At 54.8% G+C, this 115,343-nt stretch carries 86 protein-coding genes, 1 tRNA gene and 2 pseudogenes (1 of these 89 running past the window's edge); 31 read left to right on the top strand and 58 right to left on the bottom strand.

Annotation, left to right across the window (positions count from 1 at the left end; genetic code table 11):
* From sucC to JWG43_RS05035, 3 genes are all read right to left on the bottom strand, one after another.
* Positions 1–500: the start of an ADP-forming succinate--CoA ligase subunit beta gene (gene sucC, locus JWG43_RS05045; protein ID WP_205241729.1), read on the bottom strand. Its footprint begins 658 nt before the window's first position; only the first 500 of its 1,158 coding nucleotides appear in the window; it begins with the start codon at positions 498–500; its stop codon lies beyond the left edge, outside the window.
* A 1,391-nt stretch (positions 501–1,891) separates the two neighbouring features.
* Positions 1,892–2,863 (bottom strand): hypothetical protein, encoded by a 972-nt coding sequence (locus JWG43_RS05040; RefSeq protein ID WP_205241728.1) that lies wholly within the window; start codon positions 2,861–2,863, stop codon positions 1,892–1,894.
* 282 nt (positions 2,864–3,145) lie between these two features.
* Positions 3,146–4,990, bottom strand: a complete 1,845-nt coding sequence (locus JWG43_RS05035) for an extracellular solute-binding protein (RefSeq protein WP_205241727.1) — start codon at positions 4,988–4,990, stop codon at positions 3,146–3,148.
* Positions 4,991–5,410: 420 nt separating this feature from the next.
* Between JWG43_RS05035 and JWG43_RS05030 the strand changes: the two genes are divergently transcribed.
* From JWG43_RS05030 to JWG43_RS05015, 4 genes are all read left to right on the top strand, one after another.
* Positions 5,411–6,697: a 3-isopropylmalate dehydratase large subunit gene (locus JWG43_RS05030; protein ID WP_205241726.1), complete on the top strand. Its 1,287-nt coding sequence runs from the start codon at positions 5,411–5,413 to the stop codon at positions 6,695–6,697.
* Between the two features lie 27 nt (positions 6,698–6,724).
* Complete coding sequence (locus JWG43_RS05025) at positions 6,725–7,255, top strand: 3-isopropylmalate dehydratase small subunit (protein WP_205241725.1); 531 nt, start codon at positions 6,725–6,727, stop codon at positions 7,253–7,255.
* 482 nt (positions 7,256–7,737) lie between these two features.
* Positions 7,738–8,016 (top strand): hypothetical protein, encoded by a 279-nt coding sequence (locus JWG43_RS05020; protein ID WP_205241724.1) that lies wholly within the window; start codon positions 7,738–7,740, stop codon positions 8,014–8,016.
* Positions 8,017–8,028: 12 nt separating this feature from the next.
* Positions 8,029–8,376 carry a hypothetical protein gene (locus tag JWG43_RS05015; RefSeq protein WP_205241723.1) on the top strand — a complete coding sequence of 116 codons (348 nt, stop codon included), beginning with the start codon at positions 8,029–8,031 and terminating at the stop codon, positions 8,374–8,376.
* A 110-nt stretch (positions 8,377–8,486) separates the two neighbouring features.
* On the opposite strand, the gene JWG43_RS05010 is transcribed toward JWG43_RS05015, so the two are convergent.
* The 4 genes from JWG43_RS05010 to JWG43_RS04995 form a co-directional block, all read right to left on the bottom strand.
* Entirely contained in the window at positions 8,487–9,431 is a 945-nt protein-coding gene (locus tag JWG43_RS05010; protein WP_205241722.1) for a DnaJ C-terminal domain-containing protein, read from the bottom strand.
* Between the two features lie 81 nt (positions 9,432–9,512).
* Positions 9,513–10,820 carry a D-alanyl-D-alanine carboxypeptidase/D-alanyl-D-alanine-endopeptidase gene (locus JWG43_RS05005; RefSeq protein ID WP_205241721.1) on the bottom strand — a complete coding sequence of 436 codons (1,308 nt, stop codon included), beginning with the start codon at positions 10,818–10,820 and terminating at the stop codon, positions 9,513–9,515.
* Between the two features lie 232 nt (positions 10,821–11,052).
* Positions 11,053–12,396: a TrpB-like pyridoxal phosphate-dependent enzyme gene (locus tag JWG43_RS05000; RefSeq protein ID WP_205241720.1), complete on the bottom strand. Its 1,344-nt coding sequence runs from the start codon at positions 12,394–12,396 to the stop codon at positions 11,053–11,055.
* Positions 12,397–12,569: 173 nt separating this feature from the next.
* On the bottom strand, positions 12,570–15,116 hold the full coding sequence (locus JWG43_RS04995; protein WP_205241719.1) for a TIGR03960 family B12-binding radical SAM protein: 2,547 nt from the start codon (positions 15,114–15,116) through the stop codon (positions 12,570–12,572).
* Positions 15,117–15,482: 366 nt separating this feature from the next.
* Here JWG43_RS04995 and JWG43_RS04990 point away from each other — a divergent pair, with 366 nt between their 5' ends.
* Positions 15,483–16,448, top strand: coding sequence for an AMIN domain-containing protein (locus JWG43_RS04990; protein WP_205241718.1), 966 nt, complete (start codon positions 15,483–15,485; stop codon positions 16,446–16,448).
* Here the strand turns inward: JWG43_RS04990 and JWG43_RS04985 are convergent.
* From JWG43_RS04985 to ileS, 16 genes are all read right to left on the bottom strand, one after another.
* Positions 16,429–17,163 carry a hypothetical protein gene (locus tag JWG43_RS04985; RefSeq protein ID WP_205241717.1) on the bottom strand — a complete coding sequence of 245 codons (735 nt, stop codon included), beginning with the start codon at positions 17,161–17,163 and terminating at the stop codon, positions 16,429–16,431. The two genes, JWG43_RS04990 and JWG43_RS04985, sit on opposite strands and share 20 nt — an antisense overlap.
* A gap of 80 nt (positions 17,164–17,243) precedes the next feature.
* On the bottom strand, positions 17,244–19,004 hold the full coding sequence (locus JWG43_RS04980) for a tetratricopeptide repeat protein (RefSeq protein WP_205241716.1): 1,761 nt from the start codon (positions 19,002–19,004) through the stop codon (positions 17,244–17,246).
* The gene (tmk, locus tag JWG43_RS04975; protein WP_205241715.1) at positions 18,992–19,612 is read right to left on the bottom strand and encodes a dTMP kinase; all 621 of its coding nucleotides are present in this window, start codon (positions 19,610–19,612) and stop codon (positions 18,992–18,994) included. Before tmk ends, JWG43_RS04980 begins: the two co-directional genes overlap by 13 nt.
* A complete protein-coding gene (pdxA, locus tag JWG43_RS04970; RefSeq protein ID WP_205241714.1) occupies positions 19,609–20,628 on the bottom strand; it encodes a 4-hydroxythreonine-4-phosphate dehydrogenase PdxA in 1,020 nt (339 codons plus the stop codon). The genes tmk and pdxA overlap by 4 nt, the downstream gene beginning before the upstream one ends.
* A 270-nt stretch (positions 20,629–20,898) precedes the next feature.
* The gene (locus JWG43_RS04965; RefSeq protein ID WP_338033234.1) at positions 20,899–21,282 is read right to left on the bottom strand and encodes a YraN family protein; all 384 of its coding nucleotides are present in this window, start codon (positions 21,280–21,282) and stop codon (positions 20,899–20,901) included.
* Between the two features lie 4 nt (positions 21,283–21,286).
* Positions 21,287–22,006 carry a ribonuclease HII gene (rnhB, locus tag JWG43_RS04960; protein WP_205241712.1) on the bottom strand — a complete coding sequence of 240 codons (720 nt, stop codon included), beginning with the start codon at positions 22,004–22,006 and terminating at the stop codon, positions 21,287–21,289.
* Positions 22,007–22,384: 378 nt separating this feature from the next.
* Positions 22,385–22,732 (bottom strand): 50S ribosomal protein L19, encoded by a 348-nt coding sequence (gene rplS / locus JWG43_RS04955; RefSeq protein WP_205241711.1) that lies wholly within the window; start codon positions 22,730–22,732, stop codon positions 22,385–22,387.
* Between the two features lie 301 nt (positions 22,733–23,033).
* The gene (locus tag JWG43_RS04950) at positions 23,034–23,624 is read right to left on the bottom strand and encodes an RNA methyltransferase (protein ID WP_240193389.1); all 591 of its coding nucleotides are present in this window, start codon (positions 23,622–23,624) and stop codon (positions 23,034–23,036) included.
* On the bottom strand, positions 23,584–24,366 hold the full coding sequence (gene trmD, locus JWG43_RS04945; RefSeq protein WP_205241710.1) for a tRNA (guanosine(37)-N1)-methyltransferase TrmD: 783 nt from the start codon (positions 24,364–24,366) through the stop codon (positions 23,584–23,586). The genes JWG43_RS04950 and trmD overlap by 41 nt, the downstream gene beginning before the upstream one ends.
* 17 nt (positions 24,367–24,383) lie before the next feature.
* Positions 24,384–24,887 (bottom strand): ribosome maturation factor RimM, encoded by a 504-nt coding sequence (rimM, locus tag JWG43_RS04940; RefSeq protein ID WP_205241709.1) that lies wholly within the window; start codon positions 24,885–24,887, stop codon positions 24,384–24,386.
* Positions 24,888–24,922: 35 nt separating this feature from the next.
* Positions 24,923–25,153 (bottom strand): KH domain-containing protein, encoded by a 231-nt coding sequence (locus JWG43_RS04935; RefSeq protein WP_205241708.1) that lies wholly within the window; start codon positions 25,151–25,153, stop codon positions 24,923–24,925.
* The gene (gene rpsP, locus JWG43_RS04930) at positions 25,154–25,411 is read right to left on the bottom strand and encodes a 30S ribosomal protein S16 (protein ID WP_205241707.1); all 258 of its coding nucleotides are present in this window, start codon (positions 25,409–25,411) and stop codon (positions 25,154–25,156) included. It abuts the gene before it with no gap.
* A gap of 235 nt (positions 25,412–25,646) precedes the next feature.
* Positions 25,647–26,996 carry a signal recognition particle protein gene (gene ffh, locus JWG43_RS04925; protein WP_205241706.1) on the bottom strand — a complete coding sequence of 450 codons (1,350 nt, stop codon included), beginning with the start codon at positions 26,994–26,996 and terminating at the stop codon, positions 25,647–25,649.
* A gap of 146 nt (positions 26,997–27,142) precedes the next feature.
* Positions 27,143–28,093: an ACP S-malonyltransferase gene (gene fabD / locus JWG43_RS04920; protein ID WP_205241705.1), complete on the bottom strand. Its 951-nt coding sequence runs from the start codon at positions 28,091–28,093 to the stop codon at positions 27,143–27,145.
* A gap of 37 nt (positions 28,094–28,130) precedes the next feature.
* Positions 28,131–28,595 carry a signal peptidase II gene (gene lspA / locus JWG43_RS04915; protein WP_205241704.1) on the bottom strand — a complete coding sequence of 155 codons (465 nt, stop codon included), beginning with the start codon at positions 28,593–28,595 and terminating at the stop codon, positions 28,131–28,133.
* A 13-nt stretch (positions 28,596–28,608) separates the two neighbouring features.
* The gene (ileS, locus tag JWG43_RS04910; protein ID WP_205241703.1) at positions 28,609–31,416 is read right to left on the bottom strand and encodes an isoleucine--tRNA ligase; all 2,808 of its coding nucleotides are present in this window, start codon (positions 31,414–31,416) and stop codon (positions 28,609–28,611) included.
* Positions 31,417–31,962: 546 nt separating this feature from the next.
* Between ileS and JWG43_RS04905 the strand changes: the two genes are divergently transcribed.
* Entirely contained in the window at positions 31,963–32,439 is a 477-nt protein-coding gene (locus tag JWG43_RS04905; RefSeq protein ID WP_240193388.1) for a TSCPD domain-containing protein, read from the top strand.
* 122 nt (positions 32,440–32,561) lie between these two features.
* On the opposite strand, the gene JWG43_RS04900 is transcribed toward JWG43_RS04905, so the two are convergent.
* A complete protein-coding gene (locus JWG43_RS04900; protein WP_205241701.1) occupies positions 32,562–32,942 on the bottom strand; it encodes a thioesterase family protein in 381 nt (126 codons plus the stop codon).
* 451 nt (positions 32,943–33,393) lie between these two features.
* Here JWG43_RS04900 and JWG43_RS04895 point away from each other — a divergent pair, with 451 nt between their 5' ends.
* From JWG43_RS04895 to JWG43_RS04885, 3 genes are read left to right on the top strand one after another with little or no spacing between them, the layout of a single operon-like run.
* Positions 33,394–33,996 (top strand): TorD/DmsD family molecular chaperone, encoded by a 603-nt coding sequence (locus tag JWG43_RS04895; RefSeq protein WP_205241700.1) that lies wholly within the window; start codon positions 33,394–33,396, stop codon positions 33,994–33,996.
* Complete coding sequence (locus JWG43_RS04890; RefSeq protein ID WP_205241699.1) at positions 33,997–36,213, top strand: molybdopterin-containing oxidoreductase family protein; 2,217 nt, start codon at positions 33,997–33,999, stop codon at positions 36,211–36,213.
* A gap of 43 nt (positions 36,214–36,256) precedes the next feature.
* Positions 36,257–37,066: a 4Fe-4S dicluster domain-containing protein gene (locus JWG43_RS04885; protein ID WP_205241698.1), complete on the top strand. Its 810-nt coding sequence runs from the start codon at positions 36,257–36,259 to the stop codon at positions 37,064–37,066.
* A gap of 69 nt (positions 37,067–37,135) precedes the next feature.
* Here the strand turns inward: JWG43_RS04885 and JWG43_RS04880 are convergent, their stop codons facing one another.
* Genes JWG43_RS04880 through JWG43_RS04870 form a run of 3 tightly spaced genes read right to left on the bottom strand, consistent with a single transcriptional unit; the run spans position 37,136 to position 45,166 of the window.
* On the bottom strand, positions 37,136–41,572 hold the full coding sequence (locus tag JWG43_RS04880) for a translocation/assembly module TamB domain-containing protein (RefSeq protein ID WP_205241697.1): 4,437 nt from the start codon (positions 41,570–41,572) through the stop codon (positions 37,136–37,138).
* Entirely contained in the window at positions 41,572–43,455 is a 1,884-nt protein-coding gene (locus JWG43_RS04875) for an autotransporter assembly complex protein TamA (protein WP_205241696.1), read from the bottom strand. Before JWG43_RS04875 ends, JWG43_RS04880 begins: the two co-directional genes overlap by 1 nt.
* Positions 43,427–45,166 carry a hypothetical protein gene (locus JWG43_RS04870; RefSeq protein ID WP_205241695.1) on the bottom strand — a complete coding sequence of 580 codons (1,740 nt, stop codon included), beginning with the start codon at positions 45,164–45,166 and terminating at the stop codon, positions 43,427–43,429. The genes JWG43_RS04875 and JWG43_RS04870 overlap by 29 nt, the downstream gene beginning before the upstream one ends.
* Before the next feature lie 697 nt (positions 45,167–45,863).
* On the opposite strand from JWG43_RS04870, the gene JWG43_RS04865 reads away from it, so the two are divergent.
* From JWG43_RS04865 to dnaE, 3 genes are all read left to right on the top strand, one after another.
* Positions 45,864–46,967, top strand: coding sequence for an OmpA family protein (locus JWG43_RS04865; RefSeq protein WP_205241694.1), 1,104 nt, complete (start codon positions 45,864–45,866; stop codon positions 46,965–46,967).
* Positions 46,968–47,798 carry a motility protein A gene (locus tag JWG43_RS04860; RefSeq protein WP_205241693.1) on the top strand — a complete coding sequence of 277 codons (831 nt, stop codon included), beginning with the start codon at positions 46,968–46,970 and terminating at the stop codon, positions 47,796–47,798. It abuts the gene before it with no gap.
* A 503-nt stretch (positions 47,799–48,301) separates the two neighbouring features.
* Positions 48,302–51,826: a DNA polymerase III subunit alpha gene (gene dnaE, locus JWG43_RS04855; protein ID WP_205241762.1), complete on the top strand. Its 3,525-nt coding sequence runs from the start codon at positions 48,302–48,304 to the stop codon at positions 51,824–51,826.
* Between the two features lie 164 nt (positions 51,827–51,990).
* Here dnaE and JWG43_RS04850 read toward each other — a convergent pair whose 3' ends face one another.
* From JWG43_RS04850 to xerC, 6 genes are all read right to left on the bottom strand, one after another.
* Complete coding sequence (locus JWG43_RS04850) at positions 51,991–52,278, bottom strand: antibiotic biosynthesis monooxygenase family protein (protein WP_205241692.1); 288 nt, start codon at positions 52,276–52,278, stop codon at positions 51,991–51,993.
* A gap of 275 nt (positions 52,279–52,553) precedes the next feature.
* Positions 52,554–53,357 carry an SAM hydrolase/SAM-dependent halogenase family protein gene (locus JWG43_RS04845; protein WP_205241691.1) on the bottom strand — a complete coding sequence of 268 codons (804 nt, stop codon included), beginning with the start codon at positions 53,355–53,357 and terminating at the stop codon, positions 52,554–52,556.
* Positions 53,358–53,515: 158 nt separating this feature from the next.
* Positions 53,516–54,052, bottom strand: a complete 537-nt coding sequence (locus JWG43_RS04840; RefSeq protein ID WP_205241690.1) for a zinc ribbon-containing (seleno)protein DG — start codon at positions 54,050–54,052, stop codon at positions 53,516–53,518.
* A 52-nt stretch (positions 54,053–54,104) separates the two neighbouring features.
* On the bottom strand, positions 54,105–55,514 hold the full coding sequence (gene hslU, locus JWG43_RS04835; protein ID WP_205241761.1) for an ATP-dependent protease ATPase subunit HslU: 1,410 nt from the start codon (positions 55,512–55,514) through the stop codon (positions 54,105–54,107).
* Positions 55,515–55,519: 5 nt separating this feature from the next.
* Positions 55,520–56,059 (bottom strand): ATP-dependent protease subunit HslV, encoded by a 540-nt coding sequence (gene hslV, locus JWG43_RS04830; protein ID WP_205241689.1) that lies wholly within the window; start codon positions 56,057–56,059, stop codon positions 55,520–55,522.
* A gap of 221 nt (positions 56,060–56,280) precedes the next feature.
* The gene (gene xerC, locus JWG43_RS04825; RefSeq protein ID WP_205241688.1) at positions 56,281–57,219 is read right to left on the bottom strand and encodes a tyrosine recombinase XerC; all 939 of its coding nucleotides are present in this window, start codon (positions 57,217–57,219) and stop codon (positions 56,281–56,283) included.
* 330 nt (positions 57,220–57,549) lie between these two features.
* Here xerC and JWG43_RS04820 point away from each other — a divergent pair, with 330 nt between their 5' ends.
* Genes JWG43_RS04820 through dxs form a run of 3 tightly spaced genes read left to right on the top strand, consistent with a single transcriptional unit; the run spans position 57,550 to position 60,594 of the window.
* Positions 57,550–57,783 (top strand): exodeoxyribonuclease VII small subunit, encoded by a 234-nt coding sequence (locus JWG43_RS04820; RefSeq protein WP_205241687.1) that lies wholly within the window; start codon positions 57,550–57,552, stop codon positions 57,781–57,783.
* Positions 57,773–58,669 carry a farnesyl diphosphate synthase gene (locus JWG43_RS04815; protein WP_205241686.1) on the top strand — a complete coding sequence of 299 codons (897 nt, stop codon included), beginning with the start codon at positions 57,773–57,775 and terminating at the stop codon, positions 58,667–58,669. Before JWG43_RS04820 ends, JWG43_RS04815 begins: the two co-directional genes overlap by 11 nt.
* A gap of 2 nt (positions 58,670–58,671) precedes the next feature.
* Positions 58,672–60,594, top strand: a complete 1,923-nt coding sequence (dxs, locus tag JWG43_RS04810) for a 1-deoxy-D-xylulose-5-phosphate synthase (RefSeq protein ID WP_205241685.1) — start codon at positions 58,672–58,674, stop codon at positions 60,592–60,594.
* A 287-nt stretch (positions 60,595–60,881) separates the two neighbouring features.
* Here dxs and JWG43_RS04805 read toward each other — a convergent pair whose 3' ends face one another.
* The 3 genes and pseudogenes from JWG43_RS04805 to tatC form a co-directional block, all read right to left on the bottom strand.
* Positions 60,882–61,892 (bottom strand): NAD-dependent epimerase, encoded by a 1,011-nt coding sequence (locus JWG43_RS04805; RefSeq protein ID WP_205241684.1) that lies wholly within the window; start codon positions 61,890–61,892, stop codon positions 60,882–60,884.
* A gap of 63 nt (positions 61,893–61,955) precedes the next feature.
* Positions 61,956–63,236, bottom strand: coding sequence for a class II fructose-bisphosphate aldolase (locus JWG43_RS04800; RefSeq protein ID WP_205241683.1), 1,281 nt, complete (start codon positions 63,234–63,236; stop codon positions 61,956–61,958).
* Positions 63,237–63,624: 388 nt separating this feature from the next.
* Positions 63,625–64,427, bottom strand: a pseudogene (gene tatC / locus JWG43_RS04795) (twin-arginine translocase subunit TatC).
* A gap of 236 nt (positions 64,428–64,663) precedes the next feature.
* On the opposite strand from tatC, the gene JWG43_RS04785 reads away from it, so the two are divergent.
* Together JWG43_RS04785 and JWG43_RS04780 are read left to right on the top strand one after the other, a co-directional pair.
* On the top strand, positions 64,664–66,040 hold the full coding sequence (locus JWG43_RS04785; protein WP_205241681.1) for a sigma-54-dependent transcriptional regulator: 1,377 nt from the start codon (positions 64,664–64,666) through the stop codon (positions 66,038–66,040).
* A 61-nt stretch (positions 66,041–66,101) separates the two neighbouring features.
* Positions 66,102–67,817 carry a two-component system sensor histidine kinase NtrB gene (locus tag JWG43_RS04780; RefSeq protein ID WP_205241680.1) on the top strand — a complete coding sequence of 572 codons (1,716 nt, stop codon included), beginning with the start codon at positions 66,102–66,104 and terminating at the stop codon, positions 67,815–67,817.
* Here the strand turns inward: JWG43_RS04780 and murA are convergent.
* The 14 genes and pseudogenes from murA to JWG43_RS04710 all read right to left on the bottom strand — a co-directional run bounded on the left by murA (position 67,807) and on the right by JWG43_RS04710 (position 79,659).
* The gene (murA, locus tag JWG43_RS04775) at positions 67,807–69,093 is read right to left on the bottom strand and encodes a UDP-N-acetylglucosamine 1-carboxyvinyltransferase (protein ID WP_205241679.1); all 1,287 of its coding nucleotides are present in this window, start codon (positions 69,091–69,093) and stop codon (positions 67,807–67,809) included. The two genes, JWG43_RS04780 and murA, sit on opposite strands and share 11 nt — an antisense overlap.
* Positions 69,094–69,144: 51 nt before the next feature.
* The gene (prmC, locus tag JWG43_RS04770) at positions 69,145–70,008 is read right to left on the bottom strand and encodes a peptide chain release factor N(5)-glutamine methyltransferase (protein ID WP_205241678.1); all 864 of its coding nucleotides are present in this window, start codon (positions 70,006–70,008) and stop codon (positions 69,145–69,147) included.
* Between the two features lie 18 nt (positions 70,009–70,026).
* Positions 70,027–71,097: a peptide chain release factor 1 gene (prfA, locus tag JWG43_RS04765; RefSeq protein ID WP_205241677.1), complete on the bottom strand. Its 1,071-nt coding sequence runs from the start codon at positions 71,095–71,097 to the stop codon at positions 70,027–70,029.
* A 282-nt stretch (positions 71,098–71,379) separates the two neighbouring features.
* Entirely contained in the window at positions 71,380–71,598 is a 219-nt protein-coding gene (gene rpmE / locus JWG43_RS04760; protein WP_205241676.1) for a 50S ribosomal protein L31, read from the bottom strand.
* An 89-nt stretch (positions 71,599–71,687) separates the two neighbouring features.
* Complete coding sequence (gene rho / locus JWG43_RS04755) at positions 71,688–72,938, bottom strand: transcription termination factor Rho (protein ID WP_205241675.1); 1,251 nt, start codon at positions 72,936–72,938, stop codon at positions 71,688–71,690.
* A gap of 531 nt (positions 72,939–73,469) precedes the next feature.
* Complete coding sequence (gene coaE, locus JWG43_RS04750; RefSeq protein ID WP_205241674.1) at positions 73,470–74,108, bottom strand: dephospho-CoA kinase; 639 nt, start codon at positions 74,106–74,108, stop codon at positions 73,470–73,472.
* Positions 74,105–75,091, bottom strand: a complete 987-nt coding sequence (locus tag JWG43_RS04745; protein ID WP_205241673.1) for an RluA family pseudouridine synthase — start codon at positions 75,089–75,091, stop codon at positions 74,105–74,107. The genes coaE and JWG43_RS04745 overlap by 4 nt, the downstream gene beginning before the upstream one ends.
* A gap of 21 nt (positions 75,092–75,112) precedes the next feature.
* Entirely contained in the window at positions 75,113–75,589 is a 477-nt protein-coding gene (locus JWG43_RS04740; protein ID WP_338033233.1) for a CarD family transcriptional regulator, read from the bottom strand.
* 221 nt (positions 75,590–75,810) lie between these two features.
* Positions 75,811–76,410 (bottom strand): aminoacyl-tRNA hydrolase, encoded by a 600-nt coding sequence (pth, locus tag JWG43_RS04735; protein WP_205241672.1) that lies wholly within the window; start codon positions 76,408–76,410, stop codon positions 75,811–75,813.
* Positions 76,411–76,509: 99 nt separating this feature from the next.
* Positions 76,510–77,067 carry a 50S ribosomal protein L25 gene (locus tag JWG43_RS04730; protein WP_205241671.1) on the bottom strand — a complete coding sequence of 186 codons (558 nt, stop codon included), beginning with the start codon at positions 77,065–77,067 and terminating at the stop codon, positions 76,510–76,512.
* Between the two features lie 237 nt (positions 77,068–77,304).
* Positions 77,305–78,243 (bottom strand): ribose-phosphate diphosphokinase, encoded by a 939-nt coding sequence (locus JWG43_RS04725; protein WP_205241670.1) that lies wholly within the window; start codon positions 78,241–78,243, stop codon positions 77,305–77,307.
* Between the two features lie 21 nt (positions 78,244–78,264).
* Positions 78,265–78,339 (bottom strand) — tRNA-Gln (locus JWG43_RS04720).
* Positions 78,340–78,432: 93 nt separating this feature from the next.
* Positions 78,433–79,293 (bottom strand): annotated as a pseudogene (ispE, locus tag JWG43_RS04715) (4-(cytidine 5'-diphospho)-2-C-methyl-D-erythritol kinase); the annotation flags it as partial.
* Positions 79,294–79,308: 15 nt separating this feature from the next.
* A complete protein-coding gene (locus tag JWG43_RS04710) occupies positions 79,309–79,659 on the bottom strand; it encodes a DUF1844 domain-containing protein (protein WP_240193386.1) in 351 nt (116 codons plus the stop codon).
* Between the two features lie 742 nt (positions 79,660–80,401).
* Here JWG43_RS04710 and gltX point away from each other — a divergent pair.
* On the top strand, positions 80,402–81,889 hold the full coding sequence (gltX, locus tag JWG43_RS04705; RefSeq protein ID WP_205241668.1) for a glutamate--tRNA ligase: 1,488 nt from the start codon (positions 80,402–80,404) through the stop codon (positions 81,887–81,889).
* A 25-nt stretch (positions 81,890–81,914) separates the two neighbouring features.
* Positions 81,915–83,606, top strand: a complete 1,692-nt coding sequence (locus JWG43_RS04700; RefSeq protein ID WP_205241667.1) for a glutamine--tRNA ligase/YqeY domain fusion protein — start codon at positions 81,915–81,917, stop codon at positions 83,604–83,606.
* Positions 83,607–83,991: 385 nt separating this feature from the next.
* Here the strand turns inward: JWG43_RS04700 and JWG43_RS04695 are convergent, their stop codons facing one another.
* The 4 genes from JWG43_RS04695 to JWG43_RS04680 form a co-directional block, all read right to left on the bottom strand.
* A complete protein-coding gene (locus JWG43_RS04695) occupies positions 83,992–84,639 on the bottom strand; it encodes a class II aldolase/adducin family protein (protein ID WP_240193385.1) in 648 nt (215 codons plus the stop codon).
* Entirely contained in the window at positions 84,636–85,730 is a 1,095-nt protein-coding gene (gene mtnA, locus JWG43_RS04690) for an S-methyl-5-thioribose-1-phosphate isomerase (RefSeq protein WP_205241666.1), read from the bottom strand. The genes JWG43_RS04695 and mtnA overlap by 4 nt, the downstream gene beginning before the upstream one ends.
* 253 nt (positions 85,731–85,983) lie before the next feature.
* A complete protein-coding gene (locus tag JWG43_RS04685) occupies positions 85,984–86,391 on the bottom strand; it encodes a hypothetical protein (RefSeq protein ID WP_205241665.1) in 408 nt (135 codons plus the stop codon).
* Between the two features lie 5 nt (positions 86,392–86,396).
* The gene (locus JWG43_RS04680; RefSeq protein ID WP_205241664.1) at positions 86,397–86,744 is read right to left on the bottom strand and encodes a hypothetical protein; all 348 of its coding nucleotides are present in this window, start codon (positions 86,742–86,744) and stop codon (positions 86,397–86,399) included.
* Positions 86,745–87,412: 668 nt separating this feature from the next.
* Between JWG43_RS04680 and JWG43_RS04675 the strand changes: the two genes are divergently transcribed.
* The 3 genes from JWG43_RS04675 to sppA all read left to right on the top strand — a co-directional run bounded on the left by JWG43_RS04675 (position 87,413) and on the right by sppA (position 93,816).
* Positions 87,413–89,482, top strand: coding sequence for an HDOD domain-containing protein (locus tag JWG43_RS04675; protein WP_205241663.1), 2,070 nt, complete (start codon positions 87,413–87,415; stop codon positions 89,480–89,482).
* Positions 89,483–89,922: 440 nt separating this feature from the next.
* Complete coding sequence (locus tag JWG43_RS04670; protein ID WP_205241662.1) at positions 89,923–91,848, top strand: hybrid sensor histidine kinase/response regulator; 1,926 nt, start codon at positions 89,923–89,925, stop codon at positions 91,846–91,848.
* A 105-nt stretch (positions 91,849–91,953) separates the two neighbouring features.
* Entirely contained in the window at positions 91,954–93,816 is a 1,863-nt protein-coding gene (gene sppA, locus JWG43_RS04665) for a signal peptide peptidase SppA (protein ID WP_205241661.1), read from the top strand.
* Between the two features lie 28 nt (positions 93,817–93,844).
* Here sppA and JWG43_RS04660 read toward each other — a convergent pair whose 3' ends face one another.
* The gene (locus JWG43_RS04660; protein WP_205241660.1) at positions 93,845–95,023 is read right to left on the bottom strand and encodes an RtcB family protein; all 1,179 of its coding nucleotides are present in this window, start codon (positions 95,021–95,023) and stop codon (positions 93,845–93,847) included.
* A 321-nt stretch (positions 95,024–95,344) separates the two neighbouring features.
* Here JWG43_RS04660 and JWG43_RS04655 point away from each other — a divergent pair, with 321 nt between their 5' ends.
* A complete protein-coding gene (locus JWG43_RS04655) occupies positions 95,345–96,316 on the top strand; it encodes a hypothetical protein (protein ID WP_205241659.1) in 972 nt (323 codons plus the stop codon).
* Between the two features lie 357 nt (positions 96,317–96,673).
* Positions 96,674–97,606, top strand: a complete 933-nt coding sequence (locus tag JWG43_RS04650) for a universal stress protein (protein ID WP_205241658.1) — start codon at positions 96,674–96,676, stop codon at positions 97,604–97,606.
* 130 nt (positions 97,607–97,736) lie between these two features.
* On the opposite strand, the gene JWG43_RS04645 is transcribed toward JWG43_RS04650, so the two are convergent.
* Positions 97,737–100,589 (bottom strand): M16 family metallopeptidase, encoded by a 2,853-nt coding sequence (locus JWG43_RS04645; RefSeq protein WP_205241657.1) that lies wholly within the window; start codon positions 100,587–100,589, stop codon positions 97,737–97,739.
* A 110-nt stretch (positions 100,590–100,699) separates the two neighbouring features.
* Between JWG43_RS04645 and JWG43_RS04640 the strand changes: the two genes are divergently transcribed.
* Positions 100,700–101,521, top strand: coding sequence for an SDR family NAD(P)-dependent oxidoreductase (locus JWG43_RS04640; protein WP_205241656.1), 822 nt, complete (start codon positions 100,700–100,702; stop codon positions 101,519–101,521).
* 15 nt (positions 101,522–101,536) lie between these two features.
* Here the strand turns inward: JWG43_RS04640 and JWG43_RS04635 are convergent, their stop codons facing one another.
* Complete coding sequence (locus JWG43_RS04635; RefSeq protein WP_205241655.1) at positions 101,537–101,797, bottom strand: hypothetical protein; 261 nt, start codon at positions 101,795–101,797, stop codon at positions 101,537–101,539.
* Positions 101,798–101,904: 107 nt separating this feature from the next.
* A complete protein-coding gene (rpmB, locus tag JWG43_RS04630; RefSeq protein ID WP_205241654.1) occupies positions 101,905–102,099 on the bottom strand; it encodes a 50S ribosomal protein L28 in 195 nt (64 codons plus the stop codon).
* Between the two features lie 563 nt (positions 102,100–102,662).
* Here rpmB and JWG43_RS04625 point away from each other — a divergent pair.
* From JWG43_RS04625 to JWG43_RS04600, 6 genes are all read left to right on the top strand, one after another.
* A complete protein-coding gene (locus JWG43_RS04625) occupies positions 102,663–104,096 on the top strand; it encodes a diadenylate cyclase (protein ID WP_205241653.1) in 1,434 nt (477 codons plus the stop codon).
* A gap of 346 nt (positions 104,097–104,442) precedes the next feature.
* The gene (locus JWG43_RS04620; protein ID WP_205241652.1) at positions 104,443–104,604 is read left to right on the top strand and encodes a hypothetical protein; all 162 of its coding nucleotides are present in this window, start codon (positions 104,443–104,445) and stop codon (positions 104,602–104,604) included.
* 265 nt (positions 104,605–104,869) lie between these two features.
* Positions 104,870–107,209 (top strand): hybrid sensor histidine kinase/response regulator, encoded by a 2,340-nt coding sequence (locus JWG43_RS04615; protein WP_205241651.1) that lies wholly within the window; start codon positions 104,870–104,872, stop codon positions 107,207–107,209.
* Between the two features lie 155 nt (positions 107,210–107,364).
* The gene (locus tag JWG43_RS04610) at positions 107,365–112,749 is read left to right on the top strand and encodes a PAS domain S-box protein (RefSeq protein ID WP_205241650.1); all 5,385 of its coding nucleotides are present in this window, start codon (positions 107,365–107,367) and stop codon (positions 112,747–112,749) included.
* A gap of 208 nt (positions 112,750–112,957) precedes the next feature.
* On the top strand, positions 112,958–113,905 hold the full coding sequence (locus JWG43_RS04605; protein ID WP_205241649.1) for a GGDEF domain-containing response regulator: 948 nt from the start codon (positions 112,958–112,960) through the stop codon (positions 113,903–113,905).
* On the top strand, positions 113,902–115,343 hold a 1,442-nt coding region (locus tag JWG43_RS04600; protein ID WP_205241648.1), incomplete at its 3' end, for a PAS domain S-box protein. The genes JWG43_RS04605 and JWG43_RS04600, both read left to right, overlap by 4 nt.

Below are 115,343 nucleotides of genomic sequence, written 5' to 3'. Positions count from 1 at the left end.
TCCAGCCCGAAACACACTTTGCGCAGGTGGAAAGCCTGAATGCCGGTAATAGGACTGACATGGACGGTGACAATGCGCTCAGGAGTTTTTTCGGCCACCTCTTCGATGTCCATGCCGCCATCCTGGCTGCAGACAATGGCGATTGTTGCGGTCTCACGGTCAGGGATGATGGACAGATAAAGCTCCTTTTTGATATTGAGCCCTTCTTCCACAAGCACCTTGTTCACTTTCTTGCCTTGTGCTCCGGTTTGCTTGGTGACTAGCGTCATCCCGACGATGGAGTCAGCGACTGTTTTGACGTCGTCCTTGGTTTTGGCAAGTTTCACTCCACCGCCCTTGCCGCGACCACCAGCATGAACCTGAGCCTTGACAACGACCGGCAGGCCGAATTCATCTGCAATCTTTTCTACTTCCGCGGTGGTGTAGGCAAGTTTTCCCTTGGGAGTAGGTACATTGTACTTTCGAAATAATTCCTTGGCCTGATACTCATGAATTTTCATAGACGCATCCTTTTGCGGTGAACCCGACTGACTGGGCCAGGCGAGTTCCCCAGAGAAATAAAAATGTTACATAAGTCCCTGTTGACATCACAAACTGCGGCGTTTCAGTTGACAGTCATTTAATTTCGAGTTTACAGCAACCAGTTAAGGTAAATTCACGAACCAATTCCGTTCCGGTCCGTGCTCCAGAGCCCTTATATGTACCAGTCGGCCTGTCCCCGGGCAAATCCGTCGCCTTCTACGCCAAAAAAGTTTAAAATATGGTGGTCCTATAACAAACCAGCAACGTACGAGTCAAGTTATTCAGATATATAATGACAAGTGTTTGGTTTTCCGAAATGGATGCAGGTTGAGCAGGCACAGGCGAATCGGCCTGCAAGGAAGGGCAACCACCCATTTGTCGTATGTCTGCACCACGTGCTTCATACATAGACTTCTGCTTTTCCCTCTACAGCCGTTGTCTCCCCTGAACAACCAGCAGAATCGCCAGTCGCAATTATATCGGAGGGGGTGGACATCCTGGCAAAGAGCGTGGTGGGAAGTCGTCCTTCAGAATTCCGGTCGAGAGAAGATCCGGCAGAGGACAAGGAAACGCATTGGGGGTAATTTCGCACCTCAGGCTCAACATGAACTGCCAAGATACGCTCTAGAGACCCTGCAAAAACGCCCTGAAACCATTCCGACAACGACATGCACCACAGCCATTTCCGAAAAAACCACTCAAAACTCAGGACTTATAACAAGACACTTTGCCAGGAGTCAAGCGATAATTGCAAAAAGCCAACACTTGTCCCGGGCGGGTGACCGGATATCCTTGACTACCTGCAAAAATTGCAAGAGCATTGCTGTTTTTATGTGAAAATAGAAGTGTACCTTCGGCTGGTGGACGCTTCATACATGCATTGAACGAAAGGTTTACCAACACGAGTTCAAGGAAAAGCGGTCACAGGCATCCCAACTCCGCGCGGACACGACTGCCCGCATAGATGCGGCCATGGCGGTCAGTAGCGCTTGCACAAGCCAGGCTGCCTATGAACGGGTATCACAAAAGAGTGTGATCCACTGCAGGACAACAAGCCCGCGCTGGACACATTCAGAACTGGATCGGTGAGCGCTCGCCTGGGCGTCAGCTTTATTGTCTGTGGCCGTTCGAATAAAGTACACTTCATCGGACGGCTACGGGCAATGAAAATGGCGTGCGGACGGACGCCCCGAAGGACTGATGGTAAAGGTTATCATCAAAATTCCGCGACATTTATCGGCCGATGACAGCAAGATATATCCAAAGCAAGCGTCCAGCCGTCACGGATTCAGGGCACAGGGACTAACACGGTGCCGAGTAACAGGAAGCGAAACATCGTAGCGGGCCTTGAAGTTCAGGGCAGAGAGCACTACCCTGATTGGTTTTTTGCAGATGTTTTTTTTCTTCGGGAAATATTATCCACGGATATCTCAAGGGTGTCCAGCATGATTCCAGTGTACCTCTGGATATTTTTTTGAATATAGGCGCGCAACTCATGCAGATCTCCGGCCAGGGTCTTGCCGAAGGGTACATCGATGTACAGATCTATTCCGTACCTCCCCCTGCCCATCTTGACTTTGACTTTTCGGACCAGAATCTCGCTGTCGTATTCATCGATGCAATGAAGAATCATCTGGGTCAATGCGGCTTCTGAGATCGATACGGTTCCGCTGGTTCCCTTTTCATGATAATTTGGCTGCACCACCGATTTTTCAAAAAATCGCGACTTGCTGACGCCTACCGTACTTTTGCCCCCCTTAAAAAAAATCCGGATGGAATCGGAAAGGATCTGAGCATAATCCCGCTTCACCTCTATGGTTGGCACGGGGATCACATGTTTTCCCTCTTCAAACCTGGATTTGATGGCGTTTTCGATATCCTTTTGACTGGCAATTTCTTCGATGGTGATCATCTGACTGATGGGAGGCAATTCGAGAGCCTCGGCCAGCCTGATCACCATCTTCTCCGATGTTCCCAGAATCAGTATTTTTTTGATTTTTTTTTCCTGTATCGTCTGGATGACGCTCTGCCGATGGACAGGATCGGTGAAGAGAGCGGTCTTGATGGCGGAGATGTAATTCTTTTCCTGCTTGGCGCTTTTCCCCGCCAAAATGGTGGTGTCATGAATCAAGAGACCGTCATCGATGATGTAGGGTACCTCGATTTTCTCAGCCAGGAGTTTGGCGCGAAAACTCTTGCCAGTGCCACTTTTTCCAACCAATGCAAATACTTGTATACCTTGCAGCCGACCCTTGACCCGACTGAAAAACTGATAGATTTCCTTGCCGGTGAGATAGACCCACTGGTGTTCTTTGCTGCTCTTTTCGGTAGTGGTACTCATATGGGGCAAATGACGAGAAATTCAGAGGCAGATAATTCGACCGGGCGAAACGATCGCCCAAGTCTGTGTTGGTGTGTTCTGCTCCATGGGATTCTCATATCCCTGCCGGTCACCTGAACCTTGAATCTGTGACGGCTGGATCTTGCCTTGGAGATATTGTACTGTAATCATTATATAATCACAAAAGAACCCTTGGGGATAACCTTCACCAGCCACCCTTCGAGGCGCACGAACGAACGTCTCATGGATCCAGGCTGAAGTTCATTCGAGCGTACCTGGTCTTCAATCCTCTTGCCACCAGGTATCAAGCCATTGCTCATGGTGATAATACAGTGGCAGTGTGTCAGGATGCCGCAATCGAGCGGCATAGGCCAACCGATGTTCAGCGAGATACCAATTCGGCACAACATAGTACCCATGCCACAAAACCCTGTCCAGCGCCCGGCATGCTGTGACCAACTCTTCTTGGGTTTCAGCATAGACAATAGCATCGACCAGGGCATCCACTGCTGGATCGGCGATCCCGGCAAGATTCCTTGAACCTTGCCGGTCTGCCGCCATGGATGTCCAGTAGTCACGCTGTTCGTTGCCAGGTGATTGGGACTGGCCAAACACCGTGACCACCATGTCAAAATCAAAATCCTTGATTCGGTCGGCATAGAGCGCTGGATCGATCGTTCTGTAGTCGACTGCAATACCAAGTCTTTTTAGATTCGCGACGTAGGGCGCAATCACCCGCTCGAAAGTCGGCCCGGCGAGAAGAATGTCAAAACGAAACCGTTCGCCCTGGGCATTGACAAGAACCCCGTCACGAATGGTCCAGCCAGCCTTTTCGAGAAGATCTCTCGCCTGTTGCAGGTTGGTGCGCAGGCTGCCGGGGGGATCGGTGGTCGGCGGTATGAGCGGCTGAGTGAAGACCTCATCAGGCAAATCAGACCTGAATGGCTCAAGCAGAGTGAGCTCAGCAGCATCAGGCAATCCTTGTGCAGCGTATATTGAATTGGAAAAAAAGGAATCGTTGCGTACGTACGCGGAAAAAAACAGGGTCCGGTTGGTCCATTCGAAATCAAAAGCCAATCCAAGGGCCTTTCGCACCTGCCTGTCTTCAAAAAAAGGTTTTCTGGTATTGAAGACAAAACCCTGCATTCCGGCATTATTACGATGGGGAAACGTCTTTTTTATCAACTGACCGGAATCAAAATGCCTCCCACTCAAATCCCGTTCCCATTGTTTGGCCACATTGACCGCGAGAAAATCAAATTCTCCTGCCTTGAATGCCTCGACACTGACCACCGGATCCCGGAAATATTTGACCATAATTCGTTCAAAATTGAACATACCTCGGCGAGTCGGATGATCAACAGCCCAGTATTCAGGGTTTTTCCTGTAGGTGATCGATCGGCCGGGAAGGACTTCGGCAACCACATACGGTCCGGACCCCACGGGAATAACCATGGCGTCGCCACCCTCGGACGGATTAAAATCGTACTGTGTATAAAACGTTTTACTGAGAACCGGCAACTGGCCTGCGATTATATGCAGTTCCCTGTTCTCTCGGGCAAAACGAAATCGAATTGTCAGGTCATCAAGCACATCGGCTCCCTCGATATCACGAAAATACATTTGATAAAAAGGATGCGCCTGGTCACTTTTTAAAATTTCCAGAGAAAATTTGACATCTTCGGCGGTAACCGGTCTACCATCGGAAAATCTGGCCCGGGGATTGATGGTATAGGTGACTGATTTTCTGTCCTCGGCGAGATTGATCTCTTCAGCGATCAGGCCATAGTAGGCGAAAGGTTCGTCCAGACTGGGAACCGCGAGAGTTTCAAAGACATATGATCCTAACCCCCGAGGCGCTGAACCTCTGAGCGTGAAGGGATTCATTTTTTCGAAGCTGCCAAGATCATGGAGAATGAGTGTACCGCCCCTGACAGCCTTGTCAGAAGTATAGGCAAAACGAGAAAAGTCTTCGGGATATTTCAAATTGCCGTCGATACTGACGCCATGGGCGGCCATGGATCGGGTCGGCAGCAGGCAGCAGAGGAAAATAAAAAAGAAAAAAAGCGCTCCGGTAAATATTGGGCTGCAAGCCCCTGAAAGCAGTGGGGCCAGTGGAATTCGCATCTACGTCCCTCCTTCAAATATTCCGTACAACAGCCACCGTACGCAATTCCAGACACTCCATCCTTGCACGGCGGCGATGAGATCGGCACAGAGCGTCTGCGACGAACGGTCTCGTCTGGATGAAACCGGACTGCCTGTAACCGCCAAAACACAAAAGCCTTGATAACATCATACCTGCGACGGCTGAATGCTGACGAATTCAGGATCTCGTTTCGGACTGCCGCTGCGAACATAGTATACGCAATCAAGCCGACAATATACAAGCGATATCCCTGCTCTCCTGTTGATAATCGCGGCTGGAAAAAAATTGACGAACATTCCCCTACCGGGTAAATAATCTAATTACAATAACTTTGTTGGTAGTTTCATCTTCGCTTTACCTGTTTTTTTCCCCTTTTTCCCCCTTTCTGGAGTTGTGTAATGGGACAGACCATCACTGAAAAAATTTTTGCCGCGCACCTGCGGGACACACCGACACCGGAAAACATGGTGCTCGATATCGATGTCATCATGTGCCACGAGATCACCACACCCATTGCCATCATGGATCTTGTGGAAAAGGGGATGGACCGGGTATGCAACCCTTCACGGATCAAAGCGGTCATCGATCACGTCACCCCGCCCAAGGATTCCAAAACGGCCACCCAGGCCAAAATCATGCGTGATTGGGCCCGACGGCACAACATAAAAGACTTCTTTGATATCGGTCGTAATGGGGTCTGTCACGCCCTTTTTCCTGAAAAAGGTTTTATCCGCCCCGGAAATACCGTCATCATGGGCGATTCGCACACATGCACCCATGGTGCTTTTGGTGCCTTTGCAGCCGGGGTCGGCACCACCGACCTTGAGGTAGGTATTCTCAAGGGAGTCTGTGCATTTCGGGTCCCACGCTCATTGAAAATCGAAGTAACCGGTACCCTGCCCAAGGGGGTCGTCGCCAAGGATATCATCCTGGCCATCATCAAGAAACTCACCGTGAGCGGGGGCACGGACATGGTCATTGAATTCACCGGACCGGTTGTCGAGGCAATGAACATGTCTTCGCGCATGACTCTGTGCAACATGGCCGTCGAGGCAGGAGCCACCTCGGGTGTCTGCCAGCCGGATATAGTTACCGCCCGATACCTCTGGCCCTTCATCCAGGATGAATACGAAAGCGTGGAGCAGGCTGCCGAGGCTTTCTCGCGCTGGCGCTCCGACGAAGACGCCCGGTACGAGCAAGTCGTAACCCTAGATGTCACCACACTCGCCCCCCAGGTCACCTATGGATACAAGCCGGACAACGTCAAGGATATACAGGAGTTGGAAGGAGCGAAAATAGATCAGGTCTACATCGGTTCCTGCACAAACGGTCGTATCGAGGATATCCGTGAGGCTGCCATGATTCTCCGCAATCAGAGCGTGGCCGAATCGGTGCGGGGCATTCTGGTGCCGGCTACCCCGGCCGTTTACTCCCAGGCACTCGAGGAAGGGTTGATAAAAATTTTCATGGAGAGCGGCTTTTGCGTCCTCAACCCCACCTGCGGGGCCTGCCTCGGTATGAGCAGTGGAGTACTGGCCGATGGCGAAGTCTGTGCTTCAACCACGAACCGTAATTTCAACGGTCGTATGGGCAAGGGGGGCATGGTTCACTTGATGAGTCCCGCCAGTGCTGCCGCTGCAGCCATAACCGGCGTCATTACCGATCCCCGCCGTTTTCTCAACTGAGACTCCCCGCCTGGACAAGGAGAAGATATGAAAGAGTTTGGAGGCCCCGCGGCCTTTATCGACAGAAACGACATCAATACCGACGAAATCATTCCAGCCAAATATCTGACTGAAATCACCAAGAAAGCCCTGCAACCCCACCTTCTTGAGGATCTGCACCTGGAAGAAGGTCAGTTCGATCCCCATTCTCCTGAAATGCAGGACGCCAGGGTGCTGATCACCCGCTCAAATTTCGGGTGCGGCTCCTCCCGCGAACACGCCGTCTGGGCTCTTGAAGTCAACGAGATCAACATGGTCGTCGGTCAAAGCTTTGCCCGCATCTTTCGTCAGAACATGTTTAACTGTGGCATCCTTGCCGTCGAGTTACCGTCGGAAGAGCTGGATCGTCTTTTTGCCCTTCAGGGCAAGGTTACGCTCACAGTGGACCTGGACAAGGAACAACTGACAGCAACCAGCAGTGCCGGTGATACCACGCAGTGCTCCTTCACCCTTAATCCCTTTGATAAAAAACTGATCAAGGCCGGGGGCTGGCTGACCTATGCGGATGCCCATTATTAACCTTTTAGGGGTGACCACAACCCGATTCTGTACTACAAGTACGATAGTTCAGGCCGTATTTTTTACCAGACTTTCGGCTGATGTCCATCTGGAAACAAGATCTTTTTTTTCTTCTGAATCGAGAGGCGCCGGAGACTCTCACAATACCTGTATCCGTGAGTGTTCGTCCTTGCGTCAGCTTTATTGTCTGCGACCGTTCGTTTAAAAGAGACTTTATCGGACGGTCAGGGACAATGAGGATGGCGTGCGGACGGATGCCCCCGAAGGGCGGCTGGTGAAGGTTATTATCAAAAATTCCGCGACAATTATACCCTGATAACAGCAAGATATCTCCAAAACAAATGTCCAGCCGTCACAGAATCAGGACAATACAAATGTCCATGAAATTCCCTGGATTGAATGAACCAGCGCAGCAGAATCTCAGGAATGATATCCATTCCTGTATCGGCACCAAATAACCCTAATGTAAGGAGATTGCCCCCATGCAGACTGTACAAAAACTGACAGCTCTTCTCTGTGCCATTGCCTTTTGTTCACTTTTCCTTCTCGGATGTTCCTCGGAGGAAGAGGCGACCGTTCAGGAGGCACCCGCTGAAACCGTCATTGAGCAGGTAGAGCCGGAAATCACTCTTCCCCTTGACCAGCAACCGGGTGAAGAAGACGAAGTACATACCACACCCGAAGAGGAGATGGAGACAGGGGAAGAACAGGAAGAAACCGTTTCCGATGAGACCGTCGAAGCCGCAGAGACGGACTCGTAAGGAGGTTGAGGTATGCAGATGGTACAAAAAATGCTAGCCCCTCTCTTGGCCATAGCCTTTTGTTCGCTTTTCCTTCTGGGATGTTCCTCGGAGGATACAGAGGCGCCCGTTCAGGAGGCACCCGCTGAAACCGTCATCGAGCAGGTAGAGCCGGAAATCACTCTTCCCCTTGACCAGCAACCTGAGAAGGTAGGCTACCCGGGTGAAGAAGTCGAAGTGCAGACGACACCCGAGGAAGAAATGGAGACTGTACAAGAACAGGAAGAAACGGTTCCCGATGTGACCGTCGAGCCTACCGAGACGGATACAGAAGAAGAGCGACGGCCCACTCGGCCGAGAAGGGCCCTGGAAGGCTGCTGATGCTCCCTGAACAGGGGATCAGGAAATACTACGTACCCAAAGAGAGGTCGCTGTTGCCAATATCCTGACATCACCACGCCGACCTGCACTCATGCGGCCGTTTCCCGATTTCAAAGGGAAACGGCCGCCAGTGATTTCACTACTTCCTCCTGCTCCGGGGTCAGGGTCTTCGGAATCCGCACTGCAATCTTCACCAACAAATCGCCACGCTGCCCCATGGGCCCGGCGGGCAGGCCATGCCCCTTGATTCGAAGTTTGGCTTCCTGCTGCACCCCGGGCGGAACCTTGACATTGAATTTCTTGCCATCCAGAGTGGTTACCTCGATGGTAACGCCAAGGCAGGCTTCACTGAAAGGGATTCGGTGCTCCAGAACCAGATCGTCTTCAACCCGCTGAAAAAGAGGATGCTCGGCCACATGTACCTTGAGATAGAGGTCACCCGGCGAGCCACCCGAAGAGGATGACGCCCCTTTGCCGGACAGCCGGAGTCGTTTACCGTCCTCAATCCCCTTGGGTATACGAACCGAAACATTCTCGTTCTGCCCGTTCTGGCGTAGAGTGATCGTCTTTTCAGCTCCGTGCAGAACTTCTTCCAGGGTGATGGTCATCTCATAGGTAAGATCCTTGCCCTTGCTTGGCTGCGGCCCGCACCCACCGCTGCCGCAACCGCCCCGTGCCCCTGCGTTGCTGAAAAAACTGGCAAAAGGGGACGGCCCTGTTGCGCGAAAACCGCCCTGCTGAAACCCGCCGGTGCTCCGGAAACCGCCGCCAAACCCAAACTGGCGGAGAATATCATTCAGGTCGAAATTACGGAATATATCTTCCTGGGTAAAACGCTGCCGGAAACCAGCCGCCCCATATCGATCATACTGCCTCTTTTTTTCAGGATCCGACAGGACAGCGTAGGCTTCACTGATCTCTTTGAACTTTTCTTCAGCGTCCTTGTCGCCCTGGTTTTTATCCGGATGATACTTGAGAGCCAGTTTACGATAGGCTTTTTTGATTTCATCGGCAGACGCGTTTTTGCCGACGCCGAGGATCTGGTAGTACTCCATAGTATTATTATCTACGCAAAAAAGATGTCAATGTGATCAAGGTTCGTTGTGCTGTTATTATAAGGCACAAACGGAAAATGTCTATTCAGCTGAATTACTTTCCCCATACCAGCCTTCAAGCCGCTGAACAAGGGCAGACCTGTCGTTGGTCGACTCGTTGAGAAGAATGACAAACGCTCTGCCATTAGTCAGATATCCCGCTGCAGCAGCAACACCTGTCATCGTCCCTGTTTTCATGGAGACTTTTCCCTGTTGCCTGAGCAAATCGGTATAAGGCCGAAACGCCTCCAAAAGAGACAGCATGGTTCGAACCGTAACCCGATTGCGGCGTGACAGACCGGAACCCTCCTCCTGGTTAAGACCAGCTGCCCTCTCTTGTCCCACAAGATGAGTGATTTCCATGGAGACTGCCTGCCGTGCCTTCTCCCAGGTGGCGGGATATCCGTACCGCTGCGCGCCACAGGCCAGAAAAAGCAGATTGGCTATGACATTGGAGGAATATTCGAGCATGGCAACATTGATCTCCGCCAATGACCAGGTGGAATAATGCCTGTAGAGCAGACGCACCTGATCATCAGGTGGCACCTTCTGGAGACCACCAACAGCAACGACCGGAATTCCGGCCTTGTCCAACAGATTGTGCAGCAGTTCGCCTCCATACTGAGCCATCCGGGTTTCAAGATCGCATGGGCCGCTGCCGCAGATATTGATCCGATGAAGGCCTGGCGACAGTCCCTGGGCCAATTCCCTGAACAACGGCAGGGTCGGCGTCTGTGGTTCCGCCGAATGAATACCCCCTTCTGCGTCCACGGCGAGATAGGCTGTGTTGAAGTTCACGGATAAGGGCCCCACCGGAGCATCGTAGGGATTGGTACTACCACCGCGCCCGGGAACCTGATCCGTCAGCGCAAATGCAGAAGAATCGACATACAGGGTGCGCACCCGGCGCAGCCCCGACCGGTGCAATTGCTCAACAATGAAAGCCATCTCCTCGGTGACCAGCATGGGATCACCAAATCCTTTGATAAAGAGATTGTCGCGGTGATCCACATAAAACTCGGTACGAAAACGATAGTCATCGCCGAGGATGTGGTGGGCAGCCAAAGCGGTGCCAATTTTCAGTACACTTGCCGGTATCAATGGCAGATCAGGATTGCAGGCATCGATCATCCGGCCATCCCTGTCGGCAACCCCGTAGGCATTCTTCCCCTGGGTGTTCGCCAGGGCTTGACAGGCAGCATGCCCGGATAACCCGCCGCCTGGAAACACCACCAAGAGCATCAGGCACAAGGCCAGGACAACAACCTGTCGTTGCCTGTATCGCGATGCACAGTCGTGTACTCGGAGCGGACAAAGGCTCCTTTCTTCAGGCAGCAGGGCCAATTTCAATCTGGCGCCCCTTGGAAGCGGTTTTTTTTCTGACACTTTGTTGCTCTGACCAATCCACGCGTGGAAACAACAACTCCGGGCGGCTGCATCCGCCGACATGCCTGGATTCGGAAGAAGTTTCTGGATGAACACTCCTTCTACGCATGGAGGCGACCAGGCTGCCGTGCAGCGGCTCCCGATAGCCTGATCGCCTCATCACCTGCAGGTGGAACAGCGGCAATGGTTGCCTCGATTAATCAATTTTCGGCAGTCGGGCCAGGGATGCCTCAATCTGTTCCTGGGGATAGGAATAATCACTGAGATTGCCGCAGAGATAATTGTCGTAGGAGGGCATATCTATCAAACCCGTCCCGGAGAAATTAAAGAGGATTGTCTTTGGCTCCCTGGGGTCTTTCATTGCCTCGATGATGGTGCCGCGAATGGCGTGGGTTGTCTCAGGTGCGGGAATGATCCCTTCGGTTCTGGCAAAAAGGAGACCGGCCTCAAAACATTCCAGTTGGTGGACTGCTTTGGGGATGATGATGTTGTCTCTGATCAGTGCCGAAATAATGGGAGCCATGCCATGGTACCGAAGGCCGCCGGCATGGATGCCTGGCGGAACAAAGTCATGGCCAAGAGTGTACATATACAGCAGCGGTGTCATCATGGCCACGTCCCCGGAATCATAGGCCAGGCGTCCACCGGTCATAGTGGGACAGGATGCCGGTTCATAACCGATGAATTCGATTTTTTTCCCTTCGAGATAATCGGGGATATACGGTACTGCCAATCCGGCAAAATTAGAGCCACCGCCGCAACAGCCAATGATGACATCAGGATAGGCCCCGGCGATCTCCATCTGTTTTTTCGCTTCCAGGCCGATGATCGACTGGTGCAGGACCACATGATTCAAGACGGACCCAAGGGCGTAATTGGTATCATCCCGACTGGAAGCATCCTCGAGAGCCTCGGAGATGGCCATGCCCAGGGCACCGGGAGTCTCAGGGTCCCGGGCCAGAATCTCACGGCCGATCCTGGTGTCCGTACTTGGACTGGGAACCACCTGACCACCGTAGGCCTGCATGATGAATTTGCGGTAAGGCTTCTGATCAAAGGAAACCCGGACCATGTAGACTTTACACTCCAGGCCGAACTTGGAGGTCGCCAGGGCCAGAGCCGAACCCCATTGACCTGCTCCGGTTTCCGTGGTCAATCGTTTGACGCCTTCCCGTTTATTGTAATACGCCTGCGCCACAGCGGAGTTGGGCTTATGGCTGCCCACCGGCGAGACGCCTTCGTTTTTGAAATAAATCCTGGCTTTAGTGCCCAAAGCCTCTTCAAGCTTCCTGGCGCGGACCAGCGGCGATGGCCGCCATATTTTATAAATTTCCAGCACTTCCTCGGGGATGTCAATGAAGCGATCCTGGCTCATTTCCTGTTCCAGAAGACCCATGGGAAAAACAGCAGCCAGTTTTTCGGGCCCCATGGGCTCATGGGTTACCGGGTCCAGAGGTGGTTGCAGTCCGTTGGGAATATCGGGAATGACATTATACCATTGTTTCGGTATCTCATCATCGCGCAGCACAATCTTTTTCATGGTTTCTCCTTGGTTATCGATGAGGATATGGTGGTTTCGGCACATTTGAATCGTCAGAAACTCGTCAGAAACTGATCCCCGGCGCCTTGCCAACCCAATCCTGAAACATTGACCGCGCTCCTGCTTCTGCACCAGGAGCAACCGACCTTATCTACCGTAAACCGACAAAATTCTCAAGACAGCGCCGCCATCTCCACCATTTTCGTTTTCAGGATTCGTACCAGCAGGGCCTCCTCCCTAGAGAGACCCAGAACTTTTTCGAGTATTTCCCTGGGATTGGCTGCTGGTTGCCCATGATGACTCAATAGATCGAGCAGCAAAACCTCCGTGTCTCCGACTTCTAGACGCCGCACCAGAGGCCGGAGATCCAGGGTTTGGCGGCGGTTTTTCCGCAAACGCTCAACAGGAAAACTCTCCCGGGCAAGAAAAGCGGCCACCCTGACCTGCAATTCCTGGATGGAAAAACAGGGTCCACGCATTTCATAGCTGATCAGCGTACTCTGAGCCGGTTTGCCGACCGGAAAGAGGATCTCGGTGACTCTGATGGTCGCCGGCAACTGGTGGTTAAGGCGAACTTTGAGTTCCTGCAGGGAAGCGGGCGGTCGGGCCAGAACCACATCAAAAAATTCCGCCAGGCTTTCGACCCCCACCGGCAGAGCCTGGCTGAAAGCTACTCTGGGACTGGGGTTGAAACCACTGCTGAACACGACCGGCACTTCTGCCCGTCGCAGGGCGCGAAAAACAAGCTGCAGCAGTTCGAGATGGCCGTAAAAGCGGCTGTCACCACAGCGGGTATAGCGGACCCGGCAGGTATACCCCTGCTGCTGGGATCCGCGGATCTTTTTTCGCGCCTGCGCCGACAGCTCGCAAAGAGCATTTCCCCGAGGAAAAACAACGGGCTGAACACTTTCAAAATCGCACAGTCCACATCCCTGGCAACCATTGACTCTGCAGTCCGGGGTGTAAATATGCGCAAGGGCCCGGTTGTACTCTTCTTCAAGATAGGTCCGCTCCACCCCGGTATGCAGGTGATCCCAGGGCAGGACTTCATCCGTGGTCCGCCGCCGCAGATACTCTTCGAGGTCAATATCGCACTGGGCAGCGGCCCGTCGCCATTGTTCAAGGCTGTAATGTTCCGACCAGCTGTCAAGGCGGACCCCGTTGGACCAGGCTGTTTCCACCAATCGGGCCAGACGACGGTCACCTCTGGCAAATACCCCCTCCAGAAAAGATTGCCGCGGATCGTGCCACTTGAGTTTAAAGCCGTGCCGAGGCAGGAGCTGTTTGAGCCGATCAATACGTCGCTTCGATTCGTCCAGACTGAGTTGCGCCTCCCATTGAAATGGGGTGTGTGGTTTGGGGATGAAGGTCGCCACACCGATATTGACCTGTACCGGCCGGCCTTTCCTCTGTCCAGTCTGGCTGCGGATCTTCTTGGCCAGATCGACGATAGCCTCGATATCCTTTTCCGTCTCGGTGGGCAGGCCGACCATGAAATACAGTTTGATCAGATTCCACCCGAGAAAAAAAGCGTCCCGGCAGGTGGCCATGAGGTCATCTTCAGTGATCCCTTTATTGATGATCTGGCGCAGTCGATCACTGCCCGCTTCCGGCGCAATAGTGAATCCGGATTTTCTGACACGCTTGACCTCTTCCATGATTTCAGGTGTCAAAGTTCCGACTCGCATCGAAGGCATGGATACAGAAACACAGGTGTCGGCAAAACGATCCATCAGCTCGGTCATCAATGGACCCAGGCAGGAAAAATCACCTGTGGACAGGGACAACAAGGCCAATTCCTCAAAGCCGCCGGCAGCAATGCCCTGCTCTGCCAGAATGATGACTTCGTCAAGACTACGCTCTCTGACCGGTCGGTAGGTCATCCCGGCCTGGCAGAAACGGCAACCACGGGTGCAACCACGGGCGACTTCAATGCCAAGCCGGTCATGCACCGGTTTCACCACTGGAACAAGCGGCTTGTGCCCCGGGAAAGGAGGCGGTAATTTTGCCAGCACCCTTTTCCGTACCGATGAATACCCTTGTTGTAGCGGACGAATTTCTATAAGCCGCCCCTGCTCGTACCGGGGAGTGAAAAAACCGGGGACATAGACTCCGGCGATCGAAGCCAGGTGCGCTAACACTTCGGCGCGAGACCACCCCTCATCTTTCCCCTGAAGAAGAAGTTCCGCCAGCTCAACGATGATTTCCTCACCGTCACCAAGAACAACAGCATCGAAAAAATCAGCCACCGGTTCGGGATTGAAAGCACAGGGGCCGCCTCCCAGAACCAAAGGATGCCTTTCGTTGCGCCGGGATGCCCTGAAAGGAAGACCAGCCAGATCGAGAATGGTGAGAATGTTGGTATAACAGAGTTCATGGGGCAAGGTGATGCCAAGCACATCGTACGCCGACAACCCGAACCTGCCCTCCAGGGAAAATAGGGGAACCCCGGAATCACGCAGCTTGGTTTCCATATCTATATCAGGCACATAACAACGGTGGGCGGCAACCCGGTTCATATTGTTGAGAATATGATAGAGAATCTGCAACCCCTGGTGGGACATGCCGATTTCATAAAGATCGGGGAAAACCAGGCAAAAGTTCAGATGATTGTCCAGCAGATGCCCATTGCTGGCGTGTAATTCACCGCCGATATATTGACCTGGTTTGCGCACCAGGGGGAGGATCCTGTCCAGATCCACCTGCTGAAATTTGGTCACGTGTCTATGTTCTCCAAGACAAAAAAACCGGGAAGTAAGCAATTTCAGCAACCTGAAATTTGCGCGGATGCTGCTGCCCGTGCATGCAGCCACGTCTGCACAGATCCAGGGCACATGTGATCACTGATATCACTGATATCACTGATCATACAGGTGCCTGGATCCGTGAGCGTACTTAGTACCACACAGGTACAACCCTGGTGATCGATTAAAACAGCGTCGTCAGTAGCGAGAGCACCCTTTTCCTGCCCAAAAAGGCACGGTATTTGCTAACAAAAGAAACAATCATACCCACGCCACCCTGGCCGAATGCCGGCTTGAGGATGGCTTAAGCCGTATTTTCCTCACTGCCCGTACGAGAGAAAAATGAAAAAGATCTTTACTGTCATCACCGCCTGCCAAATCCTGCCACTGCTTTTTGCCTGCTGCCTGGCAGCAGCCTCCACCGCGAACCCTGTGCTGCGCAATCTGAATCACACCACCCTGTCACCGGAGACCGAAAAGGTGACCATGCAACTCAATGGTGCCCACAGCCCGACAATTTTCACCTTGAAGGGTGATACACCCCGCATTGTCTTCGATTTCCCCGGCATGATACAGGCCAGAACCGTCGCCAACTCCACGCAGGTCGATGGCAAGATGGTGCAGAGGATCAGGGTTGGCATGCATACCGGCGATGAACCCAAAACACGGGTTGTTCTCGATGTCGCTTCTCTCGATGGGGTAACTTTTACCCCGCACTTGGACGAGCAAGCCCAGGTGCTGACGGTCCTGATAACCGCTTCCACCGCTACCCCGGAACTGAAGGCTGAAGGGAAAAAAACCGCGGTAACGACGCAACCGGCTCCCCCCATCCACGAGACGCCGTCTCCGGAAACAACCCCTACTTTCGAACCCCTGCCCGCTCCGGCTGAACGGCCGATAGAGGTGGCCACGGCGCCCGCTCTAACTCCGGAAACGACCCAACCGCGGCTCCTTAACATCAGCTTTGACCCAACTGCAGCCCAGGGAGAAATGGTTCTTTTCAAGCTCAACGGTTTTTTCCCTCCCAGCGTACGTGGCGTGGAAGAAGGCAATCCCCGGGTGATCTGTGATTTTGATGCTGTCGAGTTAGCAGATACCGTGGGCAACACCATCGAAGCCGATGGCCGATACGTCAAAAACATCCGGGTTGGCAAACATACAAATCCGGAACGTGTGCGGGTCGTTCTCGATCTCGAACCGAATAAGAGTTACGATCTGCAACAGGTCTTTTTCAGGGAGGACAATCTCTTTGTCATGATCGTCAATACGTTGGAGGATGGCCAGCCATTTAACGCACCTGTTCAATGACGAAATGCGGTGGCGGAGACAAGTGAAAAGCGCTCCACGGCAGCTGATCGTGCGAATAGATCATCTCTGTCCACAGGGTCAGGGTTCCCGTCAGCGCTTTACCGGTGATGCGCACCTCCCGAGGCCATGCATATCCCGCCTGACCAAGCTTTCCGTATGCCGAATAAACAACATCGACCAGCACACTTCTCTCATCCTCGACCAGGAGGTGGCGGAGCATGGTGCCTGTCTGCCTGTCGATCAACACATGATGAGCCACGGAAGAGCGAGGGTCTTGCCCTACATACCAAAAGCCGAGCAGATCCGGTGCTCCGAAAGCCTGATATTTCGCGGCATCGGTTACGATGAGAAAACCACCAAGAAGGGGGAGCACATCTTCAGGATGAATAGCCGCCGGCACATGAGAATGCCAGAATTCCGAATTGGTTGTCCCCTTATAGATCCGTCCGACCCGATTATCCACCATGGTAAAAGTAGAACCATCGGAAACAGCGGTTAAGAAGGGACGACCCAGTGGATCGGTTGCTGAAAAACGAAGGAAAGCCGGGCGTTGCCATTGCACGATGGCGCCGACGCCTCCCTTGCTGCCAAGAATGTCCCATTGCAGTCGCAGGTCGGCATCAAGAGCTGTCGGGCGGTCCTGCTGAACAAAAGCGGTCAGCAAGGCAGCCGCATCCTGTTGTTCCTCGGGATCGAGCGGCACTGACCTAGGCAACTTTGGCGCACAGCCACAGATCAGCAGCAACGCACACGCCAAGGTAACAAAATCAAATAGCCGCGAAAAGATAAACCGTCTCAAGGCGACGCCTGCTTTTCAAGAATCTCGATCTTCTCCAGAACCCTCTTTTTCTCCTTTTCGTCATCTTCATACAATTCCGCAGCCCGCTTGAACATATCCAGCGCCTCCCGGATGCGACCGCTCTCAAGGTAGACATCGCCCAAGTGGTCGAGAATGGCCGGATCGTCGGGAACAAGCTCCACCGCAGCCTCCAGTTCCCTGGTTGCCTGATCAATCCGTCCGAGCCGAAAGTACACCCAGCCCAGGCTGTCACGGATATAGCCATTATCCGGTTTCAACTCAATGGCCCGCTGAATATACTCCAGGGCTTTGTCGAGATGCACCTTCTGGTCAGCCCAACTATAGCCGACAAAATTCAACGCTGCGGCATGATCCGGTTTTAACTCGATTATCCGCAGCATGATCTGCATGGCTTCATTATGGTCACCGCTATGTTCAAGCCACAAACCGTATTCGTAGAGCAGATTTTCATCTTCAGGAAAAAAAGCAAGCCCTTCAAGCAAGACCTTTCGCGACAGATCGTCACGGTCATTCAACTGATGAAGGACAGCAAGCATGCTGTACATCTCGGCGCTGCGAAAGGTGTCTAAAGCAACATGCTCTTCAAGCACCTGGATAGCTTCCTTGAGGCGATTCTGTTCCCGCAGAATCCTGACCTGCAGCAACAACGCTTCCGAATACTCATCGGCTCTCTGCTCAATGAGGCGGACCTCCTGCAGCGCCCGATGATAGCGTTGCGTCTGTACAAACAGCAGCGCCAGAAGATATCTGGCCTCAGCCAGTTCTTCCCGCTCCAGGATGCTTTCAGTGACAGCTATTGCCTTGTCGAACTCACTCTGCCTGGCATACAGCCGCGCAATAGTCAAGTCAACCCGCTGCGGCTGGTCAACGAAGGATCTGAGATTGTTGAGTTCAACCAGAGCCTGTTCATCTTTATTCTGCAAGAGATATACATGGATCAGGGCAATACGGGCATTTTCGTTCTCCTCCTCCCGCTCGATGATCTCTCTATAGACAGCCGCGGCCTCCTCGTATCTGGCTGCGCTGAGAAACATTTCGCCAAACTCCATCTGCAGATCGCTGGACCAATTCCTGGCCAAGGCCTTTTGATAATGGCCAATAGCCTGATCGATGGCATTTTCCATCCGCAAGAGACGGGCGAGGAGAACATGGCCCGAATAGGAGTTCGGATCGAGCACCAGGACACGGTCAAGAACCGATCGGGCCTGATCGAATTGAGATTCGGCAAGATACATCTCGGCGAGAAGGAGCAGGATGGTCGGATCATCGGGATGGCGGTCACTGATGATGCGGTATTGCTGCCTTGCTTGACCATGATGACCCTGCCGGGCGAGCACCTTGGCATAAAGCATTCTCATGCCGGAATTTTCAGGATTATTTTCCAGGTAGGTGTCAAGCCAGGCAGCCGCTTCATCGGTTCGTTCCAACCGAAGGAGAAGCAGGGGTATCTTCTGATAAATGAACTGCGCACCCGAATCGCAGATCAGCGCTTTTTCATAGGCTTCCAGGGCTTCGGCAAACCGGTAACGCAATTCAGCATGCCGCCCCCAGAGAAAGTAAAAATAGGAACAACTGAAATCAACCTCATTGTCATCGCTGCCATTGACCGCTGACAGTTGCTTCTGTCTCTCCAGCCCCGGTTGCGTAGACTGTAACCCGCAACTGCTGAGTAGAAATACCAGGCACCCCAGAAAAGCAGCCCAGCGATGAACATTGCAGCCAGCTAGCCAGTACATCCCTTCCTCTTTCTTCTGATCAGTTGCAGTACAGTTTTCCTGATTGAATCCTGTACAGCTTCCACCGGTTGAGCAGCATTAATCCGTACTATACATTTATGGGCAAAAGATGCAAACAGGGTGGCAACCTTTTCCAGTTGTTCCTGCTGTTCAAAATCGTTGAGACCTTCTCCCCGCAGCTCACGAATTCTGGCGACGCTCTCCGCTGCAGTCAGGGTTAAAAGCAAAACCATGTCCGGTTCCGGGGCAAAACCATGCCGCCTGAAAATAGCTTCCGGGTCACAACCGGCAGCACCCTGATAGGCAGCGGTTGAGAAAAAATAGCGGTCAGTGAGGACAATATCCCCCCTGGTCAGGGCCGGTTGAATGCACAGGTCCACATGCTGCTGACGATCAAGAAGAAATAACTCCAACTCCCGCTCCGGCGATACTTGACGACGATTGTGATACAGGGCTCGTATCTGGCGCCCATACGGACCGTCGGTCGGTTCCCTGGTGGCGACGACCGTATACCCCTGCTGCTGCAGATAAGCGGCGAGAAGACGCAACTGGGTGGATTTGCCGGTTCCGTCTATTCCTTCGAAGGCGATCAGCAGGCCCGTACTCATACCGACTCCTGTTCCATTCTTCTCCGATTACAGACAATACGCTTCGCAAGGGCCAGTGCAGCCGCGAGACTGGATGGGTCAGCACAGTTTTTTCCGGCAATATCGTACGCGGTGCCATGATCGACCGAGGTGCGGACCAGAGGGAGTCCGAGGGTGACATTAACGCCGTCATGAAAATGAAGTAATTTGAAGGGAATGAGCCCCTGATCATGATACATGGCGACTACGGCGTCAAATCGGCCGGAGACGGCATGGTGAAAGACGGTATCCGGTGGCCAGGGACCGGTGACCTCTCCCTCGCCCGCACATTGGGCCACTGCCGGACCAATAATGTTCTGCTCTTCATGACCAAACAGCGACGCCTCACCGGCATGGGGATTCAATCCGGCCACGGCAATACGTGGATGACGCACCGCGAAATCACGCTGCAGGGCATGCCGGGTGGTTTGAATACACTCCACGATCTCCTGCCGGGAAAGAAGTTGACTGACCCGACATAGTGGTTCATGGATGGTGACCAGAACCACTTTAAGCCGCGGCCCAGCCATCATCATCCGGACCTTGGCGGTTCCTGTGAGCGCGGCAAGCATTTCCGTGTGCCCTGGATAGAAGTATCCAGCTTCACGTAGACTTTTTTTGCCGATGGGACAGGTGACCAGGGCGCTGCAGTGCCCTTGAACGATATGGTGGACAGCTTCTTCGATGTAGCGACCCATGGCCTTTCCGGTGCTGCGGTTCGGATGTCCCCAGCGGACAGTCAGGTCACCGGCCTGCCCGACCTGGATGACAGGCAGAGTACCTTTGTGGATGGGCTCACCCGGCTGCCAGGGAACAATGACTGGTGGCTGGTCAACCAATTCGGCAGCCTGTTTGAGAACACCTTGATCACCGATCACAACAGCATGACCGGCGACGGGCATTTGCTCTTCACTGAAAAGTTTGCAGAGTATTTCCGGACCAATACCAGCTGGGCAGCCCATGGTCACGGCAATAGGTGCCTGTATTTTCTCATCCATGGCTTTCCTCAAAACCTTTCATGGCAGACGATGACGGGTGCTCACCATCCCTGTCTCCTTGACCGGTTGCAATTGCTCCCACAGTGAGATTATTAATGAAGATGGCGTGCGGACGGATGCCCCGAAGGGCGGCTGGTGGAGATCATTATCAAGGACTCCCCTGCAAGTATAATCTGGTTACAGCACGATATATCCAAAACAAGTGTCCAGCCGTCACGGATTCAGGTCATTGATTGCACGCGCAGGGTTGTTGTAGCCAATGCTTCTTTTCTATCCACAACAATCAAAAGCATCTCGAATATGCTCGATTTTGTCGGCCTGATTTTTTTGATTGAGGACAATAGCAATGACGTCAAAACGGGCTGGGACATCATCCAGACGCCGGCTGAGGAGATACTCCCGGGCAATGCGCGACAGACGACGCTGCTTTCTGACGTCAACCGCTTCCAGAGCAGTCGCGCAGAACGCTGAAACATGTCTGGTTTTCACTTCGATAAAGACCACTACCCCCTGATCCTTGGCGATGATATCCATCTCCCCAAAAGGCTTGCGGTAATTGGTCTCCAGGATTTCATAGCGTTGGCCGGTCAGATACTCTGCAGCGATACGCTCACCCAACTGGCCGGTGCCCACACTTGTTTCTTTCTTGCCCACCGGATCACTCTCCTTCCCACAGACTGCCCTGTTTCCGCGGAAAAGGAGTTCCGCCCGCGCCGAGGTATTCGCGTACACCGCGAAAAGTGCGCCGGTGCAATGGGCACGGTCCATAGCGATTGATGGCCTGACGATGCGCCTTGGTGGGATAGCCTCGATGGCTAAGAAAACCATACTGGGGATAGAGTCTGTGGGCATCAGCCATAAGCCGGTCCCGAACCACCTTGGCAGCAATTGAGGCAGCAGCAATGGATGCGCTTTTCGATTCTCCCTTGACCAGGGCGAGCTGGGGTATGGGCGATGGTATTTGAAAGGAACCATCAACAAGCAGATGGTGCGGTGCACGCCCCTCGTTATTACGGGTACAATCCTCAAGGGCCCGTTTCATGGCCAGCAAAGCAGCCTGGAGGATATTGATTTCCTCGATTTCCCGAGGATCGGCACTGCCAATCCCGACGATGGCTCCGATGGTGGTGAGAGAGACAGATAATTGCTCCCTGCGACGGCTGGACTTGATGGATTTAGAGTCTTTGAAATGAGAACAGATGCTGTCCTGCGGCAGGATGACACATGCGGCAACAACGGGACCGGCAAGTGGACCGCGACCGACCTCATCAAGACCTGCAACAACCGGGTATCCCTGTTCCTGGAGCTGACGCTCGAAAAAAAAGGTATCACCAGGTTGACAAGCGGGATTGGATAGAAAAAAATCGGTTGGCTTCATCCTGAATCCGGGCCGGCTGGACGCTTGTTTCGGATATATCGTGCTGTACTCAGATTATGCTTGTAGCGGAACCCTTGAAAAGACCTTTCACCAGCCGCCCTTGGGGGCATCCGTCCGCACACCATCTTCATTGCCCGTACCCGTCCAATAAAGTCTCCTTGAATCGAACGGCGACGAACAACGAAGCTGACGCACGGACGAGCGCTCACGGATGCAGGTTCTTTGCAAAGGACCCATCTGTCCCAGCGGCAGTGGGAAAAGGTGACACGGGTGCTCAACAGGGAACAAGGACCACCCGGCAGCCTGAAAAACTCCCGGGTGTCTGGATCCTGCCAATCTTCGTGCTCCTCCCCGTTGTGGGAAAGAGGAAAACCTGTTTCAGATGATGCCACGCTCCCGGATTCGAGCAGCTTTGCCGCGACGTTCACGCAGATAAAAAAGCCTGGATCGTCGGACACGGCCCAAGGTGACAACCTCTATCTTCTCGATTCGCGGCGAATGCAGCGCAAATGTTTTTTCGACCCCGACACCGTGAGAGATCTTGCGGACAGTGAAGGTGGCGTTCATGGTCCCGCGTTTGCGCTTCAACACAACTCCTTGAAACACCTGCACTCGTTCTTTGTTCCCTTCGATAATTCTGATATGCACCTTGACAGTGTCACCAGGCCGGAAGGCCGGGATGTCAAAACGCATCTGCTCTCGATCAATTTTATCCAATATATGCATAGTCACACCTGTTAAGTTTGCGGGGGTAAAGCTGCTCACCTCCAGTGCTTCGCTCCGAAGGATGCCTCCAAAAATCATCCTGGAAAATAATCTTCTTCCTCTTGTCAGCGTTTACCCGGTCCAAGTAAACGATACCTGAATCCGTGCCGGCTGGACTCTTGCCTGAGTATTTTTATACTGTCATCAGGCTATAAATTGCCTCAAAACATTTGACAACGACCTTCACTCACCGTCCTTGGGGGCGTTCGTCGGCACGCTCACGGATCCAGGTACCAGTGATTCCCGGTCCAGCAAACGGTTATCAGCACTCCAACACCCCAAGCAGTCTATCGAGAATGATTGCTGCCGCAGACCGAACAGAAAGGTGATTGAAATCGGTCATGCCGCACAAGGGGGGCAGGACACCATCCGCGCGGCCCAGAACTTCGGGATCAAGTCCCCAGGCCGTTCCAAAAACGAGCAGAAGGGGTTGTCCCCGCCAAACTTTTTCCCGTATCGTTTCATAGGGGATAGTCTTGCGCTGCATCCTGGCACAGGTGGCAAGCACAAGAGGTGTCTGACCGAAGCGTTCCGTACTGCCGGCAACAGCCTCGGCCAGGTCGCTGCAGACGGAAATAAGGGACAGAGCCGCCCCACGGTCCGAATTGACCCTGCCCCCATGGCCACTGATCCAGTGTTCGACGATCTGTCCTGCCAGAAGCTGCTGTTCGGCAAAGGGTGTCACCACCCAAAAGGTACCCACTCCATAGGTTTTCCCAGCCCGGGCAATATCATGCAGATCGAGATTCGTGACCGCCGACCCTATGATTTCACCGTGCCGGTTGATGACCGGATAATGAACCAGAGCAATATCAACCCGGATGGGACAATTTGCTCCTGCTTTCCTGGACAATGGCTTCGACCTGTTCAAGCAGTCCTTCTTTTTTCAATATACGCTGCTCATCGGCTGTAAACCTGGCGGTTGCCAGCAGGTCTGGTCTCCGATCCATGGTGATCCGAACCGACTCGATCAGCCGATAGGTAGCTATGGCACGATGATCACCGGAGAGAAGAACATCCGGAACAGGTACCCCCTCAAAAATACGCGGCCTGGTAAACTGTCCATGTTTCAGCAGACCGCGGCTGAACGAATCATGGTCAACCGATGCGGAGCAACCAAGAACACCGGGAAGCAATCTGGTTACCGCATCGATAACGACCAGGGCGGCCAGTTCTCCACCTGTGAGGACATAATCGCCAATGGATAGTTCTTCGTCCACATACCGGTCACGAAATCGCTCGTCTACCCCTTCATAGCGGCCGCACACCAGAATCAGCCGGGAGTATTGGCTCAGGCGCTGCGCTGTTTCCTGGTTCAATTGCCGCCCTCTGGGGGACAGGAGAATGATCGACGACCGGTCATGATCAACAGCTATCGCCTGCAGGCAGCGGGCAAGAGGTTCAGGTTTCATTACCATGCCCTCTCCGCCTCCAAAAGGCCGATCATCTGTCATGCGGTGACGGTCAAGTGCATAGCCACGGATATCATGAACATCCACGCTGATTTTTCGCGCAGTTCGTGCCCTGCGCACGATTCCCTCTTGGAGGGGAGATAAAAAAAAATCAGGAAAAATAGTGAGGATATCAAATACCATCAGGGCCCAATCCAGGCTCAGCTGTTTATTTCGAGCAATCCCGGGGGCAGGTCGAAAACAATCCGATCCTCTTCAATGGCAACAATGAATTTCCTCGTCACTGGGATCAGATATTCTTTACTCTCCTCTCCCAGCACCAGGATATCCTGGCCTCCGGCGCTCATTAGTGCCCGGACCATGCCGATAATCTCTCCGTCCACGGTCCAGCCCTGCTTACCTACCAGGGTGTGGAGGTAAAACTGATCACCGTCGATGGACGGCAAATCACTGCTGGCGACCCATATACGCATTCCTGCCAGCTGCTCAGCCTGTTCCCGGGTGGAACACTCTTCCAACTTGAGGATCACCGTCCGGCCGTTCACCCTGGCCTGAATATTGGTACAAGGCATCTTCCTGCCTTGGTCACTGACTGCAAGATACAGGTGGCGGTATCGGGCGATGTTCTCCGGTTGTTCGGTAACAGGTCGAACTTTTAGTTCCCCCCGGATACCATGTGGTTTGGTCACAGTGCCCAGCAACACGAAACGCTCCGGTCGCAGACAGGCATCCACGGTCACTATTCCACGATTTCCAGCCGGGCGCGTTTAGTGTCGCCGGTGCGGGAAGCGGCCAGCACCGCCCTCATGGCCCTTGCCGTTCTTCCCTGTTTGCCGATCACCTTGCCCAGATCTTCCTGGGCGACCCGTAATTCAATGATGACACTCTCCTCATCTTCCTGCAGGGTCACTGCTATTTTTTCCGGATGGTCAACCAACCTTGAAGCGATAAACTCTATCAACTCTTTCATTTAAGCGGTGGTGACCACTTCCGGCACATATTTTTTTATCAGGCTCTGGACCGTTTCAGTCGGTTTGGCCCCTTTTTTTATCCAGTCATCAAGCTTCTCGCTGTCGAATCGAACTGCTGCCGGGTCCTGCATTGGATCATAGGTACCGACTATATCAAGAAATTTGCCGTCGCGAGGTGCCTGACTGTCAGCGACGACTATTCGATAAAACGGATGTTTTTTTCTGCCCATTCTGGTCAAACGAATTCGAACTGCCATTGTGTATTATCCTCCGATGGATATCTTCGTCTCGACAGAGCAACTTCTGCATGGGACGATGATTGATTGTTGGGTATGCTTTTTTCTCAGGTAAACGGCTCTTGTCAGCAGGGCAAGAAACCGGGTGCCCTCATCGCTCATACGCAGCGGATGCACGCTGACATCCCCGGGGCAGGGTTGCATCAATTCGGCGGGCGGTCAGTTGCGGCCAGGCCGGTCAAAGGCTCAAGGTTTTTTATCGAACCATTCCCTTGGGTATCTTACGACGCTTTCCGCCGGTCATAACGCCTTTGCCCTTCATTTTCTTCATCATTTTCAGCATCATGGTATAACTCTTCAGCACGCGGTTCACCTCGGCAACCGTGGTCCCTGATCCTTTGGCGATACGGGCTCGGCGACTGCCATCAATAATCTTGTAGTTCCGTCGTTCTTTGAGAGTCATGGACCGGATGATCGCTTCTGTTTTGCCCAATTCCTTAGGATCGGGCTGTGGTCCATCCTTCAATTGCTTGAGCTTGCTGACCCCGGGGATCATCCCCAACAGTTGCTCCAGGCTGCCCATTTTCTTGATCTGCTGGATCTGGTCGAGAAAATCCTCAAGGGTGAACGTATTCTTGTGTATTTTCTGTGCCAGTTGTTCCGCGTTTTTCTTATCGACAACCGCTTCCGCTTTTTCGATAAGGGACAGCACATCCCCCATACCAAGGATGCGCGAGGCGGTCCGATCGGGATGGAAGACTTCCAACGCTTCGACGGATTCACCGACACCAACAAACTTGATCGGTTTTCCCGTCACTTTTTTCACGGAAAGGGCGGCCCCCCCCCGGGCATCACCTTCCATCTTGGACAGGATGACACCGGTTATCTCCAGTTCGGCATTGAATCGTTCGGCTACGGTCACTGCATCCTGACCGGTCATGGCATCGGCGACAAACAGAATCTCGGCCAGGGGCACCACCCGGCTGATCTCCCGCAACTCGTTCATCAAAGCATCGTCGACGTGGAGACGCCCAGCCGTATCAATGAGCACGGTGTCATAACCGCTGGTTGAGGCCTCAGCCACCGCCCTTCGGGCTATATCCACCGGATTTTGCGCGGTTGTTGAAGAAAAAACCGGTACACCGATCTGTTCACCGAGTATATGCAGCTGCTCGATAGCTGCAGGTCGGTAGACGTCAGCCGGAACCAGAAAAGGATGACGCCCTTTCGTTTTCAGCTGAAGCGCCAGCTTGGCGGCTGTTGTTGTCTTTCCCGAGCCCTGGAGACCGGCCAGCAGCATCACGACCGGCTGCCGTCCATCAAGCCGCAACGGCTGGGCCTGGCCGCCAAGCAAGGCAACCAGTTCCTCGTGAACGACTTTGACCACCTGCTGCCCCGGCGACAGGCTGGCCAGGACCTCCCGGCCAACGGCTTTCTCCGTTACCGTGGCAATGAATTCCTTGACAACGGCAAAATTGACATCGGCTTCCAGGAGCGCGGTGCGCACCTCACCCATGGCCTCCTGGATGTTTTCCTCAGTCAGTTTGCCGTGCCCGCGCAACTTTTTGAAAGCACTTTCGAGGCGGTCGGTTAATTTCTCAAACATGATTCATACACTGTTTTGTCGCTGTGAATTGAAGCGCGGATACGGACTACACGCTTCTCTCAGTGTTGCAAAGAGGAAAAGCGCATTTTATTACTCGAACGATACCGTCTTGTCAAGTAAGAAGAAAACGATGGTGGTCCAAGGCGTTATCGCTTGCTCAGCACCCTGACAACCTCATCAAGAGCTTCCGGACCGTCAGCTTGCAGGCAGAGGATGTCCGTTTTTCGCGGCAGTATTTTCCTCATCATGCCGGTCAACACATTTTTTGGACCCAGTTCAACGACAAGCTCAACTCCTTCCTCAATCATCCGAGACATGCTTTCCAGCCAACGGACCCGCGAGGCGATTTGCCGAGCCATGATCGCTTTGATCTCGCGAGGCTGATGCTCGTACCCTCCGGTTGCATTAAAAAGAACTGGTATTTCAGGGCTTTGGAAATAAATCCCCGCCATGTACTCCGCAAAATCAGCAACCGCCCCAGCCACCAGTGGGCTGTGATTGGCAACGCTCACATTCAGGGCAATGACTTTAGCACCCCGCGCGGCGCAGAGTTGACTAACCCCGTCGAGCCCCCTGGTGTCACCGGACAGGACCACCTGAACGCCTGTATTGTGATTGGCAACGACAGCCACTCCAGGCCCGGAGTACTCCTGCAGGATCCGCTCGATCTCCTCGATACCCAAGCCAATGACCGCCCGCATGCCGCCCGGATTTCTGGCGCCCTCGCGTTCCATCAGTTCACCACGCTTGGTCACCAAAGCAAGGGTATCTTCCAGCGAAAGGACCCCGGAGGCATACAGTGCTGAATATTCTCCCAAACTGTGTCCAGCGAGAAAAGCGGGACAGAAGTGAGGCAGGCGTTTTTTCAATTGATGCCAGCAAATCAGATTCACCGCTGTCAACGCGGGTTGCAGGTACAGTACCCTGGTTACATCCTCAATGGGTCCTTCAAAGCACAGTCGGCGAATAGGGAATCCACTGATTTTCTCGGCAAGATCCATGACCGCCATGGCATCGGGATCGTGTTCGACAAAGACCTGACCCATGCCGAGATACTGGGATCCCTGACCTGGAAAAATTATTGCTGCTTTTTTCATGATTCAGTTCTGCGGTGCGGGTTCCAGGTGCCCTTATTCAGCGATCAAGCACCAGGTTTTTAAAAATAAACAGAGAAACACCGATGAAAATGGCGGAATCTGCGACATTAAAGGTCGGCCAGTGGTAGCTACCAATGTGAAAATCAAGAAAATCGATGACAAATCCAAAGCGGATCCGATCGATCATATTGCCGACAGCACCGCCGGCAACCAAGGCCAGGGCCACGGTGTACAGCGTACTGTTTCTACCGTAACTTCTTTGAAAGAGCCAGATCAGCACCAGGGCGACCAGAGCGGTGCCGATAAAAAAGACCTGTCGCCACAGTGCCGGCTGGCCGGCCAGAATACTGAAGGCCGCTCCATTATTGGTCAAATAGGTCAGATTGAAAAAACCGGGCAGGATGGTTCTACTTTCAAAAAGAATGAAATTATGAAATACCCAGTACTTACTGACCTGGTCGACGAACACGGTCAAAATGATGATGCTGAAAAACCAAGTCACGGGAAAAACCAGTTCAAACCGCCAGTGCGCTGACAACCTTGGCACAACGACGGCAGAGAGAAGGATGTTGGGGATCTTCGCCAGCGGTTGTGGTAACCATCCAGCAACGCTCACATTTCACACCGGGCGCCGGATGGACAGCAAGAGCGACGCCAACGGGAATCTCCGCCGGGGTGAAGAGCCGATCCTGATCTTCTTCCCCAGCCAGCCGCAGGCTGGAAACAATACAGAGTTCCCGTAGTTGCTCGATATTGTCAGCGAGGAAACCAGCCCATGTATCCTCAACCCGCAGAACCACCTCCGCATCCAACGAGAGGCCAATGATTTTATCCCTTCGGGCCAGTTCAAGCACCCGAGTTATAGCACTTCGCAGAGTGAGTAGCGTATTCCATCGCTCATTAAAAGACCTGTCTCGAAGGATATCATCGATTTGAGCAAAGTCGGTAAAGAACACGGACTCCCGCAGTGGGGTTTCCTCGCTATGATCATAGAGGTGTTCCCATGCTTCCGCGGCCGTAAAACAGAGGATTGGGGACATCAATCGCAACAACCCGTCGAGGATACGGTGGATGACAGTTTGTGCTGCCCGTCGTTCCGGACTGGTCGGAGCGGAGCAGTACAGCCGGTCCTTGAGCACATCCATATAAAGGCTGGAAATGGTAATCCCACAAAAAGTATGCAGCCCCTGATAAATGGCATGAAACTCATAGCGCTCATACGCGCTGGTGATACGCTCGCTCAACTCAGCAAACTTCACCAGGGCCCAGCGATCGATGTCGAGCAATGCCTCCTGGGGAACCTTGTCGGTAGCTGGGTTGAAATCATAGAGATTACTGAGCAGAAAACGCAAAGTATTGCGCATTTTGCGGTAGGCGTCGGAGACATGCCGGAGAATTTCATCGGAGACCTTGACATCATCCTGATAGTTTTCACTGGCAACCCACAGACGCAGCACCTCGGCACCGTACTGGTCGATGACCTCCTGAGGGGCGATGACGTTGCCAACCGATTTGGACATCTTCTTACCCTGGCCATCGACCACATAGCCGTGGGTCAAGACACCTGCATAGGGTGCTCGGCCCCTCGTCCCGACAGCGGTGAGAAGGGAGGATTGAAACCAGCCGCGGTGTTGATCACTGCCTTCAAGATACAGGTCCGCCGGGGCACGCAGTTCGGGGCGGTGTTCGAGGACAGCGGCATGGCTGGTACCGGAATCAAACCAGACATCCAGAATATCGGTTTCTTTGCGAAACGAACCGTGACCGCAGACGCAGCGTGTTCCGTGGGGGATGAAATCAACTGCTTCATGTGTATACCAGGCATCAGCCCCTTCTCTGCGGAAGAGTTGATCGATCCGGTCACATACCCCCGCATCCTTGAGCACCTCGCCGCATTCGGCACAGGAAAGGACTGTAATCGGCACTCCCCAGGACCGTTGACGGGACAGACACCAGTCGGGTCTGGACTCGACCATCCCCTGAATCCTCTGTTTGCCCCAAGCAGGCGTCCAGGTGACTTCTTCGATGGCCCGCAAGGCCAGATCGCGCAACTGCAGTTTGTCCATGGAAATAAACCATTGGGCAGTGGCCCGGTACATCACCGGTTTTTTGCAACGCCAGCAATGGGGATAGCTATGGTTCAAGGAAGACTCTTTGACCAGAACGCCGGCGGATTCCATATCTTCTAAAAGCTGCCGGTTGACGTCGGGAATCCGCATTCCTTCATACTTGCCCGCCGCCGCGGTAAAACAACCCTGATCATCCACCGGCGAGAACGCCTCCAGACCATAACGGAGACCGGTGAGATAGTCATCAGCGCCATGACCAGGGGCGGTATGTACACACCCTGTTCCGGCCTCGGTGGTCACATAGTCGGCGAGGACCATCAGAGAGTCCCGCTGTATGAAGGGATGGCGGCAGCGTTTTCCCTCCAGCCCAGTGGCGGAAAAAGTGGCAATGACAGTGTAGTCTTCAAGCGAAAACAAGCTCATGCAGGATGCGACCAACTCCTTGGCCAGGATCCAGACTTCGGCACCGACCTCGACGGCGGCGTATTCGGTTTGCGGATGAAATGCAATGGCCAGATTGGCAGGCAGAGTCCAGGGCGTCGTGGTCCAGATCAGCACCTGCACTGTGCGTCCTGCAAGTTGCGGCACCACTGCACCAAGATCGTCAACGACGGGAAACTTGACGTACACCGATGGCGAGGTATGATCGCCATAATCCACCTCGGCTTCGGCCAGAGCCGTGGTACAAGTCGCACACCAATATACTGGTTTCTTGGCGTGGACAATCGCCCCGGACAACAGGAACGTATTGAACTCCCTGGCGATAACCGCCTCATAAGCATAGTTCATGGTCAGGTAGGGATGCTCCCAGTCTCCGAGCACCCCAAGACGTTTGAACTGTTCCCGTTGTGTTTTTATCCATTTTTCCGCATAGGACCTGCAGGCAGCACGCTTTCCCAGAACCGATATGGTCTGATTCTTGGCCCCGAGGTCAAGATCAACGTTATGTTCAATGGGGAGGCCATGGCAGTCCCAGCCAGGAATAAAAGGTGCATTGAACCCGGCCAGTCGTTTAGATCGAAGAATAATATCCTTGAGCACCTTGTTGAAAGCTGTACCCAGATGAATGTTACCGTTGGCATAGGGAGGACCGTCGTGGAGAACGAAAAGTGGTCGGTCCGCTGCTGCCTGCTGCAATTGCTCGTAGAGTTGCTCCCTGTCCCAGCGCTTAAGCGCCAACGGCTCTTTCTGGGTCAGGTTGGCCTTCATTTTAAATCTGGTCTGTGGCAGATTCAGCGTATCCTTGTAATCCATTCCCGTTCTCTATGCATCTCAGAAAAAAGTAAAAAAGTGGACCCTGCATAAAGCTTGTAATTTTAACAAACAAGATTGATTCTGCAAGGGAAAAGGCGGTGAGGCAGTATGTACACCCTGGACCTGTGAGCGTCCGTCCGAAGGGAGGCTGGTGAAGGTTATTATCAAGGATTCCGCTAAAATTATAACCTGAGGACAGCAATAAATATCCAAAACAAGCGTTCAGCCGGCACGTATTGAAGTACACATCATCCTCAGCTGAACGGGTTCCACCCGGTGCAGAGCTCAACAGCAGCCAGACAAATTAACTCATCTAAGCTGTCTGCCGGCGACTGCCGTTCTCCTGGCTTGTCCTTTTATCAATGCCGTTGTATCTTGCTCGTTCCGAGGAGGACGCCACGCCTTGGCAGTGAGCGTTATCCTGAATCCGTGAGCGTCCCACCCACCGTCATGGATTCAGGGCTATAAAAACGGAGCTAGATCGTGAAAAACGAAATTCCAATTTCTGCTTGCAGCATTTGTGGACAACAACAGCAACCGTCGTTGTTGTCTGAGGACGGAGCTTGCCAGTCCTGTCGGATTATTGTTGACACCATCAGGGATCATCCGGAGCGAATACGGGCACTTTGGCTGCTGCATCGCAACGAACCGATCCTTGCCAATCTGGAAAAACGGTCCATCGACAGTGAGGCCGAGTTGCCTGATGTTCTTGACGGGAAAAGGTATCGGACCGTGGACCGGGACCGCAACAAGTGGTACCTCTCGGTGAGTGAAGTGGCGGGTAAGCCGGTGGAGGTGTTTGCGTCGACTGCCTTTGATCGCGATCACGAATTGCAGTCACGCATTTCCAACCTGACCACCATTACCAGGCTTATCTCTCTTATTCTCCGTCATATTTCTCTTGGCGAAACGCTGACCTTCGATAAATGCCTCAAACAGATTCAACGCAGCTCCCGCCAGAAAAACGACCTCCCCGACATGCTGTACAGGGTCTTGAGCCGCTACAATCTTCCCAGGGAATGACATTCTGTGCCGCGCTCCTCGAAGGTGAACGGTCACAAACGCACACCAGCTCCTCGGAGGCATGACAAACCCCACACAGCCCTCGTTTCTAGATGGAAAGAATGGGCAAGCAAACAGCTGGTCTACAGTTTCTCCATGAATTTTTTGGTATCGATAATGAACCGCTCGTGTCGGCCTTTGCCGATCTCCCCTTTTTCATCATGAGCGACCAGTTCAAAAACCAGACGACGGCGATCGATTTCTACCAGATGCGATTCACAGGTGACCTTCATACCGATGGGAGTGGCCTTACTGTGCGCGATATCAATTTTGATGCCAACCGTACCGTACCCTTCCGGCAGATAGGTCAGCACCGACTGCAGGCTGGTTTTTTCCATCAGAGCGACCAGGGCCGGTGTGGCAAAAACCTCGACCAGCCCGCTTCCGTACCGGGCTGCTGTATCCTCAAAACCAACGATCAATTCCTCTTTGCCGCGAATTCCTTGTGGTATCTGAATTTCCATATCAACGATCCTCCCTGGAAAGAAGCGGGTTGCCCCGGTACTGTCCCACCTGTTTGCACAGGCAGAAACGCTACTCCGGGAATTGAACAAATAGTGTAATATTCGACTTATAACAGGCATAACGTTGCCGGTCAAGCCGTAAATCAGAACCATCTTTTTCCAGCCCATCCCGGTTGCAAAGAAACATCTTTCCGGGTCAAAACACCCTCAACCATCAACCTTCCCGAAAGTGTGAGCGCGGCGGATAGGAATCTTGTGAAAAAAAATATTCTGTGCTACACTGTGACCGAAAAATCGTATCCCTTTCACCGCTGATATAGTTGAAATTGAAACAACTCTACCTTGATAATATCTGTAATCCGCGCACTTGTCCGCTCCTGGCCCACGCACCCCTTCCGAGACAGCGACGCTGATTCCCCACCACGGATTCCACTGACAACTCACTCCCCCTATGCCAGAAAACTGCACTCTTAACGATCTCGACGACGTCTCGGCGGCGGAGGATGAAACGCTCCACGGCGTGTATGCTCTGCTTGCGTCCACCATGCGCTACCCTGACCCCGCTTTCTGCAACGACACCCTCTTCGCTGCTTTGGACTCGTTGCTGGTATCCCTTGACTGGCAGACAGAGCTGAAGGCTTTTCGCCAGTGGAGGGAAGAGAGCGTTGATCCGCTCGACGAACTGCGCACCGAATACACCCGGTTGTTCATCAACTCCGCCCCCCGAACAACCGTTCACCCGTATGCCTCGGTCTATCTGGACGGCGATAAGTGCCTCCAGGGCCGGACCACTGAACGGACCAGAGATTTTTATCGTCAGCGGGGCTATGATATCACCAGGACAACCGAACCCGCTGACCACATCAGCATTGAACTCGATTTTCTTGCCGCACTGGCTGGGGAAGGCCGACATGCAGACCAGGAACTCTTCCTGCGCACCCTTTTTCGTCCCTGGTTTCAACGGTTTCAGGAGAAAGTCATCCAAGAAGCTCGACATCCTTTCTTTAAGGTGTCACTACAGTTAATCGATTTTTTCACCAAGGAGGAACAGTAAATGGCAAGGCATTTAACCAGGCGGAGTTTCCTGAAAGCCGCCTCCATTGCCGCTGCGTCCGTGCCCCTTTCCAAGATTGCGGCACAAGCACAACCGGGTGTGGTCAGAGCACCGCTGGCGGCTCCAGGAACATTCAAGAATACCCAGACCGTAGTCGGCGGGTTATGTGAAATGTGTTTCTGGCGCTGCCAGATGGTCGGCAAAATTCGTGACGGCCGCCTGATTAAACTGGAGGGCAACCCCAAGTCCATCGATAACGAAAGTGCCCTCTGCGCCCGCGGCAATGCGGGGGTGAAGATGCTCTATGACCCCGACCGGCTCAAATACCCCATGAGAAATGTCGGCTCCCGCGGTGCGCCCAAATGGCAGCGGATCTCCTGGGAGGAGGCTCTGGACACCTGCGCTGAAAAACTCAAGGCCGTGATCGACCGGGACGGTGTCCAGTCGGTGTGCATGTTTCCCCATGGTTCCTCATCCCGCTATCCCAACCAGTTTTTCCAGCGAACCGTGGGTACACCCAATATCTCCGAATCCTCGTTTTACCAGTGTCGCGGCGTCCGTGATCTCGCCTACATGGTGACCACTGAAATCCCGCCCAATGAGGACGTGGACATGGCCAATGCCAAGGTCATCTTTCTGCTTGGTTGTCATTTCGGCGAGAACATCCACCTCTCCCACGTGAAACAGTATGTCAGAGGTCTTGAAAACGGTGCCAAGCTGGTGGTGGTGGACCCTCGATACTCGGCATCAGCAGCAAAATCGCACATCTGGGTGCCGATTCGACCCGGCACTGACACCGCCTTGCTGCTGGCGATCATGAACTACCTGATCCAGAACGATAAATACGACATTGATTTTGTCGAGCGGTATGGCGAAGGGTTCGAGGACATGGCCGAGGGCATCAAGGAATGGACCCTGGAAAAAGCGGCCGAGGAGTGTGACATCCCCGCTGCCCAGATCAAGGAAGTGGCCGATCTGCTGGCCGCTCACATGCCCCATGTCGCTATTCACCCGGGCCGTTTTTCCACCTGGTACGGCAACGACTTCCAGCGTGGTCGGGCCTTGGCCTGTCTCACCGGTATCCTTGGCGCGTTTGGAGCCAAGGGTTCCTTTGTGTCCGCTCAAAACCCCAGGGGAATAACCAATATCCGGTGGCCGATGGGTGATGAGCAGGTCGACAGCCTGCAGCGCATCCTCGATGTCCATCATTTTACTCCCCCGGGTACACCCACGGAACTGATCAGGGATGCCGCCCTGACTGGCGATCCCTTCCCGATCAAGGCCTGTGTCATCTGGGGCCAGAATCTTATCCAGACTCTGCCCAACCAGGCAAGAACCATCAAGATGCTGGAGCAGATGGATTTTGTCATGTGTGTGGATATCATGCCCACCGATATCACCATGTTTGCCGACATCCTCCTGCCGGACTGCTCCTATCTCGAATGTTACAACCAGATCAAAACCGGGACCCAGTGGGATCTGGCCGAAAAGCACCAACAGTTCATCACCGCCCGGATGCCCGTTGCACCCCCGGGTTTTGAACGCCGCGACAATGTCTGGATCACCAACGAGATAGCCAAGCGCCTGGGGTACGGGGACAAAATCCCGGCCCAAACCCAAGAGGAACTCAACGACAAGATGCTCGCCGGCGCAGGCCTGTCCCTGGCCCAGTTAAGGGCTGAAGGCGGCATTCATATCCAGCCCGGCGTGGATGACCCCTATGGCTTGGACGACGATTTTATCGTCCACTTCTTCAGCGACGATCTGGATTGGGACGGCTATCCACCGATCCCCACCTATATCCCGGTGCCACGCGCCCCGGAAGGGTATTACCGCCTGCTGGCCGGCCGCTCACCGCTCCACACCTTCAACCGCACCCAGAATAATAGCTGGCTGATGGCGGAAAATGATACCAACCCGGTGTGGGTGAATGACAAGCTGGCCGCCCGCCTCGGCCTCAAAGATGGGGATGAAGTCTCCCTGGTCAACCAGGACGGGATCGAGTCGCGCACCACCACCACGGTCAAGGTCACCCCTGGTATCCGCGAGGATGCGGTCTACATGTACCATGGTTTTGGTTCCATGAGCCCTGACCTGTCCATCGGCTACAATAAAGGCGTGGACAGTCAGAGTCTGATCACCAAATTGGCGGTCGACCCGGAAACCGGCACCCATGCTTTACGCAACAACTTTGTCAAGCTTGTCAAGATAAGCTGATATCTCAACTGCCTGATACGACCATCTCTGAAGGAGAGTACCTATGCAATTTGGTATGATTATAGATATCAACAGGTGTGTGGGTTGTCATGCCTGCGTGATAGCCTGCAAGGCCGAGTGGGAGGTTCCTGCTCAATTCAACCGCAACTGGGTCCACCGCCTGGGGCCGAGCATGACCTCAGCGGGTATGGCCTATACGTATTACCCCGGTCTCTGCAACCACTGTGCGGATCCGCCCTGTGTTCCGGTTTGTCCCGCTGATCCGGTCAGAATGACCATGCGGGATGCCAGAAGCGGTAAAACCGTCACCATGGAGGTCTCCGCCACCTGGAGAGATCCTTTCAACGGCACAGTCCAGATCGATACGGCACGCTGCATCGGTTGCGGGGCCTGTCGCGATGCCTGTCCCTACGATGCCCGCTACATCAACGAGGCCTTGGCCGATGAGACCAGCCTGGGCAAAGCCGACAAATGCACCTACTGCATGCCGCGGGTTGCCGAAGGGCTGGAGCCCTCCTGTGTGCAGACCTGCCTGGCCCGGGCCCGGATCTTCGGCGACCTCGATGACCCGGATTCCGAGCCGTCCCAATATGTCAAAAAAGGTGCGGTGGGCCTGACTTCAGATGCCGTCCAGATCGGCCCCCACGGCCTCTATTTTGGCAGTAAAAAAGCGGATATGGAGCTGCTGATGCAATCCGCGCCCCAGGAGATGCCTGTTGTCTCCCTGCGTCGCGGTCTGATGACCAAGATGTCGCTGACCGCTAAAAACCAGGTCAAGGAACTAGGTCTCCTCGGTCTGGCTGGAGGTCTGCTGATCAAATCATTGCAAGACGACAAGAAAGACAAGGAGTAGAAGGCCTGATCTCTTCCCTGCCGCTTCCCGGAGCGGCAGGGAACACCTGAACACCTCCTTCCCCCGCACTCAATAATCCCGCTTCCAGAACAGCCCCAACCCACTTCCCCTGTGGCCCAGTCTACTTTCCACATTGATTTTCGGGGTCAAATCCACATCGACTGAAACCTGTTCGTCGCCGGTAGTCAGGTCGCTCTCCAGGCGCAGATAGACCCGTTCAGTGAGATATTTTCCGGTCCGCAGGCGCATGTTATTGTCCTGTTCACCGGAAACGATGTCGAGATCATCGAGCTGAAAAATATTGCGGGCAACGTCAAAAACCTCCAGCCCCCCACTCTGGCCGGTGAGTTCACGGGCAGCCAGGGCCAACTTGGCCGCCTGGATCGGAGTGAGGCTGGTCAGGGTCCGGCCAAAAAGCATCCGGGCAAGTATTTCATCTTCAGGCAGATACGGATCCGAACTGAGATGAATGTCAATATCCGGTGCCACTCCGCGAACATTGAGGGTAAAGGTGTCCCCATCCTGGCCGATTTGCGTGGCCCGCACGTCTACATAAGGCATCGGCGGCTGGGTGCCGACAAACTGAATGACACTCTCCTCCGACAAGGTAAATCGTTTCCCCACCAGGTCCAGGCGGCCCCGCTGCAGGTTGATATCCCCCCGCACCACTGGGGCCTGGGCACTTTCGGTGATATGGAGGCGGCCGCCCCATTCCGAGTCAAGCCCTCGACCACGGACAAAGACTCTGGCAGGAAATAGCGCTTCCACGTCCAAAAGAAGTGATGAGGGGGCATCGGCAATGGCTGTCACCGGTTCGACCCGGTCACAATCTGTGAGGTTGGCCAAATCAGCCACTTCGATGACATCCAGTTCCACTATGGCAGGACCGCCCAGGTCGGTGAGTCGAATTTCGACACTGGCAAAGGCCAGTAGCCCCTGGACCATCTGTTCGGCGGTTGATCCGGAGATATCCAGCTGCAGTTCCGCAAGGGTGGCAGTGACCAGATTGCTGTCGAGAAGTCGTAAACCCGAACTCTGCAGGGAAAAGCTGAAGGGAAATCCATCTTCAGGATCAAGCCGGATTTGACCATTGCCTGACAGGGTACCGCCATGACCATCCTCCGCGCTGAGAGCCTGCAAATGGAGTCTGTTTGTATCCAGGTTCAGGTCCGCTGCTATATTACGCAAAAGAATGCCCTGCTGCAGATGATGGTAGCCGGCGGCGGCAACGCTGATATGGCCTGAGGATACAGGAGCCGACAAGGGTCCAGTGAGCGTGATATCAAGCTCTATGTCACCAGTGAGTAACTGGGTTTCAGGCAGCAGTACGTTGCCCAGCCAATGCAGATCAAGCGTTCCATGCACTCCAGCATCCACCATCCCTTCCGCGGGCATGTCGAGATCAAAGGGTTCCAGGGCAAAACGTGCCGCCGTTCGTCCCCACCCCTGAAGCAGGGGGTGTCCCTCCCCCGCCCTGTACACACTGCCGGCAATGAAAAATTCGCCGGCATCGACGCCTGCATCAAGCTGCAGATCCACAGCCAGATCCTCGCCCCCCTGGAACCGAGAAGGTCGAATGTTCCTGCCGCGCAGGGTAAAATCAGCACCTATGGCTGAGAGCGGCCCGGCAAGTTTTGCCTCGGCTGATAAGGTCCCCAGAACCTCGGAGGTCAGCAAGGCCAGGGGCAGCTCATTGACGGTCAGATGCAGGTCAGTGACCTCCTGGTCAAGAAACAATTGCCCACCAATACTCGCCTGACCAATTTCGAGCCGCAGCGGCGAAACCCTGAGATCGCTCACTGTGCGAACCACCTGAGCGGGTGCGACCAGGGAAAGTGTCTGATCCGCCCATATCCCTCCCAGACGGTGCACTTCAACCACATGGGCAGCAGTTGCCGCGGCCGGGGCTGAATAGGAAGCCTGCAGATCGAGGTCAAAGGCATGAAGAAGCTGCCCTCTGGTGGTCAGGTGCATGGCCAGTTCATCGACTGTCCCATTGACCCGGGCGGTCAAAGTCTCGATCTGCGTTGCTCCAGACTGAAAACTTTGAATAATCACAGTGGCATCCAGTTCAGGATCTGCCAAAAGATCCATGGCCTCCACCTGCAGCGACAAAGAACGCAGCGCACCGAAATCAGCAGTAAAATCAGTCAATTCAACCATGAGATGCGCATTCTGTTCTCCCGCTGAACCGGGCTGGGAGACAACCTGGACACCAAGGGCACCATACAGGTCCAGACCGGCCATCCCTGCCAAAGGGTTGATGTCGGCGATTCGGCCGTCCAGATCTACTGTGACTATTCCGCTTTCGAGATCGATTTCCCCCAGACCTTGCACAGAGCCGTCGGGAAAACCCAGCCACAGGTCAGAGAAGGTAAAGATATCTGTCTCCAGGGTGAAGTCAGATTGACCAGACAGGGCCAGTTCGGAAAGAAGCGCCGAAAAGGATATGTTTCCCCTCGGTTTGTCGGTGAGACTCTCTGCCAGCAGCGCCACCCGCAGCGGTCTGACCTGTATCCCGTTCAAGTCAAGATCATCGCTTAAGAGGGTGGCTTCGAGGGAGAGATCGTGGTCCAGAGTCCCTTCAAGCCGGGCATCAAGGAGCATGGTGCCGCTCAACCCAGGGTCCAGATCGGGAACAGCCCGGGCCAGATCAATGATTTCGAGGCGGACCATGGTATTCAGGTACTGGCTCTGTGGAGCAAAATCGCTACTGCCGGATAATTGCAGTTCCTTGGCTTGGAGATGGACATCCTTGATCTGGATCAGGCTCAAACCACCAGGGTCGCTGTCACCTTGCGGTCCCATCAGGTTAACCATCGCCTGGAACGAGACGGATTCTCCCAGGATGTCAGCCACTGGCCCGGGCAGTCCGGCGAGCTTTTCCAGACCGGTGTGGACATCAATATCCACGGCCAGAGGCTGGAGGGTCCCGTGGGCCGCGACTCGGAGAAAAACCTCGCCGGAATACTCCAGGCCGTGGGCCGCAAGCCAGGGCTGGAGTGCGGTCGAGGGCAGGCTGAGGTTTGCTGCCAGGCGACTGCTTTCCAGCGACAATCTCGCGTCCACATCGACAGTGAGACCGTCGGCCTCCAGCACCAGGCTTTGCAATACGAGCTGCTTAAGTTCCGGAAAAAAATCGAGGGTAAAATCTACGTTCAGGGTCTGGGATGGAACCGCATCAGGGAGCTGCAGACCGCGGGTGCGAAGCGCTCCCGTGGCGGTTATGCCCTGCCGGTCATATTCCTGAAGAAAGGTGATGGTTGTATCCAGTTCCAGGGTGCCAATCCGAACAGGATCGGCGACAATGTCTCCCATGGTCAGATTGCCGCGGATATCAGGCGCAGTCATGGGACCGGAAAAGGATGCCTGAAAAAGGAGATTCGGCCCCAGGTCGAGCCCCAGCTGTTGATTCAAAGGGGCGGTTTCGAGAATATCCAGCTGCACGGCACCCTGGGATAGGCCTTGAGACAAATCCAAGTCAGCGTTGAGAGCGGCTCTGGCCGCCGCATTTTCAATGGTCAGGTTTTCAAACCTGACCTGATCGGCCATGGGCAAAGCAACAGCCAGCCGAAAGCCAGTCTCGGGCAGGTAGGCGCTGACTGGCTCAGGCAACAGAGAAGCATCGACAACAAAACTGCCGGCCCAATCCAACTTCGGATACTCCTGCCAGTCCAAGGCCACCTCGCTTGCCAATGAAAACAGAGTGCCGGCCTGGATCTGGAACGAGCCGGTCCACGAGGTCGGTGGCCCGTCACCGGCAAATCGACCTTGCAGCGGCGTGGCTGCCGGCAGGCCAAGGAGGGTGGCAAATACCCCTCCGGGATCCTGAAAATCCACGCCCAGGTTCAGGGTATCGGTTTCAGGTTTGAATCCTGCCTGGACGAGGAGCAGCGCTGATGGACCCTCCAGCGCCTCCAGGCGCAGGTTCATCTTGACCCCGCCACGACCGGTCTCCAGGTCCCCGTCGAATCGCAACAGGGTCTGCCGGCCGGTCACGGCCTCTGCGAGGCTGATTTTTTCCACAGTCAGCCGATCCACGGCTGCCTGAAAATAAGTCTCCGGCAGGGTCGGCAGTTGGACAGGCTTTCGATCCCGGAGCACAGGTTCCTCTCTGTCTTCGCCGGTGGGCAACCGATGCAGCATCACCTGCCTGGCACTGAGTTCGACCACGCGCAGCTTTGCCGCCAACAGATCGCGGCCGGACCAGTGCAAAACAAGCCCGCTGATTTCCAGCCACCCGCCATCGACATCAGCCAATCGCAACTCGTCCAGCCGCAGATCAAAGGGAAAGCGCCCGTGCAGACCGGAAAGGGTTATCCGTTGTTCCGGCACCGATAGCAGCATCCGGTTGGCCAGGTGTTCAGCGTACTGCAGCCCTGAATCAGTGCGCAACAGCAGCAGGATGAGCAGCAGAAAAACACAGAGAACCAACGGTGGCCCGAAAAGCAGGTACAACCACCAGGGTCGGGATATTCGCTCAGATGACTTCCTTGCTTTTTCCATTAAAATGCCTGGCCAATGCTTACATACACCTGAAAAGAATCGTCCTTGTCGCGCTTGTTGAGCGGGATGGCCACATCCAGGCGGATGGGAGCAAAATCAGTGAAATACCGTACCCCAAGTCCTGCTCCCCAGAAAAAATCGTCCTCCCATTGCAACTGAGAACCGGGAAAAACCTGGCCGCCGTCAAGGAAACCGACCAGACCGAAATTTTTCCTCATGCGCAGCCGCAACTCCACACTGCATTCCACCGCGCTCCGCCCGCCGATCACAACCCCGTCTTCCTCCGGGCCAATGGACTGATAAGCGTACCCACGGACGGATCCCCCACCACCGACATAATAGCGCTCATTCGGAGGCAGGTTACGACTGGACTCACCCATAATCGAACCTACCATGCCCCGTCCCGCCAGAACGAGTCGATTATCGGTAAAAAATGGAACATAGGCGCTCAACCCACCGGAGACCTTGAAAAAGCGCGTTCCTGTTTCCAAGGTATCAATAAACGGCTCGGCCCTGACCAAGGCATGCCACCCACGGACAGGATCAAGCAGGTCGTTGCGCTTGTCCCAGGCAAGTTCGCCGGGCACGGAAAAAAGGCCGTAATCCTGGGTAACGCCGCCCTGAGTGGTTTCACTGTAGCCATATTTGACGCCAATCCCAGCTGACCAGGTTTCTCCCAGTTGGCGAAAAAGGGCCGCTCCCGCGGCAACATACTCTTTATCGTAGGCTTCCGTTTGCTCCCGGCCGATTGCAGCGGCAATATTCAGAGATTGCTGCTCATGGAGAAAATGCAGCAACCGGAGATCGGATGACAACGCCTGCTCCTTTTCCGCCAAAACCAGGCGGGTTCGCAAGCGCTCGGCCTGACCAAACAGGTTTCGGTGCTCCCAGTCCAGAACCGTTCCAAGGCCAATATCGGTATCGTAGGCCAGACCTGCCTTGATGGTCCGCGGCACCCGCTCGGCCACGGTAATGGTCACCGGCAGTACCAGCTCCTCCCGAGATGCATCGGGCAATGATTGTTCCGGATAGGTAATATTCACCGTGGCAAACAGACCATCCTGCATCAACCGGTTGTGCAGACTGTTCAACAGTGATGCCTGAAACAACTGCCCTTCGCTCCAGGGCACGCGGGTCATGATATACTCGGGAACCACACGCTGCTTCCCCTTGACCTCAACCGGACCAAAAACAGCCTTCGGTCCGGGGACCACCGTAAAGCGGACGGTCATGGTTCGACCCGCATGCACCACAACAACTTCCCCCAGGCTGACCACGGGAAAGGGATATCCATTTTCACGCAGAAATCTCTGCACTCTGGATGCACCCCGTTCAATTTCCGGGGCCCGGGCTCTTTGACCGATGGCAAGGCCAGCGGCCTCGGCGGTCATTCGGGGAATTTTGCTGTCGTCCGAGGATTCGAGGATTTTAAAGTCGACAGTGTGCAAAATATAGGGTGGTCCGGTTCGCACCTCAAAGATAACCAGAGGCGGAGTGACGGTATGATCCACCCTGGCCTCGACCTGGCCATCATAATAGCCTTCGGAGCGCAGTGCCCGCTGCATTCGTGGTATGTCGAGGCGAGCACGTCGATCCAGCATCTCGGGGCTGGCAGGTGGACGATCCTGAAGGGATTGGGTCTCGGAGACAAAAAACAGTATCTCCCTGAGGGCTGCATCCATGTCGCCCCGTACTTCCACATCGTAGGGTTTCGAACCGAAAACTGCTTCGCGCAGAACATTGGGCAGCAGGTCGATGAGTTGATTATTGAGCGCTGCCTGCAGCACGACCGGGAACAATCCCAGGCAGGTGCTCAACAGCACCGCGCCAATGACCCCTTTGACAAGGGGGCCGTTAGGACCTGGCGACGCGCAAGGAGTCAAATCCTTCCCCCTGGTGCACGGTCAACTGACTGAACGGGATAACCCAGCCACGTTCATTGCAGACCCGGACACAGGTCTGCTGAATAATACGGCCCACGGTCCAGTATGAATCAGCCACCTTGCCGCTCATTCCTACATAGATAATGTAATCCAGAGATGAGGCACCAGCTTCCTTGAAGTCGACAAGCACCGACTCCAGTCCGTCGCCCACCGCAGACGCCCGAAGAGCCTCCGTAACCGCTGCGTCCAAAATACCGGGGACAACATCCAGACAAATGGTCTGGTGCTGATAGTCAATACCAAAGGTCACCGCAAAGCCGAAACCATTCCGGGAAATATTACGCGGCGAACATGCCAGAAAATCGCCGGTGCTGAAGGTGCGCACCGCGCCGACATGTTTGAGCTGGACGATCTCCGGTGTCTGCAGGAGGACCTGGCCGAAGGTGCCGTCATTGAGCATGACAAAATCCCCTTTCCGCGTCGGAAACCAGGGTTCTTCAGGGTCATCCGGTCTGGAGATCATACCGGACAGCTCGATTAAAGGCAGGCGTAAAACACCGCCCTGCAATTCCGGATTGCACAAAATGGAATACAGGTTCAACGTCTTGACCTGCCAGGGAATACCGTTGAACAGGACCCGTTCACCTTCGCGGACAGGTCCCATATCCAACAGCATCCGGGTTTCGGTCATGAACCTGGGCAGGTAGGTTCTCGAGCCGAGTACCACCAGAACCAGAATAACCATGGCCAGGCCCAAAAGCAACCAATCTCCGGAAACATAGAGGACCAACAGCAGGGCAAACAGGGTCATGAGCAGGCAGAACCCCTGATAGCCAATGGTCAGCATCCGGGAATGAGGCTTACGGACAGCGACAACCTGCTCCGTGGATTTACGTCGCAACAATCTGGGCAGACTCTGCAGCAGGAACCAGACGCTGCCCGTCACCGCGATGGCCAGGACCAGAATCAAGCCCCTTCCCTGCACAAAAGAAAGCATGCCCTGATGGAGCATGTTGAAAAAAGTGTCCCGCTCTTCACGCAATTCACGCAACCGCGCCTCGAGCAATTCTATTTCCAGTTGCAGTTCGGCCCGACGCTGCTGCCAGTTTTGTTCAACCCTCTGGAGACGCTCGCGAACATGTTCATCTTCAACACCGGCTTTGACATTGACAATGTTGCTCAAAGCCCGATCAACAGTACTCAGCCGTGCTTGTTCCTTGAGAATCTCCCGGTTCAACAGTTCAATATTCCGCGGGACCTCGGTCATCTTTTTCAACTGATCCAGAAAAGGTTCGACAATTTCAAACAAATCCTGCTGCCAGTTAAACGGCTGTTCCGGTTCATCCCGAAATATACTGCTGTCGACGCCACCGGTGGCGACGGTTTCAAAGGTGGTTCTCGCAGCTTGCAGCAGTCTATCCAGTTCCTCGATCTCTGCCTCGATTTCCGCTCTTTCCGACGCTGTCTCCGCGTCAACCATCTGTTGGCGAAGGGTTTCAAGATGTTTCCTGCGATCCTGAACAGCCTGGGCAATGGAGATCAACTGTCCACGAGCCGTCTGCAGTCTTTCTTCATGTTCAGATAAAGATGCAAGCACATCGGCAGGTTCAGACAGGGCCTGCTGTTGACCTTCCTGAGCAAAAGAAGTCCAGGGGCAGGAGCAGAGCAGGATAAAGACAAGCAAAGGAGAAAGACGGTGAAAAGAAAACATGAAAAAGCCATTGTATGCAAAGGTGAAAACAAGACCGAAGGATAGAGCGAGACAAACCGACAACCGTCGCCAAGCAGAAAGACCGAAGATAGACAGGCCGCTTATGGCAGCGGCAGTACTGGATCAGCCACTCATGCCAGGCGGTGATATATTTTCTGCGGACGAGGTGGCAGCCAATATGCAGCCATTCCCTGGTACCTTGTATCCGTGACGCTGGACGCTTGTGTTGGATAACGCTCACAGATCCAGGTGGTTGAGAAAATCCAAAAAGACGAACCACGACACCAATCCTTGCTGCCTGCCCGCCAGCAACAAGAAAGAGCACAAATTTCGTTCTGGATTTTTCCCGAGACAATCGGACCAACCCTTGAGAACACTAGCCAGCAATCGAGAAAATAATACGTATCCTTAACAAAACCGGAAATTATCAGTCAAGCCCTTTATCTCACGATCCAGGTGCACCGGTCCCCTCAAGGTTGACAATCTTGCGAGAGGATGCATTACTAACGATCACAACGCCAGTAATCAAAAGATCACATTATACCAAAAAGAGCAAAGACCCGCTCGTCCTATAGAAAAGAGGGCCCTTGGAGCAGAAAATGACTTCCAGGCTCAATTCTGTTATATTGAGCTGGAAATGTCGGTTCAGCCGCACAAAGCGCTTGTGTCCGTAAGAAAACAGGCCGAAGAAGAAGACATGAAACACGAAACGCGACAGCACCCCATTCGTGCTCCAAAAAGAAATCCGCGGGAGACTGCACCGGTGACAACGGACCCGCTACCCGCGGACCCGGATTGGCACCGGACCTCACAACCCGTTTTTGTCGTGGAAGATTCTTTTTACAGGGCACGAACACCAGCTCGACCTGTCCACTGGTCCATTGCCTGGTCCGACCTGATGTTGGCTATGTTCATTCTTTTTCTCGTCCTCTACGCCCATCAACGCCATCAACAGGACATTCTCGCCCATGGCATCCCAAACAGGATTGCCGACGAGGCCATCCCGGTCCGCAGCGAGGAGGCGCCATCAGCACTGATCTTTCATCCCATCTCCCAGGAGGTCTCTCAGCAGACCTCGCCGATGCTTCCGGAAGCTTCGCCGGCACCACGCGAACAAAGGGGAGCTGATATTCTCATCCGTCCTCAAACCGTCGTGGACCACAGGGAATCCAGCTTCCCGGATTTATTGCCAGAGCACCAGCCCACCGTGGTCGCCACCGAACCAGGCGTTGAGGATCCGTTATCATCTGCTGCCGAGGACACGGTCCTTTTCACGGAGAGCAGCGGTGAAGAAGAGCTGATCACCGAACTTTTCGACCTCACCCAACTGTCTCTGTCGCAAAACAATCTGGAACAATTCGCTTCCATCGAACTGATACCGGATAAAACCGTGCGGATCATTCTCACCGGTGACCTGCTCTTTCCTTCCGGACAGGCCGACCTGACCCCTGATGCTGTCGAATCACTCAAACAACTGGCAGTCATTATCAAAAAAACGCCGTACATGGTCAATGTCATCGGCCACACCGACGATCGCCCCATACGGTCGGCCCGTTTTCCATCCAACTGGGAATTATCAGTGGCGCGAGCCAGCGGGGTAGCCCGCTTTCTCATCGCAGAGACCGGATTGCCGGCCGGTCAGTTCAGCGTGACCGGGTACAGTTCCTACCGCCCGGTCCGTCCCAATATCAATGAAGAAAACCGCCGGGTAAACCGGCGGGTGGAAATCATCCTTTCCAAGGAGCCACCGGCCGTGGGTACAACCTGGCCCTCGAGCCTCCAACAACCGGACGACATGTAGATGAAAAAGAAAAATCTGATCGGACTGATTCTCTGCGCCCTTGTCTTTTTCGGTGGCTTTTTGTTTAAAGGCAGCCTCAACCTCTATTTCAACCTTGCCAGCCTGATGATTGTCGCCGGCGGCACTGCAACCGCCGCCCTGCTCAGTTTCCAGATCGATCGACTGATCATCGTCTTCAGGGTGGTCCGGGCCTCCTATGGAAGCAGACAAAAATCCGAAGAAGAGATTGTCGATATTCTTATCAATCTCGCCATCAAATCCAGAGGGGCGGGCATCCTTTCCCTGCAAAAGGATGAACACGAGACCTCGATCCTCTTTCTCCGTCGTGGTCTGGGTTGCCTGGTGGACAAATATGACCCCCGTCAGATTCGTGACATCCTCAACACGGAGATGTATTTTTTCAAACTGCGACGAGAGGACAGCGAGCGGGTGCTGCGTACCATCGCTGATTTCTGCCCGGCTTTTGGCATTGTCGGTTCTGTAGCCGGCCTGATCCCCATGCTGGCGGGGATCGACGATACCGCCATTATCCTCCAGACCGTTCCCCTGGCACTGACCTCGATCCTGTACGGCCTCATCTTCGCCTATTTTTTCTTTCTTCCTTTTGCCGCCAACCTGCGGGAACGGACTAATCAGGAACTGCTGCTGCAGAAAATCATTATGGAAGGGATTCTGGCCATTGAAAGTGAGGTCAACCCGACGGTCCTGAAAACCAAGCTGCTCTCCTTTCTGACGCCCTCATCCCGCAAAGCCGATCTGGTCCCATTGGCCCGTATCCGGGAACGTTTTCATATCAAGGACGAGGAACCTCAGGGACCGGCGGTTTTCTGAGGGAAGGCTGATAACAACATCGATCAAAAAAATCGCCTCGGTTTGATGGACCTGATTATTCATTCCATGACGGCTACAGGACCAGGCAGGCCGGTTGAGGCCAACCGAAACAGAAAAAACCTGGGTGCAAATTATTGCCGGTCGTGTACTATGCGCAGCATTCCTGAACGGCTTTTTCTCGGCCATTACAGTTTAAACTTGCCCTGATTCCTTGACCGGCGCCTGCCCGGAAAGGAGATGTTCTGGCCTCTATTCAGGCTCGTCGGTACAGGGCCCCGCAGCCATGGAAGGACTCGTGCGAGTCTTGAACGTGAGCGCGCAGCAAGGAGGCAGAGAAAGAGAACCGTTTCCGGACAGGCACTGACTGCAACGTCTGCGCCAACGCATCATCAGGCAAACCGTAATCAGGCCAAACGAAACTGCCCTTGCCTGCCGGCGACCAGCCAGACTGGGGCCAGCATACATTCGGCAGCCTTATCCCTTTCTCTTTCCGTATTGATCCCATGTCCGCTCCCTTTGTTCATCTCCATGTGCACACCCAGTTCTCCATGCTCGACGGGGCCATCCGCATTGCCGACCTCATCCGTACCACCAGGGAATTCGACATGGAGGCCGTGGCCATAACCGATCATGGCGCCATGTATGGGGCTCTTGAATTTTATGAAAAAGCCAGAAAAGCAGGACTCCGACCTTTGGTCGGCAGCGAATTGTATCTGGCGGAAAACGGCATGCATGTGCACGACCGGAACGCCGGGCATAATTTTCATCTGGTAGCACTGGCCATGGATGCCACCGGCTACGCCAACCTGATGAAGCTGACCTCCCTGGCCCAGACCCAGGGGTTTTATTACCGGCCGCGCATCGACCGGGCGACCCTGTACCGCCACCACGAAGGGTTGATTGTTCTCACCGCCTGCCTCAAGGGCGAAATACCTTGGCGCCTGACCCATAATGACCCCGGAGGGGCTAGAGCACGGGCTCTGGAAATGCAAAAAGTTTTCGGCGACCGCCTCTACCTGGAAATTCAGGAAAACGGTCTCCCTGAACAGACCGTAGCCAACCAGGGGCTCCTGGCTCTGGCTGATGAGTTGAAGATCAAGGTGGTCGCCACCAATGACTGCCATTATCTGACCCAGGAGGAATCCTACGCCCACGAGGTCCTGCTCTGTATCCAGACCGGAAAAACCATTCATGACCCCAAACGGTTCCGCTTCAACACCGACCAGCTGTATTTTAAATCCGCGGCAGAGATGGCGGCCCACTTCCCCTCCTGTCCCCAGGCCCTCGCCAATACCCTGGAGGTGGCTGAGCGCTGCAATCTTGACCTGCAATTTGGAACACACCATTTCCCGAACTTTCAGGTCAAAGAGGGAGAGACACTGGACAGTGAGTTTGCCAAAGCCTGTTGGGACGGCCTGAAGATTCGCCTTGATCAACTCGACGGATTGCAGCCGGTCACCCCGGAACAGGAAGCCACCTACCGAGACCGCCTCTCCCTTGAAATCGATGTCATCCAGAAAATGGGTTTTTCCGGCTATTTCCTCATAGTTGCCGACTTTATCAATTGGGCCAAGCACCAACAGATCCCGGTAGGTCCCGGACGCGGTTCCGGAGCCGGCAGCCTGGCCGCCTACTGCCTTTCGATCACGGATATCGATCCCATCCCCTATGGTCTTATCTTTGAACGTTTCCTCAATGTCGAACGGATGTCCATGCCTGATTTCGATGTCGATTTCTGCAAGGAACGGCGCGATGAGGTCCTTGATTATGTCCGTGCCCGCTATGGCGGAGATGAACATGTGGCCCAGATTGTTGCCTATGGCTCCATGAAGGCACGGGCTGTGCTCCGCGATGTCGGCCGGGTGCTTGAAATCCCTCTCCCTGTTGTCGACCGGATTGCCAAACTGGTCCCGGAAGAGCTGAAAATCACCTTGAAAAAGGCGATCGACAAAGAACCGCGGCTGCGTGAGGCCATGAAAGAAGAAGGGGTCAGGGAACTGCTCACCGTCTCACAGACCCTGGAAGGGCTGTCCAGGCACAAATCGACCCATGCGGCCGGAGTAGTGATCTCCCCCCGACCGATGGTGGAGTATCTGCCGGTCTGCGTTGGTCCCAACAAGGAAATTCTGACGCAGTACGACATGAAATACACCGAGAAAACCGGGCTGATCAAGTTCGATTTCCTCGGTCTCAAGACCTTGACCGTTATTGACCGGGCCCTGAAACTGATCCAATATGACCTGGGCATCGAGGTCGACCTGCGGCGGATTTCCATGGACGACCCCAAGACCTATGCGCTGCTCTGCCGGGGAGACAGCCTCGGCGTTTTTCAGCTGGAAAGCGACGGCATGCGCGAGTTACTGATCAAAATGCAGCCGGAGCAGTTTTCCGATCTCATCGCCCTGGTGGCTCTGTACCGCCCTGGACCACTTGATTCCGGCATGGTCGACACCTTTGTGGAAACCAAACACGGCCGGCAACTGCCCGATTATCCCCTGCCGCAGATCAAGTCCGTGCTTCAGGAAACCTACGGGGTGATCGTCTATCAGGAGCAGGTGATGAAAATCTCCAATATCCTGGCAGGCTACAGCCTAGGCGATGCCGATATTCTCCGGCGGGCCATGGGAAAAAAAATCCCCGAGGTCATGGAGACCGAGCGGGGCAAATTCATGGCCGGTGCCAAAGCCAAGGGGATACAGGAGGAAAAAGCCAAGTATATTTTCGACCTCATGGCCAAATTTGCCGGGTACGGGTTCAACAAATCCCATTCGGCGGCCTACGCGCTGATCGCCTACCAGACCGCATATCTCAAAGCCCACTATCCGGCTCAATTTCTTGCCGCTCTGCTCTCCTGCGATGTCGAGAACACCGACAAGGTGGTCAAATATATCAACGAATGCCGTCAGCAAAAAATTGAGGTGTTGCCGCCGGACATCAACGAATCGTTTCACGACTTCGTTGTCATTAACAACCGCATCCGCTTTGGCCTCGCCGCGGTGAAAAATGTGGGCGGCGCCGCCCTTGACTCCATCCTGGCCGAACGGTCCTCAAGCGGCCCTTATCAGTCTCTGGGCGATTTCTGCTGCCGTATCGATGCGGCCAAAGTCAACCGCAAGGTCATAGAAAGCCTGATCAAGGCAGGGGCCTTTGATTCGATGCCAGGCAGCCGGGCCCAACTCATGGCCATTCTCGACCAGTGCATTGACCGGGCCAGGGCTATACAGCGGGATCGAATGAGTGGTCAGATGAATCTATTCGCCATCGGTCAGCCCGCTGGTCATAAAAGCGCACCTGTCCATATTGAACTCCCGCAGGACGTGCAGGAGTGGCCGGAGACACAGCGGCTCTCCCACGAAAAGGAAACCGTGGGCTTTTTTCTTACCGGCCATCCGCTGGAAGGGGTTCTGGAGGACCTGCGGCGGGTTGTGGATACTGATCTTGCCGGGGTGGCGCAGCTGCGGGATGGCCAGGCAGCCCGTATCGGCGGTCTCATCGGCAGCTACAAGGAACACAAATCAAAAAAAGGCGAACAGATGGCTTTCACCACTCTGGAAGATATGAGCGCCAGCCTTGAGGTCATTGTCTTTCCCTCCACTTTTGCCGAATGTGCTCACCTGCTGCGCACCGAACAACCTCTTGTAGTTCTCGGGACAGTCCAACAGGGAGAACGGGGCGCAAAAATGGTGGCCCAGGAAGTAAAAACCCTGGCTGAAGCCCTGGAACACTACACCGAGCAGACAAGAATCACCCTACAGGCCTCGACCACCTCACGTCAGCAGATGCTGGAGTTGAAAGAGCTGCTCTACCACCATCACGGCACCATCCCCGTCCTCCTGACCCTGCACTTCGGCAACCGGGGCGAGGTCGACATCGAAATTCTCAAGGACATGAGCATCCGCCCTTCCACCGATCTGTTCTGGAACATCACCCGACTCTGCGGACCACGATCACTTGCCGTGCAGATGCGGCAACCGGAAGTTACTCGACGAAACGGCAACGGTAGCGGCAACGGCCGCAACAACGGTTGATAATCGCTGGATTCAGGCGAACGGTTACAGTTCCAGAGCATGCAGCCTTATATCTGCAGCCGGAAACGTATATAAAAAAAAAGCGGCCACCACAAGGGCAGGCCGCTTGTTCCAACCTGAGCAAGAGAAAGTTCGGCTATTATGCCGGCATTTCCCGGAACAATTCAAACATTTTCAAATATTTCATACTCCGTGGGATGTCCGAGCAACTTGTCGATCTGCTCCTGCAAGGCAATCCTTTCCTTGCTCAACACCCACTCACGCCAGTCATCCATGGACTGCCAAGTGCTGATAACCAGACTCACTCCGGGCTCGTCAAGCCGGGTGAAAGACTCTCCGGAGATATACCCCTTTCTGGCCAGCGTCAGGGCCCTTAACTTTTTCAGCAGAGCATCCAGTTCAGGTGCGTGCTGATCCCCCACTTTTCTTTTGATAAGAACTTTGACAGCCATGCGATCCTCCCTGTGTTGATGTAGCGTTGATCGAGCAAATCCAGATCCGACATACACAAACAGCCAGGCAGTTCTTAACCTGGTACTCGTCAATATACGCATAAACAGCATTGAAATCAAAAAAATATGTGCGGAGCGCAGAAAAGAATGCAAAAAAAACGAGTTGGCGCATCCCGATTCCCGGGATCTCCTGTGCCACAATGAGAGCATCCGTGTTGCCATTTACCCTGACAATCAACACTACTACGTCCTGAAATTCCGCTTTTGTTGATCGCTTATGGGGAGAAATGCACAATCACCTCATCACCGATCGTACTGCCAAGCTGCAGAGCGGCGTTGGCCTGATTGGCGGCGATTTCCAGATATCCGGAGCTGTCGACAAGAACCAGGAGGCCTCCTGGTGCAACCTCGCTGTAGGTCCGAACCAGATGAGGCAGCCAACATCCGCCGATTTCGAGCCCGACAAAGGTGCAAAGGTCAACCGATGAAGAACAACAGGGGATGTTGGTACGGATATTGCCAAAATGGTCGATGTGGCGCACCTGGCCGTGAAGACGATGGCCTTGCCGGGACACTGAGGGTTCGCTGATCATGATCACATCCCGCGGTGCAACAGCCGGACCGATATCAGCCAGCGACCCGCCGCCGGCCAGATAGGCGGCCAGCGGCGCCATGATGTCTCGACCATGAAAGGTGCAACTGACCGGTGAAGAGAAAAAAACCGGGTTAGTCAGACGATGCAGCACCTCAATCCTGCCATCCTTGATCAACAGCGATAAAATGCCGTTGTCCGGACCTACAAAGAGGTGCTCGTCTCCGGCGGCTGCCAGGATTGGACGCCGGGAGCCCACTTGCGGGTCGACCACGGCCAGATGGACGGTTCCCGACGGGAAAAAAACATAACTGGTGCGCACAGTGATGGCGGCGGCAGCAACATCCCATGGGGGGATGGCGTGGGTGAGGTCGACGATGGTCGCCGTCCGACAGCCCTTGAGTAAAGCCCCTTTGAGCTGCCCGACGTACGGATCCGTCAAACCGAAATCAGTGGTCAGGGTAATGACGGCAGGGATGGAATGCATACGCCGGGGGGATAGAGAAAGTATACGATGCAAAGAAACTCTGGGGCACGGGAGCGGCTCATCGGATGCGGATGCACCTGAGCCGTCCCAGCTTGGCTGATTTGTTCAATGCTCGTGAATGCTCACGGATTCAGGATACGGCAAACCAAAATCCATGCTCAGGAAAAACAAAGCCCGCAGTCCGGACAGGCATCGGTGCTGGTGGAAAAGCAAAACCCGCACGCCGGGCAGATTGCCTCGGACGCACTGCTGTCGTACACCGAACCGGCCAGACTGACATCATGGTCCGCTAACCCGGTGGTGCGCCTGTGTTCCCCGTCCAGCACGGCCAGGGCTTCCTGTACATCAGCAGGCCGCACCTGCAGCAGGACCTCGGGGCCGCGACAGCCCCGGCCACAGTTGACCGTACCGTCCCCGGAGAGCAGAGCGGGCACACCTTGTCGAGATAAACACTCCTGCAACTGCTTCAGCAAAGCCATCCCTCCCTGGCGCAGAGTGATCACCGGTTCATCGGCTCGAATGTCCCGGGAACGGACCGCAATCCCTGCCCCATGCCGCCGACTCTTGTGCATGGTCAACATCTGTTCGCCGGTGAGCAGTTCCAGGCCACAGGCGACGCAGCTGCGGATCTCCCATAGGTATTCATCACTGCAACGGGGACAGTATTTCAAGTCAATTGCAAATTCCAGATCCATGGCCCCCCACAGGATGGGATGGTGTCGCGACACTGAACAAACCGGACCAGCATCAGAGAATGTATCGGCTCAAATCCTCGTTTTCGGAGATATCAGTCAACTGCCGAAGCACATATTCAGCCGTCACGGTAAACACCAGGTCCTCCCGATCCGAGGCATCAAAGGAAATTTCATCAAGCACCCGTTCGATGATGGTGTGCAGACGACGAGCACCGATATCTTCCGTCTTGCGGTTGACCTGCACTGCGATTCGAGCCATCTCCCGAATGGCTTCTTCTTCGAAGATCAACTGAACATCCTCGGTGGCCAGCAAGGCGACATACTGTTTGATCAGCGCACTCCTGGGCTCGGTGAGAATACGATAAAATTCCTCCTCGCCAAGCGCATGCAGATTAACCCGGATCGGGAAACGCCCCTGCAGTTCGGGGACCAAGTCGGAAGGCTTGCAGACATGAAAAGCGCCGCTGGCAATGAAAAGAATGTGGTCGGTTTTGACCGGTCCATACTTGGTGGTGACCGTGGTCCCCTCGACTATGGGCAGCAGATCACGTTGCACTCCCTCCCGGGAAACCTCGGGTGAACCTGAACCGGTCCCGCCACGGGAGGCTATCTTATCAATCTCGTCAAGAAAGATGATGCCGGACTGCTCGGTGCGACGAATGGCCTTTTCCGTGACACTTTCAGTGTCCACCAGCCGTTGGGCCTCTTCCTTTTTGAGAAATTCAAGGGCTTGCGGAACCTTCATCTTTTTCGGCTGTTTTTTCCTGGGAAAGAACCTGGAAAAAGCATCCTGGAGTGAATTCTGCATTTCTTCCATGCCTGAGGCGGAAAACACCTCCACCATTGGGGGACTGGCGGATGACGGCACCGCCAGTTCCACCACCCGATCGTTCAGTTCTCCCCGGTGGAGCATATCACGAAACCGTTCTCTGGTGGCCTGACCCCTGAGATCCTCCTGCCCGATCGATTGATCTTCATACCCCAGGGAGATCACATCACCCCTGGGCGGAGTCGTTCGACCGGTACCTTGTCCGGCCGGTCGCGGCAGAAGGAGGTCAAGCAGGCGTTCTTCGGCCATCTCCGCTGCCTTGCCCTGCACCCCTTCCTCTTCTTCCCGGGTCACCATGTTGACTGCAAGTTGCATCAGATCACGGATCATGGATTCAACATCGCGACCGACATACCCGACTTCGGTGAATTTCGAAGCCTCAACCTTGAGAAAAGGACTCTGGGCCAGGTGAGCGAGACGCCGAGCGATTTCAGTCTTGCCGACTCCGGTCGGTCCGATCATGATGATGTTTTTCGGGGCGATTTCCTCCCGCAGAGGCGGTTCGACCTGTTGTCGCCGCCAGCGATTGCGCAAGGCGATGGCCACCGAACGTTTGGCCTCGGCCTGCCCGATAATGTATCGATCAAGTTCGGCAACGGTTTCCCCAGGGGTGAGAGAGTTGAGTTCCTGCATTTCTTTCATATTTTTTCGACAACAATGTTGGTGTTGGTATACACGCACAATGAACCGGCAATTTCCAGGGCAACCCTGGCAATGGCAGCGGCATCAAGCTCGGAATGGTCTATCAATGCCTTGGCAGCGGCCTGGGCATAAGGGCCACCGGACCCTATGGCCAGAATCCCGTCATCCCCTTCGATGACGTCGCCGTTGCCGGAAAGCAGCAGAGAATGGGTCGCGTCAACAGCTATCAACATGGCCTCGAGTCGCCGTAGCATTTTATCCATCCGCCAGTCCTTGGCCAATTCGACCGCCGCCCGCATCAGATTACCGTTGTACTGCTCAAGCTTCTGCTCCAGACGATCATATAAGGTGAAGGCATCAGCGGTTGCTCCGGCAAAACCGGTGATGACCTGATCGTGATAGAGGCGGCGAACCTTTTTCGCCTGATGCTTGATGATGGTCTGGCCGAGAGAAACCTGACCGTCACCGGCAACAACAACCTGACCTTGGTGGCGAATGGCGATGATCGTGGTGGAACGTCTTTCTGGCTGGCTCATGTTCTATTTTCAGGTTGGTGTCCATCCGCCAACAAACGGTGCTGTTCTCTCTAACGGCGCTCCGACGACTGCAACTGCTGTCGAATTGTCCTGCTCCAAAAAAACTTTGCCAGCATCACAATGATTCTGGGGGGAACAGCATTGTTTCCGGATGGTCACTGGTTGATTGTTGATAAACGGATCAATATGGTGAGCAGTTGTAAACACTATCAGAAAAGGAGTCAATCCGTAACCTGTCTTTCCTGGTTCGGCTCCTTGTCCCTACGGGCCTGGGGGTGCGCCTGATCATACACCCTTGCGAGGTGGTCGATGTTGACATGGGTATATTTCTGCGTCGTTGAGAGGCTGACATGTCCGAGTAATTCCTGAACCATGCGAAGGTCAGCTCCCATTTCCAGCAGATGGGTGGCAAAAGAATGGCGCAGGCCATGCGGTGTCACCGTGGTAGCGATACCGGCCCGCTCTCCATACATCTGGATGGTCCTTTCCACGCTCCGCACGGTCAATCGCGTTCCCCGAGCGTTGAGAAACAGAGCGTTGCGCTCGGCCTCCTTGCCCCTGGCCATACGAGCGACGATCAAGGCATCACGCTCGGGCAAGTACACGCGCAGCGCCTCGGCCGCTGAACGACCAAAAGGGATCAATCGCTCTTTGTTCCCTTTCCCTCGAACCCGGACCATCTCAGTCGTAAAATCAAAATCTTCGGTATTGCCGCCCACCAACTCGGAAACCCGCATACCGGTGGAGTACATCAGTTCCATGATCGCCCGGTCTCGACGATGATATCGATCTTTGGCCGTCGGCGCCTCGAGCAGGGCAAAAACCTCATCCACAGTGAGAAAAACCGGAATATGGCGGTTGAGCTTTGGGCCGGCAATGCCGGTGACCGGATCAGACTCCACCACTCCCTCCCGTTGCAGATATTTGAAAAAGCTTCGCAGGGAGGAAAGCTTACGGGCCACGGAAGCGCTGGCATTCCCTGCGTACAGCGATCCGACAAACGCCTGCACTTCCTGGGCCCTGATTGCCCGGGGATCGGACACTGCCGCGCAGAACCGCTGAAATTCGCCGAGATCACGCTGATAGCCAACAACTGTGTGGAGCGAGTACCCTTTTTCTACGGCAAGCCAGGAGATGAATTGTTCGATATAACCTGTCATAATGAAAGAAGTATTGAAACCGGAAAAAAGAATGTTTAGAATGTAGAGCTACTTTCGATATTGTTGCAACTGTTTTTTTCGCCCAATGCATCCACATCTGGCAAAGTGCGGGTGGAGTATTTTCAGTTTTCCGTGAGGATGCTACTTTCCTGTTTTGACCTGAAGCTGCACAATCGACCTGCTCTGCTTCGACCCGATTACACGAAAACTACCTGCCGTTTCTGCAACCTGAATCGTAGCTTATGGGTGAAGCGATTGCTCGCCCGCACCCGACAAATGGTTTCTTGCACAGCATCAGATTAAAAATTCCAGAAACGGACTCCGGCTCCCATGGCAAAAAAAACCTTTGAAAACGCCCTGGCCAAACTCGAACAGATAACCGAAGAGCTTGAGGCAGGAGAACTGAGTCTGGAAAAAAGCCTCGACAAATTCAACGAAGGTATTGCCCTGGTACAGTTCTGTGGCAGCAGGCTCGAGGAGGCCAAAGGACGGGTTGAACTGCTGCTGAACAAGAACGGCCAGTTGGCTGGTCTGCCTTTTACAGAGGAAAACGGTGGAGATTAAAATCTACCTTACCCAGCAACAGCAGCGGGTCGAGGAACATCTGGCCGGCCTCATACCCGACGCTGTCGGTCTTTTCCACAACCATATCGAATCGATGCGATACAGTCTTTTCGTTGGTGGCAAGCGGATCCGTCCCATTCTCTGCCTGGCCGGTGCTGAAGCGGTGGACCCGAGCGAAGCGACCCGAAAAAAAACGCTGACCGTCGCCTGCGCCCTGGAATGTATCCATACCTACTCTCTCATCCATGATGACCTGCCGGCCATGGACGATGATGATCTTCGCCGCGGCAAACCAACGAATCACAGAGTTTTTGGGGAAGCCGCTGCCATTCTCGCTGGTGATGGACTCCTCACCTATGCCTTTGATCTTCTCAGCGGCCAGGCCAGCGCTGCTCTCCCCGATGCGGACCGGATCCGTATCATCAATCTCATTGCCAGGGCCGCCGGTCCGCTGGGTATGGTCGGTGGACAGTCTCTGGACATGCTCCATGAGGGAAAACAGATCGGTTATGAGACGCTGCGCACCATTCACTACAGCAAGACCGGCGCGCTGATCACCGCTTCAGTGGTCAGTGGCGCCATAGTTGCTGGAGCTGATCCGGAGCAGGAAATGGCCCTGGAGACCTATGGCGGTCATATCGGCCTGGCCTTCCAGATCGTCGATGATCTTCTCGATGTCGAAGCCACCACCGAGGAACTGGGCAAGCCGGCGGGTAGCGATATGAAAGCAGAAAAAAGCACCTACCCTTCTCTTCTGGGCAGAGGTACCTCGCGAACCATGGCCAGGGAAGCTGTCCAGGCCGCCATCTCGGCACTCACCCCCTTTGACCGACAGGCTGACCCGCTCAGAGCGCTTGCCAAGTACATTGTCGACCGGACCAGATAGCTATGCTCATTGCCGATACCCAGACAGAACGGCAGGTCAACCTGCTGGATACTATTGATTCACCCCATGATCTGCGTGGCCTCAACCTGCAGGAACTGGAAGGTCTTGCCAGCGAAATCCGTGACACCATCATCGCCACAGTGGCTGAAACCGGCGGTCATCTGGCCCCCAGCCTTGGTGTCGTCGAACTGACCCTGGCCCTGCATTATGTCTTTGACACCCCCCGAGATAAACTGGTCTGGGATGTCGGCCACCAGGCCTACGCTCATAAACTCCTCACCGGACGCAAAGGCCGGTTTGCCACCTTGCGTCGATACAAGGGACTGAGCGGTTTTCCCAAGCGGGCCGAGAGTGAATACGATCCGGTGGAAGCAGGCCACAGCTCCACCTCCATCTCCTACAGTCTCGGCATGGCAGCGGCCAAACATATTCGGGCAGACACCGGCAAGGTCATCGCCGTCATCGGTGATGGTTCCATGACCGCGGGCATGGCTTTTGAGGGGTTGAATCATGCCGGTGACCTGGGGCGGGATCTGGTGGTGATCCTCAACGACAACGAAATGTCAATCTCGAGAAACGTTGGCGCTCTCTCCAGTTTTCTCAGCCGGAAAATGACCGGAAAGACCATCAGACGTATGCGGGATCACATCGAGGAACGGCTGATGGCGCTTTCCTCAGTGGGAGAAAACATCCTTACGGTCCTGCGTAAAAGTGAAGAGAGCCTCAAAGGTTTCTTTACTCCGGGCATGCTGTTTGAAGCATTGAAATTCAAATATATCGGCCCGATTCCCGGCCATGAACTCGACGACCTCATCGCCACCCTGAAAAATGTCCGGGACCACAACCACGGACCGGTACTCGTCCATGTGATTACCACCAAGGGTAAAGGATACGAGCCGGCAGAAACAAATCCCGGTGATTATCACGGGATCGGACCTTTTGACATCACCACCGGCGTTCCAAGAAAGAACAAAAGTGCGCCAATTACATACACCAAGGTCTTTGGCAACACCCTGTGCAGCCTGGCTCAGAGAGATGAACGACTGGTGGCGATCACCGCCGCCATGCCGGGAGGTACGGGACTGCAGGACTTCAGCAAAGAATTCCCGGATCGTTTTTTTGACGTCGGCATCGCCGAACAACACGCCGTCACCTTTGCCGCCGGCCTGGCACTGGAAGGCATGCGCCCTTTTTTCGTCGTCTACTCCTCTTTTATGCAGCGGGCCCTGGACCAGTTGATCCACGATGTCTGCCTGCCGAATCTGCCGGTGACCATTGCCCTGGACCGGAGTGGTGTCGTCGGTGCCGATGGCCCGACCCATCACGGGGTTTTTGACCTTTCCTTTCTTCGTTTCATTCCCAACCTGACGGTGATGGCCCCCAAAGACGAAAATGAGCTGCAGCACATGCTCGCCACCGCCCTTCACCATACAGGTCCGGTGGTCCTCCGCTACCCAAGAGGCAGCGGCGAGGGTGTCCCCCTCGCCCCCTCTCCCCATCACCTGCCCATCGGTAAGGGAGAAGTGCTGCGACAAGGCGAGGATGTGCTGCTGCTGCCGATGGGCAACCGGGTCTATCCGGCCTTGGCCGCGGCCGATCTGCTTGCCGAGCAAGGGGTCGGAGCAGCGGTGATCAATCCCCGCTTCCTCAAGCCTTTGGACAGTACCCTCATCACCACCTGGGCAGCACGCACCGGACGGGTGGTGACCGTGGAGGATAACAGCAGCCTGGGCGGCTTTGGCAGCGCAATTCTCCAGCTCCTCAATGAGCGCGGACTGCATCTGCCGGTAAAAATTCTCGGTTATGCCGACACCTTCATCGAACATGGTCCCCAAACCCTACTCTGGAGCAAGGCCGGGCTGGATGCCGACGGCATCGTTCGCAACACGCTTGAGTTGCTGGACAGGTGCAACAGAGGGTGCTGAAAACTCCACCTGGCGGGAGTTTTCAGCGCTCCCCTGCCCTGTACCTGAATCCGTGACGGCCGGGCTCTTGTTTTGGTTATAGCTAGCTGTAATCAGATTATAATTGTAGCTGAATCCTTGATAATAATTTTCACCAGCCGCCCTGCGGGGCGTCCGTCCGCACGCCATCTTCATTGCCCGTAACCGTTCGATAAAGTTTACTTTAATCGAACGGTCACAGACAATAAAACTGACGCACGGACGAACGCTCACGGATTCAGGCTGTAAGCCTCCATCGGCAGGACAGGTCACACCCGATAGTACTCCCGGTACCAATCAACAAACTTTCTCACCCCGACCTCGATGGAGGTCGAGGGCTGAAAACCCACCGCCTGAACCAATTCGGTCACATCGGCATAGGTCGCCGGCACGTCACCGTCCTGCATGGGCAGAAAGTTCTTTTCCGCCTTGCAGCCCAGACAGTCTTCCAACACCTCGATGTAGCGCATCAGCGATTCTTTTTTGTTGTTGCCGATGTTGAACACCCGCCAGGGACAGTAACTGGTTGCCGGGTCAGGTTGATCACCACTCCAGTAAGGATCGGGCACGGCCACCTGGTCAATCACCCGCACCACGCCCTCGACAATATCATCGATAAAGGTAAAATCTCGCTCCATATTACCGTTATTGAACACATCAATGGCCTGGCCGGCCAGCATGGCTCTGGTGAAGAGAAACAGGGCCATGTCCGGGCGGCCCCACGGGCCGTAGACAGTAAAAAACCGCAGCCCTGTGGTCGGAATACCAAAGAGGTGGCTATAGGTATGGGCCATCAGTTCGTTGGCCTTCTTCGAAGCCGCATATAAAGAAACTGGATGGTCGACGTTGTCGTGCACGGAAAAAGGCATCCGGGTGTTGGCACCGTACACCGAACTTGATGATGCATAGACCAGATGTTTGACGCTTGTTTGCCGACATCCTTCGAGAATATTGACAAAACCAACCAGGTTGGTGTCCACATAGGCATGCGGATTGACCAGCGAGTACCGAACCCCGGCCTGGGCCGCCAGATTGACCACCGCATCGAATTGTTCGGCAACAAACAGGTCTGCGGTCCGGTCCCGTTCCGCCATATCGAACTGGACGTGGCGGAACCTGTCGTGGGCCTGCAATTGAGACAGACGGTCCTGTTTCAATTGCGGATCATAATACTCGTTGAGATTATCGAGCCCGATAACATCCCTGCCTTCGGCGAGCAGGCGAAGTGCCAGACCATGTCCGATAAAACCAGCCGCGCCGGTGATTAATATTTTCCGCATTTCCCGCAACCTGTTACGGAGCATACCTGCTCATTGCCGTGCCGGATACCTGGGAACAGTGGTTTAATCGTCATAATCCCCTGCCGGTCCTTTGTCCGAAGTCAATAAAGCGGCCCGCTCCCGTATCCTCTCCTCGGTCCAGGCCTCCGGAGACTCCATCCGCCCGACCTTGGGGCCGATGTCATAGGAACCGGCTGCCAGAATGGTCGCAACGCCCAGGCGGGCGGTATCACCAGCTTGAAAAACCTGGGTCAACATGGTGTAGATAAAATTCTCGACCCGGCGGGCCATTCGCTCCCGCACAGAACGGGGCTGGCCCATGATTTTATTTTCAAAGGGCAGATTAAGGTTTTTATAGTCACCCTTCTTCCACCCTCTGGCCTCGGCATAGCTTCGCATCTCCAGCCAGAGTTCTTCGGTGACCCCCTCGCCGGGAATTTTGACAAATTCTCCGTTGTCATCAAGAACAGCGTTCCCATAATCATTCACCGCAAGGCCCCATGACAGCATTTGCAGGGCTGTGGCGACATTGGCTTTGGTGGAGCGGGTCTGGGTAGCGATGGCACGCAACCGCTCGGAATTATTTCCCGAAGTCCCGTGCTGCGCCCCGGAAATGGCGTAATCGGCCAGCGCCCCATGGATCTCGGCGGTCAGCTCAACCTGGATGCCTTGAGCCGAGGCCTCAATGCCGTGGGTGGTGCCGTTGTTGAGAGCGATCCAGTCCGGAAAAACATCATGGGCGTTGAGACCCTGAATGATAAAAAGAGCTTCTTCCCTGGTCGACAAACCAAATTTTCCCTTGATCTCCCCAACCTCTGTTTCCAGGCCTGCCCAGGATGGCACATATCGAGCCAGTTCAATACTGGCCAGGAGATTGTCGGCATCGGGCATATGAGAGGCATCAATGGCGATCGATGTAATGCCGGCCTCGAACAGGGTGGGAATTTCAACCGCGGCAACAGGAACATCCGCCATTTTTTTGATACCGTAATGATCAGCATGAATCGCCACTGGTACAGTGATGGCCATTTCATTGCAGAGGGCGTCAACCTGGCGGGCGATATTCCAGAAATTGGTGGGACAGTACGCATTAGTCCCCCCTTCTGATCGGGCGATTTCAATGATAATGGCGGCATGGGCACGCTGAGCCGCCTGCAGGGCGCCACGGATAACCAGATGACTCCTGCCGTTGGCGGCAATGGTCATGGCGCCACCCTTGGTCAGCAGGGCACGATCAATAACTTTACCGCTGACAATCAATGCCCGTGAATTGGGAAACAGTGCTCTGATATTGGGTGGCCTGCCAATTTCAAGGGCTTTTTCAAAATCGCTGACATAACTCATATTCTTCCTCCTGTTGACTGATACATGCCATGAATCTGTTCGGGTTGATCTCGAGTTGCTCGCATTTCTCACCCATCGAAAATCTTCATCCCTTGAGATCGGTTTCAAAACCGGATCAATGCAAACACACGACCAAGAACCGTTCAATGGATACAGGTATAAGGCTGCATGACCTGGGAGCTGGAAGTGTCTGCCGGGGCTTCACAGGTGGATAAGCAGGCGGACGAGTTCTGGCGACAGCTCTCCGCGGTTACCTGATCGTTTACTGATGAAGTGCTGGTGAAAGGTATTATCAAGGATTCCGCTGCAATTAAATGATCACAGCAAGGTATATCCAAAACAAGCGTCCGGCCGTCACGGATTCAGGTTCAAATCATCCACATCGTGGTCATGCTGCACCGGAAGAACCAGAACCGGACATGCCTCCATCTCCGCCCCCATTGCCGGTGTTGAAACTGGAAAAAGGCCGGCGGGCAAAAACCGCCACAGCCACAATGCTCACCTCATAGAGGACAATGAGCGGGCCGGCCATGAGAAACTGACTGACCACGTCCGGTGGTGTCAGGACCGCCGCCACAACATACGTCATCAACAGGGCATACTTTCTGTTTTTCACCAGAAAAGGCTTGTCGACCAGGCCTGCCTTGCCAAGCAAAACCATGAAAACTGGCAGTTCAAACACCAGACCGAAGGCCAGGAACAGACGGAGAGCCAGGGAAAAATACTCGTTCACCGCCGGCATGGGTTCCAGAAATTCGCTGGAATAGCCAAGGAGAAAATTAAAGGCCGGGGGAAAAACTATATAATAACCAAAAGCTGTACCGGCGAGAAAACAAAGGGTCGAGATCGCCGTGAAAGGAACCAGGATCTTTTTTTCATGACGATATAATCCGGGGGAAATAAATCGCCAGATCTGCAGAAAAATGACGGGGCTGGCAAAAAGGGCGGCAAAAACCAGGGCAATTTTCAGATAAAAAAAAACCCTTCCTGGTACGCCGTGAAAATGAGATGCTGATCGGCCGGCAACACTTGAATCAGTGGGCGGAGAAACCAGTCCGCCAGGGGCTGAACAAAACTGTAGGTAATGACAAAGCAAACGCCCAGAGCAGCCAGAGAGATCAGCAGACAGGAGCGCAATTCCGCCAGATGTTCCGTCAGGGTCTGTTGATCGAATTGTTCCTGTGCTTCCACGTCGTTTTCACCCAAGTTCTTGAGAAAGGATACTGTTCAGCGCTCAGGGACTCAATACGGTTTTGCATCCTCACGAAGGCCAGCGCCGATAACAAAAAGTATGTTTGGTCGTTTGTACCCTATCCCGCTGCGATTGTAAACCGGATAGGATATCATTTGACTTCATCTTCAACTTGGGGCTACACTGAGAAATAATACAATGGACTGATTTTGAAGGTTTTTTCTCAAGGAGCACCATGACCTCCATCCTCGTTGTCGACGATGAACCGAGCATGCGTGAATTTCTCAAGATCCTGCTCGAAAAAGAAGGATACCAAGTGACCACCGCGGTTGATGGCGGTTCTGCCCTCAATCTGGCGGAACAGGATCCCTTTGACCTCGTTATATCCGACATTCGTATGCCGGGGCTGACCGGGCTGGAGCTGCTGGCCAGGTTGAAACAGTTGCGAACGGAAATCGCTGTGATCATGATCACGGCATTCGCATCACCCGACGATGCGGTGGCCGCCATGAAAAACGGCGCTTTCGACTACATCACCAAGCCTTTCAATGTTGATGAAATCAAAAGGGTGATCCGTTCGGCACTGATACGAAAGCAGCATGATCCTCCCGATCCGGAGCATTGTTTTCCTGAAATTATCGGCCGCAGCGCCGAGATGATGCGGATCTTCGATCTTATTAAAAAAATCGCGCCGACGCCGGCAAACGTTCTCATTTATGGCGAATCGGGCACCGGCAAGGAACTGGTTGCCAAAGCCATCCACAACCGCTCCAGGGTCGCAGCCAACCCGTTTGTCCCCATCACCTGCAGTGCTATTCCTGAAAGCCTGCTGGAAAGCGAACTTTTCGGCCACGTCAAGGGTTCGTTTACCGGGGCTATTGCCGACAAAGCCGGACTGTTTCAACAGGCGGATACTGGAACAGCTTTTCTCGATGAAATCGGTGAGTTGACCCCAATAATCCAAACAAAGTTGCTGCGAGTACTCCAGGAAAGGGAATTCATGCCGGTGGGTTCAACCAAAACCAGGCAGGTGAACGTGCGTATCATCGCTGCCACCAATAGAATTCTCGAAGAGGAAATCATTGCCGGGAAATTCCGGGAGGACCTGTACTACCGACTGGCTGTGGTTCCCATCCGGGTCCCGCCCCTTCGGGAGCGTATCGGTGATGTTCCTCTGCTCGTCGAACATTTTCTTAAGAAATATTCAGCCCTGCTCGGTAAGGAAGTACAGACGATCTCCTCGTACGGCATGGAAGTGCTGATGAAATATGATTTTCCCGGCAATGTCCGTGAATTGGAAAATATCATCGAACGAGGAGTCGCTCTGGAATTGTCCAATATCATTTTACCGGAAAATTTGATTCTTTCTCTGCATCGGCAGGAAAGGAGCAAACAGGAGCCAAGACAGGCCGACGCACCCCTTTTTATCGCCGCCCATGATGAAAACGAACTCTACCAGCAGGGTCTGGAAGAAATTCTCCAGCGGATAGAAAAAGACATGATCATTCATGCCCTGAACAAAGCCGATCATTCAAAAATGCGAGCAGCCGAACTCCTCAAGCTCAGTTTCCGCAGCTTACGCTACAAAACAAAAAAACACGGGATTGACTGAGAGTTCCACTGCACTGCCAACTCCGTCATTGATCTCATTTCCATACCATCAAAGTACAATCATGTTCCGCTTACTGACCAAAGCCCTCATTCCGGCTGCTGACCGGGAGCAGGAAACCCGGCGGCACCTCTTCTGGTGGCTGTTGATCCGAGTCTGTCTCTTCACCCTGCTCATATCCATCTCTTCTTTTTTCCATGAAAAAGGGCACCCGGTCATCCTGCCGCCCCTGGCGGTGACCCTGTTTTTTCTCTGTATCCTCTATGGCTACTCCATTGCCGCGGCCCTGTTGCTGCAACGGGGCAAAGGAGGACCTGTCCGCCGGTTCGCCATTATTCAACTGCTCTCTGACACAGTTTTTGTTGCTCTGCTCGTGTACGCCACTGGTTGCAGCCAATCCATTTTCACCACGGTGTTCATCCTGCCGGTCATTGCTGGAGGGCTGATTCTCTCCAGAATGGGGGGACTGATTCCGGCAGCAGCTGCCACCCTGTTGTATGGTGCAGTCCTGACTGGTGAACTCCTCGGCTGGATACCCGAATACTTTCACGCAGGACCGTATCAGCCACCGCAGACCTATCTCACCGGCACCAACCTCTTTGCCGTGTATGGGATCATTTTTTTCCTTGCCGCGCTCTTGAGCGAACAATTGGCGCGCCGGCTGCGATTCACCGAGGAAAAACTGACCAAGACCTCCCTGGAATATGACCGGCTCTCTCTGCTCTACAAACAGATCTTTGATGATATCAGTACAGGCATTATCACGACGGATCATGGCAACGTCATCACCTCATGCAACCATGCAGCGGAACGCATCACCGGTTACCCACGGGGTAAAATTCTCGGACAGCCGTTCAACCGCTGTTTCCCCGGCATTCTGCTCCACGACAGACAGGGCAGAAGTGTCTGTGACTTTGAAAAAAGCGATGGGATGAAAATCAGGATAGGGTATTCTTTTTCCTTCCTCAATATGCCTGTCGAGCAAGGACCGGGTGAAGGTCTGCGGATGAAATGGAAGGTGGTCACACTGCAGGATATCAGTCAGATTGAACGGATGGAACGGCAAATTCGTGAAGGGGAAAAGATGGCGGCCATCGGTGAATTAAGTGCCTCCATTGCCCACGATTTCAGAAATCCCCTGGCAGCCATTTCCGGATCGGCTCAGATTCTCAATCTGGAGGCAGCAAACATCGCCTCACTCAACCCTGACACCTTACGCTCACTGCTGGGCATCATCCTCCGGGAATCAAAGCGGATGGCCCAGACCATCACGGATTTCCTCCAGTTTGCCCGACCAGCCCCCATTCAACCCGAATGGTTTGACATGAACCGTTTACTGGATGATGTCCTCTATCATGTACGAACGCAGCGTAATGCACCGGCTCCAGAAAAAATCGTCAAAGAAATCGATTCCCGTCTTCACTGCTGGGCCGACCGCCAGCAGCTGCATACCGTTCTGACCCATCTCATTGAAAATGCCTGTTTCGCCACTGCAGGAACCAGCGAGGCTATTGTGATCAGCGCTTCAGAAATCCATGAAGACGGCATGGATGGAATACGCATCGAAGTGCGCGATCAAGGTCCCGGAATCCCCGATGAACTGGGGGAAAAAGTCTTTCAGCCCTTTTTCTCCAGCCGTACCGACGGCACCGGCCTGGGCCTGGCCATTGCCCGCCAGATTATCGACAACCACCGCGGCTCCATTGCCATCAACAGCTCCGAACCACAAGGCTGCATCGTCCGTCTGTATCTGCCGCTGCCGCAAACAGTTACGCCCTGATCACATTGACTCTGGCCCCCAGGCGTTGCAATTTACCCGCCATGTCTTCATAACCACGTTCGAGATGATATATTCTTGAAACCTCGGTTCTGCCGGTGGCTGCAAGACCGGCAATAACCAGAGAGGCCGAGGCGCGCAGATCGGTGGCCATGACCGGGGCACCATTCAATACGTCGCGACCGACACCACGAACGATGGCCCGCGACCCTTCAATAGCGATATCAGCACCCATGCGTTTCAGTTCGGGGACATGCATGAATCTGTTTTCAAAAATTGTTTCGTGGATGATGGAGGTGCTATCGCCCTGCACCATCAGGGCCATGAACTGGGCCTGGAGATCGGTGGGAAAACCGGGGAAAGGCAAAGTGGTGATATCGGTGCTGCGCAGGCGGCAACGACTTTCCCCCTGATCTTCGGGACAGGAGACCGTTATCGAATTGGATGAATTCCGGATATCGACCCCGCAGAGGGCCAATTTATCGGCAAGGGCAGGAACATCTTCGGGATTGCAATTGGTAAGGGTCACCATACCGCCGGCGGCGGCAACGGCAATCATGTAGGTTCCGGTTTCAATGCGATCGGGTATGATGGTCGCTTCGCCGGCGTGCAGGCATTCAACCCCGCGGACGATCAGCAGATCCGTGCCCTTCCCTGCTATATCCGCGCCCATGGCAATGAGCATGTCAATGAGATTGCCGACCTCAGGTTCCCTGGCGGCATTTTTTATGATCGTTTCGCCTCGGGCAACAACCGATGCCATCAGCAGGTTTTCCGTGCCCGTCACCGAAGGCAGGTCAAAGTAGACGGTGCTGCCCCGCATGCCCCCCTCCTGAACACGTGCCTCGACATAGCCCTGTTCGAGTTGGGTGGACACCCCCAATTTCTCAAAACCCAGGAGATGATAATTTATGGGACGGGCCCCGATGGCACAGCCCCCGGGCAGGGAAACCCGGGCAAAACCACACCGGGAAAGCAGGGGGCCCAGAACCAGCACCGATGCCCGCATTGTTTTCACCAGTTCGTAGGGTGCTTCGACACCGGTCATCTGGTCGGTATTGATGCGCAGAGTCGGACCGTTTCGCTCCCACCGGGCCCCGAGAATCTCCAGCAGGGTGAGCATGGTCCTGGTATCGCGCAAATCCGGGACATTATGCAAAGTATGCCACCCAGGAGCCAGAAGAGTGGACGCCATCAGCGGAAGCGCAGCATTTTTTGCGCCGCTGATAGCGATACTTCCATACAGAGGCTGTCCGCCTTCTATGATCAACTTGTCCATAACAACCCGTTAAAAACAAAGAGAAAAGGAACAAAGTTCCGTGTACAGATGTCAACCGTGAGCCGATAAACGCGCCTGAACAACCCGGGGCCGACCTCCCCAGTCCTCGAAGACACGAACCTCTTCATAGCACCTTCCAGGCGCGGTAAACAAGGCAAGAGCGGCTTCTTTTTGATCAGCACCGATCTCGACAAACACCCAGCCCCCCGGCATAAGAAAAGCTTGGGCTTCATGGGCCAGTCGCTGCAGGGTTACCAGGCCGTCGGCGCCACCGGAGAGGGCCAGCCGCGGTTCGGCCCGGCCCACTTCCGGGGCCAAGCGATCAATGAGCCCCTCGGGAATATAGGGGGGGTTACTGACAATGAGATCAAATTTTTGCTGACAGTGAAGAGCAGTGAAAAGGTCACCGCAGACCAGGCTGACCAGACCGGCCACTCCATGGCGGTCGAGATTTTTCGTGGCTACCGCCAACGCCGATGGAGAAATATCGACAGCGACAACTGAACATTTCAGCTCCCTGGCCAGGACAACGGCCATCACACCGCTTCCGGTGCACATGTCAAGAGCAGAGCGAACGGCGCTTGCCGGTGGGCAAATCGTCAACACATGCTCCAGGACGAATTCTGTTTCAGGACGTGGTATAAGAACAGCCGGGGATACGAAAAAATCCAGAGACCAGAACTCCTGGCTACCGGTGATGTACTGCAGGGGAACGCGCTGCCGGCGCCGGTCGACCATCTGCTGATACTGCTGCCCCATGGACGCATCAATACATCGACCGCCGTGGAGAATCAGCTCGCTTCTGTTCATTCCGGTCAGATGCTGTAACAGCAACCGGGCTTCAAGCCCGGCATTTTCTACACCGACTTCGGCGAGTTGTGCCTCTGCGGCTTTCAACAGGACATCAACCGTCATCGCAGGCAGCGGAGCAGGCTACTGAAAAGAGCTGAGTGCTTCTGCCTGGTAATGGGTGATAATCGGCACGATCACTTCATCAAGCATACCGGCAAGCACCTGATCCAGCCTGTAAAGGGTGAGATTGATCCGGTGATCGGTCACCCTGCTTTGCGGGTAGTTATAGGTCCTGATGCGCTCACTTCGATCGCCGCTGCCAACCTGGCTTTTCCGGTCCTCGGAGATACGGTCGTGTCGCTCCTGTTCCATTTGATCCAGCAGGCGGGCTCGTAAGACCTGAAGTGCCTTGGCCTTATTTTTGTGTTGAGATTTTTCATCCTGACAGGTCACCACCAGCCCGGTGGGCAGATGTGTCACCCGAACAGCGGAATCAGTAGTATTCACAGATTGGCCCCCGGGACCGGAAGAACGAAAGACGTCAAATTTCAATTCATGAGGCTCCAGGTGCAGATCGACCTCATCGGCCTCCGGAATAACGGCAACCGTCACAGCGGAGGTATGCACACGACCCTGGGCCTCGGTATCCGGTACACGCTGAACACGGTGGACACCGGACTCATACTTGAGGCGTGAATACACTTGGTTACCGCTCACCAAGGCGATGATCTCTTTATAGCCGCCGATACCAATGGGATTTGCACTCATCACTTCCACCTTCCAACCCTGCATTTCGGCGTATCGATGATACATGCGAAAGAGATCTGCCGCAAAAAGAGCCGCCTCATCACCACCAGTTCCGGCCCTGATCTCAAGAAAAATGTTCTTCTCGTCTTTGGGATCCTTGGGAAGCAGGCGCAGGCGGATGGCCTTCTCAAGCAAACCCTTACGGTCAGACAGTTCCTTGATTTCAGCCTTGGCCAGATCCACCAGCTCGGGATCGTCCTGTTCCGCGCGGAGAAATTCCTGGCTCTCCCGAATGGCTTCGCAGACACCCCGGTAGGACGTATAGAGTTCCGCCAACTTGGCCACCGAAGCGTGCTCGCGAACAATCTCCCGGTACCGTTTCTGATCATTGACCAGACCGGGATCAGAGAGTTGCCGCTCAAGCATGCTCAGTTTTTCATCAATGTCACGCAAGTTCTCAAACATGAGAGGAAACAGCCGTGGAAAAGGAGGTTACGGGCGGACAGACGGTCCATTGGATATCACCCGTTTCTGAATCGCTGCTCCGCGATTCGACGGCCCGAGGCACCGTGGTCAACACGGTCAGGAGAGGTTCAAAAGAGAACGGAGAAACGTATTCCTGAATTCGTGAGCTTTCTGCCCCGAGGGGGCGGCTAGTGATAGTTATTGCCTGGGATTCCGCTGCAATTACAAAATGATCACAGCAAGATATATCCGTAGCAAGCGTCCAGCCGTCAAGAATTCAGGTTATTTTTTTTTGCCGCCCTGGAACCCGGCGTATTTTTTCTTGAATTTTTCAATTCGCCCCGCGGTATCGACCAGCTTCTGCTTGCCGGTAAAAAATGGATGACAGGCTGAGCAGATTTCGATTTTCATCTCTTTGTTCACCGAGCCGAGTTCAATTTCATTGCCACAGGCACAACTTGCCTTGATAGCATGATATTTTGGATGGATATCCGGTTTCATGACATGCTCCTTAAAAAAGGTATCCCGAAAAAATATTTAAAAAAGTTAATATATCTTTTTTCCTGGTTTCTCGAAAGAAAAAACTGAGCCTACCGGTTCATTGATGCAAAAAACTCGTGGTTATTTTTGGTCTGACTCATTTTGTCGAGGAGAAACTCCATTGCATCAGCTGGATTCATGGAGGAGAGCAGTTTACGGAGAATCCAGATACGGTTGAGATCCTCGGCAGGCAGGAGCAGATCTTCCTTGCGCGTTCCGGATTTGAGGATATCAATGGCGGGATAGATGCGGCGATTGGCCATCTTTCGGTCCAGCACAATCTCCATATTGCCAGTCCCCTTGAACTCTTCAAAGATCACCTCATCCATGCGGCTGCCGGTATCGATCAGGGCAGTGGCGAGAATCGTCAGGCTGCCCCCTTCTTCAACATTCCTGGCTGCTCCGAAAAAGCGTTTAGGACGATGCAGGGCATTGGCCTCCACACCGCCGGATAGGATTTTTCCCGAAGCCGGGGTGACGGTATTATATGCTCTGGCCAGCCGGGTAATGGAATCAAGGAGAATGACCACATCTTTTTTATGCTCCACCAGTCGCTGGGCCTTTTGAATGACCATTTCAGCCACTTGAATATGGCGCTGCGGTGGCTCGTCAAAAGTGGAACTGACCACTTCGGCATCCAAAACACTGCGCCGCATGTCGGTCACCTCTTCGGGACGTTCATCAATGAGTAGAACGATGAGAATAATTTCCTTGTGGTTGGTGACAATCGAATTGGCGATGTTCTGCATGAGCATGGTCTTGCCGGTACGAGGAGGCGCCACGATCAGACCTCGCTGCCCCTTGCCCAGGGGAGAGGTGATATTCAGGACCCGCATGGACAGGTTGTCCTGTGTGGTTTCGAGATTGATCAGCTGGTCGGGATGCAGTGGCGTGAGATTGATAAAGGCTGTTTTATTTTTTGCGGCATCAGGCGGCTCGTAATTAATGGTGTCGACCTTGAGCAAGGCCAGATAGCGTTCATTGTCCTTGGGGGCCCGCACTTCGCCCTCCACACAATCGCCGGTGCGAAGATTGAGACGCCGGATCTGCGAGGGCGACACATAGATATCATCGGGCCCGGGCAAGTAGTTGTAATCAGGAGCTCGAAGGAACCCGAACCCATCCTGCAGAACTTCCAGAACACCGCTTCCCCGCAGTTTACCGTCTTCATCAGCCTGGACCTTGAGGATGTGAAAAATAAGCTCCTGCTTGGTCATGTTGCTGTAGCCTTCAATGTTAAGAGAGGCGGCGAGGCTGACCAGATCTTTAATTTTTTTGTTTTTTAAATCAGTTGGATTCATTGACCGGTCATTCCTCCATGAGGTCGGATCGTAGCAATAGACTGACGGGGATCAGTTTGGCGGCGAGGGAAGTTGTCGTGACGATGGGTGAACACATTGAAAATGTGAAGGGCTCACATTGGCGCCAACGCGCTGAGATAATGAGAAAGATGACTGACTGTACGTTGTCGCTGTATATGTTGGGCAGACTGGATGAAAAAGGCAGGACGGGTCTGAATGATATACAGGGAGACAGTGTATTCAACTGCAACCGACTTTTCGAGCCTTGTTCCAGTTGACAAAAAAAGAACGAATGTTCACCAGCACTGCAACTGCAGACGATCAGGTTGTCTGGCGCAGGCTTGGATTAAGCCCGGCAACCCCTTTGTCCAGATCAACGACACTGGTCAACGACTTCAGGTACCAGGTGCGATAATCGTACACCCGCCCCGGTGAACGAATACCAAATATATGGAGCGTGAGAAATATCAGAACAGGAAACCGATGGACAGTAATCGATCCGTTGAGATGTTACAGAGCTAAATATTTGTTTCACGTTCGACTGTCAAGCACTTTCTTGCCAAATTCTTCTGGAACACGCCTGGAGAGAACTCTCCCTAAAGCGATAACATCCTCCCTGACCTCAATCCAGGATCCGGAGTTGTCAATGACGAAATCGGCCTGACGCACTTTGACCGCTTCATCCAACTGGGAGGCGATGGCGCGAGCAGCACTTCTTCGGGTCACGCCATCTCTGTTCATAATACGACAGCAGCGTATAGCGCGACGGGCATGGACCACAAGAACCGCGTCAACATCCATTTGCCAGCCGGCTTCGAATAACAGCGGGATCTCAATGAGAATCAACGATGCGCGCAACAGGGCCACTTCCCTGCGCATCGCTTCACGGGCCAAGGGGTGAAGGAGCGCGTCAATCTTTTGTTTGAAGGCGTTGTCGGCAAAGAGACGCTCCCGCAGCGCGGGTCGATCAAGCTCACCCCCCGGCAGAAAAAATCCGGAATCGAGGGCATCTCGCAAGGCACACCATCCAGGCTGTTCGACCTCCAACAAACGACGACAACTGTGATCCATATCGATGCGTGGCGCAAGACAATATGCTGCCAACAGGTGACTGACACTGCTTTTTCCGGAGCCGATCCCCCCGGTAACCCCTAGCAGCATGGGCTTCATAGCCGGGTATTCCTCAAAATATCGAGCACTGCCTGCATATCGTGCCATAAAGGAGCAGTGAAACAAAGCTGCTCCCCTGAAAAAGGATGGGCAAAACGCAGGGTACTGGCGTGGAGCATCTGCCGTTGTGGCCGCAACCACGCATGTTGGCCTTGCGCGCCACCATAGAGGGAATCACCCAGCACCGCGGCCTGCACTGAAGCCATGTGCACTCGAATCTGGTGGGTCCTGCCTGTTTCAATGGCAATGTCAGCCAGACAACAGCCATTGGCGAATTCTTCCACAATCTGCCAGGTAGTGACCGCGTACCGGCCACGCCTCTCATCAATAGCCATTTTTTTCCGGTGGACAGGGTGCCTGGCTATGGGGCCGATTACCTTGCCTTGCCGATCATGGGGGCAACGGGACAACAATGCATGGTACGTTTTATTGATTTCCCGGTTTTTAAAGGCAGCCATCAATGTACGCAGGGCCTGATTGTTTTTTGCCACCAGCATGACACCGGAGGTTTCCTTGTCTAGGCGGTGAACGATACCGGGACGATCTGCATCCGCCGCCGGCAGGTTGAGGTATCTGTAGAGAAGTCCATGCACCAGTGTCCCGCTGTGCTGGCCGCTGCCCGGGTGAACCACCAGTCCTGGAGGTTTAGTGAGAACCAGAAGGTGCTCGTCTTCAAAGAGAATGGGAAAATCGATGCGTTCCGGTTGCAGAGGCGATGGCGACGAGGGCGGGAAAACAATGGTGAGCGAATCTTGCGCACGCACTTTGTAGGCAGCTTTGACCTGCCGACCCTCAACAAGAATGTGCCCTGAATGAATCAAAGATGCTAAAAAGGAACGTGAAAGCTCAGGATACCTGGAGGTGAGAACATGATCAAGCCGCTGGCCGGCCTCGTTTGACTCTATGGTATGACAGTCTTGTTGCTCCTTTTTCCAGAATTTGGCGTGTGTCACTGCCTGGTCATCTGCGCCGGTTTGCGCCATGGACTGCTACCCGCTTCGCCCTTAGAAAAGTTTTTCAATCTGCTGTTCAATCATTTTTTCTTCCATCTGATTGGCGAGTGACAATTCCTTGATCAGCAGACCTTTGGCGGTGTCGAGCATTTTACGTTCGCCGTAGGAGAGATCTTTATCTTCTTTCAAGAGAAAAAGGTCGCGGAGCACAATGGCTACCTCGAAAACTGAGCCAGTTCTAATTTTGTCCATGTAATCGCGGTACCGGCGATTCCACGTCTGTGCAGTGATCGTTACGTCGCGCTCTTTGAGGATATCAAGCACCTTGGCAGCCTCATCCCTGGAAATAATCGCCCTGAGACCGACATTGGAACTGGTTGCTGTCGGAATCATGATGGTCATGTCGTTATCGAGTATTTTCATCACATAGAAACTTTGATCAACCCCACCGATATTTTGTGTTTCTATGGTTTCGATTTGCCCCACACCATGAGCGGGGTAGACTGCCATATCACCTTCTGAAAACACGTGAGCCTCCGAGAAAAAGATAATGGACAAACGCTGGAAAGACGCAGCAAGGGGGGAGAAGCATGTTCTTAAAATACTATTATAGCAAATTTTTTCAATATAGGCAAAGGAAGGATAAAAAAGAGAGGAAGAAAAAAATGCGTTGAAAACTGTGTATGATATCTGCAGGGTAGCGACTGTTCCGGGCGCCCTGATGCGGTTGGGACAGAGGCCGGCGGGGGTCAGTTGCAGCGACCGTTGATCAGGTTCATCGAGACATCTATGCCCCGGGTTATGAACAGGGCGACCGCTTCCTCCATCAGGCTGGCCCGCTGATGAAACAGGTGCACTTCCTCAGCCGACATGTTCGCCAATACATATCGATCCACCGGCTGCCCCTGTCCAGCATGATCGATACTCGGACGACCAACACCTATTTTCATACGGGCAAAAACATCGGTCCCGAGGTGACCAATAATGGAACGTATGCCATTATGTCCTCCAGCCCCGCCCTGGCGTACCATTTTTATCCGTCCTGGTTGCAGATCTATATCATCGTGCATGATCAGTACATGCTCAAGGGGAATTTTGAAGTAGTCGACAAAAGCCCGCACACAAACACCGGAGCGGTTCATATAGGTCTGCGGCTTGACAAGAAGCACCTGAGCGCCATGGATACCGCCACGGCAGAACAAGCCCTGCATTTTCTCGGAATCTACCCGCCATCCATGACCGTCGGCAAGATAATCAATGAACAGGAAGCCGACATTGTGACGGGTACGTTGATACTGGGAGCCAGGATTACCCAGGCCTGCTATGAGAAAAAAACCAGGGCTTGCCATGCGGGATCAGGATGAGAAAAAACGAGCCGAAATTTTTTCGGCTCGTTACACTTCGATGCCGCAGCAGGAAACAACTTTTGTCGTTGGTTCCCCCTGCGATCAATAGACGGTGACAACCGTGGTGCCGGCCTTTTCCAGCATTTCAACATTCTGGGGAATATCCAGGTCACCAAAGGTCAAGCCACGCCCCCCCTGCTCCAAGGGAGTAACATCAACCTTGATCATATCCGGGATATCAAGCGGACAACCGCGCAGGCGCACTGTATTTCTGAAAATCTGCAGCTCACCACCAAGATCAACACCTTTAGCGACCCCACTGAATTCAATCGGCACGGTAAAAGGAACAGCACGGTCGAGTTCGATCTCAAAAAAATCAACATGCAGGACTTTGCCGGAGACCGGCTCTTTTTGAATTTCCTTGACCAGAGCATTCCGCTTATCTTTGCTGTCGCCTTCAATTTGCAGTGTGACGACGGCATTACGCCCTTGAATGGACAAAAGACTTTTAAAGAGCTTTGCAGTTTCAAACTGGAGAGGAACCGGTTCAAGACCCTTACTGTACAGATTGGCGGGGGTCATTTTCCGCATACGCATCTGCCGCATCGGCCCCTTTCCGAATACGCTGCGCACTGTTGATTCAATATTCACCTGTAGCATATACGCCTCCCCCCCTGACTCCGGGATCTAAAACAATTCATCAAATTTCTCATTAAATTTCTCTGTCCGGGTAACGCAATCGTCTCCTCGCACCTGGTGAACGATTACGGATCCAGACCTGATACTTTGTTGCACTGTCAAATCCAATCCTTGAGAGAATTTCTCCATGCCCGTGGTTCAATGCGCGAGTGCACTTCGCTTCAGAACAATGATATCTCGTTTTCGGATAGACACTTGTTAAACAAACAGGTAACTGACGGAATCTTCGTTGTGGATCCTGCTGATAGCTTCTCCGAGCAATGCGCCCACGGACAGGACGGTTATTTTTTCGCAACGGCTGGCATCTTCCCCCAAGGGAATGGAATTAGTGATCATCAGTGACTTCATACAGGATGCCTGAATACGCTGGATGGCAGGCCCGGATAAAACTCCATGGGAGCAACAGGCATGGACCTCTCGTGCGCCCATCTCCTTGAGGATCTCGGCTGCACTGCACAGGGTGCCGGCAGTATCGACGATATCGTCGAGCAGAATGGCTGTTTTTCCCGCCACATTCCCAATGACCTGGACCGCCTCGCACTCGTTGGCCCGCTCACGACGTTTGTCAATGATTGCCAGACCGGTATTCAAGCGCTTGGCAAAAGCCCGTGTTCGTTCCACCCCTCCTGCATCGGGAGAAACCATGATTACGTCGGAAAAGGTATTTCGGATATACTGTAAAATGATGGGAGCCGCATAGAGGTGATCGACAGGAATGTTAAAAAACCCCTGAATCTGTCCGGCATGCAGGTCCATGCACAGGACTCTCCGGGTGCCGACCACCATGAGCATTTCAGCGACTGCTTTCGCGGTTATCGGCACCCTGGGTCGAACCTTACGATCCTGACGCGCATAACCGTAATAGGGGAGCACTGCGGTAATCCTGCGGGCTGATGCCCGCCGCAAGGCATCAACCATGATCAGCAACTCCATGAGATTGTCATTCACGGGTGTACAGGTCGGTTGAATGACAAAGACATCGGCGCCGCGCACATTTTCGCCAATTTCAACGGCGATCTCCCCGTCCGAGAAGGCCTTGACTTCCGCCGCGCTCAGGGGAACCTGCAGATAGGCACAGATTTCCCGGGCAATGGCCGGGTTGGCATTGCCACTGAAAATCTTCAGTTTATTTGGCATGGTTCACATCTCTGCTGAAATTGGCTGGGGCGGGAGGATTCGAACCCCCGAATGCAAGGATCAAAACCTTGTGTCTTACCGCTTGACGACGCCCCAGTCCATGAGCTGATTTGCATTAGTAAGGACATTGCCCTGTTCGCTCCTGGTGAGCGGAGCAACCATGAAGGTAAACTTGATTCGTTTCCTGAGAACATTGTATGAGGATTCGGCATCCTCTCTGCGGGCAAACAGCCCGAACACCGAAGGCCCGGAACCCGACATCAGGGCCATTTCGGCTCCATGAGTTCTCAGCTCGTTTTTCAGTCGCCCTATCTCCGGATAGCGGACGACAGTGACACTTTCCAGATCATTTCGCAGAACCGCCGACTGCGGAAATTCGTTGCAACAGCGGTTCTTTTCATCTGAATTATTAGTATTTTTTTTAAAACATTTTTTCTTACTTTTATTTTTACCGACTGTCAATGCAAAAGTCTGATACACCCATTGCGTGGATACTGGAAATCCTGGATTGACCACAACCACGGTATAGTTGGTCAACGGAGCGACAGGAGTGAGTATTTCACCGATACCGGTCGCTCTGGCGGCAGGAGCCTCACCAAGAAAAAAGGGAACATCCGCTCCCAGGCGCAACCCCATGGCGGCCAGCTCTTTTTCGGAACACCTGACCGCGGTCAATGCCTGCATCCCCTTAAGAGTGGCGGCGGCATCACTGCTGCCTCCCCCCAATCCAGCCGCCACGGGTATTCTCTTGCGCAGCACAATATCCACTCCGGATAGAGGCCCGGCACATCGGTCCGCCATGGTCCGCAGAAAGAGATCCGCAGCCCGATACACCAGATTCGTTTCGTCCTCCGGCGCTGTACCGTTCGGGCAGCGAAGACGGATGCCTTTACCGCCGCGCCTGAGTTCAAGTTCATCACACAGACCGATCTTCTGCATCACGGTTTCAATGGTATGATACCCGTCCAGCCTACGCCCGGTGACCCGCAACCCGAGATTGATCTTTGCCGGAGCAGAGAGGAAGAGCGTGGTCTGCTGAAGCACCGACATACCGTTCTCGCCAGATCAGCACAACTTGACATACCGCATTTTCAATTCATAGAGAATACGGGTCAACAGTTCTTTGTCGTCAGCATCGAGATTGTTTCTGGTTTTATCGGCAAGCAGAATCAAGGTGTCAATGGTATGCTTGGCCAGTTCAAGATCCACCAGCTTTTGCCCGGTTTCCGGGTGCGGCAACTCGCCCATGTGGTACAGGGCGGAGGTGTTAAGGGACAGAATAAAGGAAGCGAACGTCACTGCCGGCATCACGCACCTGCCGGAAGAGTCTTTGATCCGGCCGTCCGGGCATTCGCCGCAATTTGTTTGCGAATCGGTCATCTTGTTGGTCATCTTGTCGGTCATCGTATCGGTCATTCTTTTCCACTGAACAGGACAGGTCCCGTTACCGTTGATGTCTCCATGCAGATTTCTCCCAGCGTCCACCGGTGACTGGTGCCTGCAAGGCCTTGATTCCAAGGGCAGAATTCCCTTCCGCAGCGCTTTCTTTGTCTATGGACACGAATTTTTAATTATACCGATGTTCTTAAATGTTCACAAGCTATTAACGCAGAAAAGACCCATTCCGTTCTCATCTTTCAGCGCACCCGCACCTGAATTCGTAAGCATTCGTCCGTGCGTCAGCTTTATTGCCGGTAACCGTTCAATTAAAGTAAACTTTATCAACGGTTACCGGCAATAAAGCTGACGTGCGGACGGACGCCCCGAAGGGCGGCTGGTGAAGGGTATTCTCAAGGATTCATCTGTAATTATAATATTATTACAGCAAGATATGCTAAAAACAAGCGCCCAGCCGTCATTGATTCAGGCCGCATTCATCACCCCCGGAGAACCTTCTCCTTGAAGAGAAGCCTGCTAGCGACTATATATGCAACATTGTACCCACTGATCAACATGAAGTACTGGTCAGCGGGTCCAGTGTTCAGGCCATGCAGTCCTGCCCTTGCAACCGCCTGGATCCGTGCGCGTCCGTCCGCACGCCCCCGAAGGGCGGCTGGTGAAAGGTATTGTCAAGGATTCAACTGCAATTACAATTTGCTGACAGCAAGATATATCCAATGCAAGAGTCCAGGCGTCACGGATTCAGGAGGAGGTAGAGATGGAAGAAGTCCGCGTTCGTTTTCCACCCAGTCCCACCGGATACCTGCACATCGGTGGAGCCCGGACAGCTTTGTTCAATTGGCTGTTTGCCAGAAGACATCATGGCAAACTGATCCTTCGCATCGAAGATACCGATGAAGAGCGATCAACCCGGGAATCCATCGACGGCATCATCGACGGTTTGCAATGGCTGGGCCTTGATTGGGACGAAGGGCCTTATTTTCAAACTGAATACAGCGCCGACCATATCGAAGCAGCCAATCGACTGTTGGACTCGGGTCACGCATACGCTTGTTTCTGCACCAAGGAGGAACTGGAGCGGAAACGCGAGGAAGCCGTGCGGGCCAACAGGAGGGAAAGCGGCTATGACGGCACCTGCCGTCACCTGAACGCCGAGGACACCAGGGAAAAACAGGCACAGGGGCTCCCTTTTGTGATTCGATTCAAAGTGCCCGAGCGCCAGGGTACACTGTTCTACGACGACGAGGTCCTGGGTCGCATTGAACGGGCGTATACCGAAATCGAAGACTTTGTCATTGTCCGCTCCAATGGCAAACCGCTCTACCTGCTATGTAACGTCGTCGATGATATCCGCGACCGCATCAGCCATATCATCCGCGGCCAGGATCACATGACCAACACCACCCGTCAGGTCCTTCTCTATGAAGCGCTGGGGGTTAAGTTACCTGTCTTCGCGCACATGCCTCTCACGCTCGACCTGCAGAAACGAAAAATTTCCAAGCGGAGCCACGGTGAGGTTGTGTCGGTGCAGTTTTACCGGGACCAGGGTTTCCTTCCCTGGGCCGTGTGCAACTTTCTCTGCCTGTTGGGCTGGAATCCGGGCACTGATCAGGAAATTTTTTCCCGTGAAGAGCTGATCGAAACCTTCAGCCTTTCCCGTATGAGCCGGGTTAATTCGGTCTTCAACTACAAACCCGGCGACCCGAAATTCTTTACCGATCCGAAACTGATTGCCATCAACGAGCACTATCTGCGCACCATGGACCTCGACGAATTGGGCGAGCTGGTGCGCAGGGAACTGGAGGTCGAGGATCTCTGGGACCCGGCCTATGCAGGAGGCAGACGCGCCTGGTACCTGGCAACCCTGGACATGATTCGGGATCGATTTCATACGCTCAAGGATTTCACCACCATTGGCCGCGCTTATTTCGCGGATACCTACGCCGTTGATCCCAAACCACTGGCAAAAAATCTGCTCAAATACCCGGATCTGAAAACCTGGCTGCCGCAACTGGCGGAACGATTTTCTTCTCTGGAGGAGTTCGATGCCGCGAAGACCGAAAGTGTCTGCCGCCAGCTCGCTGATGAACTACAGATCAAACCAGGTGTACTTATCAATGCCATGCGAACCGTTCTCACCGGCCAGTTGGCCGGACCATCGATATTTGATATTATCACCACCCTGGGCAGGGATAGAGTGACAACTCGATTGCGGCATATCGATCATCTTTTTGAGGCTACATAATTTTTTTCAGGATCTCAAAACACCCATGACAACGGAAAAAGAAGCAGTAAAAAAACCGCTCGATTTCATCCGCCAGATCATTGCCGACGACCTCGCCTCCGGAAAACATCAAGGCATCGTCACCCGTTTTCCACCCGAGCCCAACGGATTCCTCCATATCGGCCACGCCAAGTCGATCTGTCTCAATTTCGGGGTTGCCCGGGAATACAATGGGGTCTGCCACCTGCGCTTCGACGACACCAATCCCGATAAGGAGTCAACCGAATACGTCGAAGCGATCATGCGCGATGTCCGCTGGCTGGGATTCGACTGGGAGCCCCACCTCTATTACGCTTCCGATTATTTCGAACAACTCCACGACTGCGCTGTTCGCCTGATCGAAATGGGCAAGGCTTATGTCTGTCATCTCTCCGCCGATGCCATCAGGGAGTATCGCGGCACCCTCACCGAACCCGGCAGGGAGAGTCCCTACCGCAACCGCTCCGTCGAGGAAAACCTCGACCTCTTTGCCAGGATGCGTGCAGGAAATATCGATGAGGGCGTCTGCGTGCTCCGGGCAAAAATCGACATGGCTTCCGCCAATATTATCATGCGGGACCCGGTCTTGTATCGCATCCTCAAAACCAGCCACCATCGCACCGGGGACAAGTGGTGCATCTATCCGATGTACGACTTCACTCACTGTCTTTCCGATATGCTGGAGCAGGTCACCCACTCCCTCTGCACTCTGGAATTCGAGAACAACCGCGCCCTGTACGACTGGGTCCTGGATACCCTGCAAACTCCAAATCACCCGCGTCAGATTGAGTTCGCCCGCCTGAACATCAACTACACCGTGACCAGTAAACGTAAATTGCTGCAATTGGTGGAGGAAGGACACGTATCCGGTTGGGATGACCCGAGGATGCTGACCCTGTCGGGCCTCCGCCGCCGGGGCTGCCCACCCGCCGCCATTCGCCACTTCTGCGCCACCATCGGTATCGGCAAGCGGGAGTCCTGGATCGACATGGGCGTCCTTGAAAACGCGGTTCGCGAAGAACTCAATCAGCATGCTCCCCGGGTTTTCGGTGTGCTCGAACCGCTCAAGATTGTCCTTACCAACTATCCGGAAAACCTGGTCGAAGAGGTGGCCGCCCAGAATCATCCTCAGGAGCCGGCCCTGGGCGATCGACAGGTGCCTTTCTGCCGGGAACTGTACATCGAGCGTTCGGACTTTATGGAAGACGCTCCGAAAAAATTCTTTCGCCTCAGTATCGGCCGCGAGGTACGGTTACGGTATGCCTATCTGATCACCTGTCACCAGGTAATCAAGGACGCGGAAGGCAGGATTGTGGAACTGCACTGCACCTATGATCCCGAAAGCAAGGGCGGCTCGTCCCCCGACGGACGCAAGGTCAAGGGAACCATCCACTGGGTATCCGCGCCCCATGCCATGCGAGCCGAAGTCCGCCTCTACGACCGGCTCTTTACTGTTGCCGACCCGGAGATGGACAAAGAAAAAAGCTTTAAAGAATTCCTCAATCCAAGATCCCTGACAGTCTTGACAGACTGTGCACTGGAACCCGGGCTGGCACGGGCGACCCTTGAAGACCGTTTCCAGTTCGAACGTCAGGGTTACTTCTGCCTCGACTCCGTGGAGAGTTCCCCGGATAAACCGGTCTTCAACCGGATCGTCACCCTCCGCGACAGTTGGGCTAAAATCAGCTCCACTGCATAAAGGCCTGGATCCGTGAGCGTTTGTCCGTGCGGCAGCTTTGTTGTTCGTGGCCGTTCGATTAAAGTAGACTTTATCGGACGGTTACGGGCAATGAAGATGGCGTGCGGACAAACGCCCCGAAGGGCGGCGGGTGACGACATATTGCAAAAAAAATCGCCGCATTTACAACCTATTTACAGTGAAATGCACTCCAAACAAGACTCCAGGCGTCACGGATTCAGGAAAGGGCCATGGCTATTGTCAATCTTCGCCCAATGGCTATGAACCAGAGCGGCACCTTCATCGCCATTATAGGTGGGTGGTAACCTGTGCGCCTTCACCATGGCCATGGCCATCTCCCAGATCGGCTCCCAGCTCTCTCCGTTAATCTCCGCTGATCAGGTATTCAGGCTTTATACTCCCGGAAACGGTGCAGCACTTCCTCCATCTGCCGCGGAGAGAGCAACGGCGGCTCAGCTACCTGCAGAGCAAGCACATAAACCCGTGCCAGGTTTTCCACTTCGATCGCCAGCTCCAGCACCCGGTCAAGATCGACGGCACAACAGATCATGCCATGATGGGCGAGAAGAGCGGCACACCGGTCGCGCAGGGCCTCAAGAACGCCATTGGACAGTTCCTGGGTGCCAAAGGTGGCATATGGCGCACATCGAATGCTGTCGCCGCCGGCCAAGGCGACCATGTAATGGAAGGGCGGGATAGGCCGCTCCAGGCAGGCAAGAACCGAACAATACGGGCTGTGGGCATGGAGGATACCACCGGCTTTGGGATGATGACGGTAAATATCACGATGCATGCGCCATTCGGAGGACGGCTTGCGCTGCTCTCCACCGCCTATGAGCTGACCGGAGAAGTCCAGCCAGACAACATCCTCCGGGGTGCAGTCCTGGTATGCCAAGGCGGAAGGGGTAATCAGAAAGCCATCGCCGCAACGGACGCTCAGATTGCCGGAGGTGGCCTGATTGAGGCCCAAAGCGTTCATCGCCCGGGCGGTTGACAGCAGTTTCCGCCGCAGGTCTTTACCGTCCAGGATCATCGGTGTTCCGGGTAGAGGCCAAGGAGCCCTTCGCTGCTGGCCGGGCAGATCCCGCGCTCGGTCACCAGACCGGTCACCAGGGCTGCAGGGGTGACATCAAAGGCGGGATTGAGTGCCGGCGTGACCGCGGGTGCAATGGAAACCACCCGCACCTCACCCCCTGCATCCAGCCCCTGAATCCGCAAGACCTCCTCCGCACCCCGCTCTTCGATGGGGATGGCAGCCAGACCATTGGTCACCGACCAATCCACCGTGGAACCGGGCAGGGCCACATAAAAAGGGACACCGTTATCAGCAGCGGCCAGGGCTTTGAGGTAGGTGCCGATCTTGTTACAGACATCACCGCTTGCCGTGGTCCGATCAGTGCCCACCAGACAGAGATCAACCTGGCCGCGCTGCATGAGATGCCCACCGGCATTGTCTACGATCAGGTGATGGGGAATGTCGGCTGCGGCCAGTTCCCAGGCGGTGAGGGACGCACCCTGGTTGCGGGGGCGGGTCTCATCCACCCAGACATGGACAGGAATACCGGCCCTGGCGGCCTTATACACCGGGGCCAGGGCAGTCCCCCAATCCACCGTGGCCAGCCAGCCGGCATTACAGTGGGTAAGAATGCGGACCGGATCCCGGCCGCCTTTCTTCCGCCAGATTTCCCTGATCAAGACCAGGCCGTGCTCGCCGATGGCCTCGTTGGTCCGCACATCTTCGCTACAAATCCGCTCCGCCTCCCGATAGGCTGCCTCAAGCCGCATCTCCTCCGCCACAGGCAGCACAACACGGAGCATCCGTTCCACTGCCCAGCGCAGATTGATCGCTGTCGGCCGACAGGAGATCAATTGCCCGGCCATATCTTCAAGATGCGCTGTCCTTGTCCCTTCACGAAGGCCCAGACAGATTCCATAGGCAGCAGTGGCCCCGATCAATGGTGCCCCGCGGACCTGCATGCTTCTGATAGCGTCCATTGCCTGCTGCAGACTGTCCAGGCGGACCACAACAAAAGTAAAAGGCAATCTGGTCTGATCAATGATCTCAACACCGAGACCATCCGTGGCCAGCCAGATTGAACGATATTCTCGTCCGTCTACTTGCAAAAGAACCTCCCTGAATCCGTGACGGCTGGACTCTTGTGTTAGATATATCTTTTTGTAATAACATTATAATTGCAGCTGATCCTTTGAAAACACCTTGCACCAGCCGCCCTTCGGGGCATCCGTCCGCACGCCATTTTCATTGCCCGTAGCCGTCCGATAAAGTATACTTTAATCGAAAGGTTACGGGCAACGAAGCTGACGCACGGACGAACGCTCACGGATTCAGGACCTCCTGGTACAGCGGTAATCACACTCAAGGCGAGTGCGCCGGAATCATGATCGGGGCAAAAAACACCCCGCCTTTGCCTTGAGCCTCCTGGTAAAACCCAGGGCCATCCCACTCGACCTTCTGTTCAAGATACCCCGGATGCATGACCTTGAGGGTGATTTTGCTGCTGCTTTCCAGTTGTTGTCGGTCAAACTGGCGAACACCCCGCAGGGGAGTCATACCCAGATAAATCCACTCATCCCCGCAGGGCGCCTGTGGACCCCGCATCTGGTAGAGAACATAGGAGCCCTCCGGCTGCGAATTGACTTTAAATTGCACCGTTGCCGTCTTCTCACTACACCCTGCCAGGATACTCACCAGCACCAGGGCAACGCCCAGGCACCACCCCTGCCGTTTTCCTTGCAAAAAGCATCGGCCTTGTTTTGCTGCCATGCCGGTTACCTCGGTTGGAGTTCAATGAAGATGGGATGGGCCTCTTTCCGGGCCTCTTCCCTGCTTTGATGACGGGTGTTGACCCAGAATGAGCTGATCGCCTCCCGGTACCCCGGTTTCCGCATCTGAATGGTCACATACTCCGGTCTGCCGTCATCGGACTCCCAGACAACGACCACCGGAGAGACCCCCAGAGAAGTGTCATCCCGAAGGTTGACCACTTCGGCTCCAGACGGAGAGCTTTCAAACTTCACCGCTCCGTACATTTTTTTTGAACATCCGGTAGCCACCAGCAGAACTGCCAGGCTCACCAGACAAAAAATAAAACGACCAACTGTGCGTGGACACACCATCTGCCTCCTCCTGTTTTGTGAACAGAATTTCCTGGAAATGGGCAACCGGCAAAGCCGGTGCCTGTCCAGAAAAAAATATTTCCCTGAATCCGTGAGGGCCGGACGCTCACGGATTCAGGGGAAGCAAGCCGATTCTGGATCGGCACCAGCCAACATCTGCGGTTGCCTCCGAGAAATTACCTAACCCGTTCGGTCCAGGTCAAGGTAATTCGAGACAGCCCAACGCCGGACATAATCAAAAGATCGACAAGTCACCAAGCGGAGACCAGTGTATCATTCCATCGCCGGACAGGATATCCAATATCTGGATTTTTCTCCAGCACTCTGCTATATACCCAGTAATCTGTTTTTTTTTTGCTTAAACATTTCCCTGAATCCGTGAGGGCTGGACGCTTGTTTTGGATATATATCACTGTAATAATGTTATTATTACAGCTGAATCCTTAGCAATACCTTTCACCAGCAGCCCTTCGGGGCATCCGTCCACACGCCATCTTCATTGTCCGTACCGTCCGATTAAGTGTACTTTGATCGAACGATCACAGACAATAAAGCTGACGCACGGACGAACGCTCACGAATCCAGGATTTACCCAGCCTTTGTGAACGGCCATGACCGATCCGCATACAACGCTGAACAATCTGAAAGTTTCCGGAAATTTACCCAGCATGCCCCAGGTATTGGTGCAACTGATCGATCAATGCCACGCTTCAGAGGTCAATCTGCAGGCCATTGCCCGGATCGCCAACAAGGATACGGCCATCTGCGCCAAACTCCTCCAGCTCGTCAACTCAGCTTTTATCGGAGCACGCAAAGCCTTCACCAACCTGGAACAGGCGGTGGTCTACCTGGGTGTTGACACTGTCCGCAATCTCGCGGTCAGCGTCTCGGTGCAGCAGGTGTTTCGCCGGGTGGAAACCAATGGCCTGCTTTCCATTGACCGGTTCTGGCACCACTCGTGCCTGGCGGCCCTGCTTTCCAGAAAAATTGCTGAACACGTCGGCTACCCCGATCCATCGGAGGCCTATCTGGCCGGTCTGCTGCATGATATCGGCAAGCTGTTGTTATGGATGGCATTTCCCGGTACCTACGCGCCGCTGCTGCTCAAAGGTGTCCGCTGCCACAGTGGACGGTTGGCCTTTCTTGAGGAAGAAAAACTCCGAATCAATCATTGTGAAGCCGGAGCCTGGCTCTGTGAGCAGTGGTGCCTGCCCGCCCTGCTTGCCGATGCCATCCGCTACCACCACCACCCGGTCGAGGACGTGGCCCGGGCTCTCCCCCTGACCAGAATTACCGCTCTGGCCGACCTACTTGCCCACGGAGATTCCACCGACCGGGAATGTCTGGAAACAGCCGGCCGATATTTCAACCTGCAGCCGGCCCAGGTTGGTCAACTGTACGAAAACCTTGAAGAACAACTTGCCCAGATTGCCGATGGCCTGGGCATCCATATAGCAAAAAGTGCCAAGACCTCACATGACAGGGAACCGGAGAGTGAGGAGAGCCACAAGGAAACCACCCTGGGGCTGATCCATCGCATTCGTAACATTACCCAGCTCAACGGTGTGCTTGCCAACCTCCTTCAGGCCGAAAACAAGGAACAGATCGCTGCTGCAGCGGAACAGGGGTTGAAAATTCTTTTCAATGAGGATGCCTGCTTGCTCCTGCTGTGGAACAAGGCCACCAGAAGGCTCCACTGCCTGACTTCCGCGGACAATAAACTGGCCAGGGAAACAGCAGGGTTATCCTTTTCCCTTGATCGTCATGATCAGAGCCTGCCAGGACAGGCAATGGAAAGTCTTGCCCCCCTCTTCCTGTTCCCGGGGAAGGGGTCGGAACAGACCCGGCCCACCCTTCTTGACGCCCAGCTGCTCAGACTCCTGGGAACAGAAGGGATGGCGGTGGTCCCCATGAACCACCGCGAGCAACGACTGGGGCTCCTGGTTGTCGGACTGCATAAACAATCACCCCTTGCCGCCGGTGGTCCCGTGCCGCCCCTGTGTCTCCTTGCTGCCCAGACAGCAATTGCCCTCTATCTGGACCAGGTGCAAGCAGCGCAAGCGGAACAGATCGTTATTGAACGTCTGCGATCTGCCGGCCTTGTGGCCCGAAAAGTCGCCCATGAAATCAATAATCCGCTGGCCACGCTGCGCAACTACCTGCATATTATCACAGGAAAATGCAGGGACGGGGAGGCCCTTGGCGATGAACTCACCATCATCGACCATGAGCTGGAACGGATCAGCTCCTTGACCCTGCGCCTGGAAAAACTGGCTGACGAAGAGATGCCCCCCCACTTTGAGCACGTGGATCTGCACAGCCACATCAAGGAACTCATTGCCCTGTACAAAGGATCACTGCCGGCGGGCAATCAGATCTCCCTGAGCTATATTCCCTGGGAAACCCCTCTGATTCTTGACACGGACAGTGGCTTTCTTCGCCAGATCCTAACCAACCTCATTGATAACGCCCTGGAGGCTCTGGGCACCAAGGGAGAGATCATTGTCCGGAGTGAACGACATCTCGACACGATTCTCATTTCGGTGACGGACAACGGCCCTGGGGTCGATCCAACCCTGCAGGACGATCTCTTCACCGCTGGCGCCTCAACCAAAGATGGTCGCCATGCCGGACTCGGCCTGGCGATCGGCCAACAACTGGCTCAACGCCTCGGTGGAGCACTCAATTGTCTGTCCCGCCGTGGCCGGACAGTGTTCACCCTTGCTCTTCCGGCTTGAATCCCTTGTTCTCATTACAAAATAACCATTATTTTATTGGACATTTTTTGGTAAACACGCTTGAATGCGCGGCATGCGGAAATGGTTTTTACCGAAGCCCATTTTTGCGTACATTTTCATCTGGTGCAAGTACATGACTACTGGACCTGGAAACTGAAACCATTTCCCAGGGCCTGAAATGTGAATCAGCAGGCGGGCGGGCTGAAGTATGATTCTCTCCTGAATCCGTGGGCGACTGGTGAAGGTTAACCTCAAGGGTTCTGCTGCAATTAGAACCTGATCACAGCAAGAGACATCCCAAAAAGACTCCAGCCGTCACGGACTCAGGTCTCTGCTCGGCAGCCTGATCGCCCGCGGATGGAATGCTGTTGAACGCTTACGCTTTTTCCAGGCGAAATATAGAACAAAACTATCCTCTTTCCCTCAGACAGAGAAACTTTATGCCCAAAATGCACACTGTTCTCATCGTCGATGATGAAGTCCATTTCTGCAGAAGTCTTGAAGGCCTTCTGGAAGCGGCTGGATATGAGGTCTGCATTGCTCACTCAGGTCAAGAGGCCTTTCAACGCCTGCAGCAACAACCCTGTTCAGTCGCCCTGGTCGACATGAATCTGCCCGACTTGAGCGGTAATGATATCGCCGCGCGAATCAATGCTGAGCATCCCGGAACATCCGTCATCATTCTCACCGGCAACGCCACCATTGATAACGCTGTGGAGTCCCTGCGCCAAGGTGTCTACGACTACCTCCGTAAACCCTGCCCCCCTGAGCGTCTCACCAGAACCATAGCCCGCAGTATTCAACATAAGCAACTGAAGCAGGATCTGCACAACAGCGAAAAACGCTTTCGTCAACTCGCCCAGGCCACCTGGGAGGGAATCATCATCTATGAGCGAGGTACTCTGCTGCAGACCAATGATCAATTATGCCGGATGTTCGGCTATGAGGAAGAGGAGCTGCTGGGTCGTCAGATTTTTGATATCCTCCTGGACCGTCACTCTATCCGCACCATGCCGCAACAGGCTGACCCGGAAACCATCGGCCCCTTCGAGGCCCGGGGCATCAGGAAGGAGGGGACCACCTTCCCCCTGGAAATCAGGGTCAAGCATATCGACTTCAAGGGCCGCCAGGTGCAGGTAGCCGCCATTCGGGATGTCAGCGCCCAGGAAGCCGCCATGCAGCAGAAAATGGCCCTGATGGAAAAACTGGCTGATGCCCGGCGCATGGAATCCCTTGGCCTGATGGCAAGTTCGGTGGCCCATGACCTCAACAACATCATGGCCGGCATCATCACCTACCCGGAACTTCTTCTCATGGACCTTGGAGAAAACTTCAAGTACCGGGAGGAATTGATCATGGTCCGGGAAGCCGGCAAGCGAGCGGCCGCCGTGGTCAATGATCTGCTGACCGTGGCCCGGGGAGCAACTTGTAAAAAAGAAGTTCGCAACATCAACGTCATCATTACCGAATACCTCAACTCAGTTGAATTCAGGGAAATACAGCAGCGATATCCACAGATTAAAATCACGCCGTACCTGGAGGGCAAGCTGATGAACATCCGCTGCTCGACCATGCACCTCTCCAAATCGATCATGAACCTGGTCAATAATGCCGCCGAAGCAATACAATCCCAGGGACAGATCATACTGACCACGAAAAACGTCCATTTTTCCGAACCCTATAGAGGTTATGAAACCATCGATCCGGGAGAATATGTACTGATCTCGGTGGAGGACAACGGTCCCGGAATCTCGATTCAGGATATCAAGCAGATTTTCAGCCCCTTTTACAGCAAAAAAGTTATGGGCCGCAGTGGTACCGGACTCGGCCTGGCCGTGGTATGGAATACCGTGCATGATCACGGTGGCTATATCGATGTGAACAGCAGCAGCAAAGGCACCTTGTTTTCCCTGTATTTTCCCATCGAACGGAACGGTGTCTGCAAACCGGTGGAGCCCGCGCCGGTTTTCAGTAACCTCCGTGGCAGTGGACAGAAAATCCTGGTTGTCGATGATCAGAAAAGTCAGCGGGAAATCGCCAGTCGATTGCTGACCCGTCTCGGCTATCAGCCCCTGACGGTCAAATCAGGTGAGGAGGCCATCGAGTTTATTAAAAAATCGCCTGTCGATCTGATCCTTCTCGACATGCTCATGGATCCAGGTATCAATGGCTGCGAAACCTACCGACAAATCATTCAGTTCGCTCCCGGACAAAAGGCCATTATCACCAGCGGCTACTCCAGCAACGAAGATATTAATCGAGCCATGGACATGGGCGTCAGTCAGTTCATCAAAAAGCCGTACTCCCTTCAGGAACTCGCCCAGGCTCTCAAAATGGAAATCAACTCCACACCGACCTCGGCTTGACCGGATCAGGTCGCCGAATTTCTGTAGCATACCGACGAACGGAGCCTTCTGTGCACCGGCACAACCCACTTCGTGTTTTCTCCCTACTCACCTGGAGATCTTTGCATGCGTACTTTTGTTTATATTCTTACCCGGCCCTTTGTATGGTTCTGGAAGCTGCTCAGTTCCGGCCTTACCGTTCTTTCCAATCTCCTGTTCCTCGCGCTGTTTCTGATCATCATCACCGCGCTGTTTTACACCCCCAAAACCACGGTTCCGGAAAACAGCGCCCTGCTGCTGGCTCCGGTGGGCGGCATCGTCGAGCAACGCTCACCCATGGATCCCATGGCCCGGATTTTCAACAATCTGGCTGGCAAGCCCCTGCATGAGGAAACCTTTCTTCAGGATGTGCTTGATGCCGTGCACACGGCCGCCGATGATCCACGGATCTCGCTGCTGATTATCAATACAGATCGAATGGGTCCTGCCAGTCTCGATCAGATCAAAGCCATAGGCCTGGCCATCGACCACTTCAAGCAAACTGGTAAGGAGGTCGTCGCCATGGGCAATACGTTCAACCAGGCCCAGTACTATCTGGCCTCCTGGGCCGACCGCATCTACCTGCATCCCATGGGAGGGGTACAACTCCGCGGCTTTTCTCTTTTCCGCCTCTATATGCGCGACCTGCTCGACAAACTTGCCGTAAATGTCCACGTTTTCCGTGCAGGCGCCTTTAAAACAGCACTGGAACCGTTTGTCCGCAACGATATGTCACCGGAGGAACGGGAAGCGAGCAGTCAGTGGCTCGGCAACCTCTGGGATCTATACTGTACCGACATCGCCACCAACCGGAAGGTCACGGTCACCTCTCTCCAGGCCGACATTGACAATCTCATCCTTCGCTTAGCCTCGGTGAACGGTGACCGGGGCCGGATGGCCCTGACCTCAGGTTTGATCGACGACTTGAAAACCCACCGGGAAATGGAAGATTATCTTCGCTCCCTGGTGGGGCCGGGCCCCCAAGGCAAGGGATACAATCATATCAGCCTGGATAAATATCTGCAGACACTGACCCCTTCCTACACGGACACCAAAAAACAGGAAGACCTCATCGGCATCATCATCGCCCGTGGTACTATCATGTACGGCAAGGGCGCAGTCGGCCAGATCGGCTCGACCCCCCTGGTCAGCCAGATTCGCCAGGCCCGGCAGGACCCGCGGGTAAAAGCCATTGTCCTGCGTATCCACAGTGGCGGAGGCAGTGCCTTTGCCTCGGAACTGATTCGCCAGGAACTGATGCTTGCCCAGCAGGAAGGCAAACCGGTGGTCGTTTCCATGGCCGCCGTGGCCGCATCCGGTGCTTACTGGCTGGCCGCCAACGCGGACAGCATCGTGGCGGCTCCGGTAACCCTTACCGGATCCATCGGTGTCTTTGGGGCCGCCCCGACTCTGGAGCAGACCCTGGCCAAAATCGGCATGTATGGTGACGGTATCGGCACCACCAACACAGCCCAGTTTGGTAACCCGGCTACAGCCATGGGCGACGATGAACGAGCCGTTCTGCAGATGCAGGTTGATACAGGTTATGAGCAGTTTATTGATATCATTGCCCAGGGACGGAACATGTCCCGGAACAGGGTGATGGAACTCGCTCAGGGAAAGGTCTGGGACGGTACCACCGCCCACAGACTGGGTCTGGTCGATACACTCGGATACTTGAGCGATGCCATTGCTGAAGCCAGGCGCCTGGCCGATATTCCTGAAGCGACCGGTACCTATATCGATGCGGAATCCGTGTCCATCATTGAACGTCTCAAGCGGCTGGAAAGGCCGCTGCAAACCTTGGCGCAGCGTATTCAACCAAGTGTTCTCTCCGGGTTGCCGTCGGAACAGCTGGCCGACCAGTTCGACTTTCTCCTGACCGGCGGTGACCCTCATTCTCTGTATGCCCACAGCCTGTTGCCGACATCGGCAGGCACCTTTGAGTGATGGAGGACCAGAGACTGGGTTCGTGCACTCAACCCTTGAGAACAGCTAACGGGTGCAGTTCCATCACCACCTCGACAAGGTCCTGCTGAGAGACGATAACCTCGCTGATGTCCTTATAGGCGCCTGGCGCCTCTTCCAGATCGCTGCGGTGACGAAGACTGTGGAGCACCTTCCGGGCCTCGAGCTTACCGATTTCTTCCTTCAAATCGAGCCGGCGGCAGGCCTCCTTGCGCCCGAGAACGCGTCCGGCTCCGTGTGAACAGGACATGAAGGATTGCGGGTTGCCCAATCCGCGAACGATATAACTGCAACTGCCCTGGGATCCCGGGATGATCCCGTACTCCCCCTTAAAAGCGCGGGTGGCGCCTTTGCGGTGCACCAGGACCTTGCGGAAAAAATGCTCCTCAAAGGCCGCATAATTATGAGCAACATCAAAGGCTGGCTCAAATTGCTCACAGCCGGAAATCTCAGCGACAATCTCCTGAAAAACAGTCATCATCTCGCTTCGATTGGCGCGGGCAAAGGCGACACAATAGGCCATTTCCCGTATATACTTCTGACCGGTGGCTGAGTCCAGCGGCAACACGGCCAACTGCCACTCTTTGGGAATCACTCCCTTTTTTTGGCTCCCGGCCATCTGAACAGCGAGTTTGTTATAGACCCCGGCCACTTTATACCCGAGGTTTCTGCTGCCGGAATGGACCATCAACCAGATTCGATCATCACTGCCTCGCTGAATCTCGATAAAATGATTGCCGCCGCCCAGAGTTCCTACCTGGCAGCGGGCACTGGCAAATTCAGCGGCAACCACCGGTAGATCCCGTTCGAGCATGTCGGTTCCTGGATCCGGGAGGACCTCAACCGGCCGCGGTCGACTGTGATGTTTGAAACCAAGAGGAACAGCACGGCGCAGTGCGGTCAGGATACGGCGCAGCTGCCCAGAATCGAGAGCATTCAGACCGGTGCGCACCACCTGCATGCCACAACCGATATCAACCCCGACTGCATTGGGAATAACCGTATCATTGGTGGCGAGAACACCGCCAATGGGCATACCATAGCCAACATGCGCATCGGCCATAAGGGCAATATGATGAAAGGCGCATGGCAGGTTGGCCAGATTTTTTGCCTGAACCAGCGTTTCCTGATCGAGTTCGTCCAACCAAAGGAAAATCGGAATTTTTTCTGTTGTTATGACCTGTTTCATAGTCCTCTCTTGCTCTCTTCGATTTCCGATATATAGTGAGGCAGTGCCTATCCAGTAACAAGCTCTTCCACTCTGAAGCAAGGCGCGCTCGCAAAGGGACCTGCAGGCAAGGAGGTAATGGTCCAAGGTCAACGATCACAGGTGCCCATCTCTGCTTGAAGGCGGCAATCCGCTTGGAAGGGCTGTAACGGGCTACCCCGTCTGCATAAATCCGGGCCGCTGTGATTGCTCGCACCCGAGGAGTGTGGCGGATACCGCAGTAATACTCACCCGGTGACCGGGTAGATCCAGGAGCTTATCATCGAACCTTTCTCATACACCATGCTGACAACCGACACCCTCACCCACCTCTGGGTGAATCTTGGTTGGCCTCTGACGCGCCTGCTCCTCTTTCTCGCTGTCGGCCTGCTGGTGGCCCTGGTCATCGAGTCGCTCAACTGGACAAAAAAACTGGCTGTCATCGCCCGTCCCCTGACGCGATTCGGTCACCTTTCGCCCCTCACCGGTGCTTCTTTTTCCATGTGCTTCTTCTCGGGCATCGCCGCAAATACCATGTTGGCGGAGGGATACGACACCAAGAAACTCAGTCGCAGGGAATTGATCCTGGCTAATCTTTTCAACAGTCTGCCCAACAATTTTCTCCACTTGCCCACAACCTTCTTTATAGCTGTACCGATTATCAAGGGAGCGGCCTTTATATACCTCGGCCTGACTGTCGGCGCTGCCTTGTTCCGCACCCTGGTGATCACTGTGCTGGCCCGCCTGCTGCTCCCTGCGACCAATACAGGGGAGATCGCGCAGGCTGATCCTTCCACTGAGCAGCGCCCATCCTTCCGTGCCGCTCTGCAAAAAGGTCTGCAACGCTTCCGGCGGAGGATCCGTAAAATTATCAGTTATACCGCACCTATTTACATTCTTTTTTATTTTCTCAACGAAGCCGGTTTTTTTTCCGCGACCCAGCGTTTCATGACCGAACATCTCAGCTGGCTGTCCTGGCTCAGCCCCCAGGCCATCTCCATCATCACTTTTCAGGTGGCTGCCGAATTTACCGCGGGATTGGCGGCGGCCGGCGCTCTTCTGGCCGCCGGCTCCATGTCCTCACGGGAAATTGTTCTGGCATTGCTGGTCGGTAATATTCTCTCCTCCCCCATCCGCGCCGTTCGCCACCAATACCCCTATTATGCCGGCATCTTCTCGCCTGGCCTGGCAGCGCAACTGATCCTTTTCAGCCAGGGTTTTCGCGCCATCAGCATAGTTTTGGTGACAATTGTGTATTATTATATGACACTGTAAGGCTGAACAAGGGCCCAGCCTGAATCCGTGACGGTTGGACTTTTTTGGAAATATCTTACTGTAATCAAATCAAATTATAACTGACGCACGGACCAACGCCCACGGAGACAGGCCCAGGTCAGCAGTGCTGCCTCTCAAAACGACAGATTCATGGAGAGGCACTGCATCGGCACCTGAAAAGCCGGACGATATCACAGGTACCCCGCCGCTCCTTGCATGCTCGCGCCAACCGTACAGAGGGGTTCCAGTGTTTGCCACGCCTGGATACATCCAGGCCGCCTGTGGCCGACAATCGATGCACGACCATTTCTTTTGGAAAGGGAAGGTATCCCTTTCGTAGCTTACAGGAAAATAAAGATGGAAAAAGCAATACTTGCGGCTATTGACGGTTCTGCCTCCAGTTCCAACAGCCTGGACTATCTGGCCCGCCTTTTTGGAACCGACAGGACCCTGTCCATCCACCTTGTCAGTGTGGTTCCCACGGGTGGCAACGCCGGCAAGGAATGGATGTTTGATGTCGACCCGTACCGCAGGCAAGCCCCGGCAACCGATAAACGTACTCAAGTGGCCAACAAGCATCTCCGGGACGCTCAGGAACGGTTACAGCGCCAGGGATTTACCGCTGATCAAATTCAAACCCATGTCAAAACGGCCACATCAGGTGGTATCAGTGCCGCTATCCGCGACGAGGCCGAGCGCGGTCACTATGATACTGTCCTCATCGGCCGGCGCGGTCACGGTGCGGTCGGCAACATGTTTTTCGGCAGCACCTCGGCGGGACTGGTTGATACCTGCCACAACATTCCCCTGTGGCTGGTGGATGGTACCGTCACCTCCAACCGGTTTCTCCTGGCAGTCCACAGCCAGCCAGCCTCTCTACTGGCCGCCGATCACCTTGCCTACATGCTCAAAGGCCATACCGGGGTGGACATCTGCCTGTATCACTCGGACAGTGTCTTTGGAAAACAGCAACCAGCCCGGCCGGAGGAGTTTCATAAGCAATGGGGCAAGGCATGGTGCGATCAATATCTTGATCTCGAGAACTACCTGTTCTACGCCCATGCGCAACTGCTGATGGAAAATGGGATCCCCAAAAACCGTATTACCCAGCTTCCCATGCAGATGCACCTTGATGTCAGCGCTGACCTCCTCCGCCAGGCAAAACAACACAATTGCGGCACCATCGTCATTGGCCGACGTAGCCGTGGTGGCAGCGCCGGCCAGATCAAAGGTGTTTCCGACCGGACTCTGAAGCAGGCACAGAATACTGCCGTCTGGTTAGTCGGATGACCCTGGCCAGCCAGAATTCATCCCTGGATCTGGGAGCGTGCCGGTGAAGGCGAATTGTCAAAAATAGCTTGGTATTTTCAAAATTATTACAGAAAATTAAATCAAAAACAAGCGTCCAGCCGTCACGGATTCAGGTCTCCCCATCGGGAGTGATAATCACCGTTGCCGCCATATCCTCGTGCAGGTGGCGCTCGGCAAGTGCGGCCACGTCCGTAGTTGTGATCGCGCTGAAATCTTCCCGGATGGTCAAGGGCCACTGCAACTGCTGCGGGTGACGATGGGAGAGATTGAGCACTGATTCCAGCCAATACCGATTGGTACGCTGCATATCTCGAATTGAGGTCAGAGTCGGCTCCAGGGCGCGCCGTAATTCTTCCTCACTGATCTCCTTGCGGCCAAGCTCGGATGCGATTTCTCGAATTTTAGCCGCCAGGAGTTCGGCCTGATCCGGAGCAGCGGTCAATGAACTGATCATCAGGCCAAAACCATCATGTATCCGGCTGGGACGACTGATTACCCGGGGTGAGTAGGTTGCCCCCAATTCCTGGCGGATATCAACTCGGAGACGGTCGTTGAGCACCGCTGCCAGGACATTGAGCCTCCTGGTAACAGTAATATCCCAGAAATCGGTGGTTGGCCAGGCCACGGCCACCAGAGCCTTGTCGGTGGAGCTGTCGACTGTCAAACGATGATGCTGCCCAGATGGAAAGACAATTGGCTGTGCCGGTGGCACCTCCTGCTGGTACCGTTTCTCACCGCCAAAATAGCTGCCGACCAGGCGTGCGACCTCCTCTGGATCTATATCGCCGACCACGTTGATTTCCAGTGCTTCCTGAGAGAATATCGGCTCCAACCAGGCGGCGATCTGTTCGAGGGTGACCCGGTCCATCTGCTCCCAGGAGGGAAGACCGTATTCCCTGCTGCCGGGGGCCAGGATCGCTTCACCCTGCAATTGGTGCACTCCCTCTACCGTACTGACCATCTGTTCGTACATCTGCCGCAACTGCTCCCGAGCGCGGCCAAAAGCATCGGACCGGAACGCCGGATCATGGAGTCGGGTGTAGGCAAGTTGCACCAGCAGTTCGATCTCATCGGCCAGGCTGGAACCGTGCAGGGAAAAACTCTCGGGACCGACCCGGAAATCAAGGACCGCATTGGTGCCGGCCAGAGCGGCGGCCATCTCCTCCCAGTTCAAACCGCCCACGCCACTCTCTCTGACCACGGCCTCGGCAATCGGGCTCATCCCGGCCAGTGGTTCGCTTTGCCTCCCTGTCCCGAACTGAACAGAAAAGAGGACCTGGTTCGCCTGAAAATCGGTCACTTTTGTATTGAGGCGCACCCCGCCCGCAAACACGATGGTCTCCACGCCGATGGCTTGGTGGCGGATCTTTTCAGTTATAACCCCATTCTTTTCTGGCAAGGGCAGATAGGGGAAGGGTTTCCATTCCGGCTCAACCCATGGCACTACCCCCTCAGCCGCAGCAGCGGCAAAAACCCGCCGGATAACCTCCTCGGCCCCATTCTTTTCCAGCCCGGGCCCAGGAACACCGACCACCTCCACCAGTCGTCGCGGACGATCCCAAAGGTCACGAAAAGCGACATCAACGTCCTCGAGCGTCATCGAATCCAGCATCGGTCCATACAAATCCCTTTCCTGTACCGGGGAGAGGATGACCTCATTGTTGTTGAGTTTGCTGACCAGTGTTGCCGCCAGATCACGACTGGTACGGGAGGCTGTTGTCTGGACCGCTTTTTCGAGCATGGCGCTGATCTCCCGCTTGCCCCGGTCCAACTCCGCAGCCGTAAAACCATACTCCAAAGCCTGTGCCAGGGTGCGTTGCAGGATGTCGAGCCCCTCCTGCCAGCGATCGCTCTTCACGCGGGCCCCCAGGGACGCATACCCGATTCGCTGCAGAAAGACCGAGGATCGGGCGCTGGTGTGGGATAGAGGGCTGTCCGGTTGCCGCTCGAGTTGCTGCAGCCGTCTGTTCAACAGGGAAATAGCAACAAATTGTTGGAACAATTCAGCACTCCGCTGAGAAGTCGGCGGCTGCGGAACAGTATTGAAAACGGTTGTCAGCCCTATGCCGGTGTACCCGAGTTCCGGTTCGGGAAAGAAGAGGATGTCAAGCCCCGACTCGGCAACGGTCCCGAATTCGGGGCAGGCACCCACCTCGCCCTCTCCGGTCAGCGGATCGAAATGACGGGTGAGAATGCCCGCCGCGTCGACCGGGTCCATATCACCGACAACGACGACTATCATATTTTCGGGCCGGTACCAGCGGTCGTAAAAAGAACGGAGCAGTTGACTGTCGGTGGCTTGAATCACTTCCTCAAGACCGATGGGATCGCGCTCGGCAGGCAAAGTACCGGCAAACGCGGACTGCAATTGACGTTTCCAGACCCTTGCCGCGGCGGAATCACGGCTCCGTTTTTCAGCCAGGATGATCCCCCGTTCCCGCTCCACTTCTTCCTCGAGCAGCAAAGCCCCCCTGGCATAATCGGCCAGGACCCGGAAACCATCTTCGAGGAAAGCTGGTTCTCCGGAGGGTAAAATCAGTTTGTACACCGTCTCGTCAAAACTGGTATGGGCATTGGTATCCGCACCAAATCCCATGCCTATGGATTGAAAATATTCAACCAGGGTTCCCGGTGGATAGTGGGTTGTCCCGTTGAAGAGCATATGTTCGAGATAATGCGCCACTCCTCGCTGTTCTTCGGTCTCCCGGATAGAGCCGGCCTGGACGTTAAGAAACAGGGCCACTCTGTTTTCCGGTTCATGATTCACCATGAGTACATACCGCAAACCGTTTTCGAGTAGACCAAAGGTCAGGGCGGGATCAGGAGTCAGATCACTTTGATCCTGAGGCCAGCCCGAGGTCAGGCAAAGGGAGGTGTCGGTCGGGCTGGAATGAGTATCCCCCGAGGCAGAGACGGCCGCTGTCGTGGCGGCGAAAAAACAGAAGACAGAAAACCATGCCAAAAAGACTCGAAAAAACAAGTGCCGCATTGTTGAACCCTTGGATTTGATGTATGAAAAAACGATAATGAAACAATGTGATTACTATAGGAAGGGTATCGAGGAGAGGCAAGATGAAGATGACCGGAAAAACGGCTTTGGTGCTGGGTGCTTCACGAGGCATCGGCCTGGCCATTGCCAGAATGCTGGCTGACCACGGCGTCCGTTTGACCCTGCCCTGGTTTGACTGGCCGGAATCCGCGGCGGCCATGGCAGAAGAATTCACCAGCACCCGGCACCTGGTTCTCCCCGTCGACCTCCGCAGCTCGGATCAGGTAGCCTCTCTCATAACTGCTATCAGTGACCGATTCCACGGGCTCGACATCCTGATCAACAACATCGAACGTGGTGGCATGCCCATCCTCCATGGCAGCTATCATCGGGAGGTGAATCGTCAGCAGTGGCAACTGGAACAGGAGACCACCCTGCACGCCAAATGGCTGGTTTTTGAACTGGCCCTGCCCTTGCTCCGTCAGAGTCGGGAGGCCATTGTGGTCAATATTTCCTCAATCGCCGGCCAAATCGGTCGAACCGGACCGGCCGGACTGCTGTTCAATGACGGGTACGCCGCCGCCAACAGAGGTCTTACCCTGCTGACCGAAACCTGGGCCAGAATGGGGGCTCCGAATATTCGGGTGAACGAACTCATGCTCGGCCTGATCGACAGCAGACACGGACCCGGGACCAGGGGCTGGGAGCTGCTCACCGAGAAACAACGCGGAGAACTCCTGAGCCACACCCTGTTGGGACGGACCGGGACCCCGGAAGAAGTGGCCAGAGCCGTTCTTTTCCTGGTCCGGGATGCGGATTTCCTCACCGGAGCGGTCGTCAGGTTGGATGGTGGTTTTGTACTGGGAGGGGAATTGCCTCCGGAGATGCCCGAGGGAGCACTCTAGGCTGGGCGGGGAAGATCAGCTATCCACCACCCACTCGGGAATGTGGCGCATAATATAATTGGTCAATTTTTCCTTGGCGGCATCATCGGTGCCCGTGATACCAGCATCACGTATCACCTCTTCATAGTCAAACCAGCAGATTTCCTTATCCTGATGGTTATACACATTGAAGATGCGACGATCAGGATCATCGATATCTTCCTCCTCCTGAATTGCGGCAACCACACGGATTGCCTCTTCATAGGGTAGAAATCGTCCCTTGTGTTCCTTGCTCATGTACTCCTCCTCAGGGCCATACTGGCAGACTATTGTCCCGTCTCTTGACAGACGACACGGCCAGTCGGCAGGAGACCGACTTGCCGTGTCCAGAGAACAGAGCGTATTCAGGCAGGTTTGACCACAGCTCCAGAACGAATGCAACGGGTGCAGGCATTGATGCGCATGGTGGCACCATTAGCCCTGACCGCGCGAACCCGTTGCAAATTCGGCAACCAACGGCGCCGGGTCTTGTTGTTGGCGTGGCTGACATTGTTTCCGGTGGTTGGGCCTTTGCCGCAAATTTCACATTGACGGGCCATGATATCTTCTCCTTGAAGGGAATTTAAAATTTGACAACCTTTTATAATACCCGCAAACACAGAGAAATCAAGTTTTTTCCCTGAATCCGTGCACGTTCGTCCGTGCGTCAGCTTTGTTGTTCGTAACCGTTTGATGAAAGGACACTTTATCGGACGGTTACGGGCAATGAAGATGGCGTGCGGATGGATGTTTCGAAGGGCGGCTGGTGAAAGGTATTGCCAAGGATTCTGCTGTAATTATAATATGATTACAGCAAGATATCTCCAAAACAAGCGTCTAGCCATCACGGATTCAGGTTTTTCATAAGGATCTTGCAAACGATCTTTTTGCCGTAAAAACAACCAATACGCTTCGGTACATTCTCGACAGCATCAATTCCATGACCAATAATTCGACGATCTCTGTGGCGGATGTCCAGAAAAATCAGCTGAAAGCACTCAAAGAGCCATTGGTTTCTGGTCTATTGATGTTAATGATGTTAAGAATAATATTTGAGTATTTTTTCAGTGATTGACACAATCGGCCACTCCGCTTTTTTTCCTCTTGCCCGATATGAATTCCCATGGGCCATTTTTTTGTCCTCTCCCACCAGCTTTTTACCTGGCAGGCCCTGCTCGACATCCTGCTGATCTCGGCAGCGCTCTTTTTTCTCTATCGCACCCTGCTGCGACTTGGTACCTGGAAAATAATGGCCGGGATCCTCTTGGCCCTGCTGATTTTCATTCTTGCCAGCATGCTCAACCTCAAAGGGATTGAGTGGATTTACGAAAACGTCAGCCATGTTGCGGTGCTTGGCCTCATCGTCCTTTTCCAGCCGGAGTTACGCAAAGTCTTTGAAAAAGCGGTTTCGGTCTCTCCCGGCCTTACCAAGGGGCTAAATGCCCAATTCCCTGCCCTGATTGCCGACAGCCTCACCAAGCTTGCCCGTCAGCGGTGCGGTGCCATTATTGTCCTGCCCGGAAAGGAGCCGATCCAGGACAAAATATCCGGGGGATTCCGGCTCAATGCCATTCCCAGTCAACCCCTGATCCTCAGTATTTTTGACACCCATTCCCCGGGCCACGACGGTGCCGTGATCATCGAGGGTGACAAACTCACCCAGTTCGGGGTCCGCCTGCCCATGTCCCAGTCTGATAGACTTTCCGAAGAATTCGGCACCCGTCACCATGCCGCCATGGGTTTGGCGGAGCAGACGGACTCCCTGGTCCTGCTGGTTTCCGAGGAACGGGGCCGGGTATCTCTTTTTGCCAATGGGGAAATGCAGCCGGCGGTCAATTCAGACCAGATCATCACCGCTATTGTCAATCATCAGCGGGAAATGGGGTTCTTTGGCGGGGAGGCCTCCTTCAGGATCCGCAAACGAACCCTGCTGCAAACTGTCGCCAGCCTGATGATCGCCCTTGTCTTCTGGTCCTCTCTGATGATCGCTCAGAGCGAGGTCGTGGAACGGGTGCTGCCGGTGGCCATCGATTACGCCCCGCCGGGGGAAAACCTGGTCCTGACAGGCGATAAAGCCAACGAGATCCAACTCCACCTCACCGGACCCAAGTCGGTCATCGACAGCCTTGCCCTTGACCCGCCCAGTGTCAAGATCGACCTGTCAAGAATGGGAAAAGGCATACAGACCATCATTATCACCAGTGAAAACCTGCGCCTGCCAAGAGACGTAACCCTGCTGGACGCCTCACCGCAACAGATCAAGGTGACCCTGACCGAGGTGGCTGAAAAAAACCTGCCCATTACCCCACAGCTTATCGGCAAGTTACCGGGATCGCTCAAAATAAAAAAGATTACCGTCACCCCGGCCACCGTTCTTGTCACCATACCGGTCAGCAGCGGCGAAAAGCTTGATAACGCAATCCTCACCACCCCCATATACCTGGAATCGATTTCCACGGACAGTACTCTTTTCTGCAAGATCATCGCCCGACCGACCATCCAGCCCGTGGCCAAAAGATGGCCGGATGTGGAGGTGATGATTGAAGTCATGGAGTAGCTTTCCACGGACCAGATGCCTGCACACCGCCAACGAACGTATACCTGAATCCGTGACGGCTGGACGCTTGTTTTGGATATATCTTACTGTAATCTTATTGTAATTTTAGCAGAATCCTTAAAGAGAACCTTCACTAGCTGCCCCACGGGCATCCGGGTATTAAATTAACATTCCTGTTTACGGGACAATTATATCAAAACATAAACGTAACGATTTTTGATATCGCCTTGCCTGTCAGGCTGCCCCTTCGAGAACTTGCACGGGCAATGAGCTGAAAAATATATAAAAAATCAATATATTGAATAAATACATCCGTCACGCCGAAGCCTGAAATCAGGTCAGCGAAATGCAGGCCACCACCAACACCACGATGGAGGATATCGAAAAAATCTCCGTGGTGATCACCGAGATCAACAGCAGCATCAACCAGCAATCCGGCCAGGTAGGCGCAGCCAGCGCCCAGGCGCTGGCCGTGTTGTCCACTCAACTGGATAATCTATTGAAATGATTCAAGGGCTTACAGCAGCTCCAGGGGCTGACGAAGCAGTTGTGCGTCCGCACCTGTTCATCCCAAGCCAGGTCGCCCTGTTTACCTCTGCGGCCGACAAGGATTCCCCCCGCGCCAGAGATATCTCTGGTGCGGGGATCACCCTTGTGGTAGAAAAAGAAAAGACTTTAAATTTTAATATACACTGGCGTCCTAAACAAAACAGACCAAAACACCATCCGCTCCCTGGCACATCAACCCTTACCACAGCAGGTGCAGGAGGATCATGCAGGATAATCACCCTCACCAACCGCCGATGGAAGTTCCTTTCCGGATCGCCATCGATACCCTGCCCATTGCCTTGTTGCTTTTTGACCAGAATGCCGAGATCATTTACGCCAATCCTCCGGCACAACAACTGTTCCACCATTCCCCAATCGCAACCCCTTTCCCCTTGAGTTGCGGCGAGTTCATCCGCTGCGCCAACCATCTCCAGGCCGCACAGCCCTGCGGTCACACCGTTTTCTGTCGTCAATGCCCGCTGTTGCACGCACTGCGCAGCGTCCTGACCGGAACCGCGACCGAGACTCTTGCGGGGGAACACCTGCTGACCGACGAAAACGGGTTGCCCCAATGGCTCAAATACACGTGCACCTCTCTGACCGTCAACCAAGAGCGCGGTGCCCTGCTCGCCATCGAAGACATCACCCGGCAACGCCAAACGGAGCAGAACTACCAACTCCTGTTTCACCAGATGCTCAATGCCTTTGCTCTCCATGAAATCATCTGCAATGAAGATGGTATCCCGGTGGATTATCGCTTCCTGGCCGTCAACCCGGCTTTTGAACAAATGACCGGTCTGACTGCTGCCCAGGTAGTCGGCCAGACAGTGCTCAACCTCCTCCCCGCCACCGAACCCCACTGGATCAGCATCTACGGACAGGTCGCCCTCACTGGCAAGGCCGTGCACTTCGAAAACTATTCCCGAGAGCTTGACAAGCACTTTGCGGTGACTGCTTTCCAACCGGCCCCGGGCCAGTTCGCCTGCCTGTTCAACGATATCACCGAACGGAAACAGGCGGAAAAGCTTCTGCGGGAAAATGAGGAGCACCTCAATCTGGTCCTTGAAGGTGCCAACCTGGCCTCATGGGACTGGCATGTCCCCAGCGGCACCCTAACGTTCAACGATATCTGGCCCACCATGCTGGGGTACACCCGCGCCGAGATCGAACCACACGTCAACTCCTGGAAACAACTCGTTCACCCCGAGGATTTCCCCAGGGTGATGCAGGCTCTCGATGCCCACCTGGAGGGCCTGACCAGTCACTACGAAACAGAGCACCGTCTTCGTCACAAATCGGGCCACTGGGTCTGGGTGCTGGACAAGGGACGCGTCATCGAGCGTGATGCCGCCGGTCGCCCCTTGCGTACCTGCGGAACCCACCATGACATCAGCGAGCGCAAACACAACGAAGAAGAACGAAAGCATTTGCAGAATCAACTTCTCCAGGCCCAGAAAATGGAGGCCATCGGCACTCTGGCCGGTGGCATCGCCCATGATTTCAACAATATCCTCAGCGCTGTTCTCGGCTATACCGAAATGGCCAGGGGTGCCATCCCACCCGAATCCCCGGCTGCCCAGCACCTGGATAAGGTCATGGAAGCGAGTCTGCGGGCCTCCACCCTGGCCAAACAGATCCTCACCTTCAGCCGCCAGGGCGAACCGGAAAAGATTGCCCTGGAACCGGCCCTGATTGTCAAGGAGACGATCAAACTGTTACGCTCCACCCTGCCGGCAACCATTGTTATCCGCCAACAGATTGCGCCGCGCACCTCCCTCATTTTCGCCGATCCCATTCAGATCCACCAGGTCCTGCTCAACCTCTGTACCAACAGTTTCCACGCCATGGAGCAGACCGGAGGCATCCTGGACATCTCTCTGGAGACCTGCACGGCCTCGCCCCCCGGCGCCCCCGCCGCTGCCTTTGTCCGCCTCTCCGTCAGCGACACCGGACATGGCATCCCTCCGGAACTGCAGGAAAAAATCTTTCAACCCTATTTCACCACCAAGGAAGTCGGCAAAGGCACGGGTCTGGGGCTCGCCATTGTCCATGGTATCGTCACCAAGCATGGCGGCTTCATCACCTGCGAGAGCAGTCCTGACAGCGGCACCACCTTTCACCTGCATTTTCCGACGTATACCGGAACCTCTACCCTTGTTCCCCGGCCCGAGGAACCACCGGCGACCGGCAGGGAACACATCCTCCTGGTCGATGATGAAAAGGTTCTGGTGGAAACCGGCACGGCGCTGCTGAAACGGCTTGGGTATACGGTGACCGGCCGGACAGGCAGCCTCGAAGCTCTGGAGATCTTCCAGGACCAACCCCACCGCTTCGATGCGATGATCACCGACCAGACCATGCCGGAGATGACCGGCCTGGAGCTGGCCCAGCGCCTGCTGCGGATTCGTCCCGACCTGCCCATCATCCTCTGCACCGGCTACAGCGGCCTGGTCAGTGAAGAACAGGTCCTGGCCCTGGGCATCAAGGCCTTTGTCATGAAACCCCTGACCAAAAAAGATCTGGCTGCCACCCTGCGTGGGGTGCTGGACAAAAAAAGCGAGTGAGCGACCCGGTACTCCGCGGTCAGGCCTCCGGTTCGCCACCGCGGCGGCCATCTGTGGAACCGAACGACAAAGAATAACCATAAGAAGCGCCAACCTGAACCCACCAGGTCCATACTCAGACCCCAACACGACCCGGAGGCACAACACAAGAAAATATGCCATTTAACCAATCCTTGCGCACACTCTTCTCCAGCCGGACCAAGGGAAGGTCGTTGGCCCTCGTGGCGCTCCTCGTCATCATCACGGCACTTTTCTCCTGGCAAACGGTGATCAGGGTCGATGCCGACCTGCGCGCCGAACTGCTCACCCAGGCCCGACTGGCGGCGCAGGAGATCGCCCCTGATCAAGTCCTGGCCCTCTCGGCCTCGGCGGCTGACCTGACCACGGGCCCGTACCAGGAACTGAAAAAACAGCTCGCCGCAATGCGACGAGCCGACGACCAGTTTACCTTTGTCTACCTCATGGCCCGAAGCGATGACGGCTCCCTGGTCATTCTGGTGGACAGCGAGCCGGTTGCTTCCAGGGGCTATTCACCCCCCGGAGACAGCTACGAGGAAGCCCCGGCCGCATACCACAAGGTCTTTGCCACTGGTGAGGCCACGGTTGCCGGTCCGGTCAGCGATCGCTGGGGCACCTGGGTCTCTGCCCTGGTGCCGCTGGTCGATCCGGTTACGGAAAAGCCGATAGCCGTCCTTGGCCTGGATATCAATGCACAAACCTGGAAGATGGATGTCGTTGCCGGCGCTATCCTGCCCATCGGCCTGTTGCTGACGGGACTCATTGCCATCACCACGGCCCTGGCGGCGTTCCGGCCGATCGATGTCTCTCCCCGCCCCGTCCTGCGGCGATTGATGCTCCCTCTGGCCGCCATGCTGCTCCTGCTGACCGCGGGGTTTTTCGTTCTCCTGACGATCCAGCACACGCTGCGTCTGGAGAATCTGGCGCGACAGACCGTCCAGGATGTGGAGCAGGATCTCCACCTCCTGCTGGAGGCGCAGAGCAAAAAACTGGCCGCCCTGCAGGAGATCCTGATCCTGGACACGGGCATGCAGGCCGCTCTCGCCGACAGGAACCGCCAGGCGCTCCTGCAAGCCCATGCCCCCCTGTTTGCCCAACTCAAAAGCAACCACGCCATCACCCATCTGTACTTCATGGATACCGAGCGCATCTGTCTGCTGCGGGTCCATAATCCGGATAAATACGGCGATCGTTTCGACCGTTTCACCGCACTTGCCGCGGAACAAAACCACGGCACCAGTGCCGGCATTGAACTGGGACCGCTGGGTACCTTCACCCTGCGAGTGGTCCGCCCGGTCTTTGCCGATGACACCCTCATCGGCTACCTGGAACTGGGCAAGGAGATTGAAGACATTCTGGTGCGGATCCATCAACACCTGGGGGTGCACCTGGCCCTGACCCTCAACAAAGGGGCCATCACGCGCCAGACCTGGGAAAACGGTATGCACATGCTCGGTCGCGAGGCCGACTGGGATCGTTTTCCCGAGGACGTGCTCATCTTCTCCTCCCTCACCCCCTTACCCGCCGCAATGGAACACTTTGTCAGTCAACCGGCCAACGGAACAGGCGAACGCACCCATTTTGCCAATCGCTTTTGGACCATCATGCAAACACCTCTCCGGGATGCCGCCGGAATCGAGGTCGGCGACCTCGTGATTCTGCGCGACATCACCACCCTGGATAAGATGCAGACCAGGGTGCTGGTGCTGGCGGCCGGATTCGCCCTGATCCTTGTCTCCGGACTCCTTGGTCTGTTTACGGTCCTGTTACGCCGATCCGACACCGCCACCCAGACCCAACAGGCAAAACTTCTCGAGCACCAGGAACTTCTGGCCGCCACCCTCCGCTCCATCGGTGATGGCGTCATCACCTGCGATGCCAGGGGGAACGTCGTCGGCCTCAACACGGTTGCCGAACATCTCACCGGCTGGTCCACCGAGGAGGCCCAGGGTCGTCCCATTGGCGAAATTTTCACGATCATCCATGCCCAGACCCGAAAACCGGCAGTCAACCCGGTGGACACGGTCCTGCGCGAAGACAGGACTGTCAGCCTGGCCAACCATACCATGCTCATTGCCCGGGATGGCACCGAGTACCAGATTGCCGACAGCTGCGCCCCTATTCACAGCACGGAAAACACCGTTCAGGGAGCGGTCCTCGTCTTCCGCGATGTCACCGAGGAGTATTACCGACGGGAGCGGCTGCGGGAGAGCGAGGAAATGCACCGTCAGCTCTTTGAGCAATCACCGGATGCCTGCCTGCTGTGGGAAGACGGTATCTTCACCGACTGCAATGCCGCGGCCCTGACCCTGCTGCGGGCAACCCGGGAAGAGGTGATCGGTCATTCGGTGGAACGGTTCTCGCCACAATTCCAACCCGACGGCACCCCCTCGGTTGTCAGTGCCGCGGACCATAGTCGCGAGGCCCTGGAAAAAGGGGCGGCCCGATTCGAATGGCTGCACCGGACCCTTGATGGCGACGACATCTGGGGGAAGATTTCCCTGGCTGCCATGACAGCCGGCAACACCCAGGTACTGCTCGCGACCATCCGCGACATCACCGAGCGCAAACAGGCCGAGCGCATGACCGCCATCAGACTCGACCTGATCGAATTCGCCACCAACCACAACCTGGCCGAACTGCTGACCCGGTCTCTCGATCTCATCGGCGAGATGGTGCACAGCCCCATCGGCTTTTATCACTTTGTCGAACCGGACCAGCAGACCCTCAGCCTGCAGCAATGGTCGACAGCCACCCTGGAGCGCTTCTGCGCTGCTGCCCCGGGGGCAGTCCACTACAACATCGACCAGGCTGGCGTCTGGGTTGACTGCGTTCGCCAACGCCAACCGGTCATCCATAACGATTATCGCTCCCTGGCAAATAAAAAAGGCCTTCCCGAGGGCCATGCCGAGGTAATTCGTGAGATGGTCGTGCCGGTCCTGCGGGAGGAACGGATCGTCGCCATTCTTGGCGTGGGCAACAAAGGTACTGAGTATACCGAAAGCGATCTCAAGGCCGTGACCTTCATTGCCGACGTCACCTTGGAGATCGTTGAAAGAAAAAGAGCCGAAGAACAACTGCGCAATGAAAAAAATCTCATGACCGCCATCACCGACTCGGCCCAGGATGCCATCGTCATGCTCAGTCCCGGGGGGACCATCTCCTTCTGGAACCCGGCGGCTGAGCGCATTTTCGGATACACTCATCAGGAGGCCATGGGCCGGGACCTCCATGACCTGCTCGCCCCGCAGCGGTATTTGCCTCTCTACCAGAAAAACCTGCCGCTTTTTCAGCAGAGCGGGCAAGGTGCGGCTGTGGGCAAAACCGTGGAACTGGATGCACTCTGCAAGGACGGCGGGGAAATTCCCGTTGAGTTATCCCTTTCCGCCGTCCTCCTGCCCGATGGCTGGCATGCGGTGGGAATCATGCGCGACATCACCGAGCGCAAACAGGTTGAAAAAACCATGCGGGAAAACAATCAGGCGCTGCAGCACCAGACCCGCCGTGCCGAAGAGATGGCAGCCCGGGCGGAGATGGCCAGCATTGCCAAAAGCGAGTTCCTCGCCAACATGAGCCACGAGATCCGCACGCCCATGAACGGGGTGATCGGCATGACCGGATTGCTGCTGGACACGGAACTCGACGACGATCAACGACATTATGCCGAGATCGTCCGGACCAGTGGCGAATTGCTCCTCAACCTGATCAACGACATCCTCGATTTTTCCAAGATCGAAGCCGGCAAGCTGGACCTGGAGACCATGGACTTTGACCTGGCCGGATTGCTGGAAGATTTCGCCGATACCATGGCGGTGCGGGCCCATGAAAAGGGCCTGGAACTGCTCTACAGCATTGACCCGGAAGTCCCCACCCAGCTCCGGGGCGATCCGGGACGCCTGCGCCAGATGTTGACCAATTTGACCGGTAATGCGGTCAAATTCACCGCTACCGGTGAGGTGGCGGTCCTGGTGAGCATGGACCACGAAAGCGAGACCACGGCCCTGCTTCGTTTTGCGGTGCGCGATACCGGTATCGGCATCGCCGCCGACAAACTGGACCTGCTCTTTGACAAATTCAGCCAGGTGGATGCCTCCACCACCCGCCAGTACGGCGGCACCGGTCTGGGGCTGGCCATCTGCAGACAACTCAGCGAGTTGATGGGCGGCGACATCGGAGTGACCAGTCAACCGGGGCAGGGCTCGGAATTCTGGTTCACCGCGCTGTTTGTCAAACAGGCCGAGGTGGCGGCCAATCCCCCGGTCATGCCGGGCGACCTGCATGGGGTACGGGTTCTGATTGTCGATGATAATGCCACCAACCGGGAACTGCTCACCGTCCGCCTCAAATCCTGGGGCATGCGCCCGGCGGAAGCCGCCGACGGGTCAACAGCACTCACAGCCCTTTACCGGGCAGTCGATGACGCCGACCCCTTCCTGCTCGCCGTGATCGACATGCAGATGCCGAATATGGACGGCGAGACCCTGGGCCGCTCCATCCGCGCCGATAGCCGCCTGAGAGCCACCCGGCTGATCATGCTGACCTCTCTCGGAGCCCGGGGTGATGCCCGCCGTTTTGCCGAAATCGGTTTTTCCGCCTACCTGACCAAACCGGTGCGACTGGAGGAACTCCAGGGTGCACTCTCTCTGGCTCTGACCGCGGGAGACACCTCCCAAACAACCCCGCGGGCCATCACCACCCGACATACTGTCCGCGAGGCCCTGGGCCATTTCCACACCAGCGAGGCGCGCATCCTCCTGGCCGAGGACAATCCCACCAATCAACAGGTGGCGCTGGGCATTCTCAAAAAACTCGGACTCAAGGCCGATGCCGTGGCCAACGGCAAGGAAGCGGTCAAAGCGGTCAGAACCATCCCCTACGACCTGGTGCTCATGGACGTGCAGATGCCGGTGATGGATGGCCTGGAGGCAACCCGGCAGATCCGGCGATATCAATCAGCGCTCGACACTACTCCGGTTCCCATTATTGCCATGACCGCCCATGCCATGCGGGGAGATCGGGAACGGTGCCTCCAGGCCGGCATGAACGATTACCTGACCAAGCCGGTTGTGCCGACCACCCTGATCGAAACCCTGCAACAATGGCTGCCCCGCGAAAAAGCCACCCATGACGGACACGGCACGGCACAGGTTGCAATGAACACCGAGACAACAGTTCAAGGAGCGGAAACGCTTGTCTGGGACAAGAAGGGCATGGTGGCTCGGCTGATGGATGACGAACAGCTTGCCCGGACCATTGTTGCGGGATTTCTCGAGGATCTTCCCCGCCAGCTTGCCGCCCTCGTCACGGCTGTTGCCGCGGGAGATGGACCTGAAATCAAACGACTGGCCCACACCATCAAGGGATCGGCCGCCAATGTCGGCTGTGACGGTCTGCGCGAGGCGGCCGCGGCCCTGGAAATCACAGCCACCGACCTGGTGGCGGCGCAACAAGGCCTGCCGCGCCTGCGGGCCGCATTCGATCAACTCAAAGAGGCCATGGAAGTGTTCTGTGCCCCCCCCTGAACAGGACAATGCAAGTGGTCACACATTTAACTTCACCCATGCAACCAGAGTTCATGAGGCAATATCATATCCAGCCGTCCCTGCAATTACAATTCGGCTTGGCCCTGTGCGCGCTTTTCCCGAGCAGCCACACCCAATCCCATACCCATGGAAACACCGGGAGGCCCTCCGGTTGTCGGTGCAGGCGGAAACAGAGAGGAGGTCCAGGATGCGGATTTTGATCGCGGAAGACGATTTCACTTCCCGCGCCATGCTGGCGGCGGTCCTGCGGAAGAGTGGCCACGAGGTCCTCGAGGCCGGCAACGGTGCCGAGGCCTGGGAGATGCTGCAGCAACCCCAGGCGCCCAAACTGGTCATTGTCGACTGGATGATGCCGGAGTTGGACGGCCTGGAACTGGTGCGTCTGGTGCGCAGCCTGCCCACCGACCACCCTCCCTATCTGATCATGCTCACCGCCAAGGGCGAAAAAGCCGACATCATCACCGGACTGGATGCCGGTGCCAACGATTATCTGGGCAAGCCCTTTGATCCCGGTGAACTTCGGGCCCGGGTCGAAGTGGGGAGCCGGATGATCGAGATGCAGGCCGCGCTCATTGCCAGCCGCGAGGCCCTGGTCCATCAGGCCACCCGGGACCCGTTGACCGGCATGTTCAATCGCCGCGCCATCCTCGATCATCTGGACAAAGAACTCGCCCATGCCCGCCGCCATGGCGAGTTGCTGGCCGTGGGGATGTGCGATATCGACCATTTCAAGCGGATCAACGATACCCATGGCCATCAGACCGGCGATGAAGTGCTCTGCAGTCTGACCCAGATCTTCAAGCACAGCCTCAGACAGCACGACACCGTGGGGCGCATGGGCGGCGAAGAGTTCCTGGTGGTCTCGACCATGCAGGCCGGGGCCGATTGCCGGCTTCCCTTTGACCGGATCCGCCAACTGGTTGCCGACAGCAGGATAGCAACCCGGTCCGGTGACCTGGCCATCACCCTGAGCATCGGCGTTGCCCTGGCCGGCAGCGGCGCCACAGTGGACACGCTGCTGGAAGCAAGCGATCTCGCCCTGTACCGGGCCAAGGGGGCAGGCCGCAACCGGGTTGTCCTTGCCCAAGACCAGGAGGACACGCCGATCTCTCTTCCCGGGGAGGATGCACCATGACCGCAAAAAGCATCCTCATTGTCGAGGACAGCGCTATTCTGGCAACCTGCCTCCGGGAAATGCTGACCCGCCTGGGGTATAGAGTGGCCGGCCCCCTGGCCAGCGGCGAGGAGGCGGTGGCCTTTATCGCCACCGAGCAGGTTGACCTGATCCTCATGGATATCGAACTGGCCGGGGCGATGAACGGTATCACCGCCGCTGAAATCATCAGCAGAAAGACACCTGTTCCCATTGTTTTTTTTACCGGATACTCGCAGAATTCCCTGCTGGAACAGGCCCGAATCGCTGATCCCTATGGGTATCTGATCAAACCGGTGCCGGAGCGCGAACTGGCGGCCACCCTGACCATGGCCCTGCACCGATACGATCTGGACCGTAAACTTAAGCACAGTCGACAGGCCCTGGCGGAAAACGAATTGAAATACCGGACCCTGGCTGATTCGGGCCGGGCCCTCATCTGGACCAGCGGCCCGGACAAGCTATGCGATTATTTCAATATCCCCTGGCTGCGTTTTACCGGCAGAACCCTGGAGCAGGAGTTGGGCAGCGGCTGGACCGAAGGGGTCCACCCGGAGGACCTCGATCGTTGCCTGCGGACCTATGGCACGGCTTTTGACCATCGGCAGCCTTTCAGTATGGTCTATCGTCTGCGCCGCGCCGATGGGGTCTATCGCTGGGTACAGGACGACGGCACCCCCCGCTTCGACAGCGCGGGCGCCTTTCTCGGCTACATCGGCCATTGTCTTGACATCAGCGAACAACTGCAGAACATAGAGGCACTGCGCCAAAGCGAAGAGCAATATCGCCGCATTGTCCAGACCGCCCAGGAAGGTATCTGGGCCATGAACGCCCGGATGGAAACCACCTTTGTCAATCCCCGCCTGGCCAACATGCTCGGCTATGCCCCGGAGGCTATGCTGGGGCGGCCCATTGACGATTTCATCTATCCGGACGATCTCGACGACCACAGGCTGCGGGTCAAGGAACGGAAACAGGGCCGGGATGGCCACTACCAACGCCGCCTGCGCCACCGGGAGGGGCATTTCATCTGGACCCAGGTCTCGGCCACCGCCATTGTCGATGATGCGGGGCAATTCAACGGGTCCTTCTGCATGTTCACCGATATCAGTGAACATAAACGGCAAGAGGAGGAGCGCAAACAACTCCAGGCCCAACTGCGGCAGGCACAGAAGATGGAGGCCATCGGCACCTTGGCCGGTGGCATTGCCCATGATTTCAACAACATCCTCAGCGCCATTGTCGGGTACGCGGAAATGGCCAGGGACAAGGTCAGCAAGGATTCGCCGGTCGCCCGGGACCTGCACAAGGTGTTGACCGCCGGCGCCCGAGGCGCCGCTCTGGTGGAACAGATCCTCCTCTTCAGTCGCCAGGCGATCAGCGAACGGATTGCCCTGCAGCTGTCTCTTATACACAGCTG

The sequence above is a fragment of the Desulfobulbus alkaliphilus genome (assembly GCF_016918545.1).
Taxonomy (GTDB): domain Bacteria; phylum Desulfobacterota; class Desulfobulbia; order Desulfobulbales; family Desulfobulbaceae; genus Desulfobulbus; species Desulfobulbus alkaliphilus.
The sequence above is the reverse complement of the archived record's forward strand: the minus strand, read 5'-3'. Positions and strand labels throughout refer to the sequence as shown.

Coding starts and splice junctions, on each gene's coding strand:
- JWG43_RS05040 (WP_205241728.1), bottom strand. CDS start 2,863: ATGAGTACCACTACCGAAAAGAGCAGCAAAGAACACCAGTGGGTCTAT.
- JWG43_RS05035 (WP_205241727.1), bottom strand. CDS start 4,990: ATGCGAATTCCACTGGCCCCACTGCTTTCAGGGGCTTGCAGCCCAATA.
- JWG43_RS05030 (WP_205241726.1), top strand. CDS start 5,411: ATGGGACAGACCATCACTGAAAAAATTTTTGCCGCGCACCTGCGGGAC.
- JWG43_RS05025 (WP_205241725.1), top strand. CDS start 6,725: ATGAAAGAGTTTGGAGGCCCCGCGGCCTTTATCGACAGAAACGACATC.
- JWG43_RS05020 (WP_205241724.1), top strand. CDS start 7,738: ATGCAGACTGTACAAAAACTGACAGCTCTTCTCTGTGCCATTGCCTTT.
- JWG43_RS05015 (WP_205241723.1), top strand. CDS start 8,029: ATGCAGATGGTACAAAAAATGCTAGCCCCTCTCTTGGCCATAGCCTTT.
- JWG43_RS05010 (WP_205241722.1), bottom strand. CDS start 9,431: ATGGAGTACTACCAGATCCTCGGCGTCGGCAAAAACGCGTCTGCCGAT.
- JWG43_RS05000 (WP_205241720.1), bottom strand. CDS start 12,396: ATGAAAAAGATTGTGCTGCGCGATGATGAGATACCGAAACAATGGTAT.
- JWG43_RS04990 (WP_205241718.1), top strand. CDS start 15,483: ATGAAAAAGATCTTTACTGTCATCACCGCCTGCCAAATCCTGCCACTG.
- JWG43_RS04980 (WP_205241716.1), bottom strand. CDS start 19,004: ATGTACTGGCTAGCTGGCTGCAATGTTCATCGCTGGGCTGCTTTTCTG.
- tmk (WP_205241715.1), bottom strand. CDS start 19,612: ATGAGTACGGGCCTGCTGATCGCCTTCGAAGGAATAGACGGAACCGGC.
- pdxA (WP_205241714.1), bottom strand. CDS start 20,628: ATGGATGAGAAAATACAGGCACCTATTGCCGTGACCATGGGCTGCCCA.
- rnhB (WP_205241712.1), bottom strand. CDS start 22,006: ATGAAGCCAACCGATTTTTTTCTATCCAATCCCGCTTGTCAACCTGGT.
- rplS (WP_205241711.1), bottom strand. CDS start 22,732: ATGCATATATTGGATAAAATTGATCGAGAGCAGATGCGTTTTGACATC.
- trmD (WP_205241710.1), bottom strand. CDS start 24,366: ATGGTATTTGATATCCTCACTATTTTTCCTGATTTTTTTTTATCTCCC.
- JWG43_RS04935 (WP_205241708.1), bottom strand. CDS start 25,153: ATGAAAGAGTTGATAGAGTTTATCGCTTCAAGGTTGGTTGACCATCCG.
- rpsP (WP_205241707.1), bottom strand. CDS start 25,411: ATGGCAGTTCGAATTCGTTTGACCAGAATGGGCAGAAAAAAACATCCG.
- ffh (WP_205241706.1), bottom strand. CDS start 26,996: ATGTTTGAGAAATTAACCGACCGCCTCGAAAGTGCTTTCAAAAAGTTG.
- fabD (WP_205241705.1), bottom strand. CDS start 28,093: ATGAAAAAAGCAGCAATAATTTTTCCAGGTCAGGGATCCCAGTATCTC.
- ileS (WP_205241703.1), bottom strand. CDS start 31,416: ATGGATTACAAGGATACGCTGAATCTGCCACAGACCAGATTTAAAATG.
- JWG43_RS04900 (WP_205241701.1), bottom strand. CDS start 32,942: ATGGAAATTCAGATACCACAAGGAATTCGCGGCAAAGAGGAATTGATC.
- JWG43_RS04895 (WP_205241700.1), top strand. CDS start 33,394: ATGCCAGAAAACTGCACTCTTAACGATCTCGACGACGTCTCGGCGGCG.
- JWG43_RS04890 (WP_205241699.1), top strand. CDS start 33,997: ATGGCAAGGCATTTAACCAGGCGGAGTTTCCTGAAAGCCGCCTCCATT.
- JWG43_RS04885 (WP_205241698.1), top strand. CDS start 36,257: ATGCAATTTGGTATGATTATAGATATCAACAGGTGTGTGGGTTGTCAT.
- JWG43_RS04880 (WP_205241697.1), bottom strand. CDS start 41,572: ATGGAAAAAGCAAGGAAGTCATCTGAGCGAATATCCCGACCCTGGTGG.
- JWG43_RS04870 (WP_205241695.1), bottom strand. CDS start 45,166: ATGTTTTCTTTTCACCGTCTTTCTCCTTTGCTTGTCTTTATCCTGCTC.
- JWG43_RS04865 (WP_205241694.1), top strand. CDS start 45,864: ATGAAACACGAAACGCGACAGCACCCCATTCGTGCTCCAAAAAGAAAT.
- JWG43_RS04860 (WP_205241693.1), top strand. CDS start 46,968: ATGAAAAAGAAAAATCTGATCGGACTGATTCTCTGCGCCCTTGTCTTT.
- dnaE (WP_205241762.1), top strand. CDS start 48,302: ATGTCCGCTCCCTTTGTTCATCTCCATGTGCACACCCAGTTCTCCATG.
- JWG43_RS04850 (WP_205241692.1), bottom strand. CDS start 52,278: ATGGCTGTCAAAGTTCTTATCAAAAGAAAAGTGGGGGATCAGCACGCA.
- JWG43_RS04845 (WP_205241691.1), bottom strand. CDS start 53,357: ATGCATTCCATCCCTGCCGTCATTACCCTGACCACTGATTTCGGTTTG.
- JWG43_RS04840 (WP_205241690.1), bottom strand. CDS start 54,052: ATGGATCTGGAATTTGCAATTGACTTGAAATACTGTCCCCGTTGCAGT.
- hslU (WP_205241761.1), bottom strand. CDS start 55,514: ATGCAGGAACTCAACTCTCTCACCCCTGGGGAAACCGTTGCCGAACTT.
- hslV (WP_205241689.1), bottom strand. CDS start 56,059: ATGAGCCAGCCAGAAAGACGTTCCACCACGATCATCGCCATTCGCCAC.
- xerC (WP_205241688.1), bottom strand. CDS start 57,219: ATGACAGGTTATATCGAACAATTCATCTCCTGGCTTGCCGTAGAAAAA.
- JWG43_RS04820 (WP_205241687.1), top strand. CDS start 57,550: ATGGCAAAAAAAACCTTTGAAAACGCCCTGGCCAAACTCGAACAGATA.
- dxs (WP_205241685.1), top strand. CDS start 58,672: ATGCTCATTGCCGATACCCAGACAGAACGGCAGGTCAACCTGCTGGAT.
- JWG43_RS04805 (WP_205241684.1), bottom strand. CDS start 61,892: ATGCGGAAAATATTAATCACCGGCGCGGCTGGTTTTATCGGACATGGT.
- JWG43_RS04800 (WP_205241683.1), bottom strand. CDS start 63,236: ATGAGTTATGTCAGCGATTTTGAAAAAGCCCTTGAAATTGGCAGGCCA.
- JWG43_RS04785 (WP_205241681.1), top strand. CDS start 64,664: ATGACCTCCATCCTCGTTGTCGACGATGAACCGAGCATGCGTGAATTT.
- JWG43_RS04780 (WP_205241680.1), top strand. CDS start 66,102: ATGTTCCGCTTACTGACCAAAGCCCTCATTCCGGCTGCTGACCGGGAG.
- murA (WP_205241679.1), bottom strand. CDS start 69,093: ATGGACAAGTTGATCATAGAAGGCGGACAGCCTCTGTATGGAAGTATC.
- prmC (WP_205241678.1), bottom strand. CDS start 70,008: ATGACGGTTGATGTCCTGTTGAAAGCCGCAGAGGCACAACTCGCCGAA.
- prfA (WP_205241677.1), bottom strand. CDS start 71,097: ATGTTTGAGAACTTGCGTGACATTGATGAAAAACTGAGCATGCTTGAG.
- rpmE (WP_205241676.1), bottom strand. CDS start 71,598: ATGAAACCGGATATCCATCCAAAATATCATGCTATCAAGGCAAGTTGT.
- rho (WP_205241675.1), bottom strand. CDS start 72,938: ATGAATCCAACTGATTTAAAAAACAAAAAAATTAAAGATCTGGTCAGC.
- coaE (WP_205241674.1), bottom strand. CDS start 74,108: ATGAAGCCCATGCTGCTAGGGGTTACCGGGGGGATCGGCTCCGGAAAA.
- JWG43_RS04745 (WP_205241673.1), bottom strand. CDS start 75,091: ATGGCGCAAACCGGCGCAGATGACCAGGCAGTGACACACGCCAAATTC.
- pth (WP_205241672.1), bottom strand. CDS start 76,410: ATGGCAAGCCCTGGTTTTTTTCTCATAGCAGGCCTGGGTAATCCTGGC.
- JWG43_RS04730 (WP_205241671.1), bottom strand. CDS start 77,067: ATGCTACAGGTGAATATTGAATCAACAGTGCGCAGCGTATTCGGAAAG.
- JWG43_RS04725 (WP_205241670.1), bottom strand. CDS start 78,243: ATGCCAAATAAACTGAAGATTTTCAGTGGCAATGCCAACCCGGCCATT.
- JWG43_RS04710 (WP_240193386.1), bottom strand. CDS start 79,659: ATGACCGATACGATGACCGACAAGATGACCAACAAGATGACCGATTCG.
- gltX (WP_205241668.1), top strand. CDS start 80,402: ATGGAAGAAGTCCGCGTTCGTTTTCCACCCAGTCCCACCGGATACCTG.
- JWG43_RS04700 (WP_205241667.1), top strand. CDS start 81,915: ATGACAACGGAAAAAGAAGCAGTAAAAAAACCGCTCGATTTCATCCGC.
- JWG43_RS04695 (WP_240193385.1), bottom strand. CDS start 84,639: ATGATCCTGGACGGTAAAGACCTGCGGCGGAAACTGCTGTCAACCGCC.
- JWG43_RS04685 (WP_205241665.1), bottom strand. CDS start 86,391: ATGGCAGCAAAACAAGGCCGATGCTTTTTGCAAGGAAAACGGCAGGGG.
- JWG43_RS04680 (WP_205241664.1), bottom strand. CDS start 86,744: ATGGTGTGTCCACGCACAGTTGGTCGTTTTATTTTTTGTCTGGTGAGC.
- JWG43_RS04675 (WP_205241663.1), top strand. CDS start 87,413: ATGCCCCAGGTATTGGTGCAACTGATCGATCAATGCCACGCTTCAGAG.
- JWG43_RS04670 (WP_205241662.1), top strand. CDS start 89,923: ATGCCCAAAATGCACACTGTTCTCATCGTCGATGATGAAGTCCATTTC.
- sppA (WP_205241661.1), top strand. CDS start 91,954: ATGCGTACTTTTGTTTATATTCTTACCCGGCCCTTTGTATGGTTCTGG.
- JWG43_RS04660 (WP_205241660.1), bottom strand. CDS start 95,023: ATGAAACAGGTCATAACAACAGAAAAAATTCCGATTTTCCTTTGGTTG.
- JWG43_RS04655 (WP_205241659.1), top strand. CDS start 95,345: ATGCTGACAACCGACACCCTCACCCACCTCTGGGTGAATCTTGGTTGG.
- JWG43_RS04650 (WP_205241658.1), top strand. CDS start 96,674: ATGGAAAAAGCAATACTTGCGGCTATTGACGGTTCTGCCTCCAGTTCC.
- JWG43_RS04640 (WP_205241656.1), top strand. CDS start 100,700: ATGAAGATGACCGGAAAAACGGCTTTGGTGCTGGGTGCTTCACGAGGC.
- JWG43_RS04635 (WP_205241655.1), bottom strand. CDS start 101,797: ATGAGCAAGGAACACAAGGGACGATTTCTACCCTATGAAGAGGCAATC.
- rpmB (WP_205241654.1), bottom strand. CDS start 102,099: ATGGCCCGTCAATGTGAAATTTGCGGCAAAGGCCCAACCACCGGAAAC.
- JWG43_RS04625 (WP_205241653.1), top strand. CDS start 102,663: ATGGGCCATTTTTTTGTCCTCTCCCACCAGCTTTTTACCTGGCAGGCC.
- JWG43_RS04620 (WP_205241652.1), top strand. CDS start 104,443: ATGCAGGCCACCACCAACACCACGATGGAGGATATCGAAAAAATCTCC.
- JWG43_RS04615 (WP_205241651.1), top strand. CDS start 104,870: ATGCAGGATAATCACCCTCACCAACCGCCGATGGAAGTTCCTTTCCGG.
- JWG43_RS04610 (WP_205241650.1), top strand. CDS start 107,365: ATGCCATTTAACCAATCCTTGCGCACACTCTTCTCCAGCCGGACCAAG.
- JWG43_RS04605 (WP_205241649.1), top strand. CDS start 112,958: ATGCGGATTTTGATCGCGGAAGACGATTTCACTTCCCGCGCCATGCTG.